The following is a 115,343-nucleotide window of genomic DNA, read 5'->3' as shown; positions in this document are numbered from 1 at the left end:
CAATAAATTCATTTCATCTTTTAGAAGTTATTAATACAAGCAATAACGAGATATTTAAATGGGAACAGAAAACCTCTCTTCAAAGAGTGATCTAATTCAGTTTGGCTTTCATCAGCTCATAGAAACAATAGCTGAGGCATCGTCTATGAGCTTAGATGAATTAGAAAATACTTTAATTGAGGAATCAATATTTCGTTTCTTTAGTAATCCTAAAATTAATTTTCCTGCTGGGGATATTGAGCAAGTTGCCATTCAAGATGAAGAAGGGAAACGGATATTCCAAATTATTACTAACTTTTTGGGATTACAAGGTGCATCAGGTCCACTTCCAGGAAGTATCTTGGATGAAATTGCAGAGTCGTCGTATGATAATGAGTCTATTCAAGCTCAGTATTTAGATTTTTTTAATCATCATTTGCTCGCAATATTTCACCAAATCTGGAGAAAATATAAATATTATATACGCTTTAAACCTGATTTCTCAGATAATTATTCTCGGAACATTCTGAATATCTTAGGGTTATCTAAAGATTTTATAGGTTTTTCTCATTTAAATTGGAATAAGATTTTTTATTATATTGGTATTATACAATCGGGTATAAGAACCCCGCAGATACTAGCTGATATTGTTCGACATTATTTTGATTTGGATGATGTTTTTATTGAGGAGCATGTAAGACAGCTTGTTGAAGTAGAAAATGAACAAAAAAATAAACTTGGTATGCAAAATATGATGTTAGGTAATAATTTTATTTCGGGCGATAAAGTTGAATCATTTTCAAATAAGTTTAGAGTTAATATTGATAATCTAACAATAAGTGAATTTTACCAATTTTTGCCAAATACTGAAAAGTATAAGCATCTTCAAGAATTGATTCGCTTTCTATTAAAAGATCCACTGCCTTATGATATTTCATTAGGTTTACATCCGGATACGCAATCTACCTTTATTTTGGGAAAGGATAATTCTAGTTGGCTAGGATGGACAACATTGATTAATGCGGATTCAGCAAGAACTTATCTTTTAAACCAGGTAATCATTAAAGGAGCAGTATAAATGCATAAGCTTTTATTGATGGTGACCGATGCGTTTATGCTTGAAAGAGGAACGTTGCCTTATTGCTATTTTGATTTAGCTGGCGGTTTAGTGGGTTCAGCATCAAATGTGAATTGGAAAATAGATAATTGGAAGAATGAAATTTCTGATATTGAGTTTGAAATAAAGTATTATAATGCTGACTTCTGTTTAATAGCTCATAGTAACAAGCTTTTTATTAATGGAACAACGAGTGCTCTTCCCATGGGGGGAATTATCAAATTAAATGATAATGATCTCATTTCTCTGTGTAATTATAAGATTAGAGCTAAGATTTTTACTAATGAAGCAGAGATGGTTACTTTACAAGATGAATTATCTTATTTATTAAATAAACAAACGGATAATACAATCTTAAATTTAGGACATTCTCAGCAATGTTATTATGATTTTGAGAAAGTAAGCATTAATCAAGATTTACTTGAATTAAAAGCAAATGACACGAATTTAGACCCGTTATTGGCATTAAAAGTAGATGATGAGCCTTCTTCAGAGTTAATTAATGCGATGCCTCATCAATTTGAGTCTATGGAATATAAATTTTTTAATCCTCATATTCATAGTGTTTTAGAATATTATACTCCATTGGATGTTAACCAGTCACAAAGTGAATTAGTGAAATCTACATCTACAGTTGAATATGAAGGAACACAGAATTCTGTATCAACTTTTACCGATAAAGATGATACAAAACCAAAACAAGTGGAGCCTATTTTAGATCCGCTATTTTTTATTAAATAACTAAGGAAATCTTATGAAATTAAAATCTTTATTTATGTTTACTGTTGTTGCATTAACTATGGCAGGATGCTCTTCTAATAATGAACCGAGTGTTAATCCTCGTTTAGTGAAACCATCGACATATTCACTTTCCATTTATGCAACGGATCGTGCGAACATCAACGTTTATTCTCCAAAAGATGATGCTATTGCCGTAGTAAGTGATGAAGCCACAGCAGAGTTTGAAGAGTTAGATGCTTTAAAACCTCAAGCTAAACGTCCAATGACAGCTCATGAATACAAAAAAAATGCGACAGCCAACAGTACCAATTCCGATAAGCAAATTATTGAGCAGGAAAATGGAAAGGCTGATGCTAGGGCAACCCCTGTAATGTTAAAAGTTTTCCAATTAACGGATAAGTCTCTATTTTTAAGTAGTACATATGATGATTTTCGTGGTAATGATTTCACTGAATCATTAGGTAAAACATATGTTTCAAATATTGATTTAATTATTGCACCGAATCAGTTCAGATTTGTGGATTCAGAAGAAATGAATGAAAAAACTCATTATATCGGAGTTGTAGCTCTTTTTAATGGCTATGAAAACCGCAAATGGAAAGGTATTGTACAGGTCAAGCCTAAAGGTGGGGAAAGTTATCCACTGTTAATTCGTGTGTTAGACTCTAAAGTTGAAATTTTTAAGGATAATTAATCCATGTCTTTATCGAATCGTGTTTTGTGGAAAGAAGGGCTATTCATTAGGCCTCAACATTTTCAGCAAGAAAGCCGTTTTTTAACATCGCAACTGAAGCAAGTTATTGATATCTCGGCTTATAATCTAGGTTTTGAGAAAATTGCTTTTGATCAACAGCAGCTTTCTTTTGGAAAGTTTGGCATTACTGAATGCAAAGGTGTGATGCCCGATGGAACACTTTTCGATTTACCTTTAACAGATAGTTTACCTTCTCCAATTGGTGTAACTAGCAACCTCGTCGGTGAAACAATTTATCTTTGTCTGCCGATTGTTACAAATGGAGAGGGTGAAATTAAATATTCGCCAAGTCATTCAGATTCAATGGATTTCCGAAGCGAGATTGTTTTTACTGAAGTGAAAGACTCTCATAGTGAAAGTGGAAATTATACTCAGCTTGAGTTGTTGAAAAATCAATATTTCCTAAAATCTTCATTAGATGATTTGAGTAATTATGTTTCTTTACCTATTGCAAAGATTAAGGATATTACATTAGATCATCAAGTTATATTAGATGAAGCATTTTATCCTATGTCATTGCATATTAATGCAATGCCGGCCTTCATGAAGAAATTAGCAGAGTTGTCTGATTTAATTTCGTTACGTACACAAAATATTGTGAGTAGAATAGGGCGTCCAGAACAATCTGGTGTAGCTGATGTTAATGATTTCCTTATGCTTTTAAGCCTTAATAGAGTTTCACCATTAATAAAAAGCATTGTGAAATTAGGTAAAGTACATCCTTTATCTGTTTATGAATTACTTGCTTCATTACGTAGCGAGCTGACTACTTTTGTTTTGAAAGAACGATTTTCAGAAACTTTTTATGATTATCTTCATGAAAATCCAGCGACTTCTTTAGAGCCCTTATTTAATGATATTAAGTCCTATTTAAGTATCGTGACAAATACAAAAGTTGTACCATTACCAGTTGTTGCTCGTCAATATGGAATTTATACGGCTCAGGTTAATGATGCATCACTTTATTCTACAGCTGAATTTATCATTGCTGTAAAAGCACATTTACAACCAGAATTATTAAAGAATCAGTTTATTCAACAAACTAAGATATCAAGTATCGAGCAAATCAATCAACTTGTTCATTTACAATTGCCTGGTGTTCCTGTGAGTGCTCTACCTGTAGCTCCTCGGTATTTGCCTTACCATTCTGGTTTTATGTATTTCCAATTAGATAAAACATCGCCATATTGGGAGAATTTGCTGACTTCATCTGGATTTGGTTTCCATATTACAGGAAATTATCCAGGGTTAGAGATTGAGTTTTGGGCTATTCGTGGAGATTTATCATAATGAATAATAGAGAGTTGTTGAATACATATAATTCATCAATTGATATGCCTTCAGATAGAGTTTTTATTACAAATAATGTGCCGATCATTAATGAAAAAACTGATCTTCTTTATGAGCAAGTTGGAAATGTTGATTTTGATATTGATTATGACTTTCAATTACAAACGCACTCTTACAATGCCTTAGTTGAATTAGCAAACCCGCTATTAGCAACAGCTCTTAGACTAAGAAAATTATCATCCATAGATGATATCGGAAGTTTATACACCAGAATGCAAAATGAAATCATGGCATTGAGTGAAAAAGTAAAAGAATTGAACTATGACAGTGCATTCCAGCTTTCATTCCGATATTGTGTGTGTACATTTATTGATGAAATGGTGATGGCAACTCCTTGGGGGAGCTCTTCAGTTTGGGGCCAGCGTTCTTTACTTGCTCATTTTCATAATGAAACATGGGGAGGAGAAAAGTTTTACTCTATCTTATCAAGAACGATGCTTGAACCTGAAAAATATCATGAGTTGTTAGAATTTATGTACATTTGTTTGGCTCTTGGCTTTAAAGGGCAGTATGCCCTTAGTCCACATGGGCAAGAAAATATTCAAAATATTTTAATAAAATTACAAAAAACACTGAGACCATTACGTGGGTATAATTATCAGAGAAACCAGCAAATGCATCTTTACAAAAGTGATTATACGGTAAAGAAACCATTATCATTAAATCGTGTTGCATGGGGAACATTACTTGTTTTTGTATTAATTTATTTCTTATATAGTATGCTTTTGGATTCATATTCGACTGAGATCATTAATAATGTAAATGACATTATTAATAATATGTAGTAATGAGGGATTTTGTTATGGCACCACGTTTTTCTTTTGTATGTAAAGCGATGTTTGCTTTTTTCTTATCTATGTATTCTGTGAATACTTTATCTGAAGAACGATTGGATAAAGCAGAGCAATGCGTATCGATTAAATCCAATATTAATCGTCTTGCATGTTTCGATAGAGTATTTAATACACCAGTTAGAGAGCAAATGATAGATGAACGTGCGGTCAGTAATCTTGTTCCTAAATTGGTTGGTGATATTTTTACATTAGCGAAAGTTGATGGACGGGATGCTTGGGCTGAAAATAATTTAGAACTCGCTTTATTAAGTAATGACGGCAATGCTTCGATATACGTTGCTTGTAAAGACAATATCACAAGATTCCAAATTGCATTGGATAAACCCGTTAAACATAATTTACTGAATGTTCATATTGCTAATAACGATACAAATCATACTGTCTCTAAAATTGATTGGCAGAGTGCAGAACGAGGCTATTTGTTAGATGCTGGGCGAGGACTCTATGCAATACAACAATTAAAATCAATCTTATATATTGATACGTTTTCAGTTTCTCTTCCGCAAGAAGATCGTCAGTTTATTTTCAAAAATAACGGACTAGCATCTCAAGTTGCGCCAATAAGAAAAGAATGTGGTTGGTAAAATGAAGTATCAGAGCATTTTAGATGATATTGCTGGAGAATATTTTCCCGTCGGTACACCTGATGAAGAGGGTATCGTTTTTTCTGCGCTTGATGAGCAAGTCATGAAGTTTGGTTCTTTGCAGCATGATACGATTGATTGGGAGGGGATTATTTCACATTCTCATCAGTATTTGTCTGAGTCTTGTAAAGATTATAAGGTTTTACAATATCTAGGTTATGCCTTACTTTATAAAGGATTTAAGTCTAATCTTGTTGACTTTCTATCATTGTTCTCAGAATTCAATAAGAAGTTTCTTTTTAATGCTTACCCTAAGCCTTCAACCGATAATACAATTAATCGTTTTAAAGGAAAGTTCATTACACTTATTTTTGAACGTCTTGAAAATGCAGCATCAATTAATACAGATGTAAGATTTACGGTAGTAGAAAATGAGCAGATAGACAAATTTATAGAGGTGCTTTCGCTTCAATTAAGTGAAAAACTTCCTGGTGTTGAGTCTGCTTTAGCTCGATTACGACATTTCGTAAAAGAGCGGTCAGATTTTGTTGAGAATTCTCAGACAAAAGAAGAGAATAAAGTCGCACCAGACCAAATGGCTACAGATGCACCAATCACTGCTAGCCAAGTTTCTGCTGAGAAAGTTTCTTTAAATATTCCTGACGTAAATAAATTTGAACTGACAAATGCTCGTCAATTAAAACAATTTTACTTTCAAGTTGCAGATACCACTTGTGAATTACAGCCTTCATCGATATTGGGTTACGTAAGCCGTCGATTTGGACTATGGCATAGTATTACCCAATTACCAGAGATGAATAGCCAAGGTATTACAGCCATGCAATCCGTTCCACTTGATAAAGTAAGTGATTATCGGGAGCAGGTTGTTTCGTCACCAAGTGTGGAGTTATTAAATCGTATTGAAAAAACATTAACAACGAGCCCATACTGGATTGAAGGGAGTTATTTATCTGCAAAATGTTGTCAAGCTTTAAAATTTAAAGAGGTAGCAGAAACGATAAGAAGTGTAACCGAACAATTTGTTAATAAGTTTCCTACATTTCATTTAGCAAAATTTCAAAATGGAGAACCTTTTTTGAGCGATGTCGTTTCTGATTGGCTTTCCGATAATAATAGTGTGAATGTAAGCTCTCAAGCTTCAGTACAAAATTCATTAGAGAATGACCTTGATGAGCTTTATTTGGTTGAAGGTTTTGTATCTGTTCTGAAAGAAATTGATGAACAGTTAAAATCAGTGATTGATGTTAGAACAAAACATTATTTACAATTTGAAAAAATACGTTTTTTCTTAAAAGAGGATATGTTATCGATCGCTCTTAATGAGCTGTCTGAACTAATTAATCACTGCAAAAAATACACGGTTGAAGAGTGGGATAGTACTTTTTTTACTCAAATAGAACAATTAAAAGATAAATTAATAAAGGATAATGAATGAATTATTTGAACCAATTATTAGGAATTTTTCGCCAGTTTACGCGTCCTATTTTTTCGCATCTTAGAAATTCACTCCCAGTATTACTTACATTAGGTCTAATCCTTATTTTTGTCGGAATTTGGACCTATGGTACATCTTGGAGTTTTACTGGCCTTTCAAATGAAAATGGTTGGGATTATGACTTAGCGAAACAAGTTGGAATGGGGAGTCGAATTATTGCCACTGTTGTTGTTTTGCTCACTTTAGCCATTATTGCTATTTTGAAACTTCAACTCAAGAATGCTCGCTTAAATAAAGAAAAAAATGATTTAGAGAAAGAACAAGAGGAAAAAGACATTATCCTCCCTTATATTAAGGATCAAGATGACAGCCTTGAACTGATGTCTGAAGCACTTAAAAATCATTTATCTAATAAAGATTACATTTATCAACTTCCATGGTATATGGTTCTTGGTTCAGATGAAGCTGGCAAAACAAGCTTTATTAACCGCTCTAACCAGAAATTTACTCTCACAGCCGTAGAAAGAACGTCTAAACGTTATATGCGCGAGAATTCTTTATATCAAATTGACTGGTGGGCAAGTGATGATGCGATTTTGCTTGATCCTGAAGGTGGAATGATTCAGCAGTTAGGTACGGAACGTGATCCAGAGGGTAAAATTGCAAAAGGATTATGGTCACATTTACTTGATTGGATTAATGATGTTCGCCCACAAAGACCAATTAATGGCATTATTTTAGTTGTTGATCTTCCAAAGTTAATTGCATCAAATCACAGTGATAGACAAGCATTAGCCGTTATATTACGTAACCGAATCCGTGAAGTTACCGAACAATTTGGTGCACGAGTTCCCGTCTATGTTGTTTTAAATAAAGCTGATCTTATTGAAGGTTTTGAAACATTCTACAGTGATTTGAAACAAGCTGAACGTCATAAAAATTTAGGTTTTTCTTTCACATTAAATACAGATGAACAAATCGATAATTGGACAAAAGAATTATCGGATAGCTATACTGCTTTTGTTAAAGAGATCGAAGAAATTATTTTTGATAAATTAGCTGGAACAATTTCGCAAGAAGAACGAGAATCGCTTTATATGTATGCTCGCCAATTAAGTGGTATGCAGAATATCTTGCTTCAATTTATCAGCGATATACTAGAGAGCGATCGTTTCACAACCACACCTTATGTTCGTGGTGTGTATTTTTCTTCTATCTTCCAAGAAGGCATACCGATGGATTTTTATCAAGCGGCCATTTCTAAGCAGTTTGATTTACCTCATGTTGTGCCGAGCTATTTGCCTGAACGTTCTCAAAGAACATATTTTACGCATAATTTCTTTCAAAATATTATTTATCCTGAAGCTGGACTCGTTAGCGATAACGAAAAAGAAATTCGACGCAGTAAACGTAAATTTATTTTAGGCGCTATTGCGATGGCTGTTTGTGGTATTTGTGTTTTAGCGACATGGCAAAATTACTTCTATCAAAATAAAACAACATCAGTAAAAATTCTAAAATTGACTGAAGAATTCCGTCAAATGAACATCAGTCAATCCATGGATCCGACAGGACGTAATTTATTAAAACCATTGAATATATTACGTCAGGCTACATATGGTTATGGAAACTATGAAAAGGCCTTACCTATAATTAAAGATTTTGGGTTATACCAAGGTAAAAAAGTAGGTGGAAAAGTAAGTGAAGCGTATAAAAAATTCCTTGGGGAGCGTTTTTTACCTGAAATTGCGATGGGACTGATTGAGCAAATGGATGCTTTACCTGAAGATAGCAATGAAGGACTTGAGTTATTACGTGTTTATCGAATGATCGATGACATGGCAAATAGAAAGGTTAAAATTCCAGAGCAGTGGATGACGAAATATTTGCAAAAAAATTATCCTAAGAATCCAGATATTCAGCGTCAGCTTATGGCTCATTTTAGCTATGCAATGGAACATGTAGATCCAGATCTCAGTATGTTTGATAAAAAAATTGCAGATAAACAGCAGGAATACAGTAAATTACCATTGGCAGACCGTGTTTACCAAAACTTTAAAATTCTGGCAAATACAGAACTGCAGCCAGCCACTGATTTGAAGGCTGAAATTGGACAAACTTTTACCACTATATTTAAAACCGATTTTACAACTGAAGATCCTAAAACATTTTTTAGAGATAAAAATATTAGTTGGTATGGTACATTAATTAGTCCACTATTTACCGATTGGGCATATAAAGATTTTTATGATCCTAAAGCTCAAGATTTATTGCAGCTTGCTGCAATAGATGCTTGGGTACTTGGTAAGCAGCAAACGACAAATTATTCAAAAGAAGAGCTAGCTAATTTATCTGAAGAAATCCGAGAACGTTACATCGCGGATTACATTCAGACATGGCAAGATGCATTAAATAATTTAGAAATTATTCATTTTGTTGATTTGCGTCATGCGGTAGATGTATTAGATGCTTTAACCAGTAATGAAAAACCATTACAAAAAATGATTAATTTAATTGATAAGAACAGTGATATTTATCCAAGTTTATCGGGAATTAATGCTGAAAACCGTAATGAAAATACAAATGTAGCAACAGCAAATCAAATGGCATCATTGCAAATTGCACAACACTTTGCCCCTTTAGTTAATGAGGTAAAAGCAGCGTCAGATGCAGGACAGCCACATATGGATACGGTAATGAAAAAATTGTCTGAGTTAAAATTCTATATGCAGACAATTCAGAAATCACCGGAACCATCTCAAACTGCATTGAAAGCAATTATGGCAGAGCTTAATTTAGAACGAACAAATCCAACTGTTGATTTAAAACGTTTAGCGAATGAAATGGCTGAACCACTTTCAACTCAATTAAACAAAGTAGCAGATGAGGCTTGGACACTCGAACTAAAAACAGCATTAAGTGAAATTAATACACTATGGAATCGTAATGTATATGGTTTCTATAAGAGTAGAATCGCAAATCGTTACCCATTAAATCGTAAGGCGAGCGAAAATATCTCATTGGATGATTTCCGTGAGTTCTTTGGACCAAACGGGCGTGTACAGCGTTTTTACAATGATTATTTAAAATTCTTCCTAGAAGACAATGCGGAACTTTCTGTAGTTAACGGCGAAAGTGTGATTTCCTCATCATTCTTAGCTGCGCTTCAGGATTTACAAAATATTCAACGAAATTATTTTGATGCTTCAGGTAATGTTAATATTTCTTTCAGCTTAAAACCGCTAGGGCTCTCTGGGAAATTTACGGCATCTACATTTAATATTGATGGTCAGTTACTGAAATATAGCCATGAGGTACCGTCTGCAAGTCGCTTAATTTGGCCGAATACGACACGACAAGATGTTGAAACAAGTTTAACGCTTGTTACATCAACTGGAGATACATCAACTCTTCGTCGAACAGGTGAATGGTCATTATTCCGAGTGTTAGATCAAGCGGCGAAGAAGGTAAATGGACAATCTGTAGATCTCTCATTTAAATTAAATGGTGGAGCGATCAATTATAGATTAACGGTAGAAAATGGCACAAATCCGTTCTTTGGTGGCGTGTTAAGCAACTTTAGATTACCATCAAAATTACTTGATCCAGAAAAAGAAGGTAAAAGCTCTTTAGAACCAATGGAAATTTATGAAGAAGAAGTGAAATTTCCAGAAAATAATTAATTTAAGTACAAGGGAAATATAATATTTCCCTTTCTTATAGAAAATAAAAAGCTAAATAGAAATCTATTTAGCTTTTTCATTAAGTAGATACAATTAAACTTGTGGTCTACGCCAGTCATCAGAACCTGATGTGCCAGCAATAGTGTGATCCCAGTTAATTTTACGGTAGCTCATACTTACTTCTAATAATTGAGTGTATGGTGCGTTGCTTGGATCTTGCGCATTTGGCATTACTAAGTTCATATCAACGATTACTGCGTCTTCTAATACAGTAGAGAAGAACTCTTCTTGGCGACCATCAATAGAGGTACGGAACCAAGTTACTTGAACTTTTGGTAACATTTCACCGGAAGCTAATGCGTTATACATCAAAGGCACTGCTTTGTTTAAAGAGCAAGTAAATTTGAATGCTTTGTGAACGCGTTGACCAGATGGTTGACCAGATTGTGGATCAGTTGGAACAGTAACGATATGGCTAATCGCTTGTGCCATGATCTCATCTTCATGACCTTCAACATAAACATTACCGACTGAATCTTCGGTAAATGCACCTGCTGTAATTTTTCCTTGATTACTACCTTCAATGGAAATAAATGCTGGTGTAGGCATAAAATTCTCCTAATGACTTTAAAGATGAATATATTTATTGTCTTTACAGACAAGCGTAACTATATCAAATTATGAACGATTTAACATTAAATTTTAGATAAAATAAGTAATTTTTTAAATGGTTAGAATATTTAAGCTTAAAGATATTTAAGGGATAAAATAATCTCTACTTCAAGTAATATCGCTTTTCTAAGCGTTTTAAGAACGTTGAAAATTTTACCGCATTTTTCAATCTAACTTGTTTATTTATCTTGCAACGCTGGGGATTTTTCAGTCTCTTCCCAGTCATCATTGACTTCGTTAATTAAGCCTTCTGAGGCAAGTTGTTCATTAAGTTCTTGTTGTTCTTTGACGGCTTTGGCATAACGTTGCATCTGTTGTTTGTAAGAAAGCGAATTCCAAAACGCTTTGTGTTCTGCGATAGCTCGGTCGATTTTCCTCCTGCTGGAAATCGGAAAACGAATAAAGCTGAAGCTGTTACAAAAAGCAATACCGGGACGAAGCCATGGCGTGCGATAAAATCTACCGATATGTTTTAAAAACTCAGGGTTTTCTTGAGTAAAAAACTCTCGCATGGCTTTAATCAGGTGCATATTATGCAGAGGATTTGGCAAAGGATAACAACCTAAAAGTTCAGCCTCGGTGTATTTTCCTTCCACCACAAGCCCCGTCATCAACAACGAAAACTGTTTGCGGCTACCGAACATGTAAAAGCTGAAGCGGTTATATTTCATGCCCATCAACGGATCGCCTTTATCCGGCACTGGAATGACAAAAATTTTATGAAATGCCTGCATATAAATCACCCGCTCTTTACGGTTAAGACGAATAGAGCGGTGGCGTGGGTAGAAAAAGAGTATAAATACTAAAAATAATGGGATTAGCTCAAAGTAAAAAACGTGTCTTTTCCAAAAATCTTCTGTTACGTAGGGTTTTCTAAATTCTTCGTAGGGTTCAGGTGGGTATTTTTCAGGATAACGCTGGAAATAAGTTGGGTCGTCATCATGAAGAACATACAGGTTATATATTGGTTTGATCTGTTCGTCAGGATTTAATGCCCACAGATAATCATATTTAATTCCTTCATATATACTAGATAAAGGAACTTGTTTATGTTGGAGATCTAAAAATGCAATCACAGAGAAAATGCCAATAATTAGAGTTCTGAAGAAACCACGTAAATAGCCATCAAAAGTTGAGTTTTTGATTTCAATTTCATCTTCATTGACTTTGCGAATAGAAAAGCCAAGATCATGATAAATTTTATTTCGATTCATCATTTCCTTATTATTTCTGAATCTGATTTTTTGCATTTAGTATATCTTACAGGAAGCCTTCTATTCTAATGTTCATAAAAAAAAGTGCGGTCATTTTTAGGAGCGTTTTTTTAAAACACCTAAAATTTCCACCGCACTTTTGTCTTTAACGACTTATTTTGCCTGATTGTCCAACCCTTCCGCCGAGTGTTCTTCGTTAATCAGCTTTTGTTCTTCGGCGATGGATTTAAACCATTTTTGTTTTTGGTTGTTGGTTTTCTTGTTCCAGTCGGCCATTGCGCTTTCAATGGCTTTATCCGCTTTAGCGCGGTTAAACGGCACAGGAAGGGCAAAAGCGTTGCAAAACGGGATGGTGGCAATGTAATGCCATACGCTAAAACGGGGTTTGATGTGTTTTAAAAATTCAGGGTTATCTTCTGTGAGATAAGCCCGAATGGCGTTTAAAATATCAATGCTTTGCTTGGAAGTCACTGACGGATATACGCCTAAATAATGACGGGAGGGAAGCATATTCTTCTCTTCCCGAATGGCCATCACAAAAGAGTATAAACTTTCTCCGCCCAAAGGGTGCGGGCCATAACAGGAATAGACTACACCGCCTAGCGGGTCACCTTCTTTCGGCACAAAGGCGACGCGGTAGGTGCCGTTTAAAATCGGCGCATAAATAATCCGTTTTTTACGGTTGATCCTGATTCCACGCGGGCGCGGTAGACAGAATAAAAATAGCAGGAATGCCATCCAAATTGGGTGGAAAAAAAAGCGAATCCTGTTCCATTTGTGCTTTTCAATGTAGTAATCCATATATTCTTCATATGTTTCTATTTTTTCATTTGGATAATTATTTTTCGTTTCTGGTTTAGTAACCCATTTATAATAATCTTCATATAACGGTTTTACTTTTTCTTCTGGATAAATAGTCCAAATAATATCTTCTTTTATTGCAGCGATTTCATAGGAAAAAGGCGGCTGTTTATATTTGGCATTTTGATACCAACTCATGCAAAAAATACCAATAAATAAGAGCCGAATAAATCCTCGAGTATAACCGTCAAAAAAAGAATTACGAATCTCAATTTCGTCTTCTCCGCATTGACGGATGGAATATTTTAAGGTTTTGTATGCTTTATTTTGATTCATATTGCACTCACTTCATTGGAATGGTGGTTAAGTCGGAACTGATTTTGCCGTCGGAGCCTTGGTAATCGGCAAGATACACTTTCAGGCGAATATTTTTTACCGAACGCGGATCAATTGTCTCCATTTGGGCTTTTTCTTTACGGGTGCCGGTAATCGCCCAAGAGATGCCTTTCCAAGGGGTTGGGAAATAGATTACCGCTTTTCCATTTTCAACAAATTCGATGCGTTCCGGCTGTTGGGTGGAGAGATAAGAGACATAAGTAGTTGTTACTGTAATTCGGCTATCCACTCGAATAGATTGTGCCATAGCGTTGTTATTGATTGAGGGGTGCTCAACTAATATGGCATTCGGTGTATTATCGTATTGTGAGAGTTTTATGGTTTCTTTAAAAGCAAAATAACGTTGTAGTTCAATTTCATAATAATGAAATATTTTTGTTGATTCCTGAGATAAAGTTACTTCTTGGGGTGTTTCAATATACTGAAATTTACTTTCATCAAATTGTGCACGAAATGACTTTTTACGTTCAAATTCCCACTCATACCCCCTAATTGGATTGCCCCAATAATTAGGGTTTCCCCCCCAAAAACTATTCTCCATCCAGCTGTCCATATCCTCTTTCGATAAAAGCCCCATAATCGTGCCAAGCACTACTGCCGCCAAGCCAACCCATAACACAACAGGCACGACGGCAGCGGCACCGGTCACCGCAAGGGCGTTTTCTGCCAACAAGCCCAGCACTCCATATGAAGCACCTGCAGCCAGCCCGCCAAAACCGCGCAACATGGCGCCATATTGCCCTAACGCATCATTTTTATAACGCGCTTCATACCAGTTGCCATATTCCACCAGTGAATTTAAGAAAACCAATGCCGAATTCACACTGATGAGTCGGCTTGCAATTTGTCTGATAGTGGACATTTGCGAAAGGGATTGGATTTTAAAATTCATCAATTTGAGATTTTGCCGGTGGGGTTTGCCCCCCGAATTAACGAGGTTGGCTTTCACCGTGTTTTTGCTTTCATCCACTTTCGCCTTAAATTTATCTAAAATCGGTGTGGATTTTGCGCCGCCCAAGGCGAGTGCGGCAGCCAAGAACGGGTCATTAGCCAACTGTCCTTCTGCGGTTCGGTATTTTTGGGTATTAAAAAAGCCGATAATCACCTCTAACATTTGCAATTTCACTAACCCGCTTCCCACATGAAAATGGGCATATTCCGATGGTACAGAATGAGAGGTTTTTACAGCATTGAGAATTTCCCCTTTCATGCTGTTAGGCGACGCCACAAATTTATCTGTGTGAGAATACCGCCCGGTGACAGGATTGACTTCATATACCCGCTTCCAATTTACAAAGTGAGCGCCTTGCCCTACTTTTTTAACATTATTTGGATTCGCTAATGCGCTGTGTTTACTGATGAGTACCTCCACAACCAAATCATAAGAGGCAATAGCGAAATCACTGCTTTTTGCCAATGTTGTCACCATTTCCAAGGATTTATTCAGCGACTTAACGAGGTTTTGTAGCATTTGAATCGATTCGTTACTTACTTGGAACCCAGCAGGCTCATAGGTCACTCCCATTTCGTTGCCCAAGGCTGCGGTTGACGCATTAAAACCATAAGACGAAATATCCAATCCCCAAAGTAGTCCGTGTGCATATAAATAAAAGGCATTTGCCGCATAAACAGCAGAAGTGTCTTTTTTATTCAGAAGAGAAGTTAATATTTCAAATCGAGCGTGATTTGCATCAATTAATTTAATATGGGCTTCTACAACAGATTTAAAATGCTCACCGTACAATCCCGGAAGATTAGCCATTTTATGAATGGCATTTTCGCCCGGAATATCTTCTAAATTGAGTTCTTGTTTTAACGATGAAAATATATCGTTGTGGCTATCTTTTGCCAAATGAATTGATGATACTTTAGTATATTCTTTATAGGATTGTGCTAAGGTAAGTACCTGTGGGACGGGTGCTTGCATCGGCTTTTTATGGAATTGCTCCCACTCTTTGGCAAAGCCAGTATACCAAGGGTTTTTATTATCAATGACACCCTTAACTGCGCCATGTATATCTTTTTGTTGATTAAAATTGTACAAGATTTTCTCTTGTGCATGGGAATGAATAAAACTTGCCGTTCTAATGGCGTATTCATATTTAGTTAATATTTTTTCCCGTTGTTCGTCTAAATAGCCGTGATAGCACGCCAGATCACGGATTGTGCCGATAGGATCTTCCAGTGCAATAATAACACCGTTACCGTAGGTAATTCGCTCAGAAACATCCTGCCAATTTTTTAATCTGCCGATTGGCGTATAGCGATAGCTATTGGAAACTTGATTTTCCATGGCGAGATCTTTCAACGAAAAATCTGCGACTACATCGGTTAATTGTTGAAGGTCGGTTGCAGCTCCCGATGGTGCCTGAAGATTAATTTCTCTCATCCACGATGCTCTACTATCCGGTGATTTTTCAATTTCTTTTAGCAAGCTATAAGGCAACTCAAAATCGGAATACATGATATGGATGTTTGATATTGCCGAATTCAATGAGATATATTCCGATAAAATAAATGTACTTTTTTCGCCTTGTACTGTAACTGCCGCTAGTTCTACTTGTTCCTCGGTAATAATCTCGTTTTTATCTTCATCAAAATCATTTTGTGAGACGTCCTCTGGTGTAAATACTTTTTTAGTTTCATTTATCAGATCATAAAAATAAGCTTTATATTTTTGCGAGAATCCTTGATTAATCTCATTATTACGATAATCATAAATATACCAAGCCTGCCCATTTTCCGCTTCACCAGTGATGGAAAAACAATCAGACTCCGCATTCACTGCCAAGATATAAATATAGCCATCACGCAAACGGCGCAGATCATAATCATCACTGCCTGTTGGTATGTCTTTTGGCAGAACGGGAGCCGTTCCTTCTGTTCTGATTTTTTCAAATGCCTTATCGGTCAATGTTAATCTTGCCGGGTAAAGTCGAATGTCTTTTTGGCAAGGGGCGACAATACTACCCGCCTGGTCGGCGCCTGGTTTTTTAAGTTCTTTTTGCTCTGCCATAATGTGGTCTCTTATTTATTTTAATCCTAACGCGGCGAATAATTCCTGTGCACGTTCTAACGGTGTTGATATCGTATATTTCAGCTGTGTTTCAAGGGTAGCAAAATCAATGTTATTTTTCACCGCACTTTGTTTGGCAACGACATATTGTAATATCGCGATATTATAAGTATAGCCTTTATCAAAGCCTTCATCTAAATTCTTAATTAGCACATTTTTGTTTTCTTCCGAATAAAGCTGAGGATATTCCTGTAAAGCATACTCCATTAAGTATTCTCTCGTTTCCAACCATTTTTTATCTTTAAATCCATTCACCTCAAATTCCGTTAGGAGAATCGGGATGCTTCGGGTGTCTTCCGGTAAGGCTTTAAGTTGGTAATAATGAAAATTGTCGCCGATGCCTGAGGCAAAAGCATGAATAATGCGCTTTTCATAGCCGAAAAACTTATTGAGTTTTTCCGGGCTGGTGGCAATGACTTCTAAATAATTGCGTAACACTTTCGGGTCGTAAAAACGGAAGAAGAACCACTTGCCGTTTTCGTCTTTCATCACAGGAAAGTGGCGAAGATGACGTAACACGGTATCGAAATCATAACGGGAATGAATAAAGATGCCCAGTTCTTCATGCCAATTGAATCTAGTCATTGCCCCTTCATCACTAAACAAGCCCATTAATTCGCTTTCTGAGCTGTCATCAGGATAAGGAATCACTTCTACCAAATAAGGCGCAATGTCTTTGGTGATTTCAGCGAATTCCCCTTGAAACAGGCTTTCAATACGGCAATGAAAATTCTCAGGTTCTAAATATTTATGCTTATTGGCATCTAAGATGAAATAACATTTTAATTCGGGCAGCGGCTCGCCAAAAAGTGCGGTGTCTTTTTCCAACGTTTTTTTATCTAAAACCGGCATGAGAAAAGTCGGTTCCTGCCAATTTTCTGACCAACCCGGTTGAGTTATATCGGGCGGAATCGGCGTGTTAGGGAAGAGCAGTTTGAAAATCTCATCAGGTGCAAAGACTTTCGGGTGACGACCAAACTGCCTATCCAGCAATTTCACATTGTTGATTTGATGACAAAGCAAGTAATTAGTCTCAGTAGCAAACTGTTCCTTGGGTTTCTCACCAACCAATTCGACGACTCGTACTTCACCTTCTTTTAACCCATTAGCCTGATATGCCAGCCATATTTGTCCATGCCGTTGAAAAAAGACTTCAGCCTTTAATGGCGCCAGTTGGTAATAATAATGTGCCTTTTGCGTGTTAAAGGTTGTTTTGACAAGTTGTTCAAATGTTTCTCGGCTATCGGCAAAAGCCAGTAGCGCGACGAATTGGTCAGAACTAGGCGGCTGTTGTAGATACGCAGTAGAAATCCAAAGAGAGGTGGACATAATTTTTTTGTTAACTGATGAAAATACTTTGCGGAATCATAGCAATAACCAGCCAGAAGTTCAAAAAAAGTGTGGTTACTTTTTAACTATTTAATAAATATCTAAAATTTCCACCGCACTTTGTTTTAAATTAGTTTATTTTACTTCGTTATCTAATTCTTCTCGCAGATGGCGTTCATTGATAATTTTCTGTGTTGCACGGCGTTCATTGAACCAGCCTTGTTTTTGGTTTGGGGTTTTCTTATTCCATTCGGCAAGTGCCAGTTCAATAGCGCGGTCGGCTTTTTTGCGACTAAACGGCACTCGCAGTGCAAAAGCGTTACATAGCGCAATGTTAAATTTTAAGCCGAAGTTTTTAAAATCCCTGCCTACATACTTTAAAAACTCAGGATTGTCTTCCGTAAGGTAGGCACGAATCGCACGCAGGATTTGGGCGTTATGTTCTGAGCTTTGGGCTGGGGTAGACTCCAAAAAGTGCAGTGACACGACGTTTGGAAAGGTAATCGTCAATCCACAGTTGCAATGAAAAACGCTCGTGACCACCAAACGCATACAAGCCGAAACGGCTGTAATTAATTCCGCCTAGCGGATCGCCTTGTTCAGGCACAAAGGCGATGGCATGACTACCGAAGATGGTTTGCCAATAAATCACCCGTTTTTTGCGGTTGACACGAAAACCACGTGGTCGGGGGAGGAAAAAGGCAAAGACAAAAAAGGGGATCATAATGATGTCTAAGATAAAGTCTTTTATTGGTGATTGAGGACCTAGTCCATCAGTATATATTTCATATGGCGTTAGTTCTAATTTTTCCTCTCGAAATTTATTTCCTTCTTCTCTTCTTTCTTTATAGGATTTATATTCTTCCATAAGCATTTTATCTCTATGAAATGCCCACTCATAATCTCTTTTTGTATCTGAATGGCTATAAAATGGGATAATGGATAAGCCATTAAATATATTGACAAGCATCATCCCACCTAAAATAAAGCGAATAAATCCACGAACATACCCATCAAAAATCGAATCCCGAATTTCAATTTCATCTTCACCCCGTTTACGAATAGAGTAGGCAATATCTTTATCTGGATTAATGAAAATCTTACTGAAAAACTCCCCGAGTTTATCTAGCCAGTCTTTGTTTTGTTGTTCTGCCATGTTTTCTTTATTCATCTCAAATAAAAGTGCGGTCATTTTTTAGGATGTTTTTTAAAAACACCTAAAATTTCCACCGCACTTTCGTTTTAAATTGGTTTATTTTACTTCGTTATCTAATTCTTCTCGCAGATGGCGTTCATTGATAATTTTCTGTGTCGCACGGCGTTCGTTGAACCAGCCTTGTTTTTGATTCGGGGTTTTCTTATTCCATTCGGCAAGCGCCTGTTCAATAGCGCGATCGGCTTTTTTGCGACTAAACGGTACACGTAATGCAAAAGCGTTACATAGTGCAATGTTAAATTTTAAGCCGAAGTTTTTAAAATCCCTGCCTACATACTTTAAAAACTCAGGATTGTCTTCTGTAAGATAGGCACGAATAGCGCGTAGGATTTGGGCGTTATGTTCTGAGCTTGGGCTGGGGTAGACTCCAAAAAGTGCAGTGACACGACGTTTGGAAAGGTAATCGTCAATCCAAAGTTGCAATGAAAAACGCTCATGACCACCAAACGCATACAAGCCGAAACGGCTGTAATTAATTCCGCCCAGCGGATCGCCTTGTTCCGGCACAAAGGCGATGGCATGACTGCCAAAGATGGTTTGCCAATAAATCACCCGTTTTTTGCGATTGACACGAAAACCACGTGGACGAGGGAGGAAAAAAGCAAATAGCACAAAGGGGATCATAATGATGTCTAAAACAAAGTCTTTTAGTGGAGAGCCAATGAGAATATCTTTTTTATATTCATCATAAGATTTTGGTGGTGAAACAAATGAATATCCTTCTTTTTGATCCATTTCATATTGAAATTGCGCTGTTTCTTTATATCTTAAATATTGTTCCCTAGCTGGTTTATCTGGATTAAAAGCCCACTCATAATCACTTTTTGCCTCGAGATATTGGCTATAAAATGGAATGCCAGATGAACCATGAAATACATTAATGAGTGTCATGCCAATTAAAACAAAACGAATAAATCCACGAGCATAACCATCAAAAATGGAATCTCGAATCTCGATCTCATCATCGCCTCGTTTACGAATAGAATAGGCAATGTCTTTATGTTTATTAATAAAAAATTCACTTATTTTATCAATCAAATCTTTTTCTCTTTGCTGTTCTGGCATATTCTATCCCTTCTTCGAATTTTTTAATCTTAGTTTGGTTCGTTTTGATGTCTTATAATATTTATTTCCTTGATAGTTAGGTACGCTAACACTCAATTCAATGCTTGATAATTCATCATAAGAAATTTCCCCTATTCCCATAGCATGATTACCATTAATTGTATATAAGTAAGGTAATTTTTCATTGAGAATAGTTAAACTTGCAACACCTTCCATTTCTAATTTTTTAATGACATCTAATTTATTGAGTAAAAGTTCAAATCGATCATCGTTACTTTGATAGTACAGACTTCCTTTATTATCTTTATATCCCACCATTGTCTTAATCTTTATTTCTTGGGCATCACGCTCAGTGTAAATGCCAGGGTAATTAACCAGTATTTTTCGTGGATTAGCCGAATCCAAGGTGACAACTAGCTCTGCCACAGATTTTAAGTAACGTTGCATTTCTATGCGATAATACCTTACTTTATCTTTCGGCATAATTTCTGAATTACTATAACGAAAAATACTAGCATCAAAAATATCAGTTTTAAATGATGATAAGCGCTTATCCGTCCATTCATAAGCCTTTTCTTGATTAGGCTCACCCCAATACTTAGGACTCTTACCCCAAAAACCATTTGCAGCCCACAATTCAATATCTTCCGGGGCAAAATAGTTATAAATAATTGCAATGGTAATCAGCACAATCCCAATACCTAGGGTCGCATAGGATAGGCCGGTGAGTAATGTCAGTGTGCCGGCAGACAAGGATGAACCTGCCAACATACCTAATGAGCCGATTGCGCCTTCAATGGCTAATCCGCCTCCCATGCTTAATAAGGCTGCGGTTTTGCCCACTTCATCGCTTTTATAATCGGCCTCCACCCAGTTAAAATATTCAAACATCGCACCGACCCCGGCCAATCCCGTATTGACGTTGATAATCGCATTTCGAATACGGGCCAGTGCCGAACCGGCACCTTTTTGTTCAAAATAACTTATCCATTTGCTTTGTTGCAGATTCTTGCGCGAGGTTAACTGTTCAAGCTCTGTTAATGCTCGGGAAGTGTGTTGCTCTAAACCGCCTTTCGGTGCATACATGCCGGCAATCACTTGCATAGAGGCTAAAAACGGATCATTACCTAGTTTTCCTAATTCTGTTTCCGCTTTGTTTTGTACAAAAAAGCCCAACACAACGGAAGCACTCAAGGCTTTATTTAATCCTGCCAATCCTTCCGTGATTTGAAATAAGCCATATTGTCTTGGTGCATACTCTACTTTCAGCGAGCGAATGTTCTCTTGTAGCCTTTTTACATGCTTAGGTACAGCAGCTTGACTTCGATGTGTCGGTAGGACCTTCTCAATCTCTTTAGTGTTTAATTTGGCTTGATATGTTGACTGAATGGTTTGTGGCACACTAAACGGTTTTCCAACATAACCCCTATGGCTACTATTGGCATAGCGTACATAGATTTTATCAATCACCAGTTCAATCACCAAATCGTAGGTTGCCATGTTGAGATAGCCTGTCTTCGCGACTTTTTCAAGCGCGCCTAAGGCTTTAGTGAAGTCAGCAAAGAATTTTTTCAGAGACTCCACCGCCGGCGTAGCTTGCTGTGCATAAGGTGGAGCTTTATATGCGTCCGCATCTTCAATCGGTAAGGCAGCAATTAAGGCGTTACGTCCGTAAGGTGAAATATCCAATCCATGCAGAAAACCATGCATATAACAGCACCATGCACTTGCCGCCTCAATGTCTTCTGGATTACTGTCATACAAATCATATAGCGCACTGAGTTTATTGCTGTGCGTTGCAATAAAAGCGCTATGAGCATTTGCAACATTCTTAAAGAATGTACCAAAACGAGTTGGGATATAGGCCATTTTATTAATGGCATTTACTCCCGGCAGATCATCTTCCAATTGTAATTCCGCTTTTAACACATTCAGTACATCGGCATCGCCATTAGCTTTTAAATGCTCCGAGTTAATATAATCAGAAAAGACCTTTTGATATAGTTGGGAGAATTTGATGGGGGCCGGTTCAATGGTCCGTAAACCCTGGTCGCGCAATTCTGCATTCGCCATTTCAAGGCTATCCCGAGCAGATTTGACCTCTTCTTTATATTTATGTAGTGCGTGAGCATCAAGAATTCTTGCGGTCGAGATTGCATATTCATATTTCGCCAATACGTTATCTCGCTCTGCCGTTAGATATAAATGATATCCTGACAAATCTCTTGTTGTTCCTACAGGGTCTTCTAAAGCTACAATCACACCTTTTTGGCTATGCATGAGTTGATCTTTTATCTCTTCCCAGCCCGTTGGTTTACCTATCGGGGTAAAGCGATAGGCATTTGAGGTTAACGCTTGGTCAGTCATCATTTTGGTTTGTGGCGAAAAGTCTTTAACCGTTTGCTGCAAGGTGGCCATATTAATTGAGTTGCCTTGCGGATTTTTTAGCTGAACATTGCGCATCCAATGATTTCTCACTAAGGGATCGGTTTCGATTTTTCTTAGCAAATTCATGGGTAGGTTTACATCGGTAAACATCATATATGCACTTTCAATGGCTTTATTAAGCTCAATATAAGGCGTTGGTAAAATGACTTTGTTTGTATAACCGGCTTCGTAATCATTAAATAGACTAAAGGAGTAGTTTATTCCGAACGCTTGGTTTCCTTGGTTAAAATCCACATCTTTTGAACGATAGCGGTAAATATACCAAGCCTGACCATTGGCCGCTTCTGCGCTAATTTCAAAACATCCTTTAACTTCGGCATTCACCGCTAAAATATACACATAACCATCACGTAAACGGCGCACATCATAATTCTCATCGCCAGATGCATTCTTCGGAAGTGGTGGCATTTCCCCTTTACTTTTTATGTTTTCAAACGCCTTATCGGTCAGGGCGAATCTTGTTGGATAAACCCGAATGCCTTCTTGGCATGGGGCAATGACTCCGTCAGCCTCTGTTGCTGCCGGTTTCTTGAGCTGTTTGTTTTCAGACATGGTTGAGTACTCTAATTTTTATTCTATATTTAACAATGAACACAATTTGATAGCTCGTTCTAGTGGTGCGGTATTGTTTTTTGTAACTTGTTCTTCTAATGCAATAAAATCTATTCCATTTTTGACCGCACTTTGTTTGGCTAAAGCATACTGCAATATTGAAATTTCGTAAGTGTAACCTTTTTTATAGCCTTCTTCCAAGTTTTGGCATAATTCATGTTTATTTTCCTCCGAGTAAAGTTGCGGATATTCCTGTAGAGTATATTCCATTAAATATTCCTTGGTTTCTAACCACTTATGCGTTTTAAATCCGTCTATTTCCCAATCAGTCATCACGATTGGAGATGGAAGCGTTTCTTCGGGCAAGGTTTTTAAGGTGTAGTAATAGAAACGGCTTCCTAGCCCTAAGCCAAAGGCATAAATAATGTTGTTATCATAACCAAAAAACTTATTTAGTTTGGCTGGGCGTTTGGCAATTATTGCTAGATAGTCATGTAAGACTTTGGGATCGTAAAAACGGAAGAAAAACCATTTTCCACGTTCATCCTGTAGCATAGGAAATTTACGTAGATGTTGATAGACCGTTTCAAAATCAGCGTAGGAATGGATAAAAATACCGAGGTTATCTTCCCAGTTAAAATGATGTTGTGCTGATTTTAAGCTGAATAATCCCATCATTTCACCGGTATGAATATGGTTTTCATCACGAATTACTTCAATTAAATAGGGTGCAACTTTTTCAGTATCTTCACCAAATTTCCCTTGAAATAAGCTTTTCATTTTGCCTTTTAAGGAGAGCGTATTCAAAAAAGGTATTTTTTTGGCATCTAAAACGAAATAGACTTTGAGTGTAGGTGATGTATCGCTATTATTCGTGTAGTGTTCAAGATGGCGTTGCTGCATATTTTTATCGATTTGAGGCGCTGAATTGCGAGTGTGCGCCGATTCATTTCTCTTTTCAAAATCTAATTGATTAGGTGGAATAGGAAAGTCAGGCCATAATAACAGTGCGATGTCCTCGGGTGCAAAAAGAGCCGGCATTCGGTCAAATTGCGCATCGAGTGGCTCGACATTATCGATCTTGTGGCAGTGTAGATATTCAATATTTTCTTCAATAGCAGGCTGTGGCATTTCATCACTTAAAGGAATTACGCGTATTTCATCTTCTCTGAGTGTTGATGCCTGATGTAGTAAATAGGTTCGTCCATGACGTTGAAAGAATACGTGAGCGGGAATAGGTGCAAGTTGAAAGCGAAAGTGGGCTTTTTGTGCAAAGTGAACCCGTGCACGTTGTTCAAATTCCTCAGCAGTTGTAGCAAAAGTGGCTAATGCAACAAATTGGTCTAATTGTTCGGCTTTTTGTATATAAGCAGTAGCAAGCCAAAGGGATTTTTCCATAAATAAATCTCAAAAAATTAACCTAAAAGATGACCGCACTTTGTGAATGAAAGTCAAAGTGCGGTCAAGTTCTTAGATGTTTTTCATCATGAATTACGCAATATCAACTTGGTATTCACCCTCTTCAAAATTGATTGTGATATTTGACATTTTCTCACCACGAGCGATGCGTTGAAGCAAAGCTAAGGAAAGTGGTGGTAAAAGTTGCCCTTCAAGAATCGCATCGACCAAACGTGCACCATTTGTATCAGCTTCACATTGTTGTTCAATGTGTTTAAGAATGTTTTCTGCGATAGTAACGGTCGCTTTATAACGCTCAGCGATTAATTTCTCTAATTTCGCCAATTTGGCTTTCACAATGCGCTGCATTACATCGGTGGTTAAATAGTGATATTGCACAATTTGCATGCGAGCCAGTAACGCCGGTTTGAAGAATGTAAGAAGCGAACGACGCAACTCTTCATCACTTTTCACGGCAAACTGATCATTTGCAGCATCAAAACCACAGTTTGAGGTGAGCATAAAGAGAATATTTTTACAGTCAATTAAACGCCCTTCCCCATCTGCAAGTTCGCCTTTATCAAAAGCTTGATAGAACAAGTTAAGCACATCTGGATGGGCTTTTTCTACTTCATCTAATAGCACGATAGAATAAGGTTTTTGGCGAATAGCTTCAGTTAGTAAACCACCTTCACCATAGCCCACATAACCTGGAGGCGAACCAATTAAACGTGAAACAGTATGTTTTTCTTGGTATTCAGACATATTAATGGTAGTCAGGAATTGTTTGCCACCAAAGATATGTTCGGCAATTTGAATTGCTGTTTCAGTTTTACCCACACCACTTGGTCCAACAAGTAATAATGCGCCCAATGGTGTGCCGGCACGGCGTAAATCCGCCATAGCAGTAAGCAAGTTTTTGTGAATTTGCTCAATGGCTTGAGATTGACCTTTAATGTTGTCGTTAAGAATATCAGGAAGCTCAGTGAGTTTTGTAAGTTCATCACCTGTCATGCTATTTACAGGAATACCTGTCAAATCAGCAATTACCGCAGTAATTTGTTTGCTTCCCACTTCAGCATGAATTAAACATTCTTCAGGTTTGATTGCTTCATATTCTGCTTTTTTCGCTTGTAATTGTGCGATCAATTCTTGACGTTCTTCTTCGGTATATTCTGTTTCAGAATCGGAGAGCTTGGTCCGTAAGGATAAAATTTCTTCCACTAATGCTTTTTGAGATTCAAATCGAGAAGAAAGCACATTTTTTTCTTCGGCTAATTCAGTGAGTTGATTTTCTAGTTTTGTTTTCACTGTACTATCAACTGTTTCACCTAGCTGATAATCACGATCAAATTCAGCAATGGCAACATTGATTTCATGGATCTTATTATCTAAGTAGCTTAAGCGTTTTGGTGGTGTGTCTTTTGCTGTAGAAACGCGAGCGCAAGCCGTGTCTAAAATATCGATGGCTTTATCCGGTAGCTTTTTCGCCGCAATATAACGCGCAGATAACTTTGTTACTGTTTCAAGTGCTTCACCTGTGATATAAACACCATGCGCTTTTTCGTAGAGTGGTTTTAAACCACGTAGAATAACAATACTTTCTTCAATAGATGGTTCGTCCACTTTCACTAATTGGAAGCGACGGGATAGCGCAGGGTCGCGTTCTACATATTTTTTATATTCAGACCAAGTCGTGGCTGCAATTGTGCGAAGCTCACCTCGAGCAAGAGCCGGTTTTAAAAGGTTGGCTGCATCGTTGCCACCTTCGCTGCCACCCGCACCAATAAGTGTATGGGCTTCATCAATAAAAAGAACAATTGGCGTTGTGCTATTTTTTACAAAATCAATCACCGATTTTAAGCGTTTTTCAAATTCCCCTTTGATTGATGCGCCAGATTGTAAAGCGGCAAGATCTAGGCTCCAAAGTTCAACATTTTGTAAATGTGGAGGAACTTGTTTATTGACGATGCGTAATGCTAATCCTTCAATTAATGCACTTTTACCGACACCCGCATCACCCACTACAATCGGATTGTTTTTTCTTCTGCGTGAAAGAATATCGATCATGAGATCAATTTCTTTGTCACGAGCGAGAACGGGATCAATATTACCTGCAGAGGCTTTGGCGGTTAAATTTTCAGCAAAACGTGCTAAATCAGATTGGTCTGTATGTACGGCTGAAGGTGTAGCAGTATTTTCTTGTGTGGTTTGTGATTCAGCAGAGCCTTTAGCGAATACCAGTAAAGATTGGCGTAATGTTTCTTTGTTAATTTGATTTAAGTAGCTCGCAACAGCAGTTGGCAAATAGCGCGATGCATTCAATACCAATGCTAAGAAAATGCTTGCACTGCGAATTTGTGTTTGTTCAAATTCAAGTGATCCGAGTAACCATGCTTCTTGCAACATTTCAATCAATAATGGCGAGAAGCTTGGTACAGAGTCAATATTGGTGTGAGATGTTTGCGTTTTGCTGAGTAAAAGTGCGGTCAATTCTTCGTGAGAAATGTTAAGTTTATTTAAAATAAAGCGAACGTCTGAGAATGGATTTTCCAATGATTTGAGTAATAAATGGGCTGGAAGCACTTCCGATTCACCACAACTAATTGCATAAGCGGCAGATTCTTCTAACATTAATTTAGAAACGTCATTTAATGCACCTAATGTCGCGGCTAAGTTAATTTTGATCATTATTTGAGATCCTTATGTTTAATAAAGCATTTGAAAGATAAATAAACTTAGGTATTTTATTTTTTTATATAGAAATTTACTACAACTATTTTTACTATTTAGAAATAGATGAAATTACATTATACTAAGCGATATTTTACGCGTTAAACAAAGGACAATCATGGCTGTTCAATCCGACTACCGTTACACCCTTGATGCCGGTGAAAAACATACTTTTGATGTGATTAGTTTTAAGCTGACTGAAGGGCTTTCAGAACCATTTCGGTTAGAGCTTATGTTATCAAGTTTTGATCCGAATATTTCATTTTCAGCATTAATGGATCAATCCGTGACCTTTACTTTTTGGCAAGGAGAACAACCGGTTCGTTATTTGAATGGGATTGTGACCAGTTTCGGTTTGGGGAAAACAGGGTTTGTCCGTACGCATTATCAAATGGTGGTGGAGCCGGCTCTCGCGCGAGCAGCATTTCAATCTGATAGCCGAATCTTCCAGCATCAAAACAGCGAAAAAATCATCCGCACTTTATTGCAAAAAAATCGCGTAGAAAAGGTTTCCTTTGAGCCTTTACCTTCAGATTGGGAGCGTGAATATTGTGTGCAATATCGCGAAACCGATTTGGCCTTTATTGAACGCTTGGCGGCGGAAGAAGGCTGGTATTATTACTTTGACCATCGAGCAGACAGCCATGAGTTGCGTTTTGGCCATCAAAGTATCGCTTCTCCGATTCTTGGCACATTAACCTATAATGCAAAGCCCGCGGGGGACCGTTCATTTGCTTGCCTTTGGCGATTTGACTATTGCCGTAAGGTGACGACAACCCGCCAAACCTTACGAGACTACACCTTTTTAAATCCGAATTACAACCTCGAACATCAACATCATTCACAGGCATCTGCGCTTACTGATAGTGATACGTCTAAAAGTGCGGTCAATTCAGCGACAGTTTATGAAAAATATGACTATCCGGGCCGATATAAGAAAGATGAACAAGGCAATCCGTTCAGTCTTTATCGTTTAGAATCAGAACTGGCACTTTCTGAAACGGCGAATGCAGCGGGCGATGATATGCGTGTCGTACCAGGTTATGGTTTTACTTTAGAGGGACATGCCAATTCAGCCTTCAATCAAGAGTGGCTAGTGGTGCGAGTAGAGCATTTTGGTAAACAAACAGGTAGCTTAGATGAAGAAGCGGGAGAAGAAGGCAACCGCTATGAAAACACACTTTTCCTGATTCCACACAACAAACCTTGGCGCAGTCCATTAAAACCTCGCCCGATTATTCGTGGTACACAAGTTGCCCATGTTACAGGCCCTGAAGGTGAAGAAATCTATTGTGATGAATGGGGAAGAGTCAAACTACAATTTCCTTGGGATAGATTAGGCAACTTTGATGAGCATAGCTCTTGTTGGGTACGGGTGGTGCAAGGTTGGGCGGGCGCACAATACGGTAATATGATGATTCCGCGAGTTGGCCATGAAGTGTTGGTGAAATTCCTAAATGGCGATCCGGACCAACCGATTGTGGTAGGGCGTACCTATCACAGTACCACCGAGCCCCCTTACGAGCTTCCCAAACATAAAACTCGCATGACGATTAAATCCAAAACCCATAAAGGCAATGGTTTTAACGAATTGCGTTTTGAAGATGAAATGGGACGTGAAGAAGTCTTTATTCATGCAGAGAAAGACCTTAATCATATTGTGAAACATGATGAAACGACCCAAGTGGGGCATGACCGCACGGAGCAAGTTGGCCGCAATGAAACAATCCATATAGGCAATGACCGAATGGAAAGGGTTGGACAAGATGAAGACTTGACTATCAATCGAGACCAAATACGCAGTATTGGACGTAATCGAATCACGAAAATAGAAAAAGACGATATTCTGAATGTGAATAATAACCGCCGAGTCAACGTTCATGCTGATAGCCTCATCAAAGTCGGACAAGATTTAAATATTGAAATTGCCCAAAATGGCAGCTGGGTTGCGGGTGAGCTTTTTGAACAAGTTTGTGAACAGTTTGATTTAGAAGGCTATGACGAAGTTCATATTCAAGGCCCAGCCGGTGAAATTGTGTTAAACCAAGAAGGGATTACGCTGATTGGGAATGTGTATGTTGAGGGACCACTTACGGAAGATGCGGGCGCGGCTGATGGGGTAAGTCCGTTTGAAACGCAACCTAATGGCTCACAACCGGTAGATATTCAAGATTTAATTATTTCATAGTTCATTACAATAAGAAGAATAAAGGAAGTTTTCATTATGCCAGAGCAAAAAAAGAAAGTGACATCAGATACCACTAAAGTTGAAAGTCCGAAAATACCTAATGTCGCTTACCCACTGAAACCGAGAAGTAATACCACGAATCTCTCTCAGCAATACTTTAATCATCTTGCAGGAGATGAAAGTGCGCGCTTTTTATTTAATAATAGTGGTCTTTGGCATCAAGGCATTCATTTACGGGCATCAAAATTTCCGAGTAGTGAATTTGAGAATAACAAGATTTGTGCGATAGCTGATGGCAAATTGATAGCTTATAAAGTGGATAGTGAATATAAATCCGATAATGAATCTGAATCATCAAAAGAAAGTGCGGTATATTCTACGGGCTTTTTTTTACTGAAGCATGAAGTAGCTTATCCGAAAGATAATGTGCTGACATTTTATTCGCTTTACCGTCATACAGCCAAATTAAGCGATTACAAAAGTGGAATAGAAGAGATTGTAGGGAGTACTAAATCATCAGATAATAAGATAGTTATTCGAGATGCACAAAATCAGCCACTTAATCCACGTGTGGAGCTGAAGAATGGAGTGACGATTGGGGTCAGACGACATACGCAGGCTCAAGATAAGTTTGATGAATTACTTTGGTATAGAGAGACCAAGGACAATAAAACGGTTGAGCATAAACCTAAGTCTGGTGAGCATTGGCGCATTTTTCATCAGTCCTATGAAGAGATGCAAAGTGAGCAAATCAAAGGTCTTCCTCTTCTAAGCAAGCATAAGATTGATACGCAAGCTGATGTTGAAGTTAAACTAAACAAACCGATTGTAGTTAAAGCAGGAGAAGAGCTTGGCTTAATGGGCGAGTATAACCAAATAGGCGAAAGCGGTGAGAAACTGTTACACCTTGAAGTGTTTACCTATGACAACATTGAGCAATTTAAATCGAAGGCGGAAGCAGCTTATAAGCAGGACAAAGAAAAGAAAGGGATAAAAGATAACTTTTTGTATGTCGCACGAGGTAGTCAGCTTTATAGCATAGCGAATGATGAAGCGGTGGCACTGGAGAAAAGCCAAGTTGAAATTATGGTGCCGTTAGCTGATGTGGCGAAAAAAACAGTGAAGAAGAAAACGGATAAGACGGGCAAGGATTATTACAACGTACAACCGTATCTTTATAGTTTGCCACAAAAGAATAAAGAGGGTGGAATTTATGTGGATGAGAGCCATTTAACACATGGTTTATTGTTCCCTGGTGTGAATATTTTTAATCAATCTGGAAATGGGCTTTGTATATTCAAACATCCTCTTCATCAAAACATAGACCCGAAAAGTGATTTAACGACTGAGCAGAAAAATGAATTAGACCCGATGTTTAAATCGATTATGGACGAGTTGGATTTAGAGAAGGATAAAAACGCGGCGGTCTCATTTGAAGCAGGTAAGCTGAAGGATTTATTATTAAGCCCGGTGCAACAAAGAAGGTTGACGGGAATCGTTGCCAAACATGACAGCGAATGGAAGAAGACGAGGGCGGCAGATTTTAGTCAAACTTGTGGTGTTTATCGAGCAAATGGAAAAGAAGATACCGCTAAGAGAATAGAGAAACGGATAAAGGACTTATCGATAAAGTTAGAGGTCGATGGATTTAACACGGATAAGCAAGCGTATTATCTGCATCCGTTGGGGATGATTGGGTGGTTAATGCCTTATTCGACCTGCTTTTGTCATCGGGATTTTACTGTTGAGGAGGTTAAAAATATAATCCAGCAATTAAGAGATTCCGAACCTAGTGTTAAGAAAATGTTAGGGTATTCATTGTTCTCTGCTAGCAATTGTAATATTCCTGCTTCTGAAGCTACTTATGAGAATTTTACAAAAGAGCTTAATATAGCCATGAAAAAATATGACATAAATACTTGTCTAAGAAAAATACATTTTTTAGCTCAGTGTTACCATGAATCAGCTCATTTTTCAACATCTCAAGAATTGGGGTCTGAGAGATATTTAAAAGGTAAACCATATTATCCATATATTGGTAGAGGAATTATACAGTTGACTCATTCTGGAGAAACAGCTAATGCGATAGGCTATAAACAATATTTTGAATATATTGGAAGAAATGATTACAAGAAAAATTATGCTCTTTTAAATCAAAATCTTCATTTGGCAGTTGATGCTAGCGGGTATTTCTGGAAAAGAGGAAAATTATTAAATGCTGGTGATTTATTAAGTGCTAGATACCCTAATCCAAGTGGTGTGAAAGTTAAATACCCAAAAACTAAATTACCTACTCATACAACAATTGATATAAATTTAGTTGCTGATGATGACAATACCCGTCAAGTTACATTTTTGGTAAATGGTGGTCAGTATGCTATTGAAGAAAGAATATCTTATGTTAATGAATTAAAGAGAATTTTTAATTATGAAAATAACCACCTTAAAAAATAAAATAATACTATCTATATTTCTCTTTGCTTGTTTCGCAAGTGCTGATGATGTAGATATTAAATATTACTTAAATAGTAATGAATTCTTTAATAGAGATATTGACATTGATAATGATGGAGTTGCTGATAAGGTTATTAGTAATGTAAATGGATTTGGAGATGAATTATTGTTTTTTAAAAAAAATAATAATAATTACCATCTCGTCCTTAAAGGGAGTAATTTTTCTGAGGATGGAGGCGAGAGAATTAATGATATAAAAAAACCAAAGAGTAACGAATATACAATTCTTATAACAACCAATACAGATAAATTAAATATTATTAATAGTTATTACATTGCATATAATAATAAAAAGTGGATTCTAAAAAATATTAATTCTGAAGTGAGTGGTTTTTTGGATGATTACTCTAAAAAGTACATATGTAAATTTAATAATATTGACTTAGATATTTCTATACCTAATCTTAAAGATAAACTACCTAATTATGACTTATCTGATGAATATATTAAAAGTAATTGTGAGTTAGATTATTTTTTTGAGAATTCACTAGATGACTTTATAAAAAGATTTAATGAGGGGGATATAAATATTGTTAATGGAGTTGACCGTTATAGGAAGTTACTATCAATTTTTCCTTATGGAAATAGCAATGAAAAAGAATATTCCATTATCCTTAGCGAGCTGTCTAAATTAAAGTTGATAAATGAAAAGAATTATTTAGAAAAGGTTATAAATAGAAAAACAGGTGCTACAAGCACTGTTATAAATAAATCCTATCTATATTCATCTATTGGTATTAAGAGCGGTATGTACTTAATTAAGGGAGATCGGATTTCTATTTTAGATGAGAAAATAGATGAGCGTGGAGAAAAATGGTATTTTATTAACTACAAAGGAAAAAAAGAAATCAACATGTGGATTAAAGCTGATTCAGTTGATTTAAATTAAATGTTTATTAACCGCACTTTGTAACGTGCGGTTATTTTTTATTTTTTAAAAACTAACAAGCTGCAAGCCAAATAATCAAGAAACTTTTGCAACTATGTAAGCATAAGATAGATACCCAAGCTGATGTTGAAGTAAAGCTAGATAAACCTATTGAGATTAAAGCAGGTGAAGAGCTTGGCTTAATGGGCGAGTATAACCAAATAGGTGAAAGTGGCGAGAAACTGTTACACCTTGAAGTATTTACCTATGACAACATTGAGCAATTTAAAGCGAAGGCGGAAGCGGCTTATAAACAAGACCGAGAAAATAAAGGGATAAAAGCTAATTTTTTATATGTCGCACGAGGTAGTCAGCTTTATAGCATAGCGAATGATGAAGCGGTGGGGCTGGAGAAAAGCAAAGTTGAAATCATGGTGCCGTTAGCGGATGTAGCGAAGCAGACCGTGAAGAAGAAAACGGATAAGACGGGCAAGGATTATTACAATGTACAACCTTATCTGTATAGCTTGCCACAAAAGAATAAAGATGGCGGAATTTATGTGGATGAGAGCCATTTAACACATGGTTTATTGTTCCCTGGTGTGAATATTTTTAATCAATCTGGAAATGGGCTTTGTATATTCAAATATCCTCTTCATCAAAACATCGACCCGAAAAGTGATTTAACGACTGAGCAGAAAAATGAATTGGACCCGATGTTCAAATTGATTATGGACGAGTTGGATTTAGAGAAGGATAAAAACGCGGCGGTCTCATTTGAAGCAGGTAAGCTGAAGGATTTATTATTAAGCCCGGTGCAACAAAGAAGATTAACGGGAATCGTTGTCAAACATGACAGCGAATGGAAGAAGACCAGGACGGCAGATTTTAGTCAAACCTGTGGTGTTTACCGTGCAAATGGAAAAGAAGAGATTGCGAAGAGAATAGAGAAACGGGTAGCTGATTTATCGATAAAGTTAGAGGTGGACGAATTTAACACGGATAAGCAAGCGTATTATCTGCATCCGTTGGGGGTGATTGGGTGGTTAAGGACTGAATCATTATTAATTACTCCTGAAATGGTTAATGCGGTTGCAGCAGGTAAAGGTAATGATAAGGTGTTATTAGCTGCATTAAATAAATATGCTGAGCAGTATGAAATCAATACCTTATTAAGGATTGCTCATTTTTTAGCACAGTGTGCACATGAATCTGGAGGATTTACTGCCACGGCGGAAGGTACTAGTTTTAGTCGAGCTGGGGCAGGTAATAAATTTAAGAAATTTGTTCAAGCGGATAGTACAACAAAAGAGCGTTTATGCCCTATAGGCCAAAAGTATTGTAATCAACCTGATTTGTTTAATTATGTTTATGCAAATAGTAATGGAAATGGTTCTGAAACTAGCGGAGATGGACATAAATATAGGGGAGGTGGCTATATTCAAATTACTGGGAGAGAAAAATATAAAGGTTACACGAAAGAGCATAATGCTAAGAATCCTAGTGATCAACAAGATTTTGAAGCTAATCCGAATCTAGTCCGTACAAATGTTGAATATGGTGTTGAATCAGCAATGTTTTGGTGGAGGAATATGGGATCAGTGTCTACATATAAAGACTGTAATCGGTTAGCTGATCTAGGTGCTACGGAAGCCGAATTAATAATGATGAGTGCTAATGTAAATGGCTGGTTCACTAAAGGTGGTATTCAATTACCAGTTAATAAACATGGAATTATTTCTTTACGTGAAGCTAATGGAATGAGTGATAGACGTACTCGTTTTAATTCAATTAAAAAGTTATTGGGATTGTAATATGAGAAATTTAATTTTAGTTCTTTTTAGTGTAGTATTTTACTCTTCTTCTTTTGCAAAGGATATATACCAAGAAATTTACAACCTAGATAAAAGCTATTATGGTGATGATTTCCCTACAGCTAAGCATATTAGCTATCCAGAGAAAAATCTCTCTATAGATATATCTTATCATATTAATGGTTATGAACATTTTGACGGTTATGAACATACTGTATATAAAAAATCTATATTAATTAAAGTTAATGAAATATCTAAAGAAATAATATTTGATGATGTTACATATAAAAATATTAAAAACTATTTAACATTATGCAAAATGAATGACCAAAGTAATTTACTATCACATACTGAGGTTTTTGAGGGAGCTGATTTGCGTGAGCCTTGGATTGGATTTAACATAAATTTTTATAAGATTAGGAAATATTCTGGAAAAGAAATAATAGAAAAACTGCCTGAAAATATACAAACAGAATTTAATATGGATAATAAATTCTGGACTCCAACAGTTGAAAGTAATAAACCAGATGATGGTCGAAAATTTTATCCTTTTTATGATGAGAAAAGTACTTTAAATCGTTTAATTGAGATGGGGTTGTGCGCCTCAATTGATTCTCCATCTAATTTGGAGAAAGCACTTAAAGATAATCAAAATATTAGTATAGATAAACTTTACGTAGATAATCAGATTCTGCTTTATCCTTTGGATAAGAACACAGTGACATCATATAACAATAATGCATTTTATTTGGGAAAAGAGAATAGGTATGATGTGGCTATTTATATATTAAATAAAGTTATTGATAAATATCCTAATAGAATGGTTGCCTATATTAATTTAGGAGATTTATACTGGGATAATGGCTCAAAAAAAGAGGCTATTAAAATATATCAGGATTATATTCAGAAAATGAATGCTTTAGGAAAGGAGGGGAAGATCCCTGAGAAAATATTGAAGAGAGTTGATTCCTTTTTAAATTGATAAAAAAGAAGTTATATTAATTTATTTTAAAAGCACTGGTAAATTTATCAGTGCTTTTCTTGTTAATACTCCTTAAAGTTACTATGACTTAAAAAGAATATTTAGAATGGATATAGAACATAATAGGTTGATTACTTGCAAAGTTAATAGTGGAATAGAAGAGCTTGTTGGTATCACCAAGTCGGCAGATAATAAGATTGTTATCCGAGATGCACAAAATCAGCCGCTTAATCCACGAGTGGAGTTGAAGAATGGCGTAACGATTGGAGTCAAACGACATACGCAGACGCAAGATAAGTTTGATGAATTACTTTGGTATAGAGAGACCAAGGACAATAAAACGGTTGAGCATAAACCTAAGTCTGGTGAGCATTGGCGTATTTTTAATCAGTCTTATGAGGAGATGCAAAATGAGAAAATCAAAGGTCTTCCTCTTCTAAGCAAGCATAAGATTGATACGCAAGCTGATGTTGAAGTTAAACTAAACAAACCGATTGTAGTTAAAGCAGGAGAAGAGCTTGGCTTAATGGGAGAGTATAACCAAATAGGTGAAAGTGGCGAGAAGCTATTGCATCTTGAAGTGTTTACCTATGACAATATTGAGCAATTTAAAGCTAAAGCAGAGGCAGCTTATAAACAAGACCGAGAAAAGAAAGGGATAAAAGACAATTTTCTGTATGTAGCAAGAGGCAGTCAGCTTTACAGCGTGCTAAAGGACGAAGTCGTCGAACTGGAGAAAAGCAAAGTTGAAATCATGGTGCCGTTAGCGGATGTAGCGAAGCAGACCGTGAAGAAGAAAACGGATAAGACGGGCAAGGATTATTACAACGTACAACCGTATCTTTATAGTTTGCCACAAAAGAATAAAGAGGGTGGAATTTATGTGGATGAGAGCCATTTAACACATGGTTTATTGTTCCCTGGTGTGAATATTTTTAATCAATCTGGAAATGGGCTTTGTATATTCAAACATCCTCTTCATCAAAACATAGACCCGAAAAGTGATTTAACGACTGAGCAGAAAAATGAATTAGACCCGATGTTTAAATCTATTATGGATGAGTTGGATTTAGAGAAGGATAAAAACGCGGCGGTCTCATTTGAAGCGGGTAAACTCAAGGATTTATTATTAAGCCCGGTGCAACAAAGAAGATTGACGGGAATTGTTGTCAAACATGACAGCGAATGGAAGAAGACAAGGGCGGCAGATTTTAGTCAAACTTGTGGTGTTTATCGAGCAAATGGAAAAGAAGATACCGCTAAGAGAATAGAGAAACGGATAGCTGATTTATCGATAAAGCTAGAGGTGGACGGATTTAATACGGATAAGCAAGCGTATTATCTGCATCCGTTGGGGATGATTGGGTGGTTGGCTGTTTCCGTTGGAGAGTTTGATTGGTTTGAAACGCCGTTAGTTAAGTTGATTTTATCGAAAGAATCTAAGGGTTCTTTTAATGCCTATAATATTACTAATAAACATGGTAAGCCTCGCGAAAGCCATTTTACTCCAACAGCGCAATATCATATTTCGAAAATGACAATAACAGAAATAAGAAATGCGCAAAAAACTAGAATTGGGCCTGAAGGGCTACATTTATTTGCTGTAGGAATTGTTCAAATTATTCCAGATACTTTAGAGCTTTTTCTTTCATGGCTTAGTAAATATAAATCTATTAATAGGGACATTCAGTTATTTGATGAAGAGTTTCAACGGTTGATGCCGATGTTCTTTTGGGAAGAAAAAGTAAGTAAGGTTGCATCATTTTTTCGTGGAAAAGTAGGAGTGGATAAAGCTGCTTATGCTATATCTAGAGAATGGGCTTCAGCGGGAGTTCCTAAAGGAGAGTCCACAAAGACTGGTAAAGTATCTGATGGTGGATTAGAGACTTATTACGATGATAAACCAGGAAATAAGGCCCATTATTCAGCCGATATAACTATTAAAGCATTAAATGATACTAAAAAAATGATTAATGCTGCTGGTGGGTATGACGCCGTTAGAGAGATTTCACTTTCAAAAATAAGAGGATGATATGAAAAATTTGTTATTCATTATATTTTTTACTTTTGCTTCTAGTGCTTATTCCATGTCATGTTTTAATGATGATGAGAATAACAAAATCTCAGAACAAATAAAATTTCTTAGTGAGTCTTATGGTGATGTTCATTCAATTGCCGACTGTAATAATTTATCACCTATTAATAAAATTGTATGTGATAGTGATGAGCTAAAAAACGGAGTATTGTTGATATCTCAAGGGGAAGTATACGCTTATGAAAATGCTACACGCTCAGAGGTCGGAGATCGTATTACATTTAATGATGGTTTAAAAAATAGACTGAATAATATTATAGGTAAAGAAAAAAGTAGGGATGTTGCAATAAGAAAGCTATGTTACATCATAAAACAAAAGCTTTCAGATGAGTTTAGTGGAGACTTTGATTTTCAACCTAGTGTTTATGAATCACTTGAAAGCAAAGAAAATAGGAATGGTGTCGTGATTAATTCTTTTGGTGCAACCAGTGTTATCTATTTAGGAAATTCTTGTGATGCTATTATTGGTAGTTCTGATGAAAAAGGGATATGGTATAACGATGGCGATCAATTTGTGATTGCTCAACCTGATAAAGATGGAAAATTTGAAGAAAAATATCGATTTAATCATGATGATAAGGTAGCCCAATTGAATTGTCAAAAACCAACAAATTAGTCTTATTTAGATGGTGTTTTATAAAAAGTGCGGTTAATTTTTTCAGTGTTTATAAAATAATGTGAAAATAGACCGCACTTTTTTATTGATTTCATAGACTGAAAACTTTTTAAATATAAATCTATCTATTTAGATAAGCAGATAGAGATTAGAACGACGAAGCATTTGAATTATCACAAACCCAAGTTGAAATCATGGTGCCGTTAGGGGATGTGGCGAAGCAGACCGTGAAGAAGAATTATACAATTAGGAGGATTTATGAAAAAATTTTTAATAGCTCTTTGTTCTATAATTTTATTAACTGCAGCTAATAAAAATTGTGATGATATAGAATGTCATAAAAATAATATTGAAGAATATAAAAAAGAGTTAAATAAATCATTCCAAGAGTTAGTTAGAGTGGATGAAAATAAGCTTGTAGTAGATTCTTTTAAAGAGTCTCAGATGTTATGGAATAAATTTATAAAAGAAGACTGTAAGTTTATGAACTCGCCAATGTCTTTTACTCAAGGGGATGGATATATAATTGTTTATTATGAATGTTTAGAAGATTATTATAATATAAGAATAAAGCAGATTAATAAGATGATTAATGATATAAAGTAATATGATAAAAAATATATTATTAGGTGTTATATTGATTTCTTATCCATTTTTTATTCAGGCAAAGAGTTGTTTTACTATTAATGATATATCTGTTCGTCTAGATGATAACTCTACTTCTGATGGTGATTTTTCTAAATTTAAAATTTATCATAATGATAAAGTATTATTTTTCTATGAAGCTCTTGAAGTAGATCACAATATAAATAATGTAGAATATTCTGACTTAGATTTTGATGGAGAGAAAGAAATTATTTTAAGAGTTGATAATGATCCTTCTCATGATGTTGAGTATGCAGTATTGAAATTAAAATGTGATAAATTAGAAATGCATCCTTTATTTCCAGAAGTGAAAAGTTATGAGCTTCTGGATAATAAAAAAATAAAAATATACTACAAGGATGGATACTCTATAAAAGAGAAAATATATTGTTTTCAATCAACTGGCTATTTATGTGAGGAAAAATATATTATTAGAAATAATTATGAACTTAGAAAGTTATATTCATCAAATGGGAAGGTGAGCTCGGTGGGTGTTTACTACAATCAGAATGAAATATTACCAAGTATAAGAGAAAAGTCATATCTTTATTACGATTTAAATAAAAGAAGTAATATGTATTTAGTTAAAGGTGATAAAGTTAATATTTTAGATGAAAAAAGTTCTCTTGATGGACAGAGTTGGTATTTCATTAATTACAAAGGAAAGAAAAAAATCAACATATGGATCAAAGCTGATTCAGTTGATTTAAACTAAATGATTTGTTAACCGCACATTTATAATGTGCGGTTATTTTTTTGTTCTTTTAAAAACTAATAATCACCTCTCCAAACCTGCCTTCCAGCCTTTATCGTTTAGAATCAGAACTAGCAGTTTCTGAAACGGCGAATGCAGCGGGCGATGATATGCGTGTCGTACCTGGTTATGGTTTTACTTTAGAAGGGCATGCCAATTCAGCCTTCAATCAAGATTGGCTAGTGGTGCGAGTAGAGCATTTTGGTAAACAAACAGGTAGCTTAGATGAAGAAGCGGGAGAAGAAGGCAACCGCTATGAAAACACACTTTTCCTGATTCCACACAACAAACCTTGGCGCAGTCCATTAAAACCTCGCCCGATTATTCGTGGTACACAAGTTGCCCATGTTACAGGCCCTGAAGGTGAAGAAATCTATTGTGATGAATGGGGAAGAGTCAAACTACAATTTCCTTGGGATAGATTAGGCAACTTTGATGAGCATAGCTCTTGTTGGGTACGGGTGGTGCAAGGTTGGGCGGGCGCACAATACGGTAATATGATGATTCCGCGAGTTGGCCATGAAGTGTTGGTGAAATTCCTAAATGGCGATCCGGACCAACCGATTGTGGTAGGGCGTACCTATCACAGTACCACCGAGCCCCCTTACGAGCTTCCCAAACATAAAACTCGCATGACGATTAAATCCAAAACCCATAAAGGCAATGGTTTTAACGAATTGCGTTTTGAAGATGAAATGGGACGTGAAGAAGTCTTTATTCATGCAGAGAAAGACCTTAATCATATTGTGAAACATGATGAAACCACCCAAGTGGGGCATGACCGCACAGAGCAAGTGGGCCGCAATGAAACAATCCATATAGGCAATGACCGAATGGAAACGGTTGGACAAGATGAAGACTTGACTATCAATCGAGACCAAATACGCAGTATTGGACGTAATCGAATCACGAAAATAGAAAAAGACGATATTCTGAATGTGAATAATAACCGTCGAGTCAACGTTCATGCTGATAGCCTCATCAAAGTCGGACAAGATTTAACTATTGAAATTGCCCAAAATGGCAGCTGGGTTGCGGGTGAGCTTTTTGAACAAGTTTGTGAACTGTTTGATTTAGAAGGTTATGACGAAGTTCATATTCAAGGCCCTGCCGGTGAAATTGTGTTAAACCAAGAAGGGATTACGCTGATTGGGAATGTGTATGTTGAGGGACCACTTACGGAAGATGCGGGAGCGGCTGATGGGGTAAGTCCGTTTGAAACCCAGCCTAATGGCTCACAACCGGTAGATATTCAAGATTTAATTATTTCATAGTTCATTACAAACAATAAGAAGAATAAAGGAAGTTTTCATTATGTCAGAGCAAAAAAAGAAAGCAGCACCCGAGACAGAGAAGGTAGAAACCCCGAAAATACCTCATGTCGCTTACCCACTGAAACCGAGAAGCAATACCACGAATCTCTCTCAACAATACTTTAATCATCTTGCAGGAGATGAAAGTGCGCGCTTTTTATTTAATAATAGCGGTCTTTGGCATCAAGGCATTCATTTACGAGCATCAAAATTTCCGAGTAGTGAATTTGAGAATAACAAGATTTGTGCGATAGCCGATGGCAAACTGGTAGCTTATAAAGTGGATAGTGAATATAAATCCGATAATGAATCTGAATCATCAAAAGAAAGTGCGGTATATTCTACGGGCTTTTTTTTACTGAAGCATGAAGTGGCTTATCCGAAAGACAATTTTCTGTATGTAGCAAGGGGCAGTCAGCTTTATAGCATAGCGAATGATGAAGCGGTGGTGCTGGAGAAAAGCCAAGTTGAAATCATGGTGCCGTTATCAGATGTGGCAAAAAAAACAGTGAAGAAGAAAACGGATAAGACGGGCAAGGATTATTACAATGTACAACCTTATCTGTATAGTTTGCCACACAAGCATCAAGAGGGTGGTATTTATGTGGATAGTAGTCATTTAACGCATGGCTTATTGTTTCCTGGGGTGAATATTTTTAATCAATCTGGAAATGGGCTTTGTATATTCAAATATCCTCTTCATCAAAACATAGACCCGAAAAGTGATTTAACGACTGAGCAGAAAAATGAATTGGACCCGATGTTCAAATTGATTATGGACGAGTTGGATTTAGAGAAGGATAAAAACGCGGCGGTCTCATGTGAAGCAGGTAAGCTGAAGGATTTATTATTAAGCCCGGTGCAACAAAGAAGATTGACGGGAATCGTTGCCAAACATGACAGCGAATGGAAGAAGACCAGAGCGGCAGATTTTAGTCAAACCTGTGGTGTTTATCGTGCAAATGGAAAAGAAGAGATTGCGAAGAGAATAGAGAAACGGATAGCTGATTTATCGATAAAGCTAGAGGTGGACGGATTTAATACGGATAAGCAAGCGTATTATCTGCATCCGTTGGGGATGATTGGGTGGTTAATGCCTTATTCGACCTGCTTTTGTCATCGGGATTTTACGGTTGAGGAATTTAAGAGTATTGTGACAGAACTTAGAAAAGGGGTTCTTAAACATACTAATTTATGGATTCCAGCAATTTCTAGTGGAGCTTCTCCTAGCGATAAAACATATGAAGCAACCGTTAAAGAATTAAATAGGGTAATGAATAAATACGAAATTAATACCTGTTTAAGGAAAATTCATTTTCTTGCTCAAGCATATCATGAAACACACTATTTTCAGTCTATGCAAGAATATACTAGCCCTTATACTTCTAAATATGATCCTTATAGAGGTCGGGGGCTTATACACTTAACCCATAAGAAAAATTATGAAAAATTTAGCGCAGATATGGGCGATTCTAATATAGTTAATAATCCATCAATTGTTGCGACAAACATTGCATATGCATTTGAATCTGGAGGATGGTTTTGGAAAAAAGGAGCTACTCTTTCTAACAATAAGCCAGGTGTATGGAGATATCCTAATTGTGCTCCTAAAAGTATTCATGAGCGTATTAAGATGGAAGGAGCTAATTGTAATAAGTCCATAGTGTCTTATGGAAATTTACAGGGAACTTTTGGTGTTTTAGATCTTAATGTGTTGGCAGATAATGATTGGGGAAATACTATTAGTTGGCTTATCAACGGTGGCGCAAATGGATTCGATGATAGGATAAAATACAGAAATTTGTTAAAGGAGATTATGAAATATGAATTATGTAAAAATAAAAAGTAGTCTTGTATTATTTTTTACTTTTATCTTTGGAATGTGTTCTCCTGCATTATCTGATGTTAGATATAATTTTAAAATAAATAATAATGATATAGAGTTATCAGTTAGTGATGATGGAGAATTTATTGTATCAAATAAAACTAAAAATAATATCTTGTTTAAGAAAGAAAATATTCTATCTGATGGAATTTATTCCTTGAATAATATATCAAAAGAAAAAGATCTTTTTGTTATGAGATTAGTCTTCAGTGGTTCAGGAGGGCAAGAACTTAACTATTATTACCATATTGATGAGAATTCAGTATATGTTGTTAAAGAGAGTACAAGGTACTTAGAAACAGAAGGTAGTATAAGAGATAGAGTATGTGATTATTTTTATTCAAATAGCGTTAACGAATGCTTTTATCTTGTTTTAAGGAAAAGTTATTTATATGATTTAAATAGAAAAAAGACAAGCATGTATCTAATTAAGGGAGATAGAGTAAAAATTATTAAAACTGCGTTTGATTCTGATGGAACTAGATGGTATTTCATTAACTACAAAGGAAAAAAAGAAATCAATATGTGGATCAAAGCTGATTCTCTCGATCTAAATTAAATGATTTATTAACCGCACTTTATACTGTGCGGTTATTTTTTGTTCTTTTAAAAACTAATCATCAACCCGCCAAACCTTACGAGATTACACCTTTTTAAATCCGAATTACAACCTCGAACATCAACATCATTCACAGGCATCAAAATTTCCGAGCAGTGAATTTGAGAATAACAAGATTTGTGCGATAGCTGATGGCAAACTGATAGCTTATAAAGTGGATAGTGAATATAAATCCGATAATGAATCTGAATCATCAAAAGAAAGTGCGGTATATTCTACGGGCTTTTTTTACTGAAGCATGAAGTAGCTTATCCGAAAGACAATGTGCTGACGTTTTATTCGCTTTACCGTCATACAGCCAAATTAAGCGATTACAAAAGTGGAATAGAAGAGATTGTAGGGAGTACTAAATCATCAGATAATAAGATAGTTATCCGAGATGCAAAAAATCAGTCACTTAATCCACGTGTGGAGTTGAAGAATGGCGTGACGATTGGGGTCAGACGACATACGCAGATTCAAGATAAATTTGATGAATTACTTTGGTATAGAGAAACAAAGGATAATAAAACGATTGAGCATAAACCTAAGTCTGGTGAGCATTGGCATATTTTTCATCAGTCTTATGAAGAGATGCAAAGTGGACCAATCAAAGGCCTTCCACTGCTAAGCAAGCATAAGGTAGATACCCAAGCTGATGTTGAAGTAAAGCTGGATAAACCTATTGAGATTAAAGCGAGTGAAGAGCTTGGCTTAATGGGCAAGTATAACCAAATAGGTGAAAGCGGCGAGGTACTGTTACTACATGGAAGAAAAATTATAGGAAATCAGGGGAATACCTAAAAAAAGATCTTGTTAATAACCCAGAATTAGCTTTAGATCAAAAGAATGCAACTAAAATAATGATATATGGAATGGAAACAGGAATGTTTACAACGAAAAAATATCAAGTTATATTTCAGAAGATAGTGCTGACTACCTGAATGCCAGAAGGGTTATTAACGGTATGGATAAGGCTGCTAGCATAGCTGGATATGCATCTAAATTAGAGGAGTGTTTAAGATGGTTATAAAAAGATTATTTATTTTGCTATTGTTTATTCCTCAATTTGCTTTTTCTGAATATTATGTAAAAGATAATAATATTTATAATGATGGTAATAAAGTTAAAACTATCTTAATTAATGATGAGTTAGGTAGCGTGTTATTGGACAATAAAGATGCTATTGTTATATCAAATTCATATAATGCATCATCTACTAAAACTGAATTGAGTTATATTTTTAGCAAATTAAATGGAAAGATATTAAAGATAGAGCAAGTTAATTATTCTCCAGAGTATGATAGGTATTATGGTTATTTTTTAAATTTTCATAATGGTATAAAATTAGAGGATATTAGTGAAGAATTTATGGATGGTATTGAATCCAAATATGGATTTGAGGACTATAAATTTTTTAATAAAAACAATAAGTTGGTTCTAAATATTAAGGCTTATGATAAGAATGTTTTTTTCAGTACATACGATAATAAAAGTATATTGATTATTAATTATGATATTTCTTCCGATGGGGGGCTGTTGAGTGAAAAATATATGAAGTGTGAATATTTAAATGAGAGTATTAATACATCCTCATGTAAGGAGATTGGATTTATTAATAAAAGAAGCTATTTATATACATCTCCTAATAGTATAAGTAAAATGTATTTGATTAAAGGGGATCAAGTCATAATTAATGATGTGAAATCTTTAAAAAATGAAAAATGGTACCTTATAAATTACAAAGGAAAAAAAGAAATCAACATGTGGATTAAAGCTGATCCAGTTGATTTAAATTAAATAACTTGTTAACCGCACTTTGTAACGTGCGGTTATTTTTTTACTGACATAATAGGTTTAAGTCGATTATTAGAGATAATAATATACAAGAATGTCCTAATTTGAATTTATCTAAGCCTATAGGAGTGTATAAATTCTCTACTAGTGGTATTAAAAACACAAAATATGGCACAGGTCTACAAAAGAAATTTGAAGGTTATGAGGATTAAAATTATTTTTATTATTGCTTTGTTAATATCTTATTATGCTGAGGCTACATCTAGCATGAATGGACTGCAAAAATTTAGTGGTGATATGGAGTCTAAAATTTCTTGTAGTCAATCTGATTCAATGAGCTATCAATGTGAGTTAAAATTAGGTAGTAATTACTACAATACTATACATATAAAAGATAATAATGAATGTGGGGAATTTAGTATCGTCCCTATATCAAAAGATAAAATATCTATAGAGTGTGGATTTGATGGCATTTCTAATATATATACCTATAAATTGATAGATGATAATCTACTTTTGGATAAGTATGAATATTATTATTTGGGTAGTGGACCATCAGAAGTTGATGAGTTTATAATCGATAATCTTGTAAGTTTTAGACGAAATATTTCTACAGATATTTCTGATAATGGAAATAGAATGTTTTCTCTTGGATATGTTAATAAAAAATCTTATTTGTATAATGAAAACTATAATAAGACTGATATGTATTTGGTTAAAGGGGATAAGGTATTGATACTTGATGTTAAAAAGGATTCTAAAAACAATAAGTGGTATAAAATATTATTTCCAGGAAAGAAGAGTATAATTAAATGGATGAGATCTTATAATATTAGCTATTTAAGTGTAAATAGTGAGTTTTTAATAAGATAGAGATTAGTGTTCCAAGCATATAGTAAACCTGTTTTTCAACTTCTAAAGTGCGGTTTGTTTTATATAAAATGAATCGCACTTTTCCTATGGGGTTATTTTATTTGATGAAATTTATCGCATTTATAGACTTATTTACCAGCAGAACCTAAAAATATTGAGTTTTCTAAGTTGCGTAATGTTTATTGGTTTTGGATATGGTTTAAGTAAAAAGGAATCGATTTGTTTAACAATAATAAATATAAGGTTTTAATTTTTCTATTACTTTTTTCTTCTCGTTTAGTTTTTTCTCTTGAGCCAGAAGACTTGCTTGTTTCAGATGCATTATCTAAGCCTTGCTTGTCTGGAAGTGTGCAAGAAGAAGATTTAATGTCTTGTGTAAGTAAGGGGTATATGCTGGCTCAGAAAAAGTTAAATTTTAACTATAAAGTATCAATCCAACAAGAAAATCAAAAGATAAGAGAGTATCTAATTTCGTCTCAAAAAAATGGAATATATTAAAATTTAAGCAATGTTATCCCGAACTTGAAAATGGTCAGGAGGGGAAGGTAAATTTTATTGATTGTGCAACTAAAGCCATTAATGAGAGAAATGATTTGCTAGAGTCGGTTTTTTTATGTGATTTCAATAAGAGAGCTTGCACGTTTAAAGATGATAAGCTTATTAAGCTATTAAGTGAGAGATAAAGTACATAGAGAATAGAAATAAAGAATTTTAAAATAGTATGAAATTATGTGTAATCTATTTTAAGTTTTCCCCAATTTATACTGTTTTTTGGGGTATGATCTGGCATTTCTGAAAGATAGTTAGGGCTAAGTTCTAGTGACTATGAAAGCAATAAGAGAAGGGGAATACATAGATAGTATAATTATGATGATTAATTAATAGGTTAGCTTTTAACTCTAAAATCCCTATAATATTTGTCCTCTAACCAAGGAGAATTCCATGCCACATGAAAATCTAATCTATGCCGTCAATGCTCACCAACTCTCCAATAATGAACAAGAAGATATTATTATCTTAATTTATGCCACCAGTGCCGAAATCGCCAAAAATCACATTACAGTTTACCAACAACAGAACCAAATTCGATTACAGTATTCTTTTCTTCCCCTACCCCTTAATACCTATTTTCAACGCCACGCCGATGAAACATTAATTGCGCAATTAAAAACAACAGCGCAAGAGTTATCGGAACAGCATCCGGTTATCATTTTCAATCCTAACCAATATCGAGAAAATGAAAAAAGCACAATAGCCTGTTTAATTAAAACCGAATTCCCGCTAAGACGAGAAGATGAACGTACGCCTTTCTTATTTCAACCTATTCCGGACACCATTAAGCCTTACCTATGGCCGGAAGATAATTCCGCCGGCCAATGCTATGCCATCATTAATGCCGAAGTGAGCTTTTGGTTTCCACAGCGTTTTGAGTTAGATGATATTCATTACGCTTGTTTATTTAAAGGTGAAGAGGGAGAAAAGAGAAAAAGAACTGCGCCTTATTTGTTGCACTTACCGGAAAATCACTCTTTTGTTGAAGAACTGTGCAGTGAAAGCCCGAAAGGAAAAGAGTCTGAGGATGGATTTCAACAGTGGAATAAATCATTTGGTTTTTTCTTCCGATCAACCGCTACATTTGATGAGTTACTGAATCATTTTAGAAAATTTATCTATATGCCAACTTATGATGATAGATTGCTCTATTTTCGTTTTTATGACCCAATAGTATTAGAACAATATTTTGACCGTTTAATATATTATCCAAAAAAATTAGCAACTTTTTGGGGGCAAGGCTTAATTGACTCCTTTATTTTGCCTAAGGGAAATGATGTTGTGCATTATATACCTACAATAGATTTGGCTAAAATAACACCGGCTAAAAAACAGTTTGATAAATTTGAATTAAATACAATTGTTGATGAAAGAAATTCTGTATTACTAAAAGATTTGGTTACTGAATTACTGGATACTACCCCAATGCTAAATGACCACTATGACAGAGCGACAATTGAAAAAGTCGTTCAACATTGCTATCGTCTTTGTCAAACTTATGCTTTACATCAAACTATTGATATTGGATTATTTGCTTTACTGAGTTTAGCCTATGGCAACGTAATTGATATATTAGATCCAGAGAAAAAAATTAATCAAATTTTGCAAAGTGATATCGTAGAACAAAAAAAACGATATCTTATAAAACAACGGATAAGCGTTCTAGAAAATAAAAATATTATCCGTAATAAATTGGGAGCAAATTTACATGGCTAATACCACTACACAACCATTCTATCATCAATTCGAAGAAGCCCACCGTTCTGAATCAACCAAGATGGGCACTGCAGCTTGTCGTACTAATATCATTATTCATCATAAAGATACACTTGATCGTCCTTTACCTGCAGGAATTATGGTCAAAGTTTATGACCAAGATGGTGGGGTTTCTTACGGTGAAATTGATAAAAATGGAGATAGTCACCATTTGAGCGTAAAGTGCGGTCTGATTTCCTGGCAATTAATGAGAGGTCCTGATACCGCACCAAAATACGACCGTCATAAAAAAGACGGCAGACAGCTTACTGATAAAGATGAACAAGCATTTTTTAATGATTCAGACGGCTATGTACTTATCAAAGCAAATGATGAAAAAACTAAAGACCCGCGATTACAACTTGCTAAACCACTAAAAGTGTTTGTTTCGGTAAATGCAAAAGAAGTGAAGGCAATCTATCTTCCCCCACCGATTTTATTGAATTTGCGTTTTCGTCAAAATAGTGAGACGAGATTATCTACAAAACAACTTGAACAGATTAAAAAGGATGGTAACACCGCTACTTTGTTTATTCATGGCTACAATGTTTCACTTGGACATATTGGAAAATTTCCACAATCGGAAGATTTTGGCGAGCTTCCAGAATATTCAAACTTACCGCCCTCCGATCAGGTTCAGCGACCTTATTTGCATTATGATAACAAGGCGATTGGTCAATTGGCGACAAATACACTCCTTGAGCAAGCGAAAGAGGATGACAATATTTATGTTAAGCACATTTACGATGAGGTAGATTTAAAAGTTAATGGTCATAAAGCTTTAGGTTGGTTTCCACATGTTGAATATTATTTGAATTTAGCTGCATCTGGTAAATTAAATTATGATGATCCTTTTACTGATTGGGATAAATATCACCGAATTATTGGAGTGACTTGGTCTGGTAGCGTTGATCCTTCCATGGTGTTTTTCAGAGCGGAAATGTATGCTAACGAAGCAGGGCGAGAGCTCGCAAAGGTATTGATAGAGTTATTTAATGAAGGCATTAAAGTTAATATTATTACTCATTCATTAGGTGCCCGAGTTGCATTAAGTGCATTGAATATTTTAGGTGATTTTGACGGGGCCTATAATGAGAAAATTGATAATCTGATTATGTGGGAAGCCGCTGTCGCTGATAATGCAATCACTGACACATATACTCGCGTGAAAAATCCGGTGGCAATGGAACTATTTCCTTATGCACATAAAACAGTGAAATATCTTCGCGTATTGTATTCACAAGAAGATGGAGTGTTGGATGGTGATAGTCGTGGTGGAGATAAGGAATATACCGGTTTAATTGGTGGAGCTTATCCGATGAAATATTCCTCTCTAGCAAACACCACTGGAGCCTTAAAAGATTATTACTATAAGTTAAATTTAATTGGTGAGTATTATGAAAATATAGAACAACTCCGACGGAACGTCCTAATACATCGGGGAAGCCTAAACCAGGACGACATTGCGGAATATAACAATATAGAAAACACAGTGAAAGGACGGGAAATAAAACAGAAGATTGAAAAATTACTGATGGAAGAAGCCAATGATGTATCCTCTGATTTAAAGAAGCCATTAAACTATTTGAAACCTTGGAGCCATTATCGTCGTTTTCGTCCTGATGATGAGTATTTTAAACATATTGTTGATGTGCTGACTTACCAGGTATTTAACAATTGGACGATTTATATAAAAAATATGTGGGTGCGTCCTGCGTTGGGGCATCAAGGAAATCGTTTGTCTGTTGAAGGTATTGGGTATAAAAATAAAAAATTAACAGAACTTCAAAAAGAGGAAGGGTTTGATCAATTTATTAATGGCAATACCAGTAGTGAAGAAGATAAAGAAGACAAAAAATTCAATTTCTTTGATCAGAGTAATTATTTTATTTCGCACTCGGCAATGCGGGAGTGGGAGTGGAAGGCATTGGATACCCAAAAGGTTTTTCCTGATATCTACAAAGAAAGCTATAAAAATCAAATTATGGATAGATGGATAAAGGCTAATTCAAACTTTGGGAGATATAAAAAATGATTACTAAGTTAAAATTAAGAGTTATTGTATTAGCTGTTATTCTATGCGTTATTTTATTTGCTATATATAAATATTTCAGCACTGCACCGGTACTTTCGTTAAGTGTTTCAACCGACGGGCGTTATGTCATTAGTGCTCATGCTACGGAAGATGCCGATAGACATAAACCTATTGGTCAGTTGGTGTTATGGGATATTGAGAAAAAGGAAAAGACAATACTTGCCCGAAATGCCAACGCGTTTAGTGCCTTTTTTATTCCTGATAGCCATGAGTTTATGTGGCAGGATAATAAAAATATTGTGCATATTCAAAATGTAGAAGGAAAAGAAATAGAAAATTTCCCACACTTTCAAGTGAAAACGCATATTATGTCAGCAGATAAACAATTTTATCTTTCCTCTAATATGGAAGATAACGGGCAGCTTTATAAAGGGTATGGAAAAGATTTAGTACCAGTTTATACCGATGGAAGTTTCCCTTTCCCATTAACTTTATCAATGAGTAAAGATTATTTTTTATCTGCAACAGCAGCTTGTTCAGTTGGCAATTCTCCTGTTGCGGAAACTAACCTAACAGAAAATCCAATTAATCCTAACAGTAGTAAAAAAGGAAGTTATGATGAAATTACTTTATGGAATAGGCATACTTTAAAGCCTGTCGCTAAATTGAATGGAAATTGTGGAAAAACTACCGGTTTAATAAGTCCTAATGGTGATTGGGTTGTGACAGGAGGTGAAAATATTAGGAATTATATGTGGGAAATTCATAACATTATGAATAGACAACGCCTATCATTAAAGTTTGATAATATTCCCGAAAAATTGAAAGAAAAACAAATTACGAAAATCAGTGTTATTGCTTATGCTTTTGTTACAGATACAGAATTTGTTGCACTGAGACAAAGTGGTAATTATGACGGTTATGGCGATGAAATTGCTGCTGTCTATACTGTAGGTGAACCTCAAATTAAAGGCTATGTAGAAATCGGCAACGACCCGAGTATTTCAACAAATTACTATCAGAGAAACCTCAGCGTTTCCTCTTCTCCGAAAGCTCATATCCTCGTCACCGGGCAAGCCACCGGCGGTGGAATTAATGTGTATAAATATCATCCTGAGAAAATGGAGTTAGAGAAAATCTGGGTGGCAGATTAAATGTTAAAAGTGCGGCTAGCATTTCGAATGTTTTTTAACCGTACTTTCCTTAATGGTATAATTCACTCCATATAATATTTTTATGTGATACTCCGAAGGTTAGAGTGATGATTAAAGTTATTGTTGGTATATTCCTTGTTTTAGTTATATTTTTAGTTGGAGCGTTGATATCAGGGGATATTATTGTCTTTTTTGCGTGGTGGCTTTTACCAGCTTATGCGGTTCTTCTGATCATCTATTTTGCTTTATATGCGGTTATAGGAGTAATAACTGATAAGCCATTAACAACTAAAATAAAACTTCTGTTAATTATTCCAACCATAAGCATTCCTTGGGGATATACTAAATGGACAGAATATCGAGATGCCCAAAGCGTGCAAGAACAAAAGATACAACGTGAACACGAACTAGTTGAAGCCTTAACAGATCTTCCGCCCAATGCAGAGATTGGGGAATATGACTATACGCTTTATGCCAAAACTGATAACTTAAAAGACGAACATGGTAATCAACCTACTTTTAAATGGGGAAACTTTGAGCTGACTTCTTTCAAAGCTCCCATAAACTATGATCAGGTTGATGTGATAAGTCTAACTTAGCCAAAAGAATTGCCTCATGGCATAAAATGTACACATGAACTAGGCTTTAAAAGGAAAATGCAAGAAGATGTAGAAAAAGGCCTACCTGCTGAAGAATTTGAGTTTGCTGAATGTAAAGTAGCAGAATTCTCCTTGATGCTAAATCAGCAGCAGATTCAGCTTAAAGATTTTATGCTTTATTACAATTCGGGGCTTCCGATCTATAAAGAGAAAATAACCACCAAACTTGCGGACTTAAATAGCTTACCTAATCCTTATTGGACGGCGAGACCTCAAGGATACGCTAGAATTGGAGATGAATGGATTGCCGATGATCTCTTTCTGATTTTAAATCAAGAAGGTAAGCCGATGATTCTTATTGGTTCAGCAAAACATCAGACTGGGTTAAACAACACTAAAATCGATCAATGTGTCATTAAATCCCCCGAATTTGATGTGCTTTTAACCGATCTCCAAAATGAACAAGCAACCTTGCATGTCATTAAGCAGTTTAGTCATGCTTTTGCTGAATCTTGCCCAGAGACAATCAAAACTTCGCTCACTTACTCTGCTAATCCGCGTAAGAAATTACAAACCACTAAAGTAGGTGAAATGAAAGAGCATCCAATCTTAAACATTTTCACGCATTTAGATGATAGTGCGGAGGTAGATTGGTTACCTGAAAATCCATATTTAGAGCAAGTTGTGAGCCGAGAAAAACCGTTTTCTTGGGGAGAGGTGAATCTGTTCTCGTTTAGAAGTACACCTTCTGCAGTTTGGGCTCAACTTGCAGACGATAATAAAAAACTCGGCGCTTTCTCGTGTAGAAAAAATAGTAGTGCTTCTTTTATGCATCTTTTAGAACCTGTTGATAATACGCTGGCTTACCATAATTTTGCATTAACTGAGTGTACAAATGCTGAGGGGGCATTATGGCTTGAAAACACCCCAATTCAAGCAACTTTAGGACAGGTAGAATACGTTGATACAGCCAATAAATTACAACATAAAAACGTATCTAATACGTCTATGTTGATATTTACACCAACATATCATGACCAAGCTATTTTAACCCTCAATGGATTTCCATTTTATTTACAGCACGCGCTAACCGATCCGCAAGGGAAAATCATCACATTAGTCGGAAAGATTAGGCCAGTGAATAATCAAGGACCTATCACGTTAGGGAAATGTGTGGATGCTTATTCACAGTTAAAATTGACACATTTTTCAAACAAACAAGTGAATGTTTCTGTTTTTGAACATGAAAATTGGGAAAACCTTCTTCAAGAGAATAAGACATCAGAATGTGAATTGAGACAGATTAGCTACCAAATAGAAATATTAAAATAATAGAATTATATAGTAAAAGTGCGAATTTTTACCGCACTTTTATTAGGAAAATTATTGTTTTTCTGGGAATAAATAATTTCAAGTGTAGGCGATAACTAAAATTTTTGAAACGGAATAGAAGTTCTATTTAATAGTTTGGATAAAATACTTAATTATTAAATGAGATATTGACTATTCGATTAGAATAAAGAATGGTGCCCGAAGCCAGACTTGAACTGGCACGCCTCGAAAGGCGAGGGATTTTAAATCCCTTGTGTCTACCGATTCCACCACTCGGGCATCGAGTGATTAACTAACTGCGTGGTTATGGAGGCGTGTCCCGGAGTCGAACCGAGCTACATGGATTTGCAATCCAGTGCATAACCGCTTTGCTAACACGCCGTTAGTTTGGAGCGGGAAACGAGGCTCGAACTCGCGACCCCGACCTTGGCAAGGTCGTGCTCTACCAACTGAGCTATTCCCGCATACGCTGTTAGTGCGGTGCATTTTACGGGAATTTGAAATTCTGTCAATCGAAGATCTTAAAAAAAAATTCAAATGTTGAAAAAATCTTCGTTTCGGTTGAAATTACAGCAAAATTTAGCACAAGAATATAATTTTCACAGAGTTTTCAATTTCTACTTTTATCGAGAGTGGCTTTATGACAAAATTGGAGCGTTTTACTCGCCATTAAATAAAGAAAAGTGCGGTCAAGTTTTTGCATGTTTTAGAGGTAAATTATGACACAACAATATTCTATCGATACATTATTAGCCCAAGCGGGAAATCGCAGTGATGAGCGCACTGGTGCGGTTTCTACGCCAATTTATCTTTCAACAGCTTATGGCCACCACGGGATTGGTGAAAGTACCGGCTTTGATTATACGCGCACAAAAAACCCAACACGTAGTGTTTTGGAAGATACCGTAGCAAAATTAGAAAATGGTAATCGTGGTTTTGCTTTTGCTTCTGGTATGGCGGCAATTCAAGTGCTGATGAATTTATTTAAAGGTCCAGATGAATGGATTGTATCAAGTGATGTATATGGTGGAACTTATCGTTTATTGGATTTTGCCTATAAAAATAACAACAGCGTAAAACCCATTTATGTGAATACCGCTTCTTTAGCTGAAATTGAAGCGGCTATTACAGCGAATACAAAAGCGATTTTTATTGAAACCCCATCAAATCCATTAATGGAAGAGTGTGATGTTGCAGAAATTGCGAAATTAGCGAAAAAACACAATTTATTAATGATTGTAGACAATACTTTCTTAACTCCTGTGCTATCTCGACCATTAGATTTAGGCGCGGATATTGTAATCCACAGTGGCACGAAATATATTGCAGGTCATAATGATAGTTTAGTTGGCTTGATTATTGCAAAAGGGCAAGAACTTTGTGATCGTATCGCCTATATTCAAAATGGTGCAGGTGCAGTACTTTCGCCATTCGATTCTTGGTTAACTGTGCGTGGAATGAAAACCCTTTCATTACGTATGAAACGCCATCAAGATAATGCGAAGGCGATTGCGGAATTTTTACGCGAACAGCCACAAATTGATAGCGTGTTATATCCAAACAAAGGCGGAATGCTATCTTTCCGTTTGAAAGATGAAAATTGGGTAAATACGTTCTTAAAATCAATCAAATTGATTACCTTTGCGGAAAGCTTAGGCGGTACAGAAAGTTTTATTACCTATCCTGCGACCCAAACCCATATGGATATTCCTGAAGCGGAACGTGTTGCTCGTGGTATTACAAACACATTATTGCGTTTTTCTGTTGGCTTAGAAGATGTAGAAGACATCAAAGCCGATTTATTACAGGCTTTTGCACAACTTAAATAATTAGTTTTTATCAATCGGACTAATCTGTGCAATTCAATATACCTTGTGCTATTATGCACAACATCAATTAACATTAGGTGTTGATTCGTCAGCACCTTATTAAATAAGGAAACAAAAATGAGCGAAGTATTACATATTAATGATGCAGATTTTGAAACTACTGTTGTGCAATCTGATATTCCAGTATTAGTGGATTTCTGGGCGCCATGGTGTGGCCCTTGCAAAATGATTGCGCCAATTTTAGATGAAATCGCACCTGAATTCGCAGGTAAAGCAAAAATTGTTAAAATCAACGTAGATGACAACCAATTAGTGGCAGGTCAATTTGGTGTACGTAGTATCCCAACTTTACTACTTTTCAAAAATGGCCAACTTGTTGCAACACAAGTGGGTGCATTACCAAAAAATCAATTAGCGGCGTTTATTAATCAACACCTATAATTGAGTTATTAAATCTAAGAGCGGTCAAAATAGCGATATTTTTGACCGCTCTTATTTTTTTTCTCGCCAATAAGTGGCAAAACGAGGTTTTCCAGAATTAGTTAATCCACGATATTTGTAGGTAATCGTGCTACCAATAGGTGGTGGATTTTCGCGCTCACTCAGATTAAATCCTGAACCGATTTTGAATTTTCCACGATGATTTTCACAGGTAAGCGAGCCGAGTATATTCTCAAATTGGCCTTTCCCTTTGTGATGTGCTATCACGGTACATTCTTCATCATAAGTGCTTTTTAACTTTAAAATTTGTGTACTGCGTTTTCTTTCGTAAGGCGCATTAGGATTACGCAACACGATCCCTTCACCTTTTTTCGATTCTACTTCATGCAAATACTCGAATAAATGTGTTTTATCTCGAATTGGAATTTGCGGAATAATCTTGATATAAGGCGTAGGGTGTTCTTTCAAATAATCTTCTAAGGTTTTGAGACGTTCAAAAAGGTTGCCTGAGGCATTAGGCACATCGAAAACATAAAGTGTTAATTTTGCCCAATTATCTCCTTTAAAGGATTTTGTGATAGAGGCAATTTCTTCAAATTGATTACGTTGACTAAATAGTTCACCATCAATGGCAAAAGGCGGAAATTGAGCCGTAAAGTATGCTGGAGCAGGCAAGGGTAATCCTTGACGACTTAATAACGTTTTGCCATCCCAATAACCTCGTACTCCATCTAATTTTTCAGACATCACCCAACCCTGGATATCTTGGTTTTCATAGGTACCTAATAGCATTAAATCACTATCGTTCGCCCAAGTTATTTGACTGAATAACATACAAAGTAATAAATAAACTACTCGCATAATCTCTCCTTTTAAATTGTTTGAGTTTAAAAAGTGCGGTCATTTTTTAAAGTGTTTTTAATTGAATCTGTGATTAGTATCGCAAAAGAATGAGAAGTAGGCTGGAAAATAGAGAGATAAGAAAGAGCGCTAGATTATTTGAAATGAACGCTATACAATGCCAACGCTATTTCGAATTTTAATTTTTAAGGAGAATAAAATGTATTTTGATCAAATTAAAGCAGAGCTTATGGAAGCTCAAGACGTATTAAACAAGTTTGTTTCAGATGATGACAACATCAAATTTATTGAAAAAGCAGCTAAATTATTAGCAGAAAGCTTTAAAAATGGCGGTAAAGTATTATCTTGCGGTAATGGTGGTTCTCACTGTGATGCTATGCATTTTGCCGAAGAACTAACTGGTCGTTATCGTGAAAACCGCCCAGGTTATCCTGCGATTGCGATTTCAGATGTAAGTCATTTAAGCTGTGTAAGTAATGACTTTGGTTATGAATATGTATTCTCTCGCTTTGTTGAAGCAGTGGGTAAAGAAGGCGATGTTTTATTTGGATTATCGACATCAGGCAATTCTAAAAATATCTTAAATGCGATTGAAGCGGCAAAAGCAAAAGGCATGAAAGTGATTGCAATGACAGGTAAAGATGGCGGTAAAATGACAGGTTTAGCGGATGTTGAAATTCGAGTGCCACACTTTGGTTATGCAGATCGCATTCAAGAAATCCACATCAAAGTGATTCATATTTTAATGATGCTAGTTGAATTTGAGATGGCGAAAGAGGCCTAATTCGTAATAAGTGCGGTTTAAAATTCAATGATTTAAAGATCCCAAAAAAATTTTTGGGATTTTTTATAAAACACTTGCATAATTAATCATTTAAAAGTAATATTTATTCATTCTTAGAAATCGAGAGAGGGTAACAGTAAACTTAGTATGGCGATTAGTGTTAAAAATTTGAATTTCTTTTATGGTTCATCACAGGCATTGTTTGATATCAATCTTGATGCACAAGAAGGCGACACCGTGGTGTTACTTGGACCAAGTGGTGCAGGAAAAAGTACGTTAATCCGTACATTAAATTTATTAGAAGTACCAACCTCTGGCGAATTGCATATTGCGAATAATCATTTTGATTTGTCTCAGGCGAATAATAATCCAAAAGCTATTCGTCAACTTCGTCAAGATGTGGGCATGGTATTTCAGCAATATAATCTTTGGCCACATTTAACGGTGATTGAAAACCTGATTGAAGCGCCGAAAAAAGTGTTAGGCATTAGTGAGGAAGAAGCGAAAAAAGATGCATTAGAACTTTTAAAACGTTTACGTTTGGAAGAGCATGCCGATCGTTTCCCGCTTCACTTATCTGGCGGTCAGCAACAACGTGTAGCCATTGCTCGAGCATTAATGATGAAACCGCAAGTGTTGTTGTTTGATGAACCAACGGCAGCACTGGATCCTGAGATTACAGCTCAAGTTGTTGATATCATTAAAGAACTTCAACAAACAGGTATTACTCAGGTGATTGTGACCCACGAAGTGAACGTGGCACAAAAAGTGGCGACTAAGGTCGTCTATATGGAGCAAGGTAAGATTATTGAAATGGGCAGTGCAGATTGCTTTGATAATCCAAAAACCGAACAATTTAAACAATATCTTTCACACTCAGAATAAGGAAACACAACATGAAAAAATTACTTTTAAGCGCAATGTTAATGGGCTCAGCTTTTGCTGCGAATGCACAAGAAATTACTTTTGCGATGGAGCCGAGCTACCCGCCATTTGAAACAACAAATGAAAAAGGTGAAATTGTCGGTTTTGATGTGGATGTAGCGAATGCAATTTGTAAGGAAATCCAAGCGACTTGTCATTTCAAAAGCCAATCTTTTGATGCATTAATTCCAAGCTTGAAAGCAAAACGTTTTGATGCAGCGATTTCTGCGATGGATATTACTGAAGCGCGTGCAAAACAAGTTTCATTTTCTAATGCGTATTATGATAGCACAGCAAGTTATGTGGCTCTAAAAGGCAAAGCAGATTTAGCTTCAGCAAAAACAATTGGTGTTCAAAACGGAACAACATTCCAACAATATACTGCCGCAGAAACCAAGCAATATAATGCAAAATCTTATGCAAGCTTACAAGATGCGATCTTAGACTTAAAAAATGGTCGTATTGATATCATCTTCGGTGATACCGCCGTATTGTCTGATATGATTTCTAAAGAGCCTGAAATTCAATTTGTTGGCGAGAAAGTGACTAACAAAAAATATTTCGGTAATGGTTTAGGTATCGCGGTGAATAAATCAAGTAAAGAATTGCTAGAAAGCTTAAATAAAGGTTTAGAAACCGTGAAAGCAAATGGTGAATACCAAAAAATCTATGACAAATGGATGACAAAATAATCTATGTTTTATGATTATCTTACATTAATTGGACATGCAGCCCTAATGACCTTAGGGCTTGCTATTTGCTCGTTAATTGTCGGTTTATTGCTCAGTATTATTTTTACCGCCTTAGAAGCGAATAAATATGTCTTTATTGCGAAACCAGCTTCTGTTGTGATTGCTTTATTGCGTGGTTTACCGGAAATCTTGGTGGTTCTACTGATTTATTTTGGTTCAACCCAAGTCGTGGAAATGCTAACGGGCGAGTATATTGAATTCAGTGCCTTTGGTTGTGGTGTATTTGCATTGTCTTTGATTTTTGCCTCTTATGCCTCACAAACCTTACGTGGTGCGATTCAAGCTATTCCAAAAGGACAGTGGGAATCAGGTGCAGCGTTAGGATTAAGCCGTCCTTATACCTTCATCCATTTGATTATGCCACAAGTATGGCGACACGCTTTACCAGGATTAAGCAATCAATGGCTCGTGTTATTAAAAGATACGGCGTTGGTGTCATTAATCGGTGTCGATGATTTAATGCGTCAGGCTGGATATATCAATACAAACACCCATGAGCCTTTCACTTGGTATGGCATTGCTGCGTTAATTTATTTGGTGATTACGTTGATCAGCCAAGCAGGTATTCGCAAATTAGAATTACGTTTCACTCGATTTGAACGGGGAGTCGAATAATGTTTCAAGAGTATTTAGCTGTCATTGCTCAAGGTATTCCGACTAGCCTGTTACTTACGGTCGTCGCATTGTTTATTGCCTTTTTCCTCGCATTGGGCTTAACCTTCTTGCTTTCTATTGGTAATAAATTAGTGAAAAGTGCGGTCAATTTATTCCTTGTTTTATTTACAGGCACCCCACTTTTAGTGCAATTTTTCTTAATTTATGCAGGCCCTGGCCAATTCCAATGGTTGGTAGACAGTCCATTATGGGGATTATTCTCCAACGCATGGTTCTGTGCAGCATTAGCTTTAGCATTGAATAGTGCCGCTTATTCAACCCAATTATTCCACGGGGCAGTAAAAGCAATTTCTAAAGGTCAATGGGAAAGCTGTGCAGCATTAGGTTTAAGTCGTATACAGACGTTAAAAATCCTAATTCCTTATGCATTAAAACGTGCACTTCCTTCTTATACCAATGAAATTATCTTGGTATTTAAAGGTACAGCGTTGGCTTCTACCATTACGATCATGGATATCATGGGATATGCACGCCAACTTTACGGTACCGAATATGATGCACTCACTATCTACGGTATTGCAGGTGGTATTTACCTCATTATTACCGGCATTGCCACTTTATTACTCCGTCAGTTAGAAAATAAAGTGTTAGCATTTGAACGTATTGATACCGCCAAGGCATAAAGTGCGGTCAAAAATAGAAACAAATCGGGCAGTTTTAAAATTGCCCGATTTTTTATATGATTAAAGAAAATATTTCTATTTATGAGGCAATTATGTCTGAATCATCTTCTCTAAAATTCCACCTTGAACTATTACGTTTAATTCCGAAAAACTATTCCATTAGCTCATTAGAACTGCGAGAGAAATTGCTTGCATTAGGTATTGAGCGTGATTTGCGTAGTATTCAGCGTGCATTGAATACATTATGTGAGCAGTTTGAAATTGACTGCAATACCAATGATAAGCCCTATAGCTATCGTTGGAAGCCTGATGCGAAAGGCTTGGATATGCCAATTTTAAATGAACAACAATCGTTAGTGTTGATGTTGGCAAAGCAATATTTAGCTGGCATTTTACCTGCCAATATTATGCAATCAATGGAAGGGTTCTTTAAACAAGCGGATTACAATCTTGCTTATGAATCACATAAAAAAGGGGCTTCAGAATGGCTCAATAAAGTGGCTATTGCACCAACTAGCCAGCCATTATTGCCTGCAAAAATTGATCCTGAAATTTTTAAGCAAATTAGTACCGCACTTTATCAAAACCGATTTTTGCAAGTGCATTATCGTAGCATTCATGGCAAAGAACATAAGGCTAAAGTTAAACCACTTGCTCTTGTTCAGCAAGGCCCTAGCAGTTATGTGGTGGCAGAGTATGAACATGGTGATATTTTACATTTAGCCTTGCATCGTTTACTTGAAGTGAATGTCAGCACAATGAAATTTGAACGCCCGAAATTTAATCTAAAAGCTTATGTTGAAAGCCAAAAATTTGGCTTTAGTTCTGGTAGAAAGATTCGTTTAACTTTCCGTATTGATAAAAAAACAGGTGGATTTTTAACAGAAACACCATTATCAACTGATCAAACGGTAAAAGATTATGGCAGCGACTATGAAATTTCCGCGACCGTGATTGAGAGCGCCATGCTGGAATGGTGGATTGCCCATTTTGGTGAAGATTACCAAGAAATTGCCCGCACTTATTTAGACAAAAATACTTAACGACATAAATTGTCGCTTCATCTTTTATCATTAAGCCATCAACAAAGAGGGCATTAAAATGAAGAAAATTGTTTATATTGATATGGATAATGTGATGGTTGATTTCCCGTCTGGAATTGCAAAATTAGATGAGAAAACCAAGCAAGAGTATGAGGGGCGATATGATGAAGTTGAGGGCATTTTTAGCTTAATGGAACCCATGCCAAACGCGATTTCTGCGGTTCATAAATTGATGAAGAAATATCATATTTACGCACTTTCTACCGCTCCTTGGCATAATCCATCAGCTTGGAGCGATAAAGTAAAATGGATTCAACGTTATTTCGGCGAAGAAAAAGGCTCGGCATTATACAAGCGGCTAATTTTATCTCACCATAAAAACCTGAACCAAGGCGATTATTTAATTGATGATCGCACTAAAAATGGGGCGGATAAATTCGAAGGTAAGCACTTACATTTTGGTACTGAGCAATTTGCTAACTGGAACTGCGTACTATCTTATTTGGACTGTGGCCCTTTTACGCCAAGTGATATTTTGCAAGATTGCTTGAAAAAGCCAGCCGCCATCGTGCAAGTTGAAAATGAAGAGCAAAGCCGAATCATTGGTGCTTTTGCAGATCGCTATAAATGGCAAGTGTTTAATTTGGCATGTGTTTATGCGAATGAAACAGTAACCGAACACAAAACGGTCTATTTAATTATCAGCCCTTATCTCATTGATGAATTTAAAATGCGTATTGAAGCTATGTGTGCTCATATTCAAGCCGAATATGACGAGTTATTACGCTCAAAATCACAGCTAAAACAATATTTCCAACGCCTTTCAGATAAGCCATTCTTGCATATTGAAAGCTATGCTTATCAACCTCTTTATAAAGCAGGGAATATTTTTGGCATGATGGCTAGAGATAGACAGATTGATGAAATTTTAAAACAAAAAGGAGCATGAAAAATGACTTTGGAAAAGAAACCAATTTGCGTGGTATTAACCGGGGCAGGAATTAGTGCTGAAAGTGGTATTCCTACTTTTAGAGCGGAAGATGGCTTGTGGGCTGGGCATAAAGTAGAAGAAGTTTGCACGCCTGAAGCCTTAAAGAAAAACCGTGCAAAAGTATTGGCGTTTTATAATGAACGACGTCGTAATGCTCAAGCGGCAGAGCCTAATGCAGCACACTTGGCTTTGGTTGAATTGGAAGCATTTTATGAAGTTCATATAATCACTCAAAACGTGGATGATTTGCATGAGCGAGCGGGAAGTACTAACGTACTCCATTTACATGGTGAATTGAATAAAGCTCGCAGCAGTTTTAATACCGATTACATTGTTCCATGTTTGGGTGATCAACTATTAGAGGATAAGGATAATCACGGTCACCCAATGCGTCCACATATAGTCTTTTTTGGGGAAAATGTACCCATGTTTCCTAAAGCAGAAAAGTTAGTGAAAAAGGCTGATATTGTGATTGTTATTGGCACTTCATTACAAGTTTATCCAGTTAATGGATTGGTAAATCTTGCTCCATATGGTTCACTTATCTATTTGATCGATCCAAATCCCAATACAGGGTTTGTTCGTAAGAAAGTGATTGCAATTAAAGAAAAAGCGGGTGAGGGCGTTCCGAAAGTGGTCGCCGAGTTATTGGATAAAATTAAAAAATCATAGAAAATCGACCGCACTTTTTAAATAAATAGCGACTTCGGTCGCTATTTATCATTACTTCTCTTGCTTATGTTTAAGCATATGCATAATAAGCCTAATAAGCGTTTCTTTTTGTTTTGGATCAGATTCTGCGACTAATAAAGTGAGTGCTGCAAGCCCCGTATCATTGATAACAGGGTGTCCATCATGATCAAACAAACGCCCATTTCTATGTAAGAAATCCACAAATAAAAATGCGCCACTACGTTTATTACCATCTGAAAAAGGATGATTTTTGACGACAAAATAAAGTAAATGTGCTGCTTTTGCTTCAATGCTTGGATAAGCAGGTTCACCAAAAACACTTTGATCTAAATTGCCTAAAATCGCAGATAAGCCATTATCTCGCTCACGTCCAAACAGATCACTTGCTTCACCTTTTGCCATCAGCTGTGATTTTAACTCTGCTAGTGCAGAACAAGCCTCGGCATAAGTCGGTAATGTACCGCCTTGCTGTGTTTGTGGTTCGGTAAGTAAACCTTCATCATATTGTTGTAGCCATAAAAAGGTATGCGTATAACGGCTGACAATATCCACTAATCCACGACCACTTTCTAGCGTTAATTCCGATGAGTTTGCTGTTTTTTGAATAAGTGCAAGTGCTTGTTCTAATTCGTGAGCATTTTGCTGTAAACGTTTCTGGTTAATAGTATAGCCTTGAGTCAGATATTCTTTTAAACGTGCAGTTGCCCAAATTCTAAATTTAGTACCTAAAATAGAATTAACTCTATAACCCACAGATATAATTACATCAAGATTATAGTATTCGATTGTTCGATTAATTTGTCTTTTGCCTTCAATTTGAACTGTTGCATTTTTTGCAACAGTTGCTTCTCTATTTAACTCGCCATCAGTATAGATATTGCGTAAATGGCGTGAAATAACAGACTTATCTCGCCCAAATAAATCAGCCATCTGCTGTAAACTTAGCCAAACGGTGTCATTTTCAAATCTTACTTCTACTTGCGTTGTGCCATCTTGAGCTTGGTAAATTTCAATCGGATTTTGGTTATTCATATTCTTTTCCCTAATAAATTACATGTATATATAAACAGATAAATATGCATATTGCAATACGGATAATCTTATTTGCAAAAGATCTCCTAAAAATAACCGCTTGTAATATTTGCTAACGACACGCATTGTCGCTCTCCTCCCTATAATTTTTCCATAAAAGAGAGATTTTTTACTTTTTACAAGACTCTTAAGCCCTTTTTATATAAACAACACAGGAGAAAACTTATGGCAATGAAAGTCACTTTTAAACGAGATCCGCTTTTTGAGGATGTAAAAAAATTCGTACAACAAGAAAAATTTACATCTGGTTCACGGATTCAACGCAAATTTAGTTTAGGCTTTAATCGAGCTGCGAGAATTGTAGAACAACTAGAAGAAGCCGGCGTTATTTCACCAATGAAAAATGGACAGAGAAAAGTATTATGAAAAATGACTTAAATTATGCAGTAGAACTTATTCGCAAGGCTGACGGCATTTTAATTACTGCTGGGGCAGGAATGAGTGTGGATTCAGGTTTGCCGGATTTTAGAAGTGTCGGCGGGTTTTGGAATGCCTACCCAATGTTTAAAGGCCGCAATATCAATTTTGAAGATATTGCGACGCCATTGGCTTATGAAACTCATCAAGAGTTAGCTTATTGGTTTTACGGGCATCGCTTATCGCAATATCGCGCAACAATCCCGCATGATGGCTACCAAATTTTAAAACGTTGGGCAGAAAGCAAACCGCATGGTTATTTTGTTTTTACAAGTAATGTAGATGGGCATTTTCAGAAAGCAGGGTTTGAAGAAGGGCGCATTTATGAAGTGCATGGCACATTAGAGCGTTTACAGTGTGTGCATAATTGCCGCGATTTAAGCTGGTCTGCAAAAGAATTTCAACCAGTGGTGGATAACGAAAACTTGCGCTTATTGAGTGAGCCACCTCGTTGCCTTTATTGTCAGCGTTTAGCAAGACAGAATGTACTCATGTTTGACGATTATTTTTACAGCAGTAATTATCAAAATTTAAAACGAAATAAGCTCGATTTATGGTTAAAAGAAGTGCAGAATCTCGTCGTCATCGAACTGGGTGCGGGGAAAGCCATTCCAACTGTGCGTCGCTTTTCTGAACGTACGGCGAAAGCAAAAAAGGGCGGATTTATCCGTATTAACCCACAAGATGCAGGCGTGCCGAAAATGCACTTTTTAAGTCTCGAAATGAAAGCGTTAGATGCGCTAAAAGCAATTGATCGCCTTCTAAATCCTTCTCAACAAGCGGTTGAATAATGGAAAATTTTTGCGAAATTACCTTCTGCCAACAAATTGGCAGCAACAAGCGACACAACCAAGATGCCCTTTTTAATGGTGAGGCGGTGTTTCAATATAAACTTAAAACGGCTGAAAAACGCCTTGAAAACCGACCGCACTTTATTGTGGGCGTGGCAGATGGTATTTCCAATAGCAACCGACCTGAAAAAGCGAGCAAGTTGGCTATGCAATTATTAAGCCAAATGGAAAGCATAAGTCGCCAAACGATCTACGATTTACAATCCCATTTATCAGCAGAATTAGCCGAGGATTATTTTGGCTCAGCAACCACTTTTGTGGCGGCTGAAATTGATCAAGCAACCCATAAAGCAAAAATCCTCAGCGTAGGCGATAGTCGTGCTTATTTGATTGATGCTCAAGGAAAATGGCAACAAATTACGCAAGATCATTCTATTCTATCTGAATTATTGACTGATTTTCCCGATAAAAAAGAAGAAGACTTTGCCACGATTTATGGCGGTGTTTCTTCTTGTTTAGTCGCCGATTATTCCGAATTTCAAGATAAAATTTTTTATCAAGAAATTGAAATTCAGCAAGGGGAAAGTTTATTGCTGTGTTCTGATGGGTTAACAGATGGACTTTCAGAAGAAATGAGAGAAAAAATTTGGCAGAAATATCCCGATGATAAAGATCGTCTCACGGTTTTCCGCAAGATGATTGAGAAGCAATCGTTTTCGGATGATTTATCAGTTATAATGTGTGCGTTTTAATTAACCTAAGGAGCCTCTATGGCAAATAATATTAACCAAATTGTTGATTCTTTAATTTCTATCAATCAAGTGATAGAAAATTTTAGATTACAACGAGAAAAAAATGAGTTGTACGATTCTAATCGTTTTAACCCGTTTCAATTTTTACAAACGGATGAGATGGGATTGTCTAAGATTCTTGCATTTTTATTAGATCCAACGGAAACACATGGGCAAGGTGATTTGTTTTTAAATAGTTTTTTAAAGTTTATTAATAAACACCAGTTCTTGGCTTACCAAAAAGTAAATATTTATCTTGAAAAAATAACTAAAGAAGAAAATGATGAAATAACTAAAGAAGAAAATGATGAAATAACTAATGAAATAACTAATGAAATAACTAATGAAATAACTAATGAAATAACTAATGAAATAACTAATGAAACAACTAATAAAAATGGTCGTCATGATATTTTTATTGAAGGTATATTAGATAACAAAACATCTTGGGTGATTTCTATTGAAAATAAATTGCAAGGTGCGATTGATCAGCCAAAGCAGATGCATACTTATGATAAAGACCTCAAAAATTATGTTTCAGATTCTTATTTTCTTATTTATCTTCCTATATTTAGTAATAATCCACCAGAAAAATCTATTTCTGAAGATAAATGGGCTAAATTAATGAGTGATAAGAAAGCAATGGTGTTATCTGCAAGTATGCTCATAAAGTGGCTTGATAATACCTTAATTATTGCACCGGCTGTAAAACAATTTTGTAATGATTTTAAGAAATTTTTAAGTGAGGATATTATGGGAAATACTCAGGATTCAAATGAATTAATTGAATGTCTAATTAATAATGATAAGGCATTGTTTTCAGCATTAACTGTGCTTGAGACAAGGGATACACTATATGAAAAACTTATGGCTATGTTAGTTGAACAGTTGAAAATTAGGTTTAATCGGTATACTAAATTAATAAATATTAATTTTGAATGTGGAGATGATGGGAGCTTTAATAAAAAGGGATATGGGTTATATATAGGTAATGAGGATTTTGGTGTTTGTATTTACTTTTATAAAAGTGGGCTTCGTGATGCTTACTGTGGTATTTATGCTAATCATGATAATTTATTTAATAATATACTTAATGTTTTTTCAGAATTTATTAAAGATAATAATTATGATTTAGACAAGGATGACAGCATGCCATTATGGAAATGGCTAGAAGATGAATATGAAGTATGGGATGCGACAGTTCTTAGTAAGATTCCTAGTGGCGAGCTAGCGAACTATATTTTCGAGTTATGGAAACCATTACTGGATATAATCTCAGATAACTTAGATAAAATAAAAGAGCTAAAAATGGAAAATTCCTAACGACACCTTTTGTCGCACCCCTCACTAAAATACTCCTTACCAACCCAGTAAGGAGTATTTTTATGTCCGAATATAAATTAAACCCACCGACAGTGTCTTCTTATACTGAAAATATGATGCTCAAAATTTTATTTGAGCATAAAGGTTTTTCCGAAGTGTTTCGGGAGAGTAGTTGGCGAAGTGATGAAATCGCCAGTGCGTTTGGGCTGCCTGAAGAATTAGAGAATGATAAAAATTTACGCACGGTTGCTCGTCGGCTTTTAAAAGCGCGTTATAAAACACTTCAAAAATCTACCGCACTTTTACCGGAGTTATGGAAACAGGCGTATGAAAATTTGGCAACGTTGGCAGAATTTTTGCAACTGAATCCCGTTGAACAGGAACTTCTCCGCTTTGCCATGCATTTACGCAGTGAAGGACCTATGCAAGATTTGTTTAAGTGCTTGCCGAAATCGGATTTGCAAAGAACGGCTGCAATCATGGCGGATTTACTGAAACAGCCGAAAAATGAGATTCTGTCCGCCTTAAAGAAAGGCAGTAAACTCGATGCTTATGGGCTAATTGATCGGAATTATCGCCTAGATGGTGTGCAAGATTATTTAGCGTGGGGTGAAACCTTAGATTTTGACGAATTTGTAACACAACCTCTAAATGAATATGCGCTTTTGAAATCTTGTACAGAAATACCTCAAGTGCCAAGTTTGCAACTAGATGATTTTGCCCATATTGCCGGCATGAAAGAGATGATGTTGACTTATTTGCAACAGGCACTAAAACATCATCAGAAAGGCGTGAATCTTTTAATTTATGGTGTACCTGGCACCGGTAAAACCGAATTTGCCGGGTTGCTTGCACAGGCATTAGGGATTTCGGCGTATAACATTACTTACATGGATTCTGACGGTGATATTGTGAAGGCAGAACAACGTCTGAATTACAGTCGCCTTGCTCAAACTTTATTGAACGGCAAGCAGGCACTTTTAATTTTTGATGAAATTGAAGATGTGTTTAACGGTTCGCTCATGGAGCGTTCTGTTGCACAAAAAAATAAAGCATGGACAAATCAGTTGCTGGAGAATAATAACGTGCCGATAATTTGGTTGTCCAATTCTGTAAACAGTATAGATGCGGCTTTTTTGCGTCGCTTTGATTTTGTGTTTGAAATGCCGGATTTACCGCTGAAAAATAAATCGGCGTTAATTTCGCAGCTGGCAGGCGGTAAATTAACGGCGGAATACGTGCAGCATTTTGCCAAAGTGCGGTCACTTTCACCGGCAATTTTAACGCGCGTGTTCAATGTGGCAAATGCTGTTGATAACGGCAAAAAAACTTTTTCTGAGATCTTGCTTACGCTATTTAATGAAACCTTACAGGCACAAGGTAAAAAGAAAATTGAGCCGTTGGTGGAAAGTAAACTGAGTTATCAGCTTGAGTGGGTTTCCTGCAATGAAAATATTCATAAAATCACCGAAGGATTAATGCGAACCAAAAAAGGCAGAATTTGTTGCTATGGTCCGCCTGGAACAGGAAAAACCGCTTGGGCAGCGTGGCTTGCGGAACAGTTGGACATGCCGCTGTTGCTAAGACAAGGCTCTGATTTGCTCGATCCTTATGTAGGTGGAACGGAACGAAATATTGCTGAGGCATTTGAATCAGCAAAGCGTGATAATTGTTTGTTAGTGCTGGACGAAGTGGATACCTTCTTATTTTCTCGAGAAGGAGCAGACCGAAGCTGGGAACGTTCTCAAGTGAATGAAATGTTGACACAAATTGAACGTTTTGAGGGATTAATGGTGGTTTCAACAAACCTGATTGAAGTGCTTGATCCAGCAGCATTACGTCGTTTTGATTTGAAATTGAAGTTTGATTATTTAACGCTGCCACAACGTTTAGATTTTGCTAAACAACAAGCGGAAATTTTAGGGTTACCGTTGTTATCGGAAGAGGATTTAGGTCAGATTGAATCGCTTAATCTGCTGACGCCTGGAGATTTTGCTGCAGTGGCTCGTCGTCACCAATTTTCTCCTTTTCAAAAGGTGCAAGATTGGCTGAGCGCATTACAAGGTGAATGTGAAGTGAAACCAGCGTTTTCTTCAACGACACGACGGATTGGGTTCTAATTAAAGTGCGGTCAAAATTCTCATTGTTTTTTGACCGCACTTTTTATTCTCCAGTTAGCCAACTTGCCAATAAGATAACGATAGTAAAAATAGCCAACCAAATAAGGTGAAGTTTAGTGCTTTTTCGATTAATTTCGGCATTATGTTGGCGTCGTTCTTCGAGTTTTTGTTTGTAAATTTCAAGATCTTCTTCTTTAAAAGAAAAACCACAATTCGGACAAAATTGAGCGGATTCGCTGATTTTTTTACGACATTCTGGGCAGCGAGTAAGAGCCATTTATGATCCTTTTTTCATTATTTGAATTAATGAACATATTGTAAGTGAAAAAAACATAATGATAAACGTGACATGGCTCACAAAATTGAAACAATGTAAAAATTAAAATTTTGATTTTGAGAATTTTAACTTAGAATACCGCCGACGAAGTCTAGTATATGGCTAGATTTCGCTATTCATTTATTCCTGAGGAGTATTTTTTATGTTGTGGTTTTTCTTCTGCGTGGCGTTATTGCTTGCAGGTTATTTCTTTTATAGTCGAGTGATTGAGCGCATTTTTGTGATCAATCCAAATCGTCAAACGCCAGCGTATACCATGAATGATGGCGTTGACTATATGCCAATGTCTAAAACCAAGATTTGGTTAATTCAATTATTAAATATTGCTGGTACAGGCCCAATCTTTGGTCCGATTCTTGGTGCGTTATACGGACCAGTTGCTATGCTTTGGATCGTCATTGGTTGTATCTTTGCTGGTGCAGTACACGATTATTTCTGCGGAATGTTAAGTGTGCGTAATGGCGGGGCATCTATGCCAAACCTTGCAGGTAAATACTTAGGTCGTCCAGTTAAAGCATTCATTAACGTATTAGCTGTTGTACTTTTATTATTAGTGGGTGTGGTATTCGTTGCAAGTCCTGCTCAATTAATGGGTACGATTACAATGGATGTGTTCGGTGCTGCATCAGGTAGCATTTCTATTAGCAATGCGGAAGAAATCCATCAGGTAGCTGAAGCAGGTGGTATTACCGTTTGGGGTATGGATAAAGCGACTGTTATCAGTGTTTGGACTGCTATCATCTTCATTTACTATATTCTTGCGACATTACTTCCAGTTGATAAAATCATTGGCCGTATCTATCCGTTCTTCGGCGCATTATTGCTATTTATGTCTGTGGGTATGGTATATGGTTTAGTCAGTGCAGATCTAAGCTCAGCGGATCCAATTTCTTTCTATCGTTCTGTGGACGGTATGTCTTTTGAGAAATTCTTCCAAAACTTTGAAACCCGTGCAGATTTACCATTATGGCCACTCTTGTTCTTAACAATCTCTTGTGGTGCATTATCTGGTTTCCACGCAACACAAAGCCCATTAATGGCTCGTTGTACTGAAAACGAAAAAGAAGCTCGTTTCATTTTCTACGGAGCGATGATCGGTGAAGGTGTGATTGCATTAATATGGTGTGCGGTTGGTTTAAGTTTCTATGATTCTTTACCAGATTTATTAGCAGCGATTAAAGCGGGTTCTCCTTCTAAAGTGGTTTATGATTCTTCTATCCACTTCTTAGGTCTTGTTGGTGGTATTTTTGCAGTATTAGGTGTGGTTGTTCTTCCGATTACATCAGGCGATACAGCATTCCGTGCGGCACGTCTTGTTATTGCAGAATTCTTCAACTTAGAGCAAAAAACCTTAGCTAAACGTTTAATGATTGCTGTTCCATTGTTTACGCTTGGTTTTATCGTATCAAAAATCGATTTCTCTATCTTATGGCGTTACTTCACTTGGGCAAACCAAACCACAGCAATGGTAATGTTATGGACTGCTGCAGCATACTTATACCGTTATAATAAATTCCACTGGGTATGTACAATCCCTGCGGCATTTATCAGTACCGTATGTTTCACTTACCTTGCATACAACAAAATCGGCTTCGGTTTAGACTATCAATTATCTGTTTATATCGGCTTAGGCTTAACAGTACTTTGTTTAGTTTTATTCTTCACACAGCTTAAACCATTAGGTGCTCGTGACGAAGAAGCTTATGTAAATAACTAGTCAAATTGAGTTAAAAATTTAAAAACCGTTTGAGGAAAACCTCAAACGGTTTTTTTGTTTATTTTATTACCAAAATTTACCAATCTTTACGTTTTAATTGCTTGCAAGTTAAGGCTACAACCGATAAACTTACACAAAGTGGTGAAAAGTGGAATTTTGTGGAGAATTCTGCTAATTTTTCTAAAAATAAACGTTTAAAGGTAGAAAAATGTTTCGTGGTGCAGCAGCGGTAAATTTAGATGCGAAGGGTCGTGTAGCGATTCCTACTCGTTATCGTGCTGAAATCATGGAAAAGAACCAAGGCCAAATGGTTTGTACCGTTGATATTCGTCAGCCTTGTTTATTGCTTTATCCTTTAGATGAGTGGGAAAAAATCGAACAAAAACTACTTTCACTTTCCAACTTTGACCCTAATCAACGCCGTTTACAACGTGTGATGCTCGGTTATGCCACAGAATGTGAAATGGATGCGCAAGGTCGTATCTTATTAAGTGGCCCATTACGTCAACACGCAAAATTAGAAAAAGGCTTAATGTTGGTTGGGCAGTTGAACAAATTTGAAATTTGGAGCGATACAGAATGGTACGCACAAATTGATGAGGACATTGAAATTGGCTCAAGCGCTGAATTCGGTGCTTCGGAAGAACTAAAAATGCTGTCATTATAGAACAGCAGCACTAGCAGGATAAGCGGTGCTCGCACCGCTCTATCTTTTCTTTATCGATTTTGATTTAACGTTTACTTTTGACTTATGACTACGCAAAATTCCTTTTCTGCACCTGAACATATCACGGTTTTGCTTCACGAAGCGGTGAATGGTTTGGCGTTGAAAGAAAACGGAATTTATATTGATGGTACCTTTGGTCGTGGTGGTCATTCTCGTCTTATTCTTTCCCAACTTTCTGAAAATGGTCGTTTAATTGCCGTTGATCGTGATCCACGTGCGATTGCTGAAGCTGAAAAAATTCAAGACCCTCGTTTTCATATCGAACATAATAGCTTTTCACACATTCCAGATATCTGTCAAAAACTCGATTTAGTTGGTAAAATTGACGGCATTTTGCTGGATTTAGGCGTATCATCTCCACAGCTTGATGAAGCCGATCGTGGTTTCAGTTTTATGAAAGATGGCCCGTTAGATATGCGCATGGATACCACACAAGGTTTATCCGCGGCAGAGTGGCTAAAACAAGTATCTGTTGATGATTTAACTTGGGTGTTAAAAACCTTCGGTGAAGAGCGTTTTGCAAAACGAATTGCTACAGCCATCGTAGAATTTAATAAAAGAGCGATCAAAAATGGCACTGAATGTTTAAGTCGCACTTCTCAGCTTGCTGAATTAATCGCTCAAGCTGTACCGTTTAAAGATAAACATAAGCATCCAGCGACGCGTAGTTTCCAAGCCATTCGAATTTATATTAATGCGGAATTAGATGAATTAGAAAGTGTATTAAATTCTGCATTAGATATGTTGGCACCAGAAGGGCGTTTATCGATTATCAGTTTCCATTCACTTGAGGACAGAATGGTAAAACATTTCATGCGTAAACAGAGTAAAGGTGACGATATCCCGAGAGGTTTACCATTACGAGAAGATCAAATCCAACGTAATCAAAAATTAAAAATCATTGGTAAGGCGATTCAGCCAAGTGAGGCAGAAATTTCAGCGAATCCACGTTCAAGAAGTGCGGTGTTACGTATAGCGGAAAGGGTGAAATAAGATGTTAGAAAATAGCGAACGTTATCCTTTACAACATATTCTCGTTGAAGATATTTTTTCTTCTAATAAATTAATTGTCGTTCTACTTTTATTAATTTTAGCTTCTGCAATGGGCACAATTTGGATGACCCATCAAACACGAGGCCTGATTTCTGAAAACGGGCAGTTGGTATTACAACACCAAGCCCTTGAAAACGAATATCGCAATTTGCAATTACAAGAAGCAACCGAAAGTGATAATACAAGAGTTGAATCCATTGCAATCGGTACATTAAAAATGCAACGTGTTCAAAGTGAACAAGAAGTGGTTATTTTTGAATAGGGATTTTAGATAAAATGGTTAGATTTAATTCCTCTAAGAAACCAGGAAAGCCAAAGAAAACAATTAGAAAATTGGCTCAACCTGCGTCAGTAAAACCAAACAAACCGAAGATGGTATTTGAGAAATGCTTTCTTCGTGGTCGTTATCTCATTGCGACAAGTTTTATTTTCTTAGGATTAGGCGCATTAGTAGCTCGTGCTGCTTATGTGCAATCAGTTAATTCTGAAACCCTTTCTGGTGAAGCGGACAAACGTTCATTACGTAAAGATGACGTCCTTTCTGTTCGTGGTTCAATTTTAGATCGTAACGGCCAATTGTTATCGGTGAGTGTGCCGATGAGTGCAATTGTGGCTGAACCGCGTTTAATGCTAAAAGAAAATGCATTAGATGATAAAGAACGTATCAAAGCTCTTGCTAACGAATTAAATATGACCCCTGCAGAGTTGGTGAAAAAAATTGAGAAAAATGCCAAATCAGGCTTCTTGTATTTAGCACGTCAAGTAGAAGCGAGCAAGGCAAATTATATCCGTGATCTCAAAATTAAAGGTATTTCATTAGAGACTGAACCACGTCGTTTTTATCCTCGTGTAGAAGAGGCAGCCCAATTAATCGGCTTTACCAATATTGATGGTAAAGGAATTGAAGGCGTTGAGGCGAGCTTCAACTCAATGTTAGTAGGGAAAGATGGTGCTCGCGTTGTTCGTAAAGATAAACGTGGTAATGTGGTTGAGCATATTGCGGATGAGAAAAAATACGATGCACAAGATGTCACCCTAAGTATTGATGAAAAGTTACAATCCATGGTGTATCGTGAAATCAAAAAAGCGGTAACTGAGAACAACGCAGAGTCAGGTACTGCGGTATTGGTAGATGTGCGTACAGGTGAAGTATTAGCCATGGCAACCGCACCTTCTTATAACCCAAATAATTTGGCTAATGTAAAAGACGAGTTAAAACGTAACCGTGCCATTACTGACACATTTGAACCCGGTTCAACCGTAAAACCTTTCGTTGTGTTGACCGCACTTCAACGTGGCGCAGTGAGACGTGATGAGGTAATTAATACAGGTTCATTTACCGTAAGTGGTAAAGAAATTGTCGACGTGGCACCTCGTCCACAACAAACCTTAGATGAAATTTTGATTAACTCCAGTAACCGTGGTGTAAGTCGTCTTGCGTTACGTATGCCACCTTCAGCATTGATGGAAACGTACCAAAATGCAGGCTTGGGTAAAGATACAGAGTTAGGCTTAATCGGTGAGCAACGTGGCGTATTAAATGCAAACCGTAAACGTTGGGCGGATATTGAGCGAGCTACGGTCGCCTATGGTTATGGGATTACTTCAACACCATTACAAATTGCGCGCGCCTATGCCACTTTAGGTAGCTTCGGAATTTATCGTCCGCTTTCTATCACGAAAGTCGATCCACCAGTCATTGGGCAACGTGTATTCTCTGAAAAAATTACGAAAGATATAGTGGGCATGTTAGAGAAAGTGGCAATTAAAAATAAACGTGCGATGGTTGAAGGTTATCGTGTTGGTGTTAAAACAGGTACTGCGCGTAAAATTGAAAATGGCCACTATGTTAATAAATATGTGGCATTTACAGCGGGTATCGCACCAATTAGCGATCCACGTTATGCATTAGTTATTTTGATTAACGATCCGAAAGCAGGGCAGTACTATGGTGGTGCGGTATCTGCCCCGGTATTCTCTAGCATTATGGGCTATACCTTGCGTGCTAACGGTATTGCACCAGATGCAGAACCTACAGAAAAAACAGCAAGACGCACTGTTCGCTTAAGCGATCAAAAATTTGAAAAAATGAATTAAGAAAAGGCAAAACAATGAAAAAATTGACCGCACTTTTTGATCTTCCGGTGCTTTCAGACATAAATGTGAAGGCGATGGTGTTAGATAGCCGCAAAGTGACCCAAGGTGATTTGTTTGTGGCAGTAAAGGGACATCGTTTTGATGCGAGTCAATTTGTGCCTCAAGCCATTTCTTCTGGTGCAAGTGCGGTTATTTTAGAAACAGATTTAGAAAACGAGCATTTGAGCATCCAATGGCAAAATAATGTGCCAGTGATTCGTTACTATCATTTATCTGCTCAGCTTTCGGCATTGGCAGGTCAATTTTATGGTAATCCTTCCGAAAAATTGACTTTAGTCGGAGTCACGGGAACAAACGGTAAAACTACAGTTTCTCAATTGTTAGCCCAATGGGCTACGCTATTAGGACATAAAGCGGCTGTCATGGGTACGATTGGCAATGGTTTATTGGACCAAGTCAAAGAAGCCAAAAATACCACAGGTTCAGCCGTTGAAGTTCAAGCAAACCTCGCTGATTTTGTAGAGAAAGGTGCAGATTTTGCATCTATCGAAGTGTCTTCACATGGTTTAGCTCAATATCGTGTTGAAGCACTCAAATTTAAATCTGCTATTTTTACCAATTTAAGTCGCGATCATTTGGATTATCACGAAACAATGGAAAAGTATGCGGAAGCTAAAAAACGTTTTTTCGTTGATTTAGCATCTGAGTTACAAATTCTTAATGCTGACGATCCAATTGGGGCCGCATGGTTAAATGAATTACCAAATAGTATCGCAGTCAGCTGTCACCCCAATTTCCATGCAACATCTAAACAATGGCTTTATGCTACGGAAATTCGTTTTACTCATGAAGGAGCAGTCATTGAGTTTGTATCAAGTTGGGGGAATGGCACATTACATAGCCCATTAATTGGCGCTTTTAACGTGAGTAATCTGTTGTTAGCCACGGCTGTTTTATTGGCTTTAGGTTATTCTTTCGATGATCTTATCCGTACTGTTTCACAGCTAAAAGGAGTAAATGGAAGAATGGAATTAATTAAAAAAGCAGGAAAACCAACCGTTATCGTTGACTATGCACATACTCCAGATGCATTAGAAAAAGCATTGAATTCTGCCCGTCAACATTGCAAAGGTAAACTTTGGTGTATCTTTGGTTGTGGCGGTGATCGTGATGCGGGTAAACGTCCACTGATGGCAAAAGCTGCAGAGCAATTTGCTGATTTAGTCATTGTGACTCAAGATAATCCACGCACAGAAGATCCAAATAAAATTGAAGCGGATATTCTCACTGGTTTTAGCCGAATGGAAGATGTTGGTGTAATTCCAGATCGTGAAGAGGCCATTAAATTTACCATTGAGAACGCCGTTGAAGATGACGTGATCGTGATTGCCGGTAAAGGTCATGAAAACTATCAGATCATTGGGGATAAAACACTTCATTTCTCCGATCAAGAAGTGGCTGAAGCCTATTTAACGAAAAAATAAACATAATGATTAAACTTACTACCCAACAGCTTGCCCAAATTTTAAATGCCAATCTTATTGGTGATGGGCAGGCCGTTGTTGAAAATATCAATACAGATACGCGCAAAGCGGTATTTAACTCGCTTTTCTTTGCATTAAAAGGTGAACATTTTGACGCGCATCAATACTTAGATAAAGCCGTTGAGCAAGGTGCGACAGCCTTAGTTGTGCAAAAAGCTAACACTAACATTTCAACACCACAATTAGTTGTTTCAGATACGCGCTTAGCCCTTGGTCAATTAGCAAAATGGTTACGTGAAAAAATTAATCCTCGTATCGTAGCGATGACGGGATCTTCAGGTAAAACCACAGTAAAAGAGATGACGGCATCGATTTTGCAACAAACAGCAGGCAATCCTGAAGCTGTGTTATTCACTAATGGTAATTTCAACAACGATATTGGTGTACCACTCACATTATTACGTTTAACAGAACAACATAAATTTGCCGTTATTGAATTAGGCGCAAACCATCAAGGTGAAATTGATTACACCACGCATCTTGCGCAGCCAGAAGCTGCATTAGTGAATAACGTGGCAGCCGCACATTTAGAAGGCTTTGGCTCAATTGAGGGTGTAGCGCGTGCGAAAGGTGAAATCTATCGCGGTTTAACCCCAAATGGTATGGCCATTATTAACAGCGAACATAATTATATTGAATTGTGGCAAAAAGAAATTGGCTCTCATGCCATTCAATATTTTAATGGTGGCGATTACAAAGCTGAAAACGTAGAACATTCACCTAATGGCTCAACGTTTATGTTAGTTTCCCCAAAAGGTAGCATTGAGATTAATTTGCCTTATTTAGGTGAGCATAATGTAAAAAATGCGTTGGCAGCAACGGCTCTTGCTATGAATGTGGGCGCGAGTCTTGCTGATGTTAAAGCGGGTCTTGAACACCGTTCTCAAGTAAAAGGGCGTTTATTCCCGATTCAAGTGAATGAAAATCTGTTGCTATTAGATGATACTTACAATGCAAATGTAGATTCTTTACAAGCGGCGATTGATGTTTTAAAAGGTTACGATGCTTTTCGTATTTTACTTGTGGGCGATATGAAAGAATTAGGCGAGGATAGCCTAAAATGTCATCAACAAGTGGGCGAGCATGCAAAACAAGCTAAATTAGATTTAGTGCTTTCTTATGGAACAGAAAGTGCGGTCATTTCTGAGGCTGTTTTAGGAAAACATTTTACAGATAAAGCTGAATTGACAGCTTATGCGTTAGATATTATTAAACAGAAATTACAAGAAAACCAAAAAGTCGTCGTTTTAGCGAAAGGCTCGCGCTCAATGAAAATGGAAGAGACGATTTATTCATTAAAGGATAGCTTATGTTAGTTTGGCTTGCTGAATATTTAGTTCGCTATGAAACGGCATTCAATGCCATTTCCTATATTACCGTACGTGCGATTTTGGCATTATTGACCGCACTTTTCATTTCTTTATGGATTGGTCCGAAAGTGATCAAACGCCTTCAAATCTTAAAATTTGGTCAAGAAGTGCGTAATGACGGTCCTGAAAGTCACTTTGCGAAAAAAGGTACGCCAACCATGGGCGGTGTGATGATTTTATTCTCCATCGGTGTAAGTACGTTATTATGGGCTAACTTAACGAATCCTTATGTTTGGATTTGTTTATTTGTGTTATTTGGCTATGGTGCAATTGGCTTTGTAGATGATTTCCGTAAAATCACGCGTAAAAATACAGACGGTTTAATTGCGCGTTGGAAATATTTCTGGATGTCTGTTGTGGCATTAGTGGCGATCATTTGGTTGTATTGGTTAGGTCATGATACCGATGCAACTCGTTTAGTAATTCCATTCTTTAAAGATATCATGCCACAATTAGGTTTATTCTATATTGTGTTGTCTTACTTTGTGATTGTGGGCACAGGGAATGCGGTAAACTTAACCGACGGTTTAGATGGTCTTGCAATTATGCCAACAGCGTTAGTGGCTGGTGCATTTGCTTTAATCGCATGGGCGACCGGTAACGTTAATTTCGCAGAATACTTACATATCCCTTATATCAAATATAGTTCTGAAGTGGTGGTGTTCTGTACCGCAATCGTAGGCGCAGGCTTAGGATTCTTATGGTTTAATACTTATCCAGCTCAAGTCTTTATGGGCGATGTTGGCTCCCTTGCACTTGGTGGTGCACTTGGTGTCGTTGCCATCCTTGTTCGTCAAGAATTCTTATTAGTGATTATGGGCGGTGTATTTGTTGTTGAAGCCTTATCTGTCATTTTGCAAGTGGGTTCTTACAAATTAAGAAAACAACGTATTTTCAGAATGGCACCAATTCATCACCACTTTGAATTAAAAGGTTGGCCAGAACCTCGAGTGATTATTCGGTTTTGGATTATTTCCTTGATGTTGGTGTTGATGGGGCTTGTAACGCTCAAACTAAGATAATTTTTGTAGGGTGCACTTGTTGCACCCTGCGTGATCCCAGAATACGAGAGAAGAAAAACAACATGACAACTTTATACCAAAATAAAACGATTACTATTATAGGCCTTGGAAAAACAGGACTTTCTTGCGTTGAATATCTTCAATCTCAACAAGCAAACATCCGTGTGATTGATACACGCCAACATCCAGCAGGCGCGGATAAATTACCTAAAAATGTACCCTTACACACAGGTAGTTTGAATCAACAATGGTTACTTGAAAGCGATATTATTGTCATTAGCCCGGGACTTGCGGTAAAAATACCTGAAATTCAGACCGCACTTTCAGCTGGTGTGGAAGTGATTGGGGATATTGAATTATTCTGCCGAGCAGCAACGAAGCCAATTGTTGGGATTACCGGCTCTAACGGTAAAAGCACCGTGACAACATTAGTCTATGAAATGGCGAAAGCGGCGGGAATAAAAGTGGGCATGGGCGGAAACATTGGCATTCCTGCGTTGTCATTATTAAATGAAGATTGCGATCTTTATGTATTAGAGCTTTCCAGTTTCCAACTTGAAACCACTAACAGTTTGAAAGCGGCTGCAGCGACTGTGCTTAATGTGACAGAAGATCACATGGATCGCTATGTGGATTTAGAAGATTATCGCCAAGCAAAATTACGCATTTATTACAATGCAGAAACAGCGGTAGTGAATTTAGAAGATAAACTCACGTTTGGCGAAGGTGAAAATCAAGCTAAAAAGGTTGTGTCTTTTGCTGAAAATCAAGCGGATTACTGGTTGAAAACCGAAAATGGTAAACAGTACTTAATGGCGAAAGAGGAAGTCATTTTACCTTGTGATGAAGCAATCTTGGTTGGTCGTCATAATTACATGAATATTTTAGCGGCGACAGCATTAGCGCAAGCAGTAGACATAAATTTAGAGGCAATTCGTATCGCACTTCGTCAATTTAAAGGGCTGGATCATCGTTTCCAATTAGCCTATCAGACGAATGGCGTTCGTTGGATTAATGATTCTAAAGCGACTAATGTGGGCAGCACGGTTGCGGCATTGGCTGGGTTATATGTTGAGGGAACGTTACACCTTTTATTAGGTGGCGATGGTAAAGGTGCAGATTTTTCTGAACTAGCCGATTTAATCAACCAACCTCATATTTCAACGTATTGTTTTGGTCGAGATGGAAAACAACTTGCGGCACTTTCAAGCCAAAGTCATTTATTTGAAACCATGCAACAAGCGATTTCATTTTTACGTCCACGTTTAAAATCAGGCGATATGGTGTTATTATCTCCCGCTTGTGCAAGTTTGGATCAGTTTACCTCTTTTGAAAAACGTGGCGAAGAGTTTACTCGTTTAGCAAAATTAGCTTAGAAAATTAGGGTAGTAATGGAATTTATCAATAAAATTAAACAACATTATGAACAATGGGCGAGAGTAACACCGCAAGGATTACTTTACGATCGCGCATTGTTTTGGCTTTTTGTCGTGCTATTGTTGATTGGTTTGGTGGCTGTAACTTCTGCTTCGATGCCTTACAGTGCACGCGTATTTAATGATACATTCTATTTTGCTAAACGTGATGCCGTTTATGTCTTGCTTTCTTTAGCAACCTGCTATTTAACTCTCCAAATTTCTTCTTCCCAATGGGAAAAGTGGCACGCAAAAGTCTTCTTGTTAGCTATTGTTTTATTAATACTGGTTCTTGGTATCGGGACTTCTGTTAATGGTGCTAAACGTTGGATTTCTTTAGGAATTTTAAATTTCCAGCCTGCGGAATTTGCGAAGTTAGCGTTGACCTGTTTCCTGGCGAGCTATTTTACGCGTCGTTATGATGAAGTACGTGGTAAAAAATTCAGTGCTGCTAAGCCTTTCATTGTGATGGGGGTATTAGGGATATTCTTACTAGCTCAGCCTGACTTAGGGAGTACCGTTGTACTTTTCGTTATTACCTTTGGCATGCTTTTTATTGTCGGTGCGAATTTTTGGCAATTTATTTTGCTAATTGGTACAGGCATACTTCTCTTTGTATGGCTGGTTCTCTCAGCCTCTTATCGTTTAAAACGTTTTACCGGTTTCTTAGAGCCATTTAAAGATCCATACGGAACAGGATTTCAGCTGACAAACTCTTTAATGGCCTTTGGGCGTGGTGAAATTAGTGGGGAAGGACTCGGTAACTCCATTCAAAAACTTGATTATCTTCCTGAAGCACATACTGACTTTATCATGGCGATTATTGGCGAAGAATTCGGTTTTATTGGTATTTTGGTTGTTGTGATCCTCTTGGGTTTATTGATTTTTCGCGCAATGAAAATCGGACGTGAATCTCTCATGTTAGAGCAACGTTTCCGTGGTTTTTTTGCTTTAGGTATTAGCTTCTGGATTTTCTTCCAAGGTTTCGTCAATCTTGGTATGGCTTTAGGGATGCTACCAACAAAAGGTTTAACTTTCCCGTTAGTGAGTTACGGTGGTTCAAGTATCATTATTATGTCGGCGACTGTGGGAATTTTATTACGTATTGACCATGAAAATAGATTACAACGTGGTGGTCAAGCGCGTTTGAGGGATGATTAGGAATATTTATGAGTAAAAAATTATTAGTTATGGCGGGTGGTACTGGTGGACATGTTTTCCCCGCCATCGCTGTTGCTCAAACCTTACAAAAAGAAGGTTGGGAAATTTGCTGGTTAGGCACCAAAGATCGAATGGAAGCACAGCTTGTACCAAAACATGGTATTCCAATTCGTTTTATTCAAATTTCAGGGTTACGTGGTAAAGGCATTAAAGCATTACTTGGTGCCCCTTTTGCTATTTTAAGAGCGGTATTGCAAGCTCGTAAAATTATCAAAGAATATCAACCTAATGCGGTATTAGGTATGGGTGGTTATGTATCTGGCCCAGGTGGCATCGCTGCAAAACTTTGTGGCGTGCCGGTTATTTTACATGAACAGAATGCCGTAGCGGGCTTAACCAATGAATGGTTAGCAAAAATTGCGACACGTGTATTACAAGCTTTTCCAACTGCATTCAAAGATGCCGAAGTGGTAGGAAACCCAGTTCGCCAAGATTTATTTGAAATGCCATCACCACAAGCGCGTTTTTCAGAAAGAAGTGGAAAATTGAGAGTACTTGTCGTGGGTGGAAGCCAAGGGGCTCGCGTACTCAATCAAACGATTCCACAAGTGGTTGCTCGTTTGGCGGATAAATTAGACGTGCGTCATCAAGTGGGTAAAGGTTCTGTTGAAAGTGTGACCGAACTTTATGGTGAACATGCAGATTCGGTCAAAATTACAGAATTTATTGATGATATGGCGGAAGCCTACGCTTGGGCCGATGTGGTGATTTGTCGTTCTGGTGCTTTAACAGTGTGTGAATTAGCAGCAGTAGGGACACCAGCAATTTTCGTGCCATTCCAACATAAAGATCAACAGCAATATTTAAATGCGAAATATCTTGCCGATGTAGGTGCAGCAAAAATCGTTCAGCAAAATGAATTAAATGCGGATGTGTTGGTCGATTTCTTAGAAAAAATAGATCGTGAAACCTTGCTAGCGATGGCGATTAAGGCAAAAGAAATGTCAGCACCATTAGCGGCTAAACGTGTAGCTGATGTCATTGTAGAGAATGCGAAATAAGAACAGAGAAGTTGAGGGATAGTAAATAAAAAACCTTAACCTAAAAGTGCGGTTAAAAATAAAGGTGAAATAATATGAAACATATTTCGGACGAGATTAGAAAAATTATTCCTGAGATGCGTCGGGTTCAACAAATTCATTTCATTGGTATCGGCGGCGCCGGTATGAGTGGGATTGCCGAAATTTTATTAAATGAAGGTTATGATATCTCTGGTTCTGATATTGCAGATGGTGTCGTGACTCAGCGTCTTGCTCAAGCTGGCGCAAAAATTTTCATTGGTCACCAAGCGGAAAATGTGCAAGGGGCGAGTGTGGTTGTGGTATCAAGCGCGATCCATGAAGATAACCCAGAATTAATCGCCGCTAAGCAAAATCGTATTCCCGTGATTCAGCGAGCACAAATGTTAGCTGAAATTATGCGTTTCCGTCATGGTATTGCGGTGGCTGGTACCCATGGTAAAACCACAACCACTGCCATGATTTCGATGATTTATACTCAAGCGAAACTGGATCCAACTTTCGTTAATGGTGGTTTAGTTAAATCAGCCGGTAAAAATGCGCATTTAGGTGCAAGTCGTTATTTAATCGCTGAAGCAGATGAAAGCGATGCCTCTTTCTTACACTTACAGCCAATGGTTTCTGTTGTGACGAATATTGAGCCGGATCATATGGATACCTATGAAGGTGACTTTGAGAAAATGAAAGCCACCTATGTGAAATTTTTACATAACTTGCCGTTTTATGGCTTAGCGGTTATGTGCGCTGATGATACTGTGTTAATGGAGCTTGTTCCTCAAGTTGGACGCCAAGTGTTAACTTATGGTTTCAGTGAACATGCTGACTATCATATCGAAGATTATGAACAAACAGGTTTCCAAGGTCATTACACCGTAGTTTGTCCAAGTGGTGAACGCATCAATGTATTATTGAATGTTCCAGGTAAACACAATGCGTTAAATGCGACAGCCGCACTTGCAGTAGCAAAAGAAGAAGGCATTGGCAATGAAGCGATTTTAGAAGCGCTTGCAGACTTCCAAGGGGCAGGCAGACGTTTCGACCAATTAGGTGAGTTTATTCGTCCAAATGGTAAAGTACGCTTAGTGGATGATTATGGCCATCACCCAACTGAAGTTGGCGTGACCATCAAAGCAGCACGTGAAGGCTGGGGAGATAAACGTATTGTGATGATTTTCCAACCTCACCGTTATTCACGTACTCGCGATTTATTTGATGATTTCGTACAAGTCTTATCCCAAGTGGATGCCTTGATTATGTTAGATGTGTATGCGGCAGGCGAAACACCAATCGTTGGTGCAGACAGTAAAGCACTTTGTCGTTCTATTCGTAATCTAGGAAAAGTCGATCCAATTTTAGTTTCTGATACGGAACAACTCGGTGATGTGTTAGATCAAATTATTCAAGATGGCGATTTAATTCTTGCCCAAGGCGCGGGAAGTGTAAGCAAAATTTCTCGTGGTTTAGCAGAATGTTGGAAAGCATAAATACATCGAAAAATAACCGCACTTTTGATGAAAATAAAAAGAAAACAGGATAAAACAATGAATTTAAAACAAGAAAAAATTGCTGTGTTGTTAGGCGGCACATCAGCTGAACGTGAAGTGTCTCTTAATTCTGGTGCAGCTGTGTTAAACGCCTTAGTAAGCCAAGGTTATAATGCACACGGTATCGATCCTAAAGAATATAATGTCGCGAATTTAAAAGCAGATGGTTTTGATCGCGTTTTTAACATTTTACATGGTCGCGGTGGTGAAGATGGCACTATGCAAGGTTTATTAGAACAAATCGGCTTGCCTTACACCGGTTGTGGAGTGATGGCTTCAGCATTAACCATGGATAAAATGCGTACTAAAATGTTGTGGAAAGCCTTTGGTTTACCTGTTGCCGATATGGAGATTGTAACCAAAGAAAACGCTCACGAACTAAACCCACAAGCTGTGGTCGAAAAGTTAGGTTTACCTTTGATGGTTAAGCCATCTCTTGAAGGTTCAAGTGTCGGTTTAACGAAAGTAAAAGCAGTCGAAGAATTAAAAAGTGCGGTCGATTATGCACTTAAATTTGATAACACCATTTTGATTGAAGAATGGTTGGCTGGCGATGAATTAACAGTGCCTGTTTTAGGTGGTGAAGTATTGCCTGCTGTTCGCATTGTGCCAGAAGGTGAGTTTTATGATTACGATGCGAAATATATTTCAGATAACACTCAATATTTTTGCCCAGCGGGTCTTTCAGCTGAACGAGAGCAAGAATTAGCGAAATTAGTTAAACGTGCTTATGACGTTGTGGGTTGTCGTGGTTGGAGTCGCATTGATGTAATGACCGATGCACAAGGTAATTTCCGTTTAGTAGAAGTAAACACGAACCCAGGCATGACAAGTCACAGTTTATTCCCTAAATCTGCGTCAACAGTCGGTATTTCATTTGAACAACTCGTCGTGAAAATTTTGGAGTTGAGTGCGTAATGAATGTAATTAAGCGCAAAAATACACCGCCAACGCAATTTGGTCGCTCATCCAACGGAGAAGGTAAATTCCGTTTCATGTTGCAGATTAAACTTGCTTTGGTGTTACTTTGTGCAGGGCTAGGGTATTTTGTTTATTCAAACTGGCAAAGTTGGCTTGAAAGCTTAGACGGTGATAGAAAAATTACTGCCTATGCCTTAGTCGGTCAAAATGAATTTACCACTTATCCAGATGTGCAAGACGTATTGCTTAAAATGGGATCTCTCAAGGGCTTTTGGGGACAAGACGTCAAGCAAATTCAAGAGCAGCTTAAAACGATTCCTTGGGTAAAAGGTGCGGTGGTTCGTAAAATTTGGCCAAATCGTTTAAGTATTTGGTTATCAGAATATCAGCCAGTTGCCATTTGGAATAAAACAGAGTTTGTTACAAAAGATGGAACGGTTTTCCAATTGCCGATGGATAAGTTAAAAGAAAAAGCTTTACCTTATTTAGGGGGGCCGGATTATCAAAGCTTGAAGGTATTAGAGGCTTGGAATCAAATTTTTGCTGATTTTAAGGCGAAAAATTTGCTGGTTAAAGGCGTAACAATTGATGATCGTGGTGCGTGGCAAGTTACGCTAGATAATGATATAGTATTGAAACTTGGGCGCGGGGATTGGAAACCAAAATTAGATCGATTTGTAACGATTTATCCACAAATTGAAGTGCCTGAAGGTAAACGAATTGATTATGTAGATTTGCGCTATGCATCTGCATCAGCAGCGGTTGGATTGATAGAGAAATAAAAAAATAATTCATTGGGTGTAATAAGAAAATGGCAAAAGAGTTGGAACCGAAAGTAATTGTAGGTCTTGAAGTTGGTACATCAAAAGTTGTTGCTGTTGTTGGGGAAGTCCTTCCTGATGGCGTAGTAAATGTACTTGGTGTAGGTAGTTGTCCATCAAAAGGGATTGATCGTGGCAGTATTACTGATTTAGATGCCGTTGTTAATTCTATCCAACGTGCTATTGAGGCAGCTGAATCAATGGCCGATTGCCAAATTATGAGCGTGACTCTTGCGATTACAGGTGAACATATTCAAAGCTTGAATGAGAGCGGCTTTGTTGCTATTTCTGAAAATGAAGTGACTCAAGATGAAATCGATGATGCTTTGCATACAGCAAGCTCAGTGAAATTACCTGAGGGGCTTTCTTTATTACACATCATTCCACAAGAATATGCCGTAGATAAACAAGTTAATATTAAAAATCCATTAGGTTTACAAGGTGTTCGTTTAAAAGCAAACGTACACTTAATTGCATGTCACCAAGACTGGCAAAATAACTTGAAAAAAGCAGTTGAGCGTTGTGGATTACAAGTTGATAAAGTTGTGTTTTCCGGCTTTGCAGCAACACATTCTGTTTTAACTGAAGATGAAAAGGATCTTGGTGTTTGCTTGATTGATTTCGGTGCAGGCACCATGAATATGATGGTTTATACCAATGGCTCATTGCGTTTCAGTAAAGTTATTCCTTACGCAGGGAACATTGTAACCAATGATATTGCCCATGCATGTACCGTTTCTCGTGCAGAAGCAGAACGCATTAAAGTGAACTATGCAAGTGCATTATATCCGGCACGTTTACATGGTGATAAAAAAATTGAAGTGGCAAGTATTGGTGGTCGAGCACCACGTGCTTTAACAAAAAGTGATTTATCTTTAATCACTTCAGCAAGATATATTGAACTATTAGGCGTTGTTAAGGACGAATTAGATAAGCTTAAAGCAGATTTAGAAACCAAACATATTAAATTTGAATTAATTGCGGGGGTCGTTATCACTGGTGGTGGTGCACAGATTGAAGACTTAAAAGATTGTGCATCAAGTGTATTTGGTTGCCAGGTGCGTATTGGTAGTCCACTAAATATCACGGGGTTAACAGATTATGTAAATCGTCCGCAATATTCAACAGTCGTGGGATTGCTACAATATCATCATCAAAATAGTGATAATGATCCTGTGGATAGTAATTATGGCGATGAAGCATTAGGTAAAAAATTCTGGAAAGGCCTTAAAAATATTTTCAACAAAGTGAAATCAGAATTTTGATAATTTTGACTTTTTCATTTACAATAAGAAAGATTTAACTTTTATTAATATGCTAGCAGAGTATTAGCAGTAACGGAGAACAGCAAATGTTATACCCAGAGTATGGTGATTTTGAAGAGCAAACAGGTGCACTGATTAAGGTTGTCGGTGTCGGTGGAGGCGGCGGTAACGCAGTTAACCACATGGTTGCTAACATGGTGCAACAAGAATTCAATGGTAATTTCTTGGGCGAAAGTGCAATTGATAGCGAAGAACACGGTAAAATCGTATTTTATGCGGTGAATACCGATGCGCAAGCATTACGCAAAAGCCAAGTTCAACAAACTGTACAAATTGGTGGGGCTACAACGAAAGGTCTTGGTGCGGGTGCAAATCCAAATGTGGGTCGTAAAGCGGCTGAAGATGACCAAGAAGAAATCCGTAAAATGCTTGAAGGTGCAGACATGGTCTTTATCGCAGCCGGTATGGGCGGTGGTACAGGTACTGGTGCCGCACCAATCGTCGCTAAAGTCGCGAAAGAATTAGGTATTTTAACCGTTGCTGTTGTTACTAAGCCATTTAGCTTTGAAGGCAAAAAACGTATGCAATTTGCTGAATTAGGGATTAAAGATCTTTCACAATATGTGGATTCAATGATCATTATTCCTAACCAACAAATCCAAAAAGTTCTCCCTAAAAATGCAACCTTAATTGATGCTTTTGCTGCTGCAAACGACGTATTACGTAACTCTGTTATGGGCATCTCCGATATGATTACGTCTCCAGGTTTAATCAACGTGGACTTTGCAGACGTAAGAACCGTTATGTCGGAAATGGGCCAAGCAATGATTGGTTTCGGTTCAGCTCAAAGTGAACCAGGTGCAGGTCGTGCAGAAGAAGCTGCGCGTCTTGCAATTAAAAATGATTTATTAGAGAAAGTCGATCTTTCTAATGCTAAAGGTATTCTTGTTAATATTACCTCAGGTATGGATCTCGGCTTTGACGAATTTAACGTGGTGGGTGACACAGTAGGTAGCTTTGCATCAGAAGACGCGACTATCGTTGTGGGTACCAGTTTAGTCCCTGAAATGAGCAATGAAATTCGTGTCACGATCGTTGCAACAGGTTTAGGTGATGTTGTTGCGGCTGAGCCAGTCGTAATTGCTCGTCCTCAAGCAGCAGTACAACAAGCCCCAGTTCAACAGCCTGTAGCGCAAGAAACGATTCAACCTCAACCGCCAGTTGGTTTACATGGTTTAGATGCATTAAGACATAATCCACAACCAGAACCAGCACAGGAACAAAATCCGCAATACGGTAACTTAAATAAACCGCTTGATCCAAGCCGTTTAGAACAGTTAAGAAATAATCCTAATTTCTTTAATCCGGCATCATTTGGTCGTGATGAGAAATAAGAGTAAAAGTAATCTTGTTGTGAAGCAATAAGGTAAAAGAGATGATTAAACAAAGAACATTAAAACAAAGCATTAAAGTAACAGGTGTAGGCTTACATAGCGGCAAAAAAGTAACGTTAACGTTGCGTCCAGCTATGCCGAATACTGGTGTAATTTACTGCCGTACCGATCTTAATCCGCCGGTGACTTTCCCTGCGAATGCTGATTCAGTGCGTGATACAATGCTTTGTACTGCACTTGTGAATGAACACGGTGTACGTGTTTCAACCGTAGAACACTTAAACGCAGCATTAGCGGGTTTAGGTATCGATAATATTATCATTGAAGTTGATGCACCTGAAATTCCAATCATGGACGGTAGTGCAAGCCCATTCATTTACTTGCTTTTAGATGCTGGTATTGAAGAACAAAATGCACCAAAGAAATTTATTCGTATTAAGAAAAATGTACGAGTAGAAGACGGTGACAAATGGGCAGAATTTAAACCTTATAATGGTTTCCGTTTAGATTTTACAATCGATTTTGATCATCCAGCGATTAGTAAAAATGTACGTAATTATGTGATGGATTTCTCTGCACAAGCATTCGTACATCAAATTAGTCGTGCAAGAACCTTTGGTTTCATGAAAGATATTGAGTATCTTCAATCTCAAGGTCTTGCGTTAGGTGGTAGCTTAGATAATGCCATCGTATTAGATGATTACCGTATCTTAAATGAAGATGGGTTACGCTTCAGAGATGAATTGGTTCGTCACAAGATGCTTGATGCGATTGGCGATCTTTATATGTGTGGCTATAACATCATCGGTGATTTCAAAGCTTATAAATCGGGTCATGGTTTAAATAATAAATTACTCCGTGCTGTACTTGCCGATCAGGAAGCGTGGGAATTTGTTACCTTTGAAGATAAGAAACAAGTTCCACAAGGTTATGTTGCGCCTGTGCAGGTATTAATCTAACAATGTTTTGTTAAAAAGCTATACTTCTTCCGGGAGTATAGCTTTTTTATTTCCCATCTTGCTCTGTTATTTTTGTTTTTAGCGAAGGTAAAGAGCGGTCAAAAATAGAGGTATTTTTATTATGAAAAAATTATTTACCGTGCTTCCTCTTGTGCTAGCAACTTCTGCTGCAATGGCATATGAACAGGGCAAAACCTATCAATTTACCATATTGCACACTAATGATACGCACGGACATTTTTGGCCGAATGCAAAAGGTGAATATGGCTTTCCTGCTCACAAAACAATTGTTAATCGCGTAAAAGCTGAAGTCGAGCAAAAAGGTGGCTCACTTATTTTATTAAATGCAGGTGATTTTAATACTGGTGTACCTGAGTCAGATATGCAAACAGCAGAACCAGATATTAAAGCAATGAACGCAATGGGCTATGAGGCAACTGTATTAGGTAACCACGAGTTTGATAATCCACTACAAATTCTTGATATGCAAGAAAAATGGGCAAATTTCCCATTCTTATCTGCAAACGTGATTAATACGAAAACAGGTAAAACCTTAGTTAAGCCTTATACGATTTTAAATAAACAAGATCTTAAAATTGCAGTGGTCGGTTTAACTACTGAGGATACTGCAAAATTAGGCAACCCAGAATACCTTCATAATGTGAAGTTTGAAGATCCAACAACGGTAGCAAAAGCCACATTAAAAGAGCTAAATGAAAAAGTTAAGCCGGATGTAAAAATCGCTTTAACGCATATGGGCTATTATTATGATGCGAAACATGGTTCAAATGCACCAGGTGATGTGAGTCTTGCACGTAATTTAGATAAAGGTGCATTCGATATGATTATCGGTGGTCACAGCCATGATTCGATTTGCGTGGATGAAAAAGGCGTATGGATTAAAGATTATCAACCTACTCAGCCATGTAAACCAGATTTCCAAAATGGTACTTGGATTATGCAGGCCTTTGAATGGGGCAAATATGTTGGTCGAGCTGACTTTGAGTTCAAAAATGGTGAATTAAAATTAGTGAATTATCAATTAATTCCAGTGAACTTGAAGAAGAAAATAAAAAAAGAAGACGGTAAAACGGAATACGTAAATTACGCAGAAGAGATTCCACAAGATCCAGAAATGGAAAAACTTTTAAAATCTTACCAAGATAAAGGTGATGCGTTATTAAGCCAAAAAGTGGGTAAATTAAACGGTAAGTTAGAGGGTGATCGTACCATTATTCGTTTTGAACAAACTAACCTTGGTCACTTAATTGCAGAAGCACAACGTCAAAAAGCGAAAGCAGACATTGGTATCATGAACTCAGGTGGTATTCGTGATTCTATCCAAGAAGGTGATGTAACTTATAAAGATATTTTAAAAATCCATCCATTTGGTAATATTGTGAGCTATTTTGAATTAACCGGTAAAGAATTACTGGATTATTTAAATGTAGTCGCATTGAAAGAAGTGGATTCTGGTGCCTATGCACAATATTCAGGTATCAGCATGACAGTAAATCGTGCGGAGAAGAAAGTTGAAAATGTGAAAATTCAAGGTAAACCATTAGATTTAAATAAAACTTACCGTATTTCTTTACCAAGTTATAATGCGGCGGGTGGAGATGGTTATCCGGTTATGACTAAAAATCCAACTTTCGTTAACACAGGTTTTATTGATGCGGATGTTTTAAAAGAATTTTTTGAGAAAAATTCACCTATTAATGCTGAAAAATACATCCCTCATAATGAAGTAACCTTTAAGTAAGGAATGAAATGGCATTAGATTTATCTGAAATTCGTCAGCAAATTACGCAAATTGATCGCAGCTTGTTAAAGCTGCTTTCAGAGCGTCATCGTCTGGCATATGATGTAGTAAGAAGCAAAGAAGTGACGCAAAAAGCGTTACGTGATTTAGAGCGAGAACAACAACTCTTACAGGAGCTTGTGCAATTTGCTGAAAGCCAAAATTATCAGCTTGAACCACAGTATATTACGTCAGTCTTCCAAAAAATCATTGAAGATTCTGTATTAACACAACAAGTGTACTTGCAGAAAAAGCTCAATGAGCAACGAGAAGAAACGTTACATATCGCTTTCTTAGGCAAGCGTGGTTCTTACTCTAATTTGGCTGCGCGTAATTATGCGGCTCGCTACCATCAACAATTTGCTGAAATCAGTTGCGATTCCTTTGCTCAAATTTTTGAAAAAGTTGAAAGCGGAGAAGCTGATTATGGCGTACTTCCTTTAGAAAACACCACATCAGGTGCAATTAATGAGGTTTATGATTTGCTTCAACATACCACCTTATCTTTGGTGGGTGAGTTGGCTTATCCTATCAAGCACTGTGTTTTAGTGAATGAGCAAGATGATTTAAGCAAAATTGATACGCTTTATAGCCATCCACAAGTGATTCAGCAGTGCAGTCAATTTATTCAAAGTCTTGAGCGCGTGCATATTGAGTTCTGCGAAAGTAGCTCTCATGCAATGCAGCTCGTGGCAAGCTTGAATAAACCGAATATTGCGGCATTAGGTAATGAAGATGGTGGCAAGCTTTACGGCTTACATGTGTTAAAACATAATATTGCCAACCAAGAAAACAACATTACTCGTTTCATTGTCGTGGCAAAACAAGCACGTGAAGTTTCACCGCAAATCCACACGAAAACCTTATTGTTGATGACCACATCGCAACAAGCGGGTTCTTTAGTGGACGCCTTACTTGTGTTTAAAAAGCACGGTATCAATATGACTAAGCTTGAATCGCGCCCTATTTATGGCAAACCTTGGGAAGAAATGTTCTATTTGGAGATTGAAGGAAACATTCATCATCCAGATACCCAAATTGCCTTGGAAGAGCTTAAGCAGTTCAGTAATTATCTGAAAGTGCTTGGTTGTTATCCAAGTGAAATTGTGAAGCCTGCGAAGGTATAATGAAAATAAAAAAAGAGCGGTCGATTTAAAATAACGTTAAAATCGACCGCTCTTTTTATTGAGAATTCTTAAGCTTTTTTCAAGAACTCTGATTTCAACATGATTTTGCCACAATCAACGTTGTGATCTCCGTTAACTAAACGGATATTTTTGAATTTCGTGCCTTTCTTCAATACTTCTGATGAACCTTTTAATTTTAAATCTTTAATTAAAAGTACATCATCGCCATCGGCTAATAAATTACCGTTGCTATCTTTAACAATCAGTTGATCTTCATCGACTTCAACTGCTTCGTTACCATTCCATTCATTACCGCAATCAGGGCAAACAAAATTCACAGAATCGTGATAAACATATTCGCCTTTACATTTTGGGCAAGCTGGCATTTGATCCATTTCTTTTTCCTTCTTTATCTGATTTAAGCAAAGTATAATGCGCACGGAGTATAACAAAAAAGTGACTATTCGCCAAAAAATGGGCAATTTCACGGAATTTATGAGGTATTTATGAAAAAAATCATGCTTTTGAGTGCAGTGATGGGCAGTTTAATCTCAATCAATGCATTCGCGCACAATATCCAACCTAACCAACTTTTAGCCAATGTAACGGTTTCGGATAAGGGCGAAATCACTTTAAATGGCAATGATGTGGCGTATAAATCGTGGAGCTCAACGGCATTACCTGGCAAAGTCCGTGTGATTCAGCATATTGCAGGCAGAAGTGCGGCAAAAGAGAAAAATCAAGCGATGATCGAAGCTATTAAAGCTGCTCATTTTAACCAAGCTAAATATCAAACCACGACGATTATCAACGCTGATGATGCCGTTGTGGGCACAGGCATGTTTGTGAAAAGTAGTGCAGAAAAAGGCAAAAAAGAAAATGCCCACAGCCAAGTGATTTTAGATGATAAAAGTGCAGTCAAAAATACATGGGGATTACGTGAAAAAGATAGCGTGATTATTTTGCTTGATAAAACCGGCAAAGTGCAATTTGTGAAAGAAGGTAAATTGACGGATGATGAAGTCAAGGAAGTCATTTCACGAGCAACAGCGTTAATCGCGAAGTAATAGAGTTATAAGCGGAAGTTTTCTTCCGCTTTTTATCCTTTGAAATCCTTCATTAATTTTCTCAATGTGCCACAATTTCGTTGAAATTTACGGCAATGTGTACAGATGGCAAGATGCAAATTGAGCCCAATTTTTTCTTTAGTCATTAATGGGCGTTCTTGCGCATCTGAAATGAGGCGAGTTGCTTGGCGACATTTCATAAAGTCACTCCCTAAAGTTTATGAGATAAGCAGTTTTGAAGTTGTAAGCGGGCACGATAGAGTGTCGTGTGCAAGTTACTTATGCTTAGTTGATTTTCTTGGCAAATTTCTTCAGAAGATAATTCCAAAAACTCTCTCATCATAAAAATCTTGGCTTGTTTGGCCGGTAGGCAAGTTAAACAAGTTTCAAAAATCAGCCAGAACTCTTCAGAATAGACCGCACTTTCGCTCAGTTCGAGATCGAGTGGAGAATGTTCAGCTTTCCAGTGTCCCCCTTCATCAAAGAAATGATTGGTTTGTTCTTCATCTTCTATTTCGGTTTCAAGGACAAATTTGCCTTTCTGGCGAAGAAAATCGATGATTTTATTTTTTAAGATAGCAAAGACCCACGTTTTAAATGCGGCTTGTCGCTTAAAGTGCTCGAGATTGTTAAATGCACTCAAAAAACTTTCTTGAACCAAATCTTCAGCTAATACAGGATTACTCACCTGTAATGTGGCAAACTTCAGCATTTGCTCTCTAATTTGTATCAGTTCTTTATCGGAAATTCTGGTTTCCATATTTTTTCCTTGGAAAATGTGTAAGAAATAGGTTCTCATTCGTCTAATGATAATGAAAGGAAAAGACCTTTCTAGATCACGCTAATTATTCACAAATTAAGGAAGATTCAAAATGAAAAATATTACTGTAAAAACAACCTTTACTGCTATTGCTGCACTTTTCTTTGCAACCAGTCTTTATGCGATAGATATGAAATCCAATGAGATGTCAATGACAAAAGCTCCCATGCCTATGACCAAAGAGTCGATGCCGATGCAAAATGATAAAATGGCGGTATTATGTAGCAGTTGCACAAAGGTTTAACTGATTAAAAACCTTAAAATTCCTATTGAAATTTTAACTCAATAGGGATGGAGTGATCAGCTAATTCAACAGTTCCCGATAGGTTGTTTTTGTTAAAACAGGTGGCAAACCTTGATTGTAACGATGTGGGCGAACAAAATTGTAATACATCACATAAACTCTCACATCGTCCATCGCTTGCCCCAAGGTTATATAGTCGCCCTCTTGCATCCATTCATATTTAAAGCTGCGAAACCAACGCTCCATTGGGGCATTATCCCAACAGTTACCTCGGCGACTCATACTTTGGGATAAAGCACTTCAGCATTAATCCAATTAACCCAAGTGTTTTCCAATAATGGAATTAAGGGGGTGCTATCTTCAACTACAGTATTTAAGGCAGATAATACCTCTTCTAAAGACGAAGGTTGTTCTTGTATATAACTTAATAGCCAAAAGTCAAGTTCAGATAAGCATTGTTGCAGAATATTAAAATCGCTATCCCGCCATATAACAGCTTGCATAGGGTTTTCATCAAATTGTTTAAAATCGCTTGATAAAAAATCGACTTCATAGCTTTTTAAATAAGCTGCATCAGATAACTGCATTACGCTATACTTATTCCACTCAAATTTTTCAGGTACTTTTGCTAAAGAAACTTCTGCAAGTAATTGAGTATTTTCAAAATCCATCAATGCCAGTATATTGGCGTCAAAACTCTCTTTTTCTTGACAAAATAAGAGAAATTCTCCAGCAATATCTTGAAAATAAGGCGAATGTGATTTTCCTTTTAATACAAAAAATTCTTTTGTCTGAGACCAACTCTCAGCAGAAACGTGTTTAGGCGCTTCAACAAAACAACGGTCAATAAAACCAAAGATGTTATTTCGAACTAAACGAGCATAAACAGCAAGGCGATTCGGAGCATAACCATTTAGAGGTTGAGCATTAGCCAATCGAACTGCTGTGGCAAGTGCTTTTTGTGTTTCAATAAGCGAAGGTTTAGGCTGCATAGGATATTACCTCTTTTTGAGCATATTTTTGCTGTAGTTGTGCAATATGTTCAACTTCAGAATAAAGTTCTGCAAATGGAGGGAAATTGAAATCACGCTCTAATAATGTTGGCGGAATGACGGGTAGTCGTTGATAGGCATATTCTAATAAATCCCACACAGTACCTTTTACTGCCTCACCGTGCGTATCAATTAATAACTCTGGTAAATAGCGATATGCCCCTTTTATTTTATTAAATGATTCCCCTTCTAAATCCTCTACAACTTGTGCGGCAGAATGTTCTTCGTCGTGTCCTGCTATATGAATGTAATTGACACGTTTCACATCTACTTGATCTAAAAAAACATAAGGATCAAGTAAACCGTGATTGACGCCATTTACATAAATATTATTCACATCTAAATGAATACCACAATCCGCTTCCTGTGCAATAGCATTTAAAAATTCTACTTCATTCATTGTGCTGGTGGGAGAGTGTAAATAATAAGAGGTGTTTTCTAATGAAATTTGTAATTCTAAAAAATCTTGCACATAGCGGATTCTCTGTGCTACGTGTTTTACAGCTTCTTCAGTAAATGGCATAGGTAATAAATCATATAAATGCCCTTCACATTCACAATAACTCAAATGTTCAGAAAAAAATGTCGAATTATATTGAGTCATTAATGCTTTAGTATTTTTTAATAACTCGCGATCAAGTGGTGCTTGCCCGCCTAATGAAAGTGATAGTCCGTGTACCGCAAGTGGATATCTTTCAGCGGCTTGATCAAATCTATAACGAGCAGCTCCTCCCATTTTTACCCAATTTTCTGGAGCAACTTCCATAAACTGAATCGCATTATTTGATGATAAATTTAAAAAATCATCAGCTAAATCTCGACGATATCCTAATCCTGCACCTTGTAACATAATTATTTACTCCTTTTAATACAACACTGGTGTAAATTTACACCAGTGTTATGTATGGCATCTAGATTAAAATACGATTATTTAGAGCCACATTTACCTTCACCACATTTACCTTCTGCAGCTTTTGGTTTGCTCGCACCACATTTACCTTCACCACATTTACCTTCTGCGGCTTTCGTTTCGTTTGCACCACATTTGCCTTCTCCGCATTTACCTTCTGCAGCTTTTGTTTTCACACATTTATCACCTACACAAGGTGTTGCAGCTTTATCTGTACTGCTTGATTTTGGCTCAGCGTGTGCAACAGTAGCTACTGTCATCGTTAATGCTCCTGCTAATGCGGCTAAAGTGGATAATTTTTTCATTTAAATCTCCTAGAATTTGATATTGAATATAGTTAGAGGAATTTCAACCAGCTTTTAGTTGGATAAACCTTCTTAATAAGCGTGTCTAAAGAGAGTTTCCCTGCTCCCTGCGTAATTAAGATTAATAAAGTTACCACATAAATTAAGGGTAATTTATAACCATTATCACAAACGTTATAACCTGAATCGGCGTGAATGCTATACCACGCGACAGAGATTAAAATCGTTAAACTTAATGCACTAAAACGTGTTAGCACCCCAAATATCAGCAAGAATGGGAAAATTAATTCAGATCCCATTGCAACGTGCCAATTAATATCGGCTGGAATAAGATTAAATGGAAAAGGAAAACGATCTTGTATTTCAGTAAACCAATTTTGACCATTCCATTTTTCTAACCCTGCCTCTAAAAATTCCCACGCAAGAAAAAAGCGTAAAATCAATAAACTCACGCCGCTGCTGATACCTTGCATCTTACAATCTTTCATTTTTTTCCTCTGATTGATTAGCTATTTTATGAAATTATTTAGTTCATTATGGTAGGAAATGCTTCCTTGTTATTCTATTAGTCGGAGATAAGCCTTTTTTCTTACACTTTTTTTTTCAAAAAATTGAAAATATTATTTTTTGTAAAAATGCAGATAACATTAAGGGCAAAGATTCTAATAATCTTCGTCCTTTTATCTTTTACTGATTAATGTAGTGATCAGCTAATTCAACAGTCCCCGATAGGTTGTTTCTGTTAAAACAGGCGGCAAACCTTGATTGTAACGATGTGGGCTAACAAAATTGTAATACATCACATAAGCTCTCACATCGTCCATCGCTTGCCCCAAGGTTAGATAGTCGCCCTCTTGCATCCATTCATATTTAAAGCTGCGGAACCAACGCTCCATTGGAGCATTATCCCAACAGTTACCTCGGCGACTCATACTTTGAGTTACCTGAATGAAGGTTGAGCGGAATAGCTACACCTTGAGTTTGAAAAAATGGAAAATTGATGTGAAAAATTGCGAGGTTAAAGTTAGAATTTGAGGTAAAAGAAATGCCTTTCACAATTTTCATTCGGAAAGGCATTCAAATTTATGCGGTAAATTAGTCAATTTTCGGACTTTATGCAACTGCTACATAATACCGTAAAATGGCATCAGATAGTATGAAGTCTGATAGCATGATGAAATCTCAGGATATGAAAATGGATAATATGAAGTCAGAAGAAATGAAATCTGATGAAATGAAAGTAAAAGAAATGAAGAAAAAAGCAAAAAAATGGAAGCCCCGAAAATGTAATACTTTCTTCTTAAAAGAAAAACTGCGGTCAATTTGACCGCAGTTTTTGTATCAAAGTGAGATTATTGTTTACGCCACGTCGTGCCGTTAGGGCCGTCTTCTAACACAATTCCCATTGCAGTGAGTTCATTACGAGCCGCATCTGCAGCAGTCCAATCTTTAGCGGCACGGGCTTCGTTTCGTTGTTTGATAAGCGCTTCAATTTTTGCGACTTCATCATCGTCAGAACCAGCTTGTAAGAATTTTTCTGGATCTTGTTGAAGTAAACCTAAGATACCCGCTAACTCACATAAACGCGCAGCAAGACCATTGGCTTTTTCTGCATCTTCAGTTTTCAATTTATTGATTTCACGCGCCATTTCAAATAAGACAGAAAGAGCGTTTGGCGTATTGAAATCATCGTCCATGGCTTCACGGAAGGCTTCCACAAAATTTTCACCGCCAAAAGCAACCGCACTTTGATCGGTGCCACGTAAAGCGGTGTACAAACGTTCTAATGCACCTTGTGCTAAATTCAAGTTTTCTTCACTATAATTGAGTTGGCTGCGATAGTGTGCCGTTAGTAAGAAATAACGCACCGCTTCTGCATTGTAGTGGTTTAATACATCACGAATGGTAAAGAAGTTGCTGAGGGATTTCGACATTTTTTCTTTATCTACCATGATCATGCCGGAATGGATCCAATAATTCACATATTGGCCACCATGAGCACAGCAAGATTGGGCGATTTCATTTTCGTGGTGTGGGAACATTAAATCAGAACCGCCACCATGAATATCAAAATGCTCACCAAGTTGTTTACAGTTCATTGCCGAACATTCAATGTGCCAACCTGGACGACCTGCGCCCCATGGCGATGGCCAGCTTGGTTCGTTTTCTTTTGACATTTTCCAAAGCACGAAATCCATTGGATTTTTCTTGATTTCATTAATTTCAATACGTGCACCGGCTTGTAATTGGTCGAGATCTTGGCGTGATAATTTGCCGTATTCCTTAAAGCTTTCCACATCAAACATCACGTCGCCATTGTTTGCAACATAAGCATGACCGCGTGCAATCAGTTTTTCCACAATCTCAATAATTTCAGGAATATGATGCGTCGCACGAGGTTCAAAATCAGGGCGTAATACATTAAGTGCATCAAAATCTTTATACATCTCTTGCACCATACGATCTACAAGTTGATCGCAGGTTTCTTTGTTTTCTAATGCTCGCTTAATGATTTTATCGTCTACATCAGTGATATTACGCACATAAGTCAAATCGTAGCCTAAAGAGCGTAAGTAGCGAGCAATCACATCAAAACACACAAAGGTACGGCCATGGCCAATATGGCATAAATCGTAAACGGTCACGCCGCACACATACATACCCACTTTTCCTTCATGGATAGGTTTGAACACTTCTTTTTCACGAGTGAGGGTATTAAAGATCTTTAACATATTTTTTCTCTTAAAACTGGTTGGAAAACGACCGCACTTTTTCTGCTCATGGTGGCACTTTCTCGCCATTTGTGGAATAATGAACGCCTTAATTTTCAAGAGGAAAATAACATGGTTACATTACACACAAATTTTGGCGATATTAAAATTAAACTCGATTTTGATAAAGCGCCAATCACTGCAGAAAACTTTTTAAATTATTGTAAAAACGGTTTCTATAATAACACAATTTTCCATCGTGTTATTGATGGATTTATGATCCAAGGCGGTGGTATGGAAAGCGGAATGCGTGAAAAAGCAACAAATGCACCGATCCAAAATGAAGCCAACAATCGTTTAAGCAATAAACGTGGCACAATCGCCATGGCGCGTACCTCTGATCCACATTCTGCAACGGCACAATTCTTCATTAACGTGGCTGATAATAACTTCTTAAACTACCGCTCAAAAGAGATGTTCGGTCGTGAAGTTGTGCAAGAATGGGGCTATGCCGTATTCGGTGAAGTGGTTGAAGGGATGGATGTGGTTGATAAAATTAAGAAAGTAAAAACCGGTAATAAAGGTTTCCACCAAGACGTTCCGACAGAAGATGTTGTGATCACATCAGTTTCTGTCGAATAATTAATTCGGTGTGTGGATGCTCAATCTACACACCTTTTTTTCTTAAGTGAAATAACGCAATGCCTTTCTTCGATACTCATACCCACCTTGATTATCTTCATCATGACACAGGTGAGCCATTAGCTCAGCTCGTGGATAACGCTAAGCAAGCTGATGTGCAGAAAATTTTGATTGTGGCAGTAAAAGAGTCGGATTTTAAAACGATCCAAAATATGACCGCACTTTTCCCTGAGCATCTTTATTGTGGGCTTGGGTTGCATCCTCTTTATATCAAAGAGCATCAAGAGCATGATTTAGAGATATTGGATGCGGCATTATCTGTTCGTAATCAAAATTGTACAGCCGTAGCAGAAATAGGCTTAGAATGTGCAATTCCTAATTTATTGACTGATGAATTATGGCAAAAGCAACAGCACTTTTTAGAAAGTCAGCTTTATTTAGCGAAGAAATACAATCTGTCGGTCAATTTACATAGTCGTAAATCCCACGAGCAATTCTTCCGCTTTTTAAAACAAGCCAATTTGCCTAAATGTGGTGTCGTGCATGGTTTTTCTGGAAGTTATGATCAAGCAAAACGATTTGTGGATTTAGGCTATAAAATTGGCGTAGGCGGTACCATTACTTATGAACGCGCGAATAAAACGCGTCAAGCGATTGCGAAGTTGCCATTAGAGGCGTTGGTATTAGAAACGGATACTCCCGATATGCCGGTGTTTGGCTTTCAAGGGCAACCTAATCGACCAGAGCGGATAGTTCACACCTTTGACGCTTTATGTAGTTTAAGAAGTGAAAATGCTGAAGTAATTAAAGAAACGGCTTGGCAGAATAGCTTAACCTTATTCGGTTAAACCTTAAAACGATAAATCACTTGATTGGCTGAACCTCTCCAAACCAGGCTAGGGTCAGCCTGTTCTTGTATAAATTTTCCATCAATGAGTACGTCAATATAAGGCAACATTTGACGTTGATAATCATCAAGTTCATCCAGTTTATATCCCGTCCATACCCAAATGTCCTTATCGGGACATTCTTTTTTTACACGTTGAACAAAAGGAAGTAAGGCTTCAACATTACGTGGATGCATCGGATCCCCACCAGAAAGTGTGAGCCCTTGACGTTTAATGCGCGTATCCTTTAAATCATTGATGATTTGTTGTTCCATCGCCTCATCAAATAATACGCCATTATCAAAAGACCAGCTCTTTTGATTGTAACAACCACGACAACCATGCGTACAACCGCTCACGAAAAGGGTACAACGGGTGCCTTCGCCATTTACAACATCTGTTGGGTAGTATTGGAGATAGTTCATGGTTTTACCTTAAAAGTGCGGTTGATTTTCTCGTCAAATTCACTGAATTGATAAATTAACCTTTGCAATACAGGGCCAATTCTTGCATAATAGCCCACCTAATCGCATTGCGATATCAATGGAAATCTTCTCGGTCTCTCGCAACGGTGTCCGGTTTACTCGGTCAGGTTCGGAAGAAAGCAGCCAAAGTCGGAATTTCTGTGTGCCGAGAATAAGCTGGGAAGATTTCCACCCAACTTATCCTTCCTTATTTTACACACGCTCCACTAATTGTTTAAAGAACCCTTTTTCTAATTGTAATAATTCTGTATAAGTGCCTTTTTCAATTAGTTTCGCTTCATCAATCACACAAAGCTCATCAAATTGCTCAATCGCCGTTAAACGGTGAGTCACCATAATTAAGGTTTTATTTTCAGCATGTGCAAGAATTAAACGCAGAATTTGGCGTTCAGTTTCGCGATCTAAACCTTCAGTTGGCTCATCTAATAATAAAATTGGCGCATCATTAAGCAAAATACGTGCTAAGCCCAAACGACGTTGCTCTCCACCAGAAAGCGGACGGCCGCCATCACCTAGCCAAATATCTAAGCCTTGTTCTTGTTCCAACAATTTACCTAAACCCACTTGATTTAATACCTCGATCATTTTTTCATCTGAAATATTGACCGCACTTGCGAATTGCAGATTTTGACGAAGCGTATCGCTAAATACATGAACACGTTGTGTTAAAAAGCAGAATTGGCTACGTAATGTGTCTTCTGCATAGTCAGCTATTGGCTTGCCAGCAAGGAATAATTCTCCTTGATTGGCATCATAATTACGCACTAAAAGCTGTAATAACGTGGATTTTCCGCTGCCTGTTTTACCTAAAATCGCGATTTTTTTGCCTTTTTGAATGGTTAAATTCAAATTCTCTAAAGCACGATTTTGACGTTCAGGATAAGTGAAAGAAAGATCTTTCGCTTCAATTAATGTAGTAGCGTTTTGATCGAACTCCGCTTTGCCATTAAAGGTCACTAATGGTTGCTGTTCGATAATATCTGTCACTCGTTCAGCCGACGCAATTACTTGCCCGATATGTAAGAATGCCGAGCCTAATGGCATTAAGATTTCAAATGAGGCTAAGGCCGCAAAAGTGAAGAGCGCAATAAATGCCATACGATATTCATCGTCGCCAAACTCAGCTTGTGAGCTAAACCACAACATTGCGGCAATAATCAAACCATTTAAGAAGAGTGAAAGTGCGGTTGAAAATCCGCTTAAATTGGCTTCTTTTTGTTGATCTGCTTGCCAATTTGCTTCGGTTTTAGCCATATTATCTTTCAATTTATCTTCAGCATTAAAGAGCAATAATTCTGCTTGAGCTTGAATAAACTCTAAGAATTGTGTGCGATAAAGTGCGCGTGAATGCACGAGTTTGTCACCAAATTTTTTACCCAGTTGGTAGAAAATGGTTGGAATAACCAATACCAATATAAGCAGGCTCACACCTAGACCTAAGGCTAAAGGAGCATTCACGAAACTTAGGCCAATACACATAGCTAGAATCACAAAAATAGCCGTAATAAATGGCGCAATTAAGCGAAGATAAAGGCTATCGAGTGTATCTACATCTGACACTAAGCGGTTTAATAAATCGCTGTTACGGTAGCGATTTAACACAGCAGGACTTAATGGAATAATCTTCTCAAAAACTTGTACCCGTAATTTAGCCAAAATGCGGAAAGTGGCATCGTGTGTCACCAACTTTTCGAAATAGCGGAAAAGGGTGCGGCTAATAGCAAGCCCACGTACAGAAGCAGAAGGGTAGAAGAAATTAAATAACGTGCCAAGACCTGCAATAGCTGTTGCGGCTAAAAACCAACCCGATGTGGTCAGCAAGCCTATGCTAGATGCAAGGCCTGTAATCATCAAAACTAAGCCTAAAAATAAAGGCAACTTGGCGAATTTAAATAAACGTAAAAAGGGAAGTAAAGCATGCATTATTGAATATCCTCTTTTCGTTGAGCCAATAATTCGGCAAAGAAGCCTTGATCTTTTAATTGGTTGAAATGGCCTTGTTGAACAATTTCACCTTCTTGCATCACTAAAATGTTATCGCATTGTTTTAGATCTTCAATGCGGTGTGTGATCATTAAGGTGGTTTGGTTATGGCTCATTTCAGCAAGGGCAGCAAGTACCAGATTTTCAGACTGGGCATCGAGGCTAGCTGTTGGCTCATCGAGCAATAATAAATTGCCTTTGCGTAGTAAAGCGCGTGCGATAGCTAAGCGTTGCGCTTGGCCTACGGATACACCCATCCCACCATCTTTAATTTCGCTATCCAAGCCTAATTTATCGGTAAATTCTTTTGCTTGCGCAGAAATCAAGGCTTGCTCAATTTGCTCATCAGTTGCTTGAATATCACCTAAAAGTAGATTTTCTTTGATGCTACCTTGTAGTAGTAATGGGTTTTGACCGACCCAAGCAATTTGTTTGCGCCAGTCGCTTAAACGGCTTTGGTTAAGTTCCACACCGTTAATTTTTAAGCTGCCTTCATAAGGCAAGAAACCGAGTAATACATTGATTAAAGAGGTTTTTCCTGCGCCACTTTGACCTACAAGTGCAATATGGCTTTCTTTCGGAATATGGAATGAAAGAGGCTTCGTTAATGGTTGACCTTGTGGCGAAAGCGCCACTAAATTTTCAGCCTGAATCTCGACCGCACTTTGTGCTGGAATTTGTTCATTGCCTTGATGTGCAATTAAATAATCCGCTTCTAAGAAATCGACAATGGCATCAGCTGCACCAATACCAGCTGCACGATCGTGATAGTAAGTCCCGAGATCACGCAATGGTTGATAAAACTCTGGCGCTAGAATTAAGCAGAAAAAGCCGGTAAATAAGGTTAGCGTGGTGCCATAAGTACCAAATTCGACTTGGCCTAAATAGCTAAAACCAAAGTACACTGCCATTAAAGCAATGGAAATGGAGGTGAAAAACTCTAACACGGCAGAAGAGAGAAACGCCATTTTAAGTACAGCTATGGTCGTTTCACGGAAGTCTTCCGTTGTGCTTTCAATATGTTGTGTTTGTTCTGAAGTGCGGTTGAAAAGACGCAAGGTTTCTAAACCACGTAAGCGATCCAAGAATTGTGCACTTAAGCGAGAAAGGGTAGCCATATTTTTTTGGCTGCTATCTGCTGCCGCAATCCCTACTAGAATCATAAAAATGGGTACAAGTGGTGCGGTGATCATCAAAATCAGCCCAGCAGCCCAGTTGAGTGGGAATACAGCAATTAAAATCACCATAGGTACAATGGCAGACAAACTTTGTTGTGGTAAGAATCGTGCATAGAAATTATGCAGATTCTCCACTTGTTCAAGCATAATACTTGCCCAACTACCGGCTGGTTTATTATTGATGGTTGCAGGACCAACTTGATGGATTTTGTCTAAGATCTTTTGGCGCATATGATTGCGCAGTAATCGACCTGCTTTAAAGCCAATTTTTTCGCGTAGCCATAAAATGACCGCACGTAAAGCAAAAGTAATGATTAATGCAATAAAATAGGGAACCAGTTCAGCACGATTGACATGTTGCATAATGAGCTTGTCGAGCAATGTTGCAAGAAAATAGGTTTGAGCCACAAGAATTAAGGAGGAAAGTGTGGCAAGGGCAATATTGGTGCGCATTAATTTTTTAACAGGTTGTTGCTGCGCACGAAGCCATTTTTGTAAATATTTTTGGCGAAGTTTGTCCATAGATTTGTAGAGTTAATATTTAAAAAGTTCTCCCTCTCTATTGAGAGGGAGTTTGAAGGGTGAATTTATTGATTCAGCATTGATTCTTTAAAATCTCCTTTACCTCCTCTTGGCTAAAGAGGGGAAAATAAATAAGGAAATTTATTTATTCTTGTGCATCTAAATAACGTTCAGCATCTAATGCAGCCATACAGCCTGTACCTGCTGAAGTAATGGCTTGGCGATAGTTGTGATCCATCACATCACCCGCAGCAAATACGCCTTCCACAGATGTTGCTGTTGCATTGCCTTCAAGACCTGATTTGACAACGATATAACCGTTATTAAGTTCAAGCTGACCTTGGAAGATTTCAGTATTTGGCGCATGACCGATGGCAATAAATAAACCGTCTAATTTCACGTCTTCTTTTTCGCCGGTTTTCACGTTTTCTAAACGTACACCGGTTACGCCCATGTTATCGCCTAATACTTCATTCAAAGTGCGGTCAGTATGAAGCACGATTTTGCCTTCTTCGACTTTTTTGTATAAGCGATCGATTAAGATTTTTTCCGCACGGAAACTATCGCGACGGTGGATTAAATGTACTTCAGAGGCAATATTAGCTAAGTAAAGTGCTTCTTCAACGGCGGTATTTCCGCCACCGACAACGGCAACCGGTTTATTGCGATAGAAAAAACCATCACAGGTAGCGCAAGCTGAAACGCCGCGGCCTTTATAAGCAGTTTCAGATTCTAATCCGATATAACGTGCGGATGCCCCAGTTGCGATGATTAATGCATCACATGTGAAGGTTTGCATATCGCCATAAAGTTTGAACGGGCGAGAAGATAAATCGACTTTATTGATATGGTCAAACACGATTTCCGTTTCAAATTTTTCGGCGTGTTGTAACATACGTTGCATTAAACCTGGACCCGTGGTCATTTCAAAATCACCAGGCCAGTTTTCAATTTCATCCGTAGTAGTAAGTTGGCCACCTTGTTGAAGACCAGTCACTAGAACAGGTTTTAAGTTTGCACGAGCGGCATAAATGGCCGCGGTATAACCTGCAGGGCCTGAACCTAAAATTAATAATTTGCTGTGTTTAACGTCTGACATAAAGAATCCTTTGTTTATAAAATAAAGCATGAGGCTTTTGGAATTCGTTCATTATAAAGCCTTCATGCATAAAAAAATAGTTGATCGTATTAGTAAAGCAATGAATACAGCAATCGGCGATATTTATTGGTGATAGGATCCGCATTGCCAATGGCTGATAAAATAGATAAAAACTGTTGTTTCACTTCACCATTTTCCGCAGAAAGATCTTGTTTAAGAATGCTAAATAATAAGTCCAATGCTTCTTCGTTTCGATTAGCTTGATGTAGCTGAACTGCCAATTTCAACGCAATCTCAGGCGTTGGATTTTTCGCATAATCCGCTTGTAGTTGTTGAATTTCTGGCGTGTCAGCTGCTTTAATTAAAAGCTCGATCTGTGCCTGTAATCCATGCCAACGGCTATCTCGATCCTGAATCGGAATTTGCGCTAAAATATCTGCCGCAGGCTCTGTTTTTTTCATAGCGATATAGGTTTCCGCATAAAGTAATGCCACATCGCTATTTTTCTTATCTGAAAGCTCCCACGCCTCTTTCAGTAATGGAAGGGCGGAGTTGTAATCTTCCACTTGTAAAAAATCTAAGGCTTTTTGGAATTTTAAATCTTCTTCTTTTGGCAAAATCGCACTCAAACGTTGCAATAAGCTGGCTTCATCTAATGCACCAGGGAACGCATCTAATGCTTGTGCCTCTTTGAAAAGATAGGTCGTTGGTAACGCTTGAATACGAAATTGTGCAGCAATCATTTGCTCTGTTTCACAATTGACTAAGCCGAGGATAAATTGTCCTTGATGTTGTTCTGCAACACGTTGTAGGACTGTTGCAAAATCAGCTGATTCTTTATGGCTTGGTGCATAAAAGTTAATGACAAGTGGTGTTTCAACAGAACGTTGCAACGTTTCAGTAAGATTTTGTTCGTTGAGCTCAACTAAAAAAGGTAAATCTGCCATTTTTATTCCTTGATAAATGGAAAATGATGCTTGATTTTAGCAAAGTGCGGTCAGTTTTAGAAATGTTTTACAGGAAAAGAAAAGGGCAGTGTTAATCTGCCCTTATTCGCTATCTATTTTTATTCTTTTGTTTCTTCCACTTTATCTTCTGGAAGGACAAGGTTAAGAATTAAGGCAAGTAATGAGCCTACGGTAATGCCTGAACCGAGCACTTCTTTGAAAAAGTGCGGTAATTTATCAAGCAATTCTGGACGAGTCGTCACCGCTAAGCCACAGCCAATAGAAATGGCAATGATTAAACCATTGCGTTTACTACGTGCGACTTTATCCAACATTTGAATACCCGCAGCGATAATCATCGCGAACATCATTAAGCCTGCACCGCCTAATACTGGTAATGGAATTGATACAATTAATGCACCGAATACAGGGAATAACCCCGCTAGCGCTAGAAGTACACCGGTTAGCGCAACCACGTGACGACTTGCCACGCCAGTTAAGGAAATCACGCCGATATTTTGTGAGAATGAAGAGAATGGCGTGGTAGACATAATGGCGGCTAAGGCTGATCCTAAACCATCGGCTAAAACCCCGCCGCGTAAATGTCTGCCAGTGATTTCGGTTTTGGTGGCATTACCTAGTGCTAAGAAGTTACCGCTTGATTCAACGATCGTCACTAAATAGGCGATAGACATACCGATAATGCCTGAAATAGGGAAGGCTAAACCAAAGTGTAGAGGTTGTGGAATCGCAAAAGTTTGTGCTTGTTTTACACCTTCAAAGCTCACCCAGCCCATCGCTAAACAGACGATATAACCAGTCATCATCCCAATAACGATGGCGGCTGCAGAGAAAATACCTTTACCCCATTGCACGAGAGCGACCACGATCACTAAGACAAAGCTCGCCATCATTAAATTTTCTGGCGTCGCATAATTCGCATCACCACGTTGACCACCTGCAAACCAGTCAACCGCAACTGGAATCAGGCTTAAGCCGATCATCATGACAACAGTCCCTGTCACAAGTGGTGGGAACAATTTACGAATATATGGCATGAAAAAACTGCCGATAATCATCACTAAGGAACCAATGAGAGAAGAGCCTAATATACCAGCGATGCCATATTCACTGAAACCGATGGCAAGTGCAGCAGCAACGAAAGTAAAACTGGTCCCCATTACACTTGGTAAACGAATACCCACAGGTCCTAATCCTTTACATTGGATAACCGTTACCACACCAGAAATTAAGAGTGCAGCATTCACTAGCGTAATGGTGTCTTCGGTAGGTAATTTTAAGACGTTACCAATGACTAATGGTACGGCAATAATTCCCCCTAGTGCAGCAAGTAAATGTTGTGCGGCAAGGAGTAAACTCAATCCGAAAGGTGGTTTGTCTTCCACCGTATAAAGCAGGTTGTTATTCATTTGGTTTCCCCAAGTAAAAAAATTGTGCGAATTATACGTTAATTTTTATTTCAGGCAAACGTTTGCGTAAATAAAATAAAAAAGTGCGGTTAAAAATCATCTTGTTTTTAACCGCACTTATTAGGTTTTAAAGGTTACATCCAGAAGATATAAGCAATTGTCCCGATAATTAGCATACAGGTTAAATCAATAAATTTACCCACGCGGATCATTTCGGATTGTTTCACAAAACCTGTCGAGTACACAATCGCATTTGGTGGTGTCCCGACCGGCATCATAAAGGCACAAGATGCCCCTAGGCCAATAATCATCGCAAAACCAAGTGGTGGCATATTCAGTGCTTGTGCGATGGAAATAAAGATTGGAACCAGTAAAGCAGCACTTGCTGTGTTTGAGGTAAACTCAGTTAAGCAGACAATAAAGGCGGCAACAATTAATGCCATCACATAGTAGTGCCCGCCTTCAATGATGAAGACGATACCATCCGCCATGATTTTGCTTGCACCAGAATGGGTAAGCACAGAACTTAAGGTTAAGCCGCCACCAAAAAGGAATAGCACGCCCCATTCTGTATTTTCTTGCACTTGTTTCCAACTTGCGATACCCGTTACACAAATGACAATCGCTGCGGAGAGCGCCACCATACTGTCAAAGCTGCCAATAGGTTTGGGTAAACCTAATGATTGAGAAATAATTGGGTTAAGGTACCCACCAAAAATCCACAGAATTGCTACAGTGATAAAAATGACCAAGGTTAAAACACGTTGTTTAGTCATGTGAATTTTTTCAAATTCAGCAGCAAAACGAAGGCCTAATTTGGGTTTAAATATAATATATAACCAACCAATAATAAGCGGGAATAAAATTAACATGACTGGCGTGCCATACATTAACCAGTCAGCAAAACCTAAATGAAGTTGGGAGGCTGCAATCGCATTAGGTGGACTTCCCACAAGTGTTCCCATCCCTCCAATGGTAGCACTATAGGCAATCCCTAATAACACGAATACGTAAGTATTGTGATCTTCATTACGATCTAACTGACTCAAAATAGTCATTGAAAGTGGGATCATCATCGCCGCCGTGGCCGTATTACTCATCCACATAGATAAAAATGCTGTTGCTAAGAAGAGGTAAAGCACCGCAACAAAGAGACGACCTTTCGCTAATTGCATGATTTTATTCGAAATCATTTTGTCAATTTTTTGCACATTTAATGCAGTAGCAAGGGCAAAACCACCAAAGAATAAGAAAATGGTCGGATCCGCAAAGGCAGCAAGCGCTTCACGACTATTAGCCAATCCTAACAGGACAGATAAAATGGGCACGAACAATGCAGTGATCGTTACACTGACGGCTTCGGTAAGCCATAAAATAGCTACAAACGCGAGTAAAGATAATCCTTTGTTTGCCGCAGGTTCAAAAGGAAGGGTATTAAGTAAAATAAAAAAGAGCGCGACATCAAAGAGGAATATAATGGTTTGTTTATTCCATGCTTTTCGTTGAGAATTGGTGACGGGGATTGATTGCATATTTCTCCTTATATTTTTTATGGCCGCCGATTCTAGCATAAGTGCGTTTAATCAGAAAATAGGGGAGTACTAAAAATTGATTAGTATTAAAACAAAGAGCGGTCAAAATCAGATATTTTTGACCGCTCTTTATTCGTGGAATATTTGTTTAACGAGATAAAATCGCTTTCACTTGCTTTTGTAATGTTGGAACTATCTCTTGTTCAAACCATGGATTTTTCTTGAGCCAAATTTGGTTGCGTGGAGAAGGGTGAACGAGAGGGAGAAAGTGAGGGAGAAAATCACGGAAATGGCGAACCGTTTCAGTCACATTAAGCTCATTTTCTGGTAAATAATATTTTTGTGCATATTGCCCGATAAGAATGGTGAGCTCGATATTGGGTAAGTTTGCTAAAATTGGCACATGCCATTTTTCTGCAAAGCCTTTGCGTGGCGGTAAATCACCCGATTTGCCTTTGCCTGGGTAATAAAAATCCATTGGAATAACTGCAAACATACCCGAGTGATAAAAGGTATCACGATCCACGCCCAGCCATTCACGCAGGCGATCACCGCTTTTATCATTCCAGTATAAACGACTTTCTTGGGCTTTAACTCCAGGTGCTTGTCCGACAATATTAATACGAGCGGTAGTTGGCGCGGCAAAAAGCGGTTCGATACTCTTTGCGGTAAAGGATTGATTATCGGGATCTTGCATGATGGATTGGGTAATCTGAGCAAGTGTTGGCATGGTATTTCCTTCTTTATTGAAATAAAAATAGCTCACTTTTGATGAGCTATTTTATCATAATCAATGTCGTGACATTATAGGTGTTTTACTCGACGTTTTACTTCTTCCTGCTTGCCCGCATTGAATGGACGAGCATCAGGGCTGCCGAGATAACCACAAACCCGTCGGGTTACAGAGACTTTTGCACTGTCATGATTACCGCATTTCGGGCAGACAAAACCTTTACTTGTGCAATTAAATTCTCCTGTGAAACCACATTCGTAACATTCATCAATTGGCGTGTTGGTGCCGTAATAAGGCACGCGATCATAGCTATAATCCCATACATCTTCGAGTGCTTTCAGGTTATGTTGAATGTTAGGGTATTCGCCATAACAGATAAAGCCGCCACTCGCTAATTCAGGATAAGGCATTTCAAAGTCTAATTTATCGTATGGATTCACTTTTTTCTCTACATCTAAGTGATAGCTGTTAGTGTAGTAGCCTTTATCGGTAACGCCTTCAATGACACCAAATTGTTTGGTATCTAAACGGCAGAAGCGATCGCACAAGTTTTCACTTGGTGTAGAATAAAGGCTAAATGCATAGCCGGTTTCTTTCTGCCATTGTTTGACTTCTTCACTTAAACGACGCACAATCGCGATGCCTTTTTCACGCAGTTGTTCATCGTCAAAAATATGTCCTTGTTTATACAGCGCATTGATAGTTTCGTGAATGCCAATATAGCCTAAAGAAATTGATGCTCGGCCATTTTTGAAAATATCGGCAACGTTATCATCAGCGTTTAATCGAACGCCGCAAGCTCCTTCCATATAAAGAATTGGCGCGACACGAGCTTTCGTATTTTCTAAGCGAGCAATACGGGTAAGCAAGGCTTTCTTCGCAAGGGCTAATCGTTCATCTAAAGTGCGGTAGAATTTTTCTTCATTTCCTTGTGCTTCAAGGGCAATACGAGGCAGATTTAAACTTACCACGCCTAAATTATTGCGACCATCATGCACTTCATGACCGTTTTCTTCATAGGCTCCCAAGAAGCTACGACAACCCATTGGAGCTTTGAATGACCCAGTGACTTTGACCACTTGATCATAGTTTAAAATATCTGGATACATGCGTTTTGATGCGCATTCTAATGCCAGTTTTTTAATATCATAGTTCGGATCTTGTTCGTTTTGGTTCACGCCTTTTTTAATAGTAAAGACCAGTTTAGGGAAAACAGGCGTTTTGTGATTTTTACCCAAACCACGAATACGGTTTTTCAAAATCGATTGTTGAATTAAACGCTCTTGCCAACTTGTGCCTAAGCCAAAACCAAAGGTAACAAACGGCGTTTGGCCATTTGATGTATGGAGCGTATTAACTTCATATTCTAGGGATTGAAACGCATCAAAACATTCTTTTTCAATTAGCGCTTTGGCATAACCTTCTGCATCCGGAATTTGCCATTGTGCGGCATTTTTCAGATGTTTCTCAAAACTGAGTTGAACATAAGGTGCAAGCACTTCATCAATACGATTAATGGTTGTACCGCCATAAATATGGCTAGCGACTTGAGCAATAATTTGTGCAGTAACCGCTGTTGCTGTACCGATAGATTTAGGCGGTTCAATTTCGGCATTACCCATTTTAAAGCCACGAGAGAGCATGCCTTTTAGATCAACGAGCATGCAGTTAAACATCGGGAAAAATGGCGCGTAATCTAAGTCGTGATAATGGATTTCCCCTTTTTCATGGGCCTCAACAACATCTCTTGGTAGAATGTGGCGTTTAGCATAATGTTTGGCCACAATACCGGCTAGTAAATCACGCTGGGTAGGGATAACTTTCGCATCTTTATTTGCGTTTTCATTAAGCAATTCTACATTGCTTTGTTCAATCAGCCCTTCAATTTCTTTAGTTAATTGGCTGCGTTTTTCGCGGGCAAGATCGCGATCGTGACGATATTCAATATAGGCACGTGCAATTTGTGGATACTTGCTTGTCATTAAGTGATCTTCAACGATTTTTTGAATCTGGTTGATATCAATTTCATGCTGGTAGTGACTAAAAATCTCGGTATTAATTCGCTGGCTCAGATCATGGATATAAATTTCGTCAACAATATTGACCGCACTTGCCGCTTTTTTGATTGCATTAGTAATACGTTGTAGGTCAAACCCAATTCGTGAACCATCACGCTTAATCACGAAGAAAGCATTCATTTTATGACTCCTATATAGGCTAACTTAAAAAAAAACGAAATCACTATATATAGTTTTATTAAATAGATCAACACACAATATGTAGTGTTATTTGTTTTTTTTTGATGGCTGAAATTAAGGTGAAAGCTTGCTAAATCTGGGAGGAAAGAGTGTTTTTGTTGATAATTATTCTCAAATTATTTTTTAATAATTTGATCTGAATCAAGGTTTTTGATAATAAAAAAACGGACGAAAAATCGTCCGCTCTTTTAGTCTTAGAAAAGAAATTAAGCTGCAACCATTACCATGGCTGGGCGAATCACTCGACCATTTAAGGTATAACCTTTTTGTAACACAGTGGTGATTTGATTCGTTGTAAAGCCTTCTGCTGGTTGCATAGAGATAGCTTGGTGAAGATCTGGATTAAAGGTATCACCCACAGCACCAACAGGCTCGACACCGAAGCGAGAAACCGTTGAGAGTAACTCTTTTAAAGTCAGCTCGACGCCATCAAATAGGGCTTTGATGTTTTCATCTTCCTTATTGGCAGGCGTTGCAAGTGCACGCTCTAAGTTATCAATAGTGTTTAAAATGTCTTTTGAGAATTTTTCGAGCGCAAATTTATGTGCTTTTTCGATGTCTTGTTCACTGCGGCGGCGCATATTGTCAATTTCAGCACGCGTGCGAAGCAATAAATCTTGCTCTTTTTTAGAGGTTTCTTCCACTTGTGCTTTTAGTTGTTCTTCAAGCTCTTGTACGCGGGCGATCGCTTCTTCTAACGGATCTTCCGTTGAGGTAGTTTCTTGCTGAACATCTTCAACAAGTTCTTCATTTTCATTTAAGTTTTGTGCTTGTTCTGACATCTTTTTCTCCATTTATCAAAAATTAGTGCTATTTTAGCAAAACTGAATTGCTATGTAATATAATGGCTAAAATTTTAAATTCAAGTGCGGTCAAAAATCAGGAAGTCTGTACTTGGGAGCAATCATAGTTATGGATGAATTAGTCAAATCATTTAAAACCATCGCCTTGATGGGAAAACCACGTCGCGACATTAATTTGCAAATGCATAAAAACTTGTATCAGTGGCTGAAAGAGCGAGGATATCAAGTTTTAGTCGAAAAAGAAGTGGGTGAAAAATTTGGTTTACCGGAAGAGGTGTTAGCAACCGTTGAAGAAATTGGAGAACAAGCTCAACTCGTGATTGTAATCGGTGGTGATGGCAATATGCTAGGGCGTGCTCGCATTTTGGCTAAATATAATATTCCAATGATTGGTATTAACCGAGGTAACTTAGGCTTTTTGACCGATATTGACCCGAAAAATGC

Annotated in this window: 99 protein-coding genes, 3 tRNA genes, 1 other RNA gene and 4 pseudogenes (2 of these 107 cut by a window edge); 71 read left to right on the top strand and 36 right to left on the bottom strand. The window is 37.5% G+C overall.

Features of this window, described 5'->3' with window-relative positions; genetic code table 11:
* The 9 genes in view from tssF to tssM are tightly spaced (at most 17 nt apart) and all read left to right on the top strand, a layout consistent with a single transcriptional unit that may run on beyond the window.
* A protein-coding gene (tssF, locus tag RDV53_RS01120) for a type VI secretion system baseplate subunit TssF (RefSeq protein WP_005696612.1) crosses the window boundary here: on the top strand, positions 1-95 show its 3' portion. It extends 1,657 nt beyond the left edge of the window; only the last 95 of its 1,752 coding nucleotides appear in the window; its start codon lies off the left edge, out of view; its stop codon occupies positions 93-95.
* A complete protein-coding gene (gene tssG / locus RDV53_RS01115) occupies positions 59-1,057 on the top strand; it encodes a type VI secretion system baseplate subunit TssG (RefSeq protein ID WP_005696611.1) in 999 nt (332 codons plus the stop codon). The genes tssF and tssG overlap by 37 nt, the downstream gene beginning before the upstream one ends.
* Positions 1,058-1,837: a hypothetical protein gene (locus tag RDV53_RS01110; RefSeq protein ID WP_005696610.1), complete on the top strand. Its 780-nt coding sequence runs from the start codon at positions 1,058-1,060 to the stop codon at positions 1,835-1,837. It abuts the gene before it with no gap.
* A 13-nt stretch (positions 1,838-1,850) separates the two neighbouring features.
* On the top strand, positions 1,851-2,531 hold the full coding sequence (tssJ, locus tag RDV53_RS01105) for a type VI secretion system lipoprotein TssJ (protein WP_005696609.1): 681 nt from the start codon (positions 1,851-1,853) through the stop codon (positions 2,529-2,531).
* A 3-nt stretch (positions 2,532-2,534) separates the two neighbouring features.
* Positions 2,535-3,881: a type VI secretion system baseplate subunit TssK gene (tssK, locus tag RDV53_RS01100; protein WP_005696608.1), complete on the top strand. Its 1,347-nt coding sequence runs from the start codon at positions 2,535-2,537 to the stop codon at positions 3,879-3,881.
* Positions 3,881-4,726, top strand: coding sequence for a type IVB secretion system protein IcmH/DotU (gene icmH, locus RDV53_RS01095; RefSeq protein WP_005696607.1), 846 nt, complete (start codon positions 3,881-3,883; stop codon positions 4,724-4,726). The genes tssK and icmH overlap by 1 nt, the downstream gene beginning before the upstream one ends.
* A 17-nt stretch (positions 4,727-4,743) precedes the next feature.
* On the top strand, positions 4,744-5,379 hold the full coding sequence (locus RDV53_RS01090; protein ID WP_005700051.1) for a type VI secretion system-associated protein TagO: 636 nt from the start codon (positions 4,744-4,746) through the stop codon (positions 5,377-5,379).
* Positions 5,369-6,835 (top strand): type VI secretion system protein TssA, encoded by a 1,467-nt coding sequence (tssA, locus tag RDV53_RS01085; protein ID WP_005696605.1) that lies wholly within the window; start codon positions 5,369-5,371, stop codon positions 6,833-6,835. Before RDV53_RS01090 ends, tssA begins: the two co-directional genes overlap by 11 nt.
* Complete coding sequence (gene tssM, locus RDV53_RS01080) at positions 6,832-10,518, top strand: type VI secretion system membrane subunit TssM (protein WP_005696603.1); 3,687 nt, start codon at positions 6,832-6,834, stop codon at positions 10,516-10,518. Before tssA ends, tssM begins: the two co-directional genes overlap by 4 nt.
* A gap of 93 nt (positions 10,519-10,611) precedes the next feature.
* Here the strand turns inward: tssM and RDV53_RS01075 are convergent, their stop codons facing one another.
* The 10 genes and pseudogenes from RDV53_RS01075 to tssH form a co-directional block, all read right to left on the bottom strand.
* Complete coding sequence (locus RDV53_RS01075; protein WP_005696601.1) at positions 10,612-11,127, bottom strand: Hcp family type VI secretion system effector; 516 nt, start codon at positions 11,125-11,127, stop codon at positions 10,612-10,614.
* A 242-nt stretch (positions 11,128-11,369) separates the two neighbouring features.
* Positions 11,370-12,440 carry a hypothetical protein gene (locus tag RDV53_RS01070; protein ID WP_005696600.1) on the bottom strand — a complete coding sequence of 357 codons (1,071 nt, stop codon included), beginning with the start codon at positions 12,438-12,440 and terminating at the stop codon, positions 11,370-11,372.
* 117 nt (positions 12,441-12,557) lie between these two features.
* Entirely contained in the window at positions 12,558-13,541 is a 984-nt protein-coding gene (locus tag RDV53_RS01065) for an HMG-box domain-containing protein (RefSeq protein ID WP_005696599.1), read from the bottom strand.
* 7 nt (positions 13,542-13,548) lie between these two features.
* Positions 13,549-16,617: a toxin VasX gene (locus RDV53_RS01060; protein ID WP_005696597.1), complete on the bottom strand. Its 3,069-nt coding sequence runs from the start codon at positions 16,615-16,617 to the stop codon at positions 13,549-13,551.
* 15 nt (positions 16,618-16,632) lie between these two features.
* Positions 16,633-18,006 (bottom strand): DUF4123 domain-containing protein, encoded by a 1,374-nt coding sequence (locus RDV53_RS01055; RefSeq protein ID WP_005696595.1) that lies wholly within the window; start codon positions 18,004-18,006, stop codon positions 16,633-16,635.
* Between the two features lie 135 nt (positions 18,007-18,141).
* Positions 18,142-19,162 (bottom strand): annotated as a pseudogene (locus RDV53_RS01050) (hypothetical protein).
* Between the two features lie 96 nt (positions 19,163-19,258).
* Positions 19,259-20,287, bottom strand: a complete 1,029-nt coding sequence (locus RDV53_RS01045; protein ID WP_005696591.1) for a hypothetical protein — start codon at positions 20,285-20,287, stop codon at positions 19,259-19,261.
* A 3-nt stretch (positions 20,288-20,290) separates the two neighbouring features.
* Positions 20,291-23,287: a toxin VasX gene (locus RDV53_RS01040; protein ID WP_005696590.1), complete on the bottom strand. Its 2,997-nt coding sequence runs from the start codon at positions 23,285-23,287 to the stop codon at positions 20,291-20,293.
* An 18-nt stretch (positions 23,288-23,305) separates the two neighbouring features.
* Positions 23,306-24,685, bottom strand: coding sequence for a DUF4123 domain-containing protein (locus RDV53_RS01035; RefSeq protein WP_005696589.1), 1,380 nt, complete (start codon positions 24,683-24,685; stop codon positions 23,306-23,308).
* Positions 24,686-24,778: 93 nt separating this feature from the next.
* A complete protein-coding gene (gene tssH, locus RDV53_RS01030; protein WP_005696588.1) occupies positions 24,779-27,376 on the bottom strand; it encodes a type VI secretion system ATPase TssH in 2,598 nt (865 codons plus the stop codon).
* A gap of 160 nt (positions 27,377-27,536) precedes the next feature.
* Between tssH and tssI (RDV53_RS01025) the strand changes: the two genes are divergently transcribed.
* The 21 genes and pseudogenes from tssI (RDV53_RS01025) (at position 27,537) to RDV53_RS00925 (ending at position 53,787) form a co-directional block, all read left to right on the top strand.
* Positions 27,537-29,606, top strand: a complete 2,070-nt coding sequence (gene tssI / locus RDV53_RS01025) for a type VI secretion system Vgr family protein (protein ID WP_032822645.1) — start codon at positions 27,537-27,539, stop codon at positions 29,604-29,606.
* 36 nt (positions 29,607-29,642) lie between these two features.
* Positions 29,643-32,060: a hypothetical protein gene (locus RDV53_RS01020; RefSeq protein WP_005696585.1), complete on the top strand. Its 2,418-nt coding sequence runs from the start codon at positions 29,643-29,645 to the stop codon at positions 32,058-32,060.
* A complete protein-coding gene (locus RDV53_RS01015) occupies positions 32,035-33,009 on the top strand; it encodes a hypothetical protein (RefSeq protein ID WP_005696584.1) in 975 nt (324 codons plus the stop codon). The genes RDV53_RS01020 and RDV53_RS01015 overlap by 26 nt, the downstream gene beginning before the upstream one ends.
* Before the next feature lie 65 nt (positions 33,010-33,074).
* Positions 33,075-34,037: pseudogene (locus tag RDV53_RS10245) on the top strand (hypothetical protein); the annotation flags it as partial.
* Positions 34,038-34,803: 766 nt separating this feature from the next.
* Complete coding sequence (locus tag RDV53_RS01005; RefSeq protein WP_050783114.1) at positions 34,804-35,784, top strand: tetratricopeptide repeat protein; 981 nt, start codon at positions 34,804-34,806, stop codon at positions 35,782-35,784.
* Between the two features lie 106 nt (positions 35,785-35,890).
* Positions 35,891-37,816, top strand: a complete 1,926-nt coding sequence (locus RDV53_RS01000; RefSeq protein WP_005696580.1) for a hypothetical protein — start codon at positions 35,891-35,893, stop codon at positions 37,814-37,816.
* Between the two features lies 1 nt (position 37,817).
* Complete coding sequence (locus RDV53_RS00995; RefSeq protein ID WP_005696579.1) at positions 37,818-38,495, top strand: hypothetical protein; 678 nt, start codon at positions 37,818-37,820, stop codon at positions 38,493-38,495.
* A gap of 258 nt (positions 38,496-38,753) precedes the next feature.
* On the top strand, positions 38,754-39,101 hold the full coding sequence (locus RDV53_RS00990) for a lysozyme inhibitor LprI family protein (protein WP_005696578.1): 348 nt from the start codon (positions 38,754-38,756) through the stop codon (positions 39,099-39,101).
* A gap of 1 nt (position 39,102) precedes the next feature.
* A complete protein-coding gene (locus RDV53_RS00985) occupies positions 39,103-39,855 on the top strand; it encodes a hypothetical protein (protein WP_005696577.1) in 753 nt (250 codons plus the stop codon).
* A 149-nt stretch (positions 39,856-40,004) separates the two neighbouring features.
* Entirely contained in the window at positions 40,005-41,168 is a 1,164-nt protein-coding gene (tssI, locus tag RDV53_RS00980; protein WP_370447708.1) for a type VI secretion system Vgr family protein, read from the top strand.
* Between the two features lie 40 nt (positions 41,169-41,208).
* Positions 41,209-43,056, top strand: a complete 1,848-nt coding sequence (locus RDV53_RS00975) for a glycoside hydrolase family 19 protein (RefSeq protein ID WP_005696575.1) — start codon at positions 41,209-41,211, stop codon at positions 43,054-43,056.
* Positions 43,031-43,651, top strand: a complete 621-nt coding sequence (locus RDV53_RS00970) for a hypothetical protein (protein WP_005696574.1) — start codon at positions 43,031-43,033, stop codon at positions 43,649-43,651. Before RDV53_RS00975 ends, RDV53_RS00970 begins: the two co-directional genes overlap by 26 nt.
* A 109-nt stretch (positions 43,652-43,760) precedes the next feature.
* Positions 43,761-44,452: pseudogene (locus RDV53_RS00965) on the top strand (hypothetical protein); the annotation flags it as partial.
* Positions 44,453-44,713: 261 nt separating this feature from the next.
* On the top strand, positions 44,714-45,490 hold the full coding sequence (locus RDV53_RS00960) for a hypothetical protein (RefSeq protein WP_051942615.1): 777 nt from the start codon (positions 44,714-44,716) through the stop codon (positions 45,488-45,490).
* A gap of 198 nt (positions 45,491-45,688) precedes the next feature.
* A complete protein-coding gene (locus tag RDV53_RS00955; RefSeq protein WP_032822674.1) occupies positions 45,689-46,360 on the top strand; it encodes a hypothetical protein in 672 nt (223 codons plus the stop codon).
* Positions 46,361-46,579: 219 nt separating this feature from the next.
* On the top strand, positions 46,580-46,858 hold the full coding sequence (locus RDV53_RS00950) for a lysozyme inhibitor LprI family protein (RefSeq protein WP_005696567.1): 279 nt from the start codon (positions 46,580-46,582) through the stop codon (positions 46,856-46,858).
* Positions 46,859-47,302: 444 nt separating this feature from the next.
* On the top strand, positions 47,303-48,628 hold the full coding sequence (locus RDV53_RS00945; RefSeq protein WP_005696566.1) for a DUF4123 domain-containing protein: 1,326 nt from the start codon (positions 47,303-47,305) through the stop codon (positions 48,626-48,628).
* Positions 48,621-50,702, top strand: a complete 2,082-nt coding sequence (locus RDV53_RS00940; protein ID WP_005696565.1) for an alpha/beta hydrolase family protein — start codon at positions 48,621-48,623, stop codon at positions 50,700-50,702. The genes RDV53_RS00945 and RDV53_RS00940 overlap by 8 nt, the downstream gene beginning before the upstream one ends.
* Positions 50,699-51,856: a WD40 repeat domain-containing protein gene (locus RDV53_RS00935; protein ID WP_005696564.1), complete on the top strand. Its 1,158-nt coding sequence runs from the start codon at positions 50,699-50,701 to the stop codon at positions 51,854-51,856. Before RDV53_RS00940 ends, RDV53_RS00935 begins: the two co-directional genes overlap by 4 nt.
* Positions 51,857-51,963: 107 nt before the next feature.
* Complete coding sequence (locus RDV53_RS00930) at positions 51,964-52,455, top strand: hypothetical protein (RefSeq protein WP_005696563.1); 492 nt, start codon at positions 51,964-51,966, stop codon at positions 52,453-52,455.
* Between the two features lie 57 nt (positions 52,456-52,512).
* Positions 52,513-53,787, top strand: a complete 1,275-nt coding sequence (locus tag RDV53_RS00925; RefSeq protein ID WP_005696562.1) for a hypothetical protein — start codon at positions 52,513-52,515, stop codon at positions 53,785-53,787.
* A gap of 192 nt (positions 53,788-53,979) precedes the next feature.
* On the opposite strand, the gene RDV53_RS00920 is transcribed toward RDV53_RS00925, so the two are convergent.
* The 3 genes from RDV53_RS00920 to RDV53_RS00910 all read right to left on the bottom strand — a co-directional run bounded on the left by RDV53_RS00920 (position 53,980) and on the right by RDV53_RS00910 (position 54,251).
* Positions 53,980-54,066 (bottom strand) — tRNA-Leu (locus tag RDV53_RS00920).
* Positions 54,067-54,094: 28 nt separating this feature from the next.
* Positions 54,095-54,168, bottom strand: a tRNA-Cys gene (locus RDV53_RS00915).
* Positions 54,169-54,175: 7 nt separating this feature from the next.
* Positions 54,176-54,251: transfer RNA gene (locus RDV53_RS00910), tRNA-Gly, on the bottom strand.
* Positions 54,252-54,506: 255 nt separating this feature from the next.
* On the opposite strand from RDV53_RS00910, the gene RDV53_RS00905 reads away from it, so the two are divergent.
* Both RDV53_RS00905 and trxA read left to right on the top strand, forming a co-directional pair.
* Positions 54,507-55,616 carry a methionine biosynthesis PLP-dependent protein gene (locus tag RDV53_RS00905; RefSeq protein WP_005696560.1) on the top strand — a complete coding sequence of 370 codons (1,110 nt, stop codon included), beginning with the start codon at positions 54,507-54,509 and terminating at the stop codon, positions 55,614-55,616.
* 117 nt (positions 55,617-55,733) lie between these two features.
* Complete coding sequence (gene trxA / locus RDV53_RS00900) at positions 55,734-56,057, top strand: thioredoxin (RefSeq protein ID WP_005696559.1); 324 nt, start codon at positions 55,734-55,736, stop codon at positions 56,055-56,057.
* A gap of 51 nt (positions 56,058-56,108) precedes the next feature.
* Here the strand turns inward: trxA and RDV53_RS00895 are convergent, their stop codons facing one another.
* Positions 56,109-56,918: a DNA ligase gene (locus RDV53_RS00895; RefSeq protein WP_005696558.1), complete on the bottom strand. Its 810-nt coding sequence runs from the start codon at positions 56,916-56,918 to the stop codon at positions 56,109-56,111.
* A gap of 199 nt (positions 56,919-57,117) precedes the next feature.
* Here RDV53_RS00895 and lpcA point away from each other — a divergent pair, with 199 nt between their 5' ends.
* The 8 genes from lpcA to RDV53_RS00855 all read left to right on the top strand — a co-directional run bounded on the left by lpcA (position 57,118) and on the right by RDV53_RS00855 (position 63,382).
* Positions 57,118-57,702 (top strand): D-sedoheptulose 7-phosphate isomerase, encoded by a 585-nt coding sequence (gene lpcA, locus RDV53_RS00890; protein WP_032822680.1) that lies wholly within the window; start codon positions 57,118-57,120, stop codon positions 57,700-57,702.
* A 147-nt stretch (positions 57,703-57,849) separates the two neighbouring features.
* On the top strand, positions 57,850-58,587 hold the full coding sequence (gene artP / locus RDV53_RS00885; RefSeq protein ID WP_005696556.1) for an arginine ABC transporter ATP-binding protein ArtP: 738 nt from the start codon (positions 57,850-57,852) through the stop codon (positions 58,585-58,587).
* 11 nt (positions 58,588-58,598) lie between these two features.
* Positions 58,599-59,318 carry an arginine ABC transporter substrate-binding protein gene (locus tag RDV53_RS00880; RefSeq protein WP_005696555.1) on the top strand — a complete coding sequence of 240 codons (720 nt, stop codon included), beginning with the start codon at positions 58,599-58,601 and terminating at the stop codon, positions 59,316-59,318.
* 3 nt (positions 59,319-59,321) lie between these two features.
* A complete protein-coding gene (artQ, locus tag RDV53_RS00875) occupies positions 59,322-59,993 on the top strand; it encodes an arginine ABC transporter permease ArtQ (RefSeq protein WP_005696554.1) in 672 nt (223 codons plus the stop codon).
* The gene (artM, locus tag RDV53_RS00870) at positions 59,993-60,676 is read left to right on the top strand and encodes an arginine ABC transporter permease ArtM (RefSeq protein ID WP_005696553.1); all 684 of its coding nucleotides are present in this window, start codon (positions 59,993-59,995) and stop codon (positions 60,674-60,676) included. Before artQ ends, artM begins: the two co-directional genes overlap by 1 nt.
* Before the next feature lie 92 nt (positions 60,677-60,768).
* Complete coding sequence (locus RDV53_RS00865; protein WP_032822697.1) at positions 60,769-61,719, top strand: helix-turn-helix transcriptional regulator; 951 nt, start codon at positions 60,769-60,771, stop codon at positions 61,717-61,719.
* 58 nt (positions 61,720-61,777) lie between these two features.
* Positions 61,778-62,668, top strand: a complete 891-nt coding sequence (locus RDV53_RS00860; RefSeq protein ID WP_005696551.1) for a 5' nucleotidase, NT5C type — start codon at positions 61,778-61,780, stop codon at positions 62,666-62,668.
* Positions 62,669-62,671: 3 nt separating this feature from the next.
* Positions 62,672-63,382, top strand: a complete 711-nt coding sequence (locus tag RDV53_RS00855; RefSeq protein WP_005696550.1) for an SIR2 family NAD-dependent protein deacylase — start codon at positions 62,672-62,674, stop codon at positions 63,380-63,382.
* 51 nt (positions 63,383-63,433) lie between these two features.
* Here RDV53_RS00855 and RDV53_RS00850 read toward each other — a convergent pair whose 3' ends face one another.
* Positions 63,434-64,435, bottom strand: coding sequence for a virulence RhuM family protein/type II toxin-antitoxin system death-on-curing family toxin (locus RDV53_RS00850; RefSeq protein ID WP_005696549.1), 1,002 nt, complete (start codon positions 64,433-64,435; stop codon positions 63,434-63,436).
* Between the two features lie 225 nt (positions 64,436-64,660).
* Here RDV53_RS00850 and RDV53_RS00845 point away from each other — a divergent pair, with 225 nt between their 5' ends.
* The 5 genes from RDV53_RS00845 to RDV53_RS00825 all read left to right on the top strand — a co-directional run bounded on the left by RDV53_RS00845 (position 64,661) and on the right by RDV53_RS00825 (position 69,937).
* Positions 64,661-64,861, top strand: a complete 201-nt coding sequence (locus tag RDV53_RS00845; protein ID WP_005696548.1) for a DNA translocase FtsK — start codon at positions 64,661-64,663, stop codon at positions 64,859-64,861.
* Positions 64,858-65,703 (top strand): SIR2 family NAD-dependent protein deacylase, encoded by an 846-nt coding sequence (locus tag RDV53_RS00840; protein ID WP_005696546.1) that lies wholly within the window; start codon positions 64,858-64,860, stop codon positions 65,701-65,703. Before RDV53_RS00845 ends, RDV53_RS00840 begins: the two co-directional genes overlap by 4 nt.
* Positions 65,703-66,455: a PP2C family protein-serine/threonine phosphatase gene (locus RDV53_RS00835; protein WP_005696545.1), complete on the top strand. Its 753-nt coding sequence runs from the start codon at positions 65,703-65,705 to the stop codon at positions 66,453-66,455. Before RDV53_RS00840 ends, RDV53_RS00835 begins: the two co-directional genes overlap by 1 nt.
* A gap of 18 nt (positions 66,456-66,473) precedes the next feature.
* On the top strand, positions 66,474-67,817 hold the full coding sequence (locus tag RDV53_RS00830) for a PD-(D/E)XK nuclease family protein (protein WP_005696544.1): 1,344 nt from the start codon (positions 66,474-66,476) through the stop codon (positions 67,815-67,817).
* A 62-nt stretch (positions 67,818-67,879) separates the two neighbouring features.
* Positions 67,880-69,937, top strand: a complete 2,058-nt coding sequence (locus tag RDV53_RS00825; RefSeq protein WP_005696543.1) for an AAA family ATPase — start codon at positions 67,880-67,882, stop codon at positions 69,935-69,937.
* A gap of 43 nt (positions 69,938-69,980) precedes the next feature.
* Here RDV53_RS00825 and RDV53_RS00820 read toward each other — a convergent pair whose 3' ends face one another.
* Positions 69,981-70,214 carry a zinc ribbon domain-containing protein gene (locus RDV53_RS00820; protein ID WP_005696542.1) on the bottom strand — a complete coding sequence of 78 codons (234 nt, stop codon included), beginning with the start codon at positions 70,212-70,214 and terminating at the stop codon, positions 69,981-69,983.
* Positions 70,215-70,416: 202 nt separating this feature from the next.
* Between RDV53_RS00820 and RDV53_RS00815 the strand changes: the two genes are divergently transcribed.
* The 19 genes from RDV53_RS00815 to pheA all read left to right on the top strand — a co-directional run bounded on the left by RDV53_RS00815 (position 70,417) and on the right by pheA (position 93,291).
* On the top strand, positions 70,417-71,991 hold the full coding sequence (locus tag RDV53_RS00815) for a carbon starvation CstA family protein (protein ID WP_005696541.1): 1,575 nt from the start codon (positions 70,417-70,419) through the stop codon (positions 71,989-71,991).
* A 208-nt stretch (positions 71,992-72,199) separates the two neighbouring features.
* Positions 72,200-72,658, top strand: a complete 459-nt coding sequence (gene mraZ, locus RDV53_RS00810; protein ID WP_005696540.1) for a division/cell wall cluster transcriptional repressor MraZ — start codon at positions 72,200-72,202, stop codon at positions 72,656-72,658.
* A gap of 84 nt (positions 72,659-72,742) precedes the next feature.
* Positions 72,743-73,711: a 16S rRNA (cytosine(1402)-N(4))-methyltransferase RsmH gene (gene rsmH / locus RDV53_RS00805; protein WP_005696539.1), complete on the top strand. Its 969-nt coding sequence runs from the start codon at positions 72,743-72,745 to the stop codon at positions 73,709-73,711.
* 1 nt (position 73,712) lies between these two features.
* A complete protein-coding gene (ftsL, locus tag RDV53_RS00800; protein ID WP_005696538.1) occupies positions 73,713-74,033 on the top strand; it encodes a cell division protein FtsL in 321 nt (106 codons plus the stop codon).
* 14 nt (positions 74,034-74,047) lie between these two features.
* A complete protein-coding gene (locus RDV53_RS00795; protein WP_005696537.1) occupies positions 74,048-75,868 on the top strand; it encodes a penicillin-binding transpeptidase domain-containing protein in 1,821 nt (606 codons plus the stop codon).
* Positions 75,869-75,882: 14 nt separating this feature from the next.
* Positions 75,883-77,352 (top strand): UDP-N-acetylmuramoyl-L-alanyl-D-glutamate--2,6-diaminopimelate ligase, encoded by a 1,470-nt coding sequence (gene murE, locus RDV53_RS00790; protein ID WP_005696535.1) that lies wholly within the window; start codon positions 75,883-75,885, stop codon positions 77,350-77,352.
* Between the two features lie 5 nt (positions 77,353-77,357).
* On the top strand, positions 77,358-78,728 hold the full coding sequence (murF, locus tag RDV53_RS00785; protein WP_005696534.1) for a UDP-N-acetylmuramoyl-tripeptide--D-alanyl-D-alanine ligase: 1,371 nt from the start codon (positions 77,358-77,360) through the stop codon (positions 78,726-78,728).
* Complete coding sequence (gene mraY / locus RDV53_RS00780) at positions 78,722-79,804, top strand: phospho-N-acetylmuramoyl-pentapeptide-transferase (protein WP_005696533.1); 1,083 nt, start codon at positions 78,722-78,724, stop codon at positions 79,802-79,804. The genes murF and mraY overlap by 7 nt, the downstream gene beginning before the upstream one ends.
* A 62-nt stretch (positions 79,805-79,866) precedes the next feature.
* Positions 79,867-81,180 (top strand): UDP-N-acetylmuramoyl-L-alanine--D-glutamate ligase, encoded by a 1,314-nt coding sequence (murD, locus tag RDV53_RS00775; protein WP_005696532.1) that lies wholly within the window; start codon positions 79,867-79,869, stop codon positions 81,178-81,180.
* Between the two features lie 15 nt (positions 81,181-81,195).
* Entirely contained in the window at positions 81,196-82,380 is a 1,185-nt protein-coding gene (gene ftsW, locus RDV53_RS00770; RefSeq protein WP_005696531.1) for a putative lipid II flippase FtsW, read from the top strand.
* 8 nt (positions 82,381-82,388) lie between these two features.
* Positions 82,389-83,441: an undecaprenyldiphospho-muramoylpentapeptide beta-N-acetylglucosaminyltransferase gene (gene murG, locus RDV53_RS00765; protein WP_005696530.1), complete on the top strand. Its 1,053-nt coding sequence runs from the start codon at positions 82,389-82,391 to the stop codon at positions 83,439-83,441.
* 74 nt (positions 83,442-83,515) lie between these two features.
* Positions 83,516-84,943 (top strand): UDP-N-acetylmuramate--L-alanine ligase, encoded by a 1,428-nt coding sequence (gene murC, locus RDV53_RS00760; RefSeq protein ID WP_005696529.1) that lies wholly within the window; start codon positions 83,516-83,518, stop codon positions 84,941-84,943.
* Between the two features lie 57 nt (positions 84,944-85,000).
* A complete protein-coding gene (locus RDV53_RS00755; RefSeq protein WP_032822683.1) occupies positions 85,001-85,921 on the top strand; it encodes a D-alanine--D-alanine ligase in 921 nt (306 codons plus the stop codon).
* Positions 85,921-86,706 carry a cell division protein FtsQ/DivIB gene (locus RDV53_RS00750; protein WP_005696527.1) on the top strand — a complete coding sequence of 262 codons (786 nt, stop codon included), beginning with the start codon at positions 85,921-85,923 and terminating at the stop codon, positions 86,704-86,706. Before RDV53_RS00755 ends, RDV53_RS00750 begins: the two co-directional genes overlap by 1 nt.
* Before the next feature lie 29 nt (positions 86,707-86,735).
* Positions 86,736-88,010: a cell division protein FtsA gene (gene ftsA / locus RDV53_RS00745; protein ID WP_005696525.1), complete on the top strand. Its 1,275-nt coding sequence runs from the start codon at positions 86,736-86,738 to the stop codon at positions 88,008-88,010.
* A gap of 86 nt (positions 88,011-88,096) precedes the next feature.
* Entirely contained in the window at positions 88,097-89,404 is a 1,308-nt protein-coding gene (ftsZ, locus tag RDV53_RS00740) for a cell division protein FtsZ (RefSeq protein WP_005696524.1), read from the top strand.
* 41 nt (positions 89,405-89,445) lie between these two features.
* Entirely contained in the window at positions 89,446-90,363 is a 918-nt protein-coding gene (lpxC, locus tag RDV53_RS00735) for a UDP-3-O-acyl-N-acetylglucosamine deacetylase (RefSeq protein ID WP_005696523.1), read from the top strand.
* 121 nt (positions 90,364-90,484) lie between these two features.
* A complete protein-coding gene (gene ushA, locus RDV53_RS00730) occupies positions 90,485-92,125 on the top strand; it encodes a bifunctional UDP-sugar hydrolase/5'-nucleotidase UshA (protein WP_005696522.1) in 1,641 nt (546 codons plus the stop codon).
* Positions 92,126-92,133: 8 nt separating this feature from the next.
* A complete protein-coding gene (pheA, locus tag RDV53_RS00725; RefSeq protein ID WP_005696521.1) occupies positions 92,134-93,291 on the top strand; it encodes a prephenate dehydratase in 1,158 nt (385 codons plus the stop codon).
* 68 nt (positions 93,292-93,359) lie between these two features.
* Here pheA and RDV53_RS00720 read toward each other — a convergent pair whose 3' ends face one another.
* Positions 93,360-93,686 carry a zinc ribbon domain-containing protein YjdM gene (locus RDV53_RS00720; RefSeq protein WP_032822684.1) on the bottom strand — a complete coding sequence of 109 codons (327 nt, stop codon included), beginning with the start codon at positions 93,684-93,686 and terminating at the stop codon, positions 93,360-93,362.
* 111 nt (positions 93,687-93,797) lie between these two features.
* On the opposite strand from RDV53_RS00720, the gene RDV53_RS00715 reads away from it, so the two are divergent.
* Complete coding sequence (locus tag RDV53_RS00715) at positions 93,798-94,358, top strand: YtfJ family protein (RefSeq protein ID WP_005696519.1); 561 nt, start codon at positions 93,798-93,800, stop codon at positions 94,356-94,358.
* A gap of 32 nt (positions 94,359-94,390) precedes the next feature.
* On the opposite strand, the gene RDV53_RS00710 is transcribed toward RDV53_RS00715, so the two are convergent.
* Both RDV53_RS00710 and RDV53_RS00705 read right to left on the bottom strand, forming a co-directional pair.
* Positions 94,391-94,558: a zf-HC2 domain-containing protein gene (locus tag RDV53_RS00710; RefSeq protein ID WP_005696517.1), complete on the bottom strand. Its 168-nt coding sequence runs from the start codon at positions 94,556-94,558 to the stop codon at positions 94,391-94,393.
* Between the two features lie 11 nt (positions 94,559-94,569).
* Positions 94,570-95,118, bottom strand: a complete 549-nt coding sequence (locus RDV53_RS00705) for a sigma-70 family RNA polymerase sigma factor (RefSeq protein ID WP_032822685.1) — start codon at positions 95,116-95,118, stop codon at positions 94,570-94,572.
* A 112-nt stretch (positions 95,119-95,230) separates the two neighbouring features.
* Here RDV53_RS00705 and RDV53_RS00700 point away from each other — a divergent pair, with 112 nt between their 5' ends.
* Positions 95,231-95,422 (top strand): hypothetical protein, encoded by a 192-nt coding sequence (locus RDV53_RS00700; protein ID WP_005696515.1) that lies wholly within the window; start codon positions 95,231-95,233, stop codon positions 95,420-95,422.
* 60 nt (positions 95,423-95,482) lie between these two features.
* Here the strand turns inward: RDV53_RS00700 and RDV53_RS00695 are convergent.
* The 6 genes and pseudogenes from RDV53_RS00695 to RDV53_RS00670 form a co-directional block, all read right to left on the bottom strand.
* A pseudogene (locus RDV53_RS00695) lies at positions 95,483-95,716 on the bottom strand (integrase core domain-containing protein); the annotation flags it as partial.
* Positions 95,701-96,414 (bottom strand): HvfC family RiPP maturation protein, encoded by a 714-nt coding sequence (locus RDV53_RS00690; RefSeq protein ID WP_005696512.1) that lies wholly within the window; start codon positions 96,412-96,414, stop codon positions 95,701-95,703. The gene RDV53_RS00690 and the pseudogene RDV53_RS00695, both read right to left, overlap by 16 nt.
* Entirely contained in the window at positions 96,404-97,324 is a 921-nt protein-coding gene (locus RDV53_RS00685) for an HvfB family MNIO-type RiPP peptide maturase (protein WP_005696510.1), read from the bottom strand. The genes RDV53_RS00690 and RDV53_RS00685 overlap by 11 nt, the downstream gene beginning before the upstream one ends.
* A 77-nt stretch (positions 97,325-97,401) precedes the next feature.
* Positions 97,402-97,689 carry an oxazolone/thioamide-modified RiPP metallophore HvfA gene (hvfA, locus tag RDV53_RS00680; protein WP_005696509.1) on the bottom strand — a complete coding sequence of 96 codons (288 nt, stop codon included), beginning with the start codon at positions 97,687-97,689 and terminating at the stop codon, positions 97,402-97,404.
* 32 nt (positions 97,690-97,721) lie between these two features.
* A complete protein-coding gene (locus RDV53_RS00675) occupies positions 97,722-98,162 on the bottom strand; it encodes an HvfX family Cu-binding RiPP maturation protein (protein WP_005699852.1) in 441 nt (146 codons plus the stop codon).
* Positions 98,163-98,399: 237 nt separating this feature from the next.
* Positions 98,400-98,639, bottom strand: coding sequence for an integrase core domain-containing protein (locus tag RDV53_RS00670; RefSeq protein ID WP_255308532.1), 240 nt, complete (start codon positions 98,637-98,639; stop codon positions 98,400-98,402).
* Between the two features lie 245 nt (positions 98,640-98,884).
* Here RDV53_RS00670 and RDV53_RS00665 point away from each other — a divergent pair, with 245 nt between their 5' ends.
* Positions 98,885-99,016, top strand: coding sequence for a hypothetical protein (locus tag RDV53_RS00665; protein ID WP_255308529.1), 132 nt, complete (start codon positions 98,885-98,887; stop codon positions 99,014-99,016).
* A gap of 25 nt (positions 99,017-99,041) precedes the next feature.
* Here the strand turns inward: RDV53_RS00665 and cysS are convergent, their stop codons facing one another.
* A complete protein-coding gene (cysS, locus tag RDV53_RS00660) occupies positions 99,042-100,421 on the bottom strand; it encodes a cysteine--tRNA ligase (protein WP_032822687.1) in 1,380 nt (459 codons plus the stop codon).
* 111 nt (positions 100,422-100,532) lie between these two features.
* On the opposite strand from cysS, the gene RDV53_RS00655 reads away from it, so the two are divergent.
* Entirely contained in the window at positions 100,533-101,042 is a 510-nt protein-coding gene (locus RDV53_RS00655; protein ID WP_032822689.1) for a peptidylprolyl isomerase, read from the top strand.
* Positions 101,043-101,101: 59 nt separating this feature from the next.
* Entirely contained in the window at positions 101,102-101,890 is a 789-nt protein-coding gene (locus RDV53_RS00650; protein ID WP_005696502.1) for a TatD family hydrolase, read from the top strand.
* Here RDV53_RS00650 and nrdG read toward each other — a convergent pair.
* Positions 101,887-102,354 (bottom strand): anaerobic ribonucleoside-triphosphate reductase-activating protein, encoded by a 468-nt coding sequence (gene nrdG, locus RDV53_RS00645; protein WP_005696501.1) that lies wholly within the window; start codon positions 102,352-102,354, stop codon positions 101,887-101,889. The genes RDV53_RS00650 and nrdG overlap by 4 nt on opposite strands.
* 127 nt (positions 102,355-102,481) lie before the next feature.
* Here nrdG and ffs point away from each other — a divergent pair.
* Positions 102,482-102,580, top strand: an RNA gene (ffs, locus tag RDV53_RS00640) — signal recognition particle sRNA small type.
* Positions 102,581-102,606: 26 nt separating this feature from the next.
* On the opposite strand, the gene cydC is transcribed toward ffs, so the two are convergent.
* The 9 genes from cydC to grpE all read right to left on the bottom strand — a co-directional run bounded on the left by cydC (position 102,607) and on the right by grpE (position 114,878).
* Positions 102,607-104,337, bottom strand: a complete 1,731-nt coding sequence (cydC, locus tag RDV53_RS00635) for a heme ABC transporter ATP-binding protein/permease CydC (protein ID WP_005696500.1) — start codon at positions 104,335-104,337, stop codon at positions 102,607-102,609.
* A complete protein-coding gene (gene cydD / locus RDV53_RS00630) occupies positions 104,337-106,097 on the bottom strand; it encodes a heme ABC transporter permease/ATP-binding protein CydD (protein ID WP_005696499.1) in 1,761 nt (586 codons plus the stop codon). Before cydD ends, cydC begins: the two co-directional genes overlap by 1 nt.
* Positions 106,098-106,242: 145 nt before the next feature.
* The gene (trxB, locus tag RDV53_RS00625) at positions 106,243-107,196 is read right to left on the bottom strand and encodes a thioredoxin-disulfide reductase (RefSeq protein ID WP_005699879.1); all 954 of its coding nucleotides are present in this window, start codon (positions 107,194-107,196) and stop codon (positions 106,243-106,245) included.
* An 89-nt stretch (positions 107,197-107,285) separates the two neighbouring features.
* On the bottom strand, positions 107,286-108,143 hold the full coding sequence (locus tag RDV53_RS00620) for a co-chaperone YbbN (RefSeq protein ID WP_005696496.1): 858 nt from the start codon (positions 108,141-108,143) through the stop codon (positions 107,286-107,288).
* Positions 108,144-108,262: 119 nt separating this feature from the next.
* Positions 108,263-109,573, bottom strand: a complete 1,311-nt coding sequence (locus tag RDV53_RS00615) for a nucleobase:cation symporter-2 family protein (protein ID WP_005696495.1) — start codon at positions 109,571-109,573, stop codon at positions 108,263-108,265.
* 134 nt (positions 109,574-109,707) lie between these two features.
* Complete coding sequence (locus RDV53_RS00610; RefSeq protein WP_049375762.1) at positions 109,708-111,105, bottom strand: DASS family sodium-coupled anion symporter; 1,398 nt, start codon at positions 111,103-111,105, stop codon at positions 109,708-109,710.
* A gap of 148 nt (positions 111,106-111,253) precedes the next feature.
* Complete coding sequence (locus RDV53_RS00605; protein ID WP_005696493.1) at positions 111,254-111,835, bottom strand: uracil-DNA glycosylase family protein; 582 nt, start codon at positions 111,833-111,835, stop codon at positions 111,254-111,256.
* Positions 111,836-111,909: 74 nt separating this feature from the next.
* Positions 111,910-114,036, bottom strand: a complete 2,127-nt coding sequence (gene nrdD, locus RDV53_RS00600) for an anaerobic ribonucleoside-triphosphate reductase (RefSeq protein WP_005696492.1) — start codon at positions 114,034-114,036, stop codon at positions 111,910-111,912.
* Between the two features lie 266 nt (positions 114,037-114,302).
* Positions 114,303-114,878 carry a nucleotide exchange factor GrpE gene (gene grpE / locus RDV53_RS00595; protein ID WP_032804004.1) on the bottom strand — a complete coding sequence of 192 codons (576 nt, stop codon included), beginning with the start codon at positions 114,876-114,878 and terminating at the stop codon, positions 114,303-114,305.
* 130 nt (positions 114,879-115,008) lie between these two features.
* On the opposite strand from grpE, the gene RDV53_RS00590 reads away from it, so the two are divergent.
* Positions 115,009-115,343: the 5' portion of an NAD(+) kinase gene (locus RDV53_RS00590; protein ID WP_005696488.1), read on the top strand. 556 nt of this gene lie beyond the right edge of the window; 335 of the gene's 891 nt are visible here — the first part of the coding sequence; it begins with the start codon at positions 115,009-115,011; its stop codon lies off the right edge, out of view.

Source organism: Haemophilus parainfluenzae ATCC 33392, assembly GCF_031191205.1.
In the GTDB taxonomy this organism is placed as follows: domain Bacteria; phylum Pseudomonadota; class Gammaproteobacteria; order Enterobacterales; family Pasteurellaceae; genus Haemophilus_D; species Haemophilus_D parainfluenzae.
The sequence above is the reverse complement of the archived record's forward strand: the minus strand, read 5'-3'. Positions and strand labels throughout refer to the sequence as shown.

Coding starts and splice junctions, on each gene's coding strand:
- RDV53_RS00860 (WP_005696551.1), top strand. CDS start 61,778: ATGAAGAAAATTGTTTATATTGATATGGATAATGTGATGGTTGATTTC.
- cysS (WP_032822687.1), bottom strand. CDS start 100,421: ATGTTAAAGATCTTTAATACCCTCACTCGTGAAAAAGAAGTGTTCAAA.
- RDV53_RS00750 (WP_005696527.1), top strand. CDS start 85,921: ATGAATGTAATTAAGCGCAAAAATACACCGCCAACGCAATTTGGTCGC.
- nrdG (WP_005696501.1), bottom strand. CDS start 102,354: ATGAACTATCTCCAATACTACCCAACAGATGTTGTAAATGGCGAAGGC.
- icmH (WP_005696607.1), top strand. CDS start 3,881: ATGAATAATAGAGAGTTGTTGAATACATATAATTCATCAATTGATATG.
- RDV53_RS01035 (WP_005696589.1), bottom strand. CDS start 24,685: ATGGAAAAATCCCTTTGGCTTGCTACTGCTTATATACAAAAAGCCGAA.
- hvfA (WP_005696509.1), bottom strand. CDS start 97,689: ATGAAAAAATTATCCACTTTAGCCGCATTAGCAGGAGCATTAACGATG.
- murF (WP_005696534.1), top strand. CDS start 77,358: ATGATTAAACTTACTACCCAACAGCTTGCCCAAATTTTAAATGCCAAT.
- cydD (WP_005696499.1), bottom strand. CDS start 106,097: ATGGACAAACTTCGCCAAAAATATTTACAAAAATGGCTTCGTGCGCAG.
- RDV53_RS01075 (WP_005696601.1), bottom strand. CDS start 11,127: ATGCCTACACCAGCATTTATTTCCATTGAAGGTAGTAATCAAGGAAAA.
- ftsZ (WP_005696524.1), top strand. CDS start 88,097: ATGTTATACCCAGAGTATGGTGATTTTGAAGAGCAAACAGGTGCACTG.
- RDV53_RS00615 (WP_005696495.1), bottom strand. CDS start 109,573: ATGAATAACAACCTGCTTTATACGGTGGAAGACAAACCACCTTTCGGA.
- trxB (WP_005699879.1), bottom strand. CDS start 107,196: ATGTCAGACGTTAAACACAGCAAATTATTAATTTTAGGTTCAGGCCCT.
- RDV53_RS00940 (WP_005696565.1), top strand. CDS start 48,621: ATGGCTAATACCACTACACAACCATTCTATCATCAATTCGAAGAAGCC.
- RDV53_RS01110 (WP_005696610.1), top strand. CDS start 1,058: ATGCATAAGCTTTTATTGATGGTGACCGATGCGTTTATGCTTGAAAGA.
- RDV53_RS00995 (WP_005696579.1), top strand. CDS start 37,818: ATGAAAAATTTGTTATTCATTATATTTTTTACTTTTGCTTCTAGTGCT.
- RDV53_RS00605 (WP_005696493.1), bottom strand. CDS start 111,835: ATGCCAACACTTGCTCAGATTACCCAATCCATCATGCAAGATCCCGAT.
- RDV53_RS00690 (WP_005696512.1), bottom strand. CDS start 96,414: ATGCAGCCTAAACCTTCGCTTATTGAAACACAAAAAGCACTTGCCACA.
- RDV53_RS00855 (WP_005696550.1), top strand. CDS start 62,672: ATGACTTTGGAAAAGAAACCAATTTGCGTGGTATTAACCGGGGCAGGA.
- RDV53_RS00820 (WP_005696542.1), bottom strand. CDS start 70,214: ATGGCTCTTACTCGCTGCCCAGAATGTCGTAAAAAAATCAGCGAATCC.
- murD (WP_005696532.1), top strand. CDS start 79,867: ATGACAACTTTATACCAAAATAAAACGATTACTATTATAGGCCTTGGA.
- RDV53_RS00650 (WP_005696502.1), top strand. CDS start 101,102: ATGCCTTTCTTCGATACTCATACCCACCTTGATTATCTTCATCATGAC.
- RDV53_RS00705 (WP_032822685.1), bottom strand. CDS start 95,118: ATGGAAACCAGAATTTCCGATAAAGAACTGATACAAATTAGAGAGCAA.
- tssI (WP_032822645.1), top strand. CDS start 27,537: ATGGCTGTTCAATCCGACTACCGTTACACCCTTGATGCCGGTGAAAAA.
- artP (WP_005696556.1), top strand. CDS start 57,850: ATGGCGATTAGTGTTAAAAATTTGAATTTCTTTTATGGTTCATCACAG.
- nrdD (WP_005696492.1), bottom strand. CDS start 114,036: ATGAATGCTTTCTTCGTGATTAAGCGTGATGGTTCACGAATTGGGTTT.
- RDV53_RS00700 (WP_005696515.1), top strand. CDS start 95,231: ATGAAAAATATTACTGTAAAAACAACCTTTACTGCTATTGCTGCACTT.
- RDV53_RS01040 (WP_005696590.1), bottom strand. CDS start 23,287: ATGTCTGAAAACAAACAGCTCAAGAAACCGGCAGCAACAGAGGCTGAC.
- artQ (WP_005696554.1), top strand. CDS start 59,322: ATGTTTTATGATTATCTTACATTAATTGGACATGCAGCCCTAATGACC.
- RDV53_RS00720 (WP_032822684.1), bottom strand. CDS start 93,686: ATGGATCAAATGCCAGCTTGCCCAAAATGTAAAGGCGAATATGTTTAT.
- RDV53_RS00880 (WP_005696555.1), top strand. CDS start 58,599: ATGAAAAAATTACTTTTAAGCGCAATGTTAATGGGCTCAGCTTTTGCT.
- RDV53_RS00665 (WP_255308529.1), top strand. CDS start 98,885: ATGGATAATATGAAGTCAGAAGAAATGAAATCTGATGAAATGAAAGTA.
- RDV53_RS00960 (WP_051942615.1), top strand. CDS start 44,714: ATGGTTATAAAAAGATTATTTATTTTGCTATTGTTTATTCCTCAATTT.
- RDV53_RS00970 (WP_005696574.1), top strand. CDS start 43,031: ATGAATTATGTAAAAATAAAAAGTAGTCTTGTATTATTTTTTACTTTT.
- RDV53_RS01005 (WP_050783114.1), top strand. CDS start 34,804: ATGAGAAATTTAATTTTAGTTCTTTTTAGTGTAGTATTTTACTCTTCT.
- tssI (WP_370447708.1), top strand. CDS start 40,005: ATGCGTGTCGTACCTGGTTATGGTTTTACTTTAGAAGGGCATGCCAAT.
- RDV53_RS00975 (WP_005696575.1), top strand. CDS start 41,209: ATGTCAGAGCAAAAAAAGAAAGCAGCACCCGAGACAGAGAAGGTAGAA.
- lpcA (WP_032822680.1), top strand. CDS start 57,118: ATGTATTTTGATCAAATTAAAGCAGAGCTTATGGAAGCTCAAGACGTA.
- tssH (WP_005696588.1), bottom strand. CDS start 27,376: ATGATCAAAATTAACTTAGCCGCGACATTAGGTGCATTAAATGACGTT.
- RDV53_RS01015 (WP_005696584.1), top strand. CDS start 32,035: ATGAAAATAACCACCTTAAAAAATAAAATAATACTATCTATATTTCTC.
- murC (WP_005696529.1), top strand. CDS start 83,516: ATGAAACATATTTCGGACGAGATTAGAAAAATTATTCCTGAGATGCGT.
- RDV53_RS00830 (WP_005696544.1), top strand. CDS start 66,474: ATGGCAAATAATATTAACCAAATTGTTGATTCTTTAATTTCTATCAAT.
- tssM (WP_005696603.1), top strand. CDS start 6,832: ATGAATTATTTGAACCAATTATTAGGAATTTTTCGCCAGTTTACGCGT.
- artM (WP_005696553.1), top strand. CDS start 59,993: ATGTTTCAAGAGTATTTAGCTGTCATTGCTCAAGGTATTCCGACTAGC.
- tssK (WP_005696608.1), top strand. CDS start 2,535: ATGTCTTTATCGAATCGTGTTTTGTGGAAAGAAGGGCTATTCATTAGG.
- cydC (WP_005696500.1), bottom strand. CDS start 104,337: ATGCATGCTTTACTTCCCTTTTTACGTTTATTTAAATTCGCCAAGTTG.
- RDV53_RS00850 (WP_005696549.1), bottom strand. CDS start 64,435: ATGAATAACCAAAATCCGATTGAAATTTACCAAGCTCAAGATGGCACA.
- RDV53_RS00655 (WP_032822689.1), top strand. CDS start 100,533: ATGGTTACATTACACACAAATTTTGGCGATATTAAAATTAAACTCGAT.
- RDV53_RS01090 (WP_005700051.1), top strand. CDS start 4,744: ATGGCACCACGTTTTTCTTTTGTATGTAAAGCGATGTTTGCTTTTTTC.
- RDV53_RS00985 (WP_005696577.1), top strand. CDS start 39,103: ATGATAAAAAATATATTATTAGGTGTTATATTGATTTCTTATCCATTT.
- RDV53_RS01055 (WP_005696595.1), bottom strand. CDS start 18,006: ATGTCCACCTCTCTTTGGATTTCTACTGCGTATCTACAACAGCCGCCT.
- RDV53_RS01060 (WP_005696597.1), bottom strand. CDS start 16,617: ATGGCAGAGCAAAAAGAACTTAAAAAACCAGGCGCCGACCAGGCGGGT.
- tssJ (WP_005696609.1), top strand. CDS start 1,851: ATGAAATTAAAATCTTTATTTATGTTTACTGTTGTTGCATTAACTATG.
- RDV53_RS00795 (WP_005696537.1), top strand. CDS start 74,048: ATGGTTAGATTTAATTCCTCTAAGAAACCAGGAAAGCCAAAGAAAACA.
- RDV53_RS00895 (WP_005696558.1), bottom strand. CDS start 56,918: ATGCGAGTAGTTTATTTATTACTTTGTATGTTATTCAGTCAAATAACT.
- RDV53_RS00685 (WP_005696510.1), bottom strand. CDS start 97,324: ATGTTACAAGGTGCAGGATTAGGATATCGTCGAGATTTAGCTGATGAT.
- RDV53_RS00845 (WP_005696548.1), top strand. CDS start 64,661: ATGGCAATGAAAGTCACTTTTAAACGAGATCCGCTTTTTGAGGATGTA.
- RDV53_RS00935 (WP_005696564.1), top strand. CDS start 50,699: ATGATTACTAAGTTAAAATTAAGAGTTATTGTATTAGCTGTTATTCTA.
- RDV53_RS00840 (WP_005696546.1), top strand. CDS start 64,858: ATGAAAAATGACTTAAATTATGCAGTAGAACTTATTCGCAAGGCTGAC.
- RDV53_RS01045 (WP_005696591.1), bottom strand. CDS start 20,287: ATGCCAGAACAGCAAAGAGAAAAAGATTTGATTGATAAAATAAGTGAA.
- RDV53_RS00815 (WP_005696541.1), top strand. CDS start 70,417: ATGTTGTGGTTTTTCTTCTGCGTGGCGTTATTGCTTGCAGGTTATTTC.
- RDV53_RS00865 (WP_032822697.1), top strand. CDS start 60,769: ATGTCTGAATCATCTTCTCTAAAATTCCACCTTGAACTATTACGTTTA.
- trxA (WP_005696559.1), top strand. CDS start 55,734: ATGAGCGAAGTATTACATATTAATGATGCAGATTTTGAAACTACTGTT.
- RDV53_RS00905 (WP_005696560.1), top strand. CDS start 54,507: ATGACACAACAATATTCTATCGATACATTATTAGCCCAAGCGGGAAAT.
- RDV53_RS00925 (WP_005696562.1), top strand. CDS start 52,513: ATGCAAGAAGATGTAGAAAAAGGCCTACCTGCTGAAGAATTTGAGTTT.
- RDV53_RS00715 (WP_005696519.1), top strand. CDS start 93,798: ATGAAAAAAATCATGCTTTTGAGTGCAGTGATGGGCAGTTTAATCTCA.
- RDV53_RS01000 (WP_005696580.1), top strand. CDS start 35,891: ATGGATATAGAACATAATAGGTTGATTACTTGCAAAGTTAATAGTGGA.
- grpE (WP_032804004.1), bottom strand. CDS start 114,878: ATGTCAGAACAAGCACAAAACTTAAATGAAAATGAAGAACTTGTTGAA.
- ushA (WP_005696522.1), top strand. CDS start 90,485: ATGAAAAAATTATTTACCGTGCTTCCTCTTGTGCTAGCAACTTCTGCT.
- ftsL (WP_005696538.1), top strand. CDS start 73,713: ATGTTAGAAAATAGCGAACGTTATCCTTTACAACATATTCTCGTTGAA.
- RDV53_RS01020 (WP_005696585.1), top strand. CDS start 29,643: ATGCCAGAGCAAAAAAAGAAAGTGACATCAGATACCACTAAAGTTGAA.
- RDV53_RS00620 (WP_005696496.1), bottom strand. CDS start 108,143: ATGGCAGATTTACCTTTTTTAGTTGAGCTCAACGAACAAAATCTTACT.
- RDV53_RS00835 (WP_005696545.1), top strand. CDS start 65,703: ATGGAAAATTTTTGCGAAATTACCTTCTGCCAACAAATTGGCAGCAAC.
- RDV53_RS00710 (WP_005696517.1), bottom strand. CDS start 94,558: ATGAAATGTCGCCAAGCAACTCGCCTCATTTCAGATGCGCAAGAACGC.
- pheA (WP_005696521.1), top strand. CDS start 92,134: ATGGCATTAGATTTATCTGAAATTCGTCAGCAAATTACGCAAATTGAT.
- lpxC (WP_005696523.1), top strand. CDS start 89,446: ATGATTAAACAAAGAACATTAAAACAAAGCATTAAAGTAACAGGTGTA.
- murE (WP_005696535.1), top strand. CDS start 75,883: ATGAAAAAATTGACCGCACTTTTTGATCTTCCGGTGCTTTCAGACATA.
- RDV53_RS00955 (WP_032822674.1), top strand. CDS start 45,689: ATGAGGATTAAAATTATTTTTATTATTGCTTTGTTAATATCTTATTAT.
- ftsA (WP_005696525.1), top strand. CDS start 86,736: ATGGCAAAAGAGTTGGAACCGAAAGTAATTGTAGGTCTTGAAGTTGGT.
- rsmH (WP_005696539.1), top strand. CDS start 72,743: ATGACTACGCAAAATTCCTTTTCTGCACCTGAACATATCACGGTTTTG.
- RDV53_RS00755 (WP_032822683.1), top strand. CDS start 85,001: ATGAATTTAAAACAAGAAAAAATTGCTGTGTTGTTAGGCGGCACATCA.
- mraZ (WP_005696540.1), top strand. CDS start 72,200: ATGTTTCGTGGTGCAGCAGCGGTAAATTTAGATGCGAAGGGTCGTGTA.
- RDV53_RS00990 (WP_005696578.1), top strand. CDS start 38,754: ATGAAAAAATTTTTAATAGCTCTTTGTTCTATAATTTTATTAACTGCA.
- RDV53_RS00675 (WP_005699852.1), bottom strand. CDS start 98,162: ATGCAAGGTATCAGCAGCGGCGTGAGTTTATTGATTTTACGCTTTTTT.
- RDV53_RS01065 (WP_005696599.1), bottom strand. CDS start 13,541: ATGAATCAAAATAAAGCATACAAAACCTTAAAATATTCCATCCGTCAA.
- ftsW (WP_005696531.1), top strand. CDS start 81,196: ATGGAATTTATCAATAAAATTAAACAACATTATGAACAATGGGCGAGA.
- tssG (WP_005696611.1), top strand. CDS start 59: ATGGGAACAGAAAACCTCTCTTCAAAGAGTGATCTAATTCAGTTTGGC.
- murG (WP_005696530.1), top strand. CDS start 82,389: ATGAGTAAAAAATTATTAGTTATGGCGGGTGGTACTGGTGGACATGTT.
- RDV53_RS01070 (WP_005696600.1), bottom strand. CDS start 12,440: ATGCAAAAAATCAGATTCAGAAATAATAAGGAAATGATGAATCGAAAT.
- RDV53_RS00930 (WP_005696563.1), top strand. CDS start 51,964: ATGATTAAAGTTATTGTTGGTATATTCCTTGTTTTAGTTATATTTTTA.
- RDV53_RS00610 (WP_049375762.1), bottom strand. CDS start 111,105: ATGCAATCAATCCCCGTCACCAATTCTCAACGAAAAGCATGGAATAAA.
- RDV53_RS00945 (WP_005696566.1), top strand. CDS start 47,303: ATGCCACATGAAAATCTAATCTATGCCGTCAATGCTCACCAACTCTCC.
- RDV53_RS00825 (WP_005696543.1), top strand. CDS start 67,880: ATGTCCGAATATAAATTAAACCCACCGACAGTGTCTTCTTATACTGAA.
- mraY (WP_005696533.1), top strand. CDS start 78,722: ATGTTAGTTTGGCTTGCTGAATATTTAGTTCGCTATGAAACGGCATTC.